Here is a 113,273-nt window from a genome sequence, read left to right as displayed (position 1 = left end):
CAGCTTGTTGATCTGCTTGAGCATATCGGCAGCAGCTTTCTCCCTTAGGAGAATGTTCTGCCGATCGCTGTTCAGCAGCTGCCGCATCCGGTCCAGAGAACTCTGGAGTGTGTCCGGGTGAGAGCGGGAATAGGGATAGTTTTCGTCCATCAGCTTATTCCCTTTTGGAATTCATCCATCTCGACGAGCAGAACCTTGAGCTCTGCATCACTGGTGGCTTTGCCGAGGTTGAAGATGCGGACGTTATTGTCCATGGCGATGCGTAGGGCCTGAGCTGTGCCGCCTTTGAGCAGGCCGCGGTCGGTCCAACACACGACGAACTTGGATAGCTCGTGATTGCGCTCCCGATCGATGCCCCAGATCTGCCGGACATTGCGGGTGTGGAGAGCCTTGGCGCCTTCTGAGCAGCGATCCCATGCGGGATGTGCCTTGAAGGCTGTCGCAGTCTCCTTGACCGTGAACGGGAAGTTCTTCGGATGCAGCGTAGACTTGGATCCTTCGAACCCAGGCCAGGGCAGATAGATCTCCTTCAAGCGGAGATCTTGCACACCAGCCTCGAATGCCTTGTCAGCGCCAGGAGCGCCACCAGAACGTAGTGTCCAGCCCTCATTGGCCAGATAGCCGGCAATGTGGGTCATCCATTGCAGGATGACGTCAGGGGTCTCCCGGCTGCCGATGCCGGCATATGCACGGTAGCTCATGGAAAGCTCCTAGAGTTTCATCAAAGTGAAAACCTTGGGCACACTGATCTCGCTCATGACGATGCGATTGAGGGCGAATGAACGCCTCTCCTTCTTGTCGTGGCAGTGCCCCGAGATGAACCAACCAGATTGGTAACCGAAGCCAGGATCACGAATGAACTCGAGGGCCTCGAAGTTAATGGTGCGCTCGGCCGTTATGCCGCGGTGATTGAGGTATGTGAAGGTGACGGTCTTGATCATGGTTCACTCCTGCGGAATTGGCGGCATCGGATGACGGATCTGCATGTCGATCAGCTCGAAGCCTGTCGGGACAGGGATCAGCGGAGATCTCTCGACATGCCGGCCTTCAGGTGTCTTCTCGGGCTTGTGGGCGTAGATCACCGGTGACCAGGACTTGTGGTCACGTTCCCAACAGAACCATTTGCTCATGATTTTATTCCTATTTCAAAGCAGAGCGAATTGAAGTTTCGATCGCCTTAGTGAGCTTCTTGTGAGCAGCGTTCCTTTGAGAAGCTGTCAGCAGACCTCGAACCGCCAGGCGAGATATCGCCATGTTGTCCTTGTCGAAATGATCGGCGGTTTCATCTGGGAGAATGGGATGCTGCTCTTTTAAAGGTGGCGCACCCCAACCGAAAATGACCTCATTGTTGGGCATGGTTTTATTCCTAGAAGCCGAGCTTGCTTCGCTCGATGTTGCGGGTGTTCATCTGGTCGATTGTCAAAGGACCTTCGACCAGGTCACAGATCGGCGCCGGCCCCGAGAAGCGATTGATCCCATAGGCGCACATGCGGCAGTAAAAGCCGTAAGTCTGGTTGTTGAACCAAACAGCATCGAGGTCAGCGCAGGCCGTGGTGTTGCATTCGCCGCCGAAAATCTGGCCTTTGTCTCCGTCGTGCTTGGGGTAGCGGGCAGGATGCTTGGCCATCAGTAGCCTCCCATCGGCAGGAACAGGATGAGGATCATGGCGATCAGAGCGAAGCCGATCATCAGTGTCCCGGTGATCTGGTTGCCCATCACCATGAAGGCTTCCTGGGCCGTGTAGGTGCGTCTCGAGCGCATCATGAAGCCACCGAAAGCGAGCATCAGGCATACGATGATGCCGAGCAAAATCAGGACGAATATCTGTCCCATAGGTTTTAGGACCCCCTTAGCCGATTTGCGATTTTGAGGTTGGATAGCTTTTCGCGAGTTAAAACACGAGTCGGATTATGTCCAACTCGTGTCAACTTTTTCGTGATAAACCCTCGACATATTTTGAAGGATTATCTGTCTCGGTATTCCATTAAAATGCGACCAAGCCAGTTCTCACCCTTACCGCAGCATACACCCCAGAACGTGTCGTTCCAGGTGTTGCCTTCGATGAGCTCGATGCCCTTCGTGGCAATGAGTTTGGCTCTCAGGTCTTCATGCTGATCGTATTTCGCCGCGGTCAATTCCCGCATGACGTCGACCCTGATTTCATGCCAGTCAGGCCGCAGCTTGAACTTGCCGCCGGCGATCTTGGCATAGGTGGCCGAGCGTTGGTCCTGGATCTTACGCCAGTCGTCCGGATCCAGGGACTTGGCAGCCTGGTAGGCATGCTCAGTCGATGCAAAGGTTAGCAGACCCACCTGGATCGGCGCCATCCAGAAGTTGGACAGGAAGCGGTAGTTGCCCTGGAACGCATCGATTTTGGGATTTTCACGCATCGGCGCTACCACCACCCGAAGAGCTTGGCCTTGAGATCGACGGCCACTTCAAACAGGATTTTTAAGTCCTGGATCTCTTTTCGATCGAGCTGGTAGTTGAATTCGAATTGCTCTTTGTCCGGGTTCTCTTCCAGGAATTTGCCGATTGCCACCGGCACTTCGCTGTAGTCACCAACGTCCTGTTCTTTGACGTAGAGTGAGACATTGCCGCCGGTAATTTCACCGATGAACGGATCGTAGACCTTTCCACGGAAAGACCCATCGCATCCATTACCGGAGAGCATACCGCCGCAAAGCGAAATCTCTTTCAGGCGATCGTCCGTAATCGGTTCGCCATTCACTTGGAAATAGCTGTCGAGACCCATGATTTTCTCCTGATTATCCATCGGTTTCATAAAAAAGAGGGAGAGCTTGAATGGAGCTCTCCCTCTCTGGTTCACGGTGGATTTACCCACCGGAAGTCATGATAACCTCCTATAAATGTATGTCGATTATCTACTTAATCGACAGCGGTCAAGCGCGAAGCGCAAACCAGAAAAAGAGACTATCGAGACGGAAAAACGGTCAGGAGCATCCCCCGTTTCCGGAGGATACTCCCGCCATTCCTGCCGCCGATTACTCGGCCGGCTGTAGCTCCTGCTTCGGCGCCAGGGACGCCTTGAGGCGGCTGGACAGCGATGCCTTGGCCTGGCCTGCATCGAAGCTCGCGGTGCGATTGGCACCACGCCGGCGAAGCTGGATGACCAGGACGTCGGTGACCACAATGTCACGGGTCTCGCCAGGCTGGATCTCCTTGCAGAGATCGATCAGGCTTTCCCGCAGGCCAGCCTTCAGCTGGTTGATGTCGATCATCCGCTGGTTCGAGGTTGGCCGCTCTTCTGCCGGCTGATCGAGCGGAATGCCGCCGGCCGAGATGAACTCGATATCGCCTTCGGTTCCGACGTATTCGTAGTAGCCGATGTTGGCCCAGAACTCGGCTTCCGGCAGCGGATTGCCGTACTGGTCGACACGCTGTCCGCGGCGAGGAGCATTGCCGCCATTGCGCTGCTGGTGACCGAACAGCGAGCTGCCGGTCTGCTGAGTAGCAGCCTGCGGAGGAGTGGCGACGAAGGTCTGCGTATTGATACCCATGGCTGAAATCCTTTCAGGTGGTAGATGGGTGACAGGTTTGTGGAGCCGGCTCATTCCGAACTCCAACAAGCGCGAAGCGCAAAACCGAAGAAACGACTGGAGATTACTGCCGATCGCAGTCCTCCATTGCGCAGTTGAACACGGTTCTCTGGCGTTCCTTGAGTTCGATCAAGGCGCCAATACCGAAGGCCAGCAAGCCGGCCATTCCAGCGGTGAAGGCATAGTCCAACCAATGCCACTTATTCGGCATAGTCGAGCGCCTGCAGTTCATCGTCGTACTCGTTTTGTTCCAACGAGTAGGCGTCTGCATCGTCGAGCTGCTGGAGCAGCTGGTCGAACTCCCAGTCGCTGAGTGTGAGGGACATTTCAGGCATCGGATTATTCCCTTAATATTATCTCGGATTATCGAGATAAGTTGCGGATTGATCTATCGTCGAAAATAGGGCGAAGCTCCACCCAGTTTCCCGGATGGAGCTCCCTAGTTTCACGAGGGGTTTACGGTCGAGATGGAGTTGAGCGAGGCAAGCGCTGCGTTGAAGCGGGTTGCCCTGTCTTGATTTGCTCCGATCCAAGACTGGATCTGCTCGCCGTGAGTGGCGATCTGCTTGGCCTTGTCCAGCTTGAGCTGCTCCTCGAAGACGAGGGCATCGTAACGCTGGTCGAGCTGCTGCTTACGCCGTGCGTCAGCTATGTAGGACGCTGCATACTCCACGCCATCGCTGAGAGCGCTGACAGTGGTATTGACGGTGCCCAGCACGTTGATGACCGAGGTGCTGGTAGCGGAGATGAGAGATGCCATTGGTGTAGTGCTCCACGTTGACAGGCATGATTGCCAGCAAGCGCGAAGCGCAGTGTGATGATGAGAGTGGGGGGCATGGTGTGGTGGTGTGATGGTTCACACCGGGGGGTAGTTTCAGATTAGGGGGTGTGGAGCCCCCACACACTGCAACATGGAGTAGCTATGACATTTCCCCTACTGCGATTGTCTCTATTAATTCCCCTAAAAATATATAATATATTTTCCCTATAAAGATTATCTCGATTATCTCCCTTATAAGCATTAAAAATCCCCTAAAGGATTATCAAGCCCTTTAGAGGTCATTATCTTTATTAAAGATAGATCGGCTGTATTATATATATTATATTATTTTCCCTTTATATATTATAAAGATATATAAGAGGTATTATTAGTTAATAATACCAAAATTCACCAAAGCATCTATAAGGGGGGAGGGCTGCGACCAGCCCTATCTTTCGATCCAGGGGGTCGTCAAGCCTAAATCGTACCTTGTCCATCGTGAACCAGATCACAGGCTTGTGAGGGACGCCGTGATCAGTGGAAGGTGACCGGCTCACCGACATCTTCGAGCATGATCTCGAAGTACCCGAATTCCGGGCTTCCTGCGATCATGATGAAGGCATCCTCGATCTCGTCGACCTCTTCACCCTCATCGTCCAGGAGCTGGACAATCGGGAGGGTTCTTCCATCAGGCAACACGACCAGGCGCTGTGTCATGTTGATCGCCTCGTACTCGACTATGCCGTCGGGATTATCGTCACTCATTGGCAGAAAATGTCTCTTGATTTATTACCTAAATCAGGTCTAAAACCTGTTCGCGATTATACGCGAGGATTATAAAACTCACATGAAATCATTATCTGAAAATACCGAGACTGCAAGAGAGGTCGTGGTCACCGTTGAGGGATGCACCGTCTCGATCGAGGCTCTTGCTCGCTTGGGCTTCTCTCGCCATCCCAAACCGAGCGGCAATGAGATCAGCCTGACCCGGAGGGTTGGCAGCCTAGAGCAGGACATCACCCTGCTGAAGCAGGAGCTGCTTTCCTCCCTGGCTCGAGCCAGGAATGAGATCCAGGGTCTTCGCCGACACATCGAATACCTGCGGCCGCGGTCGGAGGCCTATGGCGTCATCGCCAAGATGGCCTGCCTGGTCGACGGACCAAGCCATCCCATGACCGAGGATCTGGTCTGGGAGTTCGACCGGAAGATCTCCGAGCTCGAGACAACCGCGGTCAAGGCTGAGATCGACAGGAACTTCACCGGTGCGGCCACCGTCATGGCCGGCACCGATCAGCAAAGGACACCCCTATGAGGATCATCAAGTCGATCGACCTCTCGACCTACGCCGCCTATTTCACGCTCGAGAAGTTCATCCCTTCTGGAACGTATACTGGCGACGAGACAGGCTACATCGTCGAGTATGACGACGGTGGTCGGGAGTGGTTTTTACAGAGCCACTACACACCCTGGATGATACCCAGTGAGGGTATCGTCATTCACACTAGGTCTACACCCGAGAGTGTGGAGCTTGCCGGGGACGGGGCGATCAATCCCTGGGGAGGGCCGCTCTGATGCAGCCTGTCACCGAGAAAGAGCTCATCGACTCGGCCGTCGGTGAGCGAGTGACCTTGGAAAAGGTCGAGGCTTCGATCGCCAGTGAGCATTACTTTACCGCGGCAGATGGAGTTTATGGTCATCGCACCATGGGTCGATGTGACCTCGGACTCCCCGATGCCTACCAAACTGGGCCGGTCCCCAAGGAACTCCGGCTACTGACCTTTTGCGTCCTGGTTCTCCAGAACGGCTACACCGTCCATGGTATCAGCGCTTGCGCCGATCCGAACAACTTCAACCCGGACATTGGCCGGCGCCTGGCAAAGCAGCAAGCCGTGAACCAGATCTGGCCACTGCTCGGGTTCGAGCTCCGCACCAAACTCCACACCCAGCGAGACGAGCCCCTAGAGCGTCAGCCGGCGGCGCAGCCGCAAGGCGCCAACGCGGAAGGGGCGACGTCGAGCGTCCAACGCTACGAGCAGCAATTCCAAAACGTCACTCTCTGCTGAAACGAAAAGAGCCGGCAGCCCAAGGAGGAAGCTGCCGGCTCATGACCCCAAGGCGGAAACCCACAAAACGCCGAGGGGATTAAAAACTGATATTTTCAAACATAATCGACAAATGATTTTCTTTACCGCTTCGCCGAATATGGAGTAGATTAATACCTGAAAAAGATTTTGAGGCAAGTGATAATGTCGTCGGGTTCGCTTTTTAATACGCCACCGCTTTTCCCTTCTGGTTCGGGTAGTTCGAGCTCAGGCACTCCTCCGCAGTCCAACACGCCGCTGACCAATCCGGTCCCAGCTCCTCTGGTTCCTCTGACGATCGATGACGTCAAGCAGGCAGTGCCAGTGCATCTTCGCGCATCGGTCACGCAAGGCATGGCCGACACGCTGAACAACCTCACCACCGATCCGATCGTGGCGAAGGAGATCCGCGACAACTTCCTCGGCTACTCAGGCGTGATGAAGGAAGGCAAGTTCAAGACCGAGGATTACATCCATGCAGTCGCCTACGTCAGCTACAAGCTGATGGGCTACTCCAACGAGGATGCCTACGCCCGGACCTTCCCGGCCCGGTACGCCATGCTCATCTCCAAGGGCACGTCGAAGAAGGACATCTCCTCATATGTGTCGGCTTTCCACCGCGGCAAGCTGGTCAACCTGATCATGGAGCAATCCCTGGTTCCGACCTGGGTGCTGAACCAGGACCTCCACCAGAAGGCACTCAACCATCTCGCAAACCTGATGGTCACGGCCAACTCCGAGAAGGTGCAGGCCGAGGCTGCGATCGGATTGCTGGCTGCGCTGAAGAAGCCGGAGACCAAGAACTTCCAGATCGACCTTGGTCAGACCGAGAGCTCCGGCATGAAGGAGATGAAGGACATGCTCGGCCAGCTCGCCAAGCAGCAGCAGGAGCTGATCCAGGGCGGGACGATGAAGACGATCGACGTGGCTGCCACGCCTCTGATCAACAAGGCGGACGCCACCGATGTCGAGTGAGGAGCTGCTAGACGAGGGCGCCACAAGCAGCGGCCGGCTCGGGATCATCGAAGAGCACATCATCAAGAAGTCGATCGACCAGTGGCTCGACGAGGTCGACTACCACTGGCTCAACGACGGTACGTATGTGCCGACCGAGTTCTCGCTCATCTTCATGAACTTCATCAAGCTGGTGAATGGCAAGGAGGGAGAGAGCCACAAAACGCCGCCTGTCCATCTCAAGATGCTGGACAAGCTCACCAGTCCGGCCGACCAGATCGCCAACCTGTGTTTCCGTGGCGCCGCCAAGACCACGCTCTTCTTCGAATACCTGGTCCTGTTCATCGCGGTGTTCGGGTATCTCCCCGGCTTCGGCGACATCACCGGCATGATCTACGTGTCGGACTCGATGGACAACGGCGTCAAGAGCGCCAGGAAGAACGTCGAGTTCCGCTACTACAACAGCGACTTCCTGCAGGAATGGCTGCCGGCCGACAAAGCAATCATCACCGACAATTACCTCGAGTTCACCAATAAGGACGGCCACCGTCTCGGCTGCAAGATGTTCGGCGCAAAGACCGGCATCCGTGGTACGAAGATCTTCGGTAAACGCCCAGTATTGGCTGTGCTCGACGACCTTGTGTCGGATGAAGACGCCAAGTCCAAGGCTGCGATGCAGTCGATCAAGGACACGGTCTACAAGGGTGTCAACTTCGCTCTGGATCCTACCCGCCGCAAGATCGTCTTCAACGGCACACCGTTCAACACCGAAGACATCATGATCGAGGCGGTCGAGTCCGGCGCCTGGGACGTCAACGTCTGGCCGGTATGCGAACGCTTCCCATGCACCAAGGAGGAATTCCGCGGAGCCTGGGAGGATCGCTTCTCCTACGACTTCATCATGGACCAGTACAGGAAAGCGGTCCTCAACGGTAAGGTCGAGGGCTTCATGCAGGAGCTCATGCTCCGCATCTCCTCCGACGAGGAACGCCTGGTCCAGGATGGCGAGATCGGCGAATACAGCCGCACCGAGCTGCTGCAGCGCAAGCACCAGTACAATTTCTACCTCACCTCCGACCTGGCTGTCTCCGACAAGCAGACCGCCGACTTCTCGGTGCTGTCCATGTGGGCGCACAACGCCAATGGCGATTGGCTCTGGGTCGATGGCATGTGCGAGCGGACCACGACCGACAAGGTGGTCAACGAGCTCTTCCGCCTGGTTCAAACCTACCGGCCGCAGTCCGTCGGTATCGAAGTCTCGGGCCAGCAGCTGGTGTTCCTCAAGTGGCTGCAGGAACAGCAGATCCAGAGGAACGTGTGGTTCAACTTCGCTTCCTCGGAGAACTCCGGCGCCCCTGGCATTCGGCCGATCACCAACAAGCTGACCCGCTTCAACATGGTGGTGCCGCTGTTCAAGGCCGGCAAGATCAAGTTCCCGACCGAACTAAAAACTTCGAAAATCATGTCTTATTTTTACGGACAAATCCGGATGGCTACAAAAAATGGCCTGAAGGGAAAAGACGACTGCCTCGATACGATTTCCATGTTAATGTACCTGAACGCATGGAAGCCCGCCGAGACAGAGATCCGTGAACCTCTGGATCCGATGATCGGGCACAATGGCGGCCCAACGTGGGGGCACGAGATGCTCCACGACCAGCCACATGCCCTCGACCGCTACGTCGTTTGATTAATTCATAATCAGGATTATTATTATGAAAATCGCGGATTTGTTCCGGCGTCTGTCCTACGGCCAGCTCTCCAACCTGTCGATCAGCAACAATGGCAGCGGTGAGATCGTCGAGGCGAAACATCCCCAGATGATCCAGTATGCGAATGAGGCGCTGCTCAACCTCTACACCCGGTTCGTGCTGAAGGAAAAGAACCTCCTGATCCAGCAGGTGGAGGGCATCACCAGCTACCATCTGGAGCGGAAATTCGCGGAAACCTCGGGTTCCGACGCTCCGCACCGCTACATCAAGGACCTGCCTGACGAGCCCTTCATGGGTGACTCGATCCGCATCCTGGCGGTGTACGACGAGTTCGGCCGGAAGATGCGGCTTAACGATCAGGAGGATCCTGCCTCCCTGTTCACGCCGAGCCTCAACGAGCTGCAGATCCCCCGGCCGGAACATGGCCGTCCCCTGGGGATCACCTACCAGGCCAGGCACCCGGAGCTGGATGACCGGCCGGGAAAGATAATCAATCAAGAGATTATCTTGCCATTTATTTTCGAGGCACCGCTTCAAAATTTTATCGGTTATCTGACATATTGCCATATGAACGGTCAGGAAAATATTGTAAAAGGGCAGGAATATCTGGGTGCCTACGAAGCGAAGTGCGTCGAAGTCGAGCAGCGCGATCTGGTGAACCAGACCTTCCACACATCGCAAGACAAGCTCGATGACAGAGGCTTCGTATGAGCAGCTCTCATATTTTTGGTAATCCCGACCTGACCGTCAACAGGATGGTCGGTTCCGCCTATGACACGGTGAAGTTGCTCGCCGAGAACATCGAGTACGTGAAGCACGTCTCGGCGCACCTCGAGGAGATCTGGAAGGTCGGGCAGAGCACCGATCAGATCCTGGCTCTGGAAGCCGAGCTCGCCAAGCTGGTCGGCGTCTTCGAGAACCTAACCGGTGTGCTCACGGTCTATGAGAACATCGACGAGGTGGTTGCTACCTCGGAGCACATCCCCGAGCTGACGGCGATCTTCACGATGCTCGCCAAGCTCGAGGTCATCCACGACAACCTGTCGAACATCCTGACCTACAATGTGGCCGGCTATTTCGAGGGTGGGCCTGTCGATCTTCTGGATCTCTCCGGCGCCAATCCCTCGACCTATACCGCCGGCGCCACGATCCAGGGTGTGGTGCTGGGCGCCAATACACGGATTGCTCACGCTACCGTGATCAATGGTGTCGCCACCGGCGATCCGAACAACGGCATCTGGAAGGTCAACGCCTCCGGTGCTCCGAGCCGAGCAGCCGACGCCGACACCAATGGCAAGCTCTCCCGCCATGCCTTCCAGGTGAAGTCCGGCGATCACCTTGGCGAGACCTGGTATGTCTCCAATCTGTCGATCGCCAATGTCGGCACCGATCCGATCACCATCGCCTTCGTCAGCCCTGCGCTGTCCTGGAATGGCGAGATCATCGCTGCCCGCGGCCATGAAGCCTCGGTGCTGGCCAATATCGAATTTAACTCCATTCAGGCGCTCTCGTCTCTGACCAATGCGGGCGAGCAGCGTCCCGTCGTCATCAGCGTGGGCGGTTTCCATGACCCCATCCAGCTGGACGATGTAGTGATGATCGACACGAATACCCTCCAGGCCGGCGATTGGCTTCTGGAGGTCCAGGATCTCGACGACGCCGATGTACCTTCCGAGATCTTCAACGTCAGCTTCGGCGGCTTCCATGATCCAGTGGGAACGGAACGCGAAGACGAGAGCCTGACCGGTTCCTCGTCTGGTTCGGGAAGCGGCAACGAGAACTTCTTCTCCGACGAGATCCATGCCCTGGTTCGGACCAAGATCGATACCGAACGCAAGCGGCTTATGTCGCTCAACTGCACGCCGCTGAAGCGGGTGAATACCGGATGGCGGGTCAAGCCCCGTACCGGCCAGAGCTTCGAAGCCCGTGACAACATGGCCCGTCGCTTCCTGGATGCGGCCAAGACCACGACCTTCCTCTACCATGCGGCGATGATCGGCCCGGATGTCGGCGGTGTCGACAGCGACGGAACACATACCCCATTCAACTCCGATACGCGCAAGCTCTGGACGCTCCGCGAAATGTGGACGGCCGGTACGAATACCGACACCGTCTATACCGATCAGCAGATCATCGACGGCGCCTTCACGTCGAATTCCCGTGGTGGTGGTCCGGCTCCTCTCTCGGTCTGGGCTCGTCAGTGGTTGCGCCGTGAATATCTCGGCCTGCCGCAGGACACGCGAGAGACCGCTGTTCTGGACCTGGTTTATTCCACCGCCAAGGGTGAGGGCGCCACGGCCGAAGTCTATGACGGCGTCGGCAGGACACGTCTGATCGACGGTATCCGGGTCACGAAAGAAGCAATCACGCATCACACGGTGGAGCCAACCGATCCGATCGGTTCGCAGCTCACACTGCCTTCGGCGGTTGCTCCGGTGGGTGTGGAAATCATCCACAACCTGCATGGCCAGGCGCCAAACACCGTCAACGAGACCGGCTACGGTGCTGTGATCAAGAGCTGCATCGACGCATTTGCCGCGGCGATTGCAGATCCTACGACGGGCTTCAACCAGTCGGAACCGTTCGCGTTCACCATGATGCAGCCAGGTGCGGTTGGCTGGGCCACCCAGACCAACGTGATCTGCGATCAGATGAGCGAGATGGCCGATGACGTCACCGGCGATCACAAGTTCACGTTCCTGATCGGCAATATGTGGGCGGTTCCTTCCAAGGAAGTTATGCCGCTAAAGGCTACCTTCACGGCATCGATAGCCGGCACCACGCTGACGGTGACCAGCTTCACGTCCGGCAGCCTGGCAGTCGGTGACTGCATCAATGCGGCCAATGTCTCGGCCGGCACCAAGATCACTGCGATCCCCGTCGGTGGTGGACCTGGCGCTTACACCATCAGCGTCTCTCACACGTCGGTTACATCCAGGACGATGTACGGATCGTTCGATCCGGACGCCACCAACGGTCATCCTCTGCAGGCCGGCAACATCCTCCATCTTGGCTGCCCCCAGGGTATTGCCGAGCATTACATCCTGGATCGCAACGAGAACTTCTGGACGCCGAAAATGCTGCCGGCATGGAAGTCCGGCAACAAGGCTTTGATCCCGATCTGCGCCAAGTTCCCTGGGATCCAGGAAGTGCCGGTGTTCGTCAGCACCACGCCGACGATCCTCGACAACTGGGGCATCAGCATCGAGAAGCTGGACGGTTCGGTGGCAACCATCGTGTCGAAGCGCATCGTCCCCGGCGAAGACATGATCGAGATCGAAACGGCCGAGGATCTGGCGGATTACGTCACCGTCCGAACCGGCCGTAACGATGGTGTCGCATATTTCGGCATCAACAATATCGCCGACGGGTTCACCTGCAATCTCCCGATCAAGGTCCCCTTCACGGTCGACAACACTCGCCAGATTACCGGTCACCTGGACAATCCCCGCCTTAACGGTCTTGGCCGTTATGCGGAAGATTATCCCGGACAGGTGGGCGAGATTAACTGGGGTATTAACCTCCGTCTCCACTCCACCACACTGACCGATATTTCGGAGATTGCTTAATGTCTATTTTGGCGAAAGACCGCACGATTATCCGTGCTCCTGCCCCGCGCTTCACCAAGACGGGGTACTGGAAAATTCTTACTCAGGATCCTGCTTTCCAGGCGATGGTCGATCTCCTGAATACTTACGTTCAGGGCATCTGGCGCTTCAACAAGCGTGAGAATGAGACCGATGCGATGGCAGCATTCCGCTGCGGCCGCAATCTCAAGATCGGCGCTTCGAACCTGGCTCTCGACCGTCAGTGGCCGGGTGGTCCTCCGACCTTCTTCCGGGACTATGCCCGCTTCCGAAACGACACGCCGCTGGTGACCCGAGAGTTCATCCAGAGCTTGGCCAATGGCGGTACAGGTGAGGGATCTCTGTTCGTCGTGGCCAAATGTCCCGATACGACGATCGGTACGACCGGCACCAAGCGTGCATGGCTGGCCGGCACCTACGGCAACAACCAGAACAGTGGTCTGGGTCTGTTGTTCAACAACTACCCGAACCAGCTTCAGGGTCTCGGATACCAGGTGACCGACGAAGGTTCCGGTCGGGTTCGGACCGCGGCGATCAACGTCAACACCGGAACCATCGATCTCTGGCGCATCCTGTTCCTCGACTGGGATGCGGCAACGCTCGCAGCCAGAAACCTGGCTGGCGACAGTGCGGTGCCGGCGCCTCTCACTTTGGTCGGAGGTAACGCCTATGGGACGCAACCCCTCACCATAGGCGGTCGTATCACCTCCGGTCTTAACTTCGATGCTGACACGCTGAAGGACATCGCCTTCGTCCTGCTCCTGAACAAGAAAGTGACCGACGAACAGCGGGTGTTCCTCACCGCCTTCCTACGCCTGATGTTCGACGAGACGGCGCTTCTTTATCTCAATAATCTTTCTTGATAATGCTGATTGTGCCGGGTAGAAATACCCGGCACATTTTCATGACCGATTTTTAATATAATGGGTGATTGTGATGTCGAGCGGCTACGTTCCGTTGGAGCACTTCCAGCAGACCGACAATGACCAGTCCAGCGACGTGATCCGTGACATCCCCTACGGGATGCGCCGAGAGTTCCTTACGCTGTATCCGGACACGCTCACCTTTGCCCCCCAGCAGATTAATTCCATCTCAACGGTCCAGACCATCCTGCTCAAGAACAGCGGTTATGACGCTGTCAGCATCGAGGCGGTTACCGTCGTCGGCGACTTCTCCAATCAGTCGGCCGCTCTGACCAAGATCCTCGCCGGTGAGACACTGGCACTCCAGGTGTCCTTCAATCCCAAGCGGGCAGGTGCGGCAACCGGCGGTCTCCATATCAAGGCCCTGAATGCCGCTGGCCACAAGTTCATTCCCCTCTCTGGTTCGGGTGTGCTCGCCGCCGATACGCCGACGCAATACGAGCTCACGGTTCCTGATGATGGCACCGGCGATGCTGTCGAGATCGCAAGCGGGGTCTATGCCTTCACTGGTTCGGGAACCTTCAGCGGCGCTACGCTGCAGCTTCAGTGGCGGGCGAATGTCTCCGACTCCTGGATCTCGATCCCAGGTGCTGCACTGACGGCAGCCGACACGATCTACGGCATCCCGTTGAATTCCGGACAGGCTCGCATCCTGGTGAGCGGTGCCACCGGTGCCGTGTCCGTAGACAGTTCTCTGGTGTGGTGAGGCGAAGATGGTCTCGTATTATCCCGCCGATCGGCTGAGCCAGGAGCAGAAGGCTCCGAGCGCAAGCCCGGAGTTTTCCGGCGATCCGAAAGCACCGACACAGCTTCTGACCGACAACGATCAGAGCCTGGCGACGACGGCGTTTGTCCAGGGCCTGGTTGCCCAGCTGTCCGCTACCATCACGGGTCTGCTGGAGTTCAAGGCGTCCACGGCCGAGATCGAAGGCAAGGCTGAGCTCAATGGTCCGAACTTTACCGGTGTTCCTACAGCGCCGACGGCATCGCCAGGGACCAGCACCACACAGCTGGCCACGACTGCCTTCGTTACGCTTGCCGTTACCGCGGCGGTTGCTTCGCTCCTGAACTCAGCTCCCGGTGCCTTGGATACGCTGGACGAACTTGCAGCCGCACTGGGTGACGATGCCAACTTCGCAGCCAATGTCACCAATGCCCTGGCGCTTCTGGCTCCCAAGGCTTCGCCGACTTTTACCGGAACACCTCTAGGTCCGACGGCAGCACCCGGTACCAACACCACGCAGCTCTCGACGACAGCCTTCGTGACGGCGGCAATTGCTGCCCTGGATCTGGCTAACCAGCTCAGTGCCAAGGCGAATTCCGCTTCGCCTTCCCTAACGGGAACGCCGCTGACGGTGACACCGACGATCAATGTGAACACCACCCAGATCGCCAATGCGCTGATGGTCCAGAACATCGCTGTCCTGTTCAACCCGTTCGCCTGCCACATCGCAGCAGCATCCGGAGTGGGTGCCCCCGGTAGTGCATCGGTTCGTATCGGCACCACGGTCTCGGCCAGCGTCACCTACTTCAACATCCACTACACGGACACCCTCGGCGTCGATCGCAGGGCCAAGTGGCTGGCTTCGGTGAAGGTAGGCTCGATCCTGGTTCTGAACGATGCCGGCACGCTCACCGATTGGGTCATGGGCGAAGTTACCGCGGTCACCGACAACACGACCTGGATGGCGGCAACGGTCACCTTCCTCGCTGGCTCGACCACGGCGCCGGCGGGAGCATCCGTCCTGTCAGTCATGAAAATTGGATAGGAGGCGTAAATGGCCGTCGATCTGGTAGCTCTTCGTGCTGGTCTCCTTGCGACCTACGCCGACTACAGCGAGTTCATACCCGCCCATGTAGACGCATTGACGGCCTCGCTTACAGCGCTGGATGCCCGCACCGATGCTCTTGAAGCCGACATGGCGCTCAAGGCTCCACTGACCACAACCGCCACACTGTCTTCTCGTGCGGATGCTCTGGAAGCTGGTCAGCTGCTCAAGGCGCCGAAGGAAAGCCCTACGTTCACTGGCTCTCCGGCAGCTCCGACACCGGTCTACAATTCGAACACCACCCTGTTGGCGACGACAGCATTCGCCACACAGCTGACCGGTTTTTACTCGCCTCTGTCCTGTCAGATCGGTGCATCCAGCGCTACTGGCACACCGGCGAGTGCAACTGTCCGGTTGGGCAATGCAGTCTCGGCCAGCGTTACCATCTGCAATATCCACTACACCGATACGCTGGGTGTTGATCGCAGCGCCAAATGGAAAGCCACCATCAAGGTTGGCTCCCTGTTGCTGATCAATGACGGCGGTACGCCGACCGACTGGATCCTGGTCCAAGTAACGGCGGTCACTGACAACACCACTTGGATGGCGACGACTGTGACGTTCGTCGCTGGATCCTCTGCAACTCCTTCCGGAGCATCGTTCCTTACTGTCGTAAAAATAGGCTAACCCATTATGCAAAAATCCGTTTTTTATGATCACGTCCGAGCCAGCGTCTTCGGTGGACAACTCTCCGGCCCCCAGGTTGGCGGCATGGAGCGTGTCCTCAAGGAAGCCGACCGACTGAAGGTCAACAACGAATATCTGGCCTACATCTTCGCCACCCAGGCTTGGGAAGGCGCCTATACGATGCAGCCTATCACCGAGCGAGGATCCCGGTCGTACTTCAACAAATACGAACCAGGGACAACGATCGGCCGCAACCTCGGTAACAAGAAGATCGGTGACGGCTACAAATACCGTGGCCGCGGAGACGTCATGATCACCGGCCTCGACAACTATCTTCGGGCTGGAACCGCTCTGGGTGTTGATCTGGTCAACAATCCCGACCAGGCCCTGGACCCGAAAGTGTCGGTGCAGATCCTGTTCCAGGGTATGCTCAATGGCTGGTTCACCGGCAAGAAACTGAGCACCTACTTCGACGGCGTCGACGAGAGCGACAAGGAAGATCGGGCCGAAGCTGTATCTGCCCGTCGTATCGTCAACGGCACCGACAAGGCGGATGCCATTGCCGAGTTGTTCCTCAAGTTCGAGAAAGCGCTCCGTGCTTCGAAGCGTTCGGAAACCGGCGTTCCTGTCATGGATTTTGATCCGGACGAAGTGGTCCGGCCTAAGCCGCCTATCGATTACGTCCCGGTCACCAAGCCAGAGACGCCGGCGAAGACCTCGATCTGGGCGATCATCCTCTCCTGGTTCGCAGGTGCAAAATGAAGACGCTCTACAAGTTCGGGGCGTCCTGGTGCTCGCCCTGTCAGGCCATGGATCCGCTGCTCGCTGAGATTGATCAACTCAACGTGGTCAAGGTCGACATCGAGCAGGAACCAGAGAAGGCACAGGCATTCGGTGTCCGCTCGGTGCCCACCCTCATCATCGTCGACGAGAACGAAAATCCCCTCGCAGTCAGGGCCGGCGGCATCAACCGCCACCAGCTGCAGCAACTCATCAGGAGCGTGTCGTGAAGAAGGTTTGGAATAGGATCCGTCGTTGGTTCAAGGACTCGGAGGTCATTGCACTGGCTCGCCTGCAGATGCTGCTTGGCATCCTCATGGCGGCCCTGCTCGAGGTCGATCCGCAGATCTTCTCCTTCATCATCCCGGCCAAATATCTCGGCCTGTATTTCTTCCTCTTCGGCATCCTGCTCGAGTTCCTGCGCACGATCCGTGACGACAAGATGAAAAACGACCGCTAACCGGCGGTCGATCAACTCCAGTGGTGCCTTCCAATTCTGCAATCACTGTCTTCGATTAATTGGAAAATCAGCAAGTGGAATTGGAAATGAACGACGCAGAGATCCGCCGGATCGTATCCGAGACGGTCGACGAAACCCTGACCAAGCTGGGCGTCGATCCGAACAACCCATTGGAATTCCAGAAGGACATGGCTCACATCCGTGCCTGGCGCAATAGCGTCGAGACGGTGAAGACCCAGTCCCTGACGACGGCGATCGGCATCATTACGGCCGGCATCGTCGGACTGATCTGGATGGCAATCAGCAAGAGCACACCCTGATGTTCGACGTGATCTTCTGGGTGTTCAGCTTCTGGTCCGTGTGGATCTGGGTGATCCCCCTGATCATTGTCGCAGGTGTCCTCTATCGCCTTTTCGGCTGGCGTTTCGCTACGCCAGTCCTCTCGCTAGCCGGTATTATCGGCATTTTCCTTCTGGGTCGGAAAATCGAGCGTGACAATTTCAAGAAAAACGTTGAGGATATTCAACGAAAAAGGAATATTGAATATGCGAAAATCGACGCTCGCCGTACTGGTGTTGATGACGTCGCTGACCGGTTGCGTGACGGCAAGTTCTGATTGCCCCGCTCCGACCAGCATTTCACCAGACGTCCAGGCCAAGGCCGCTGAGGAGCTCAAGTCCCTTCCTTCTGGATCGGCCTTGGGCACTGTCCTTTCCGCAACACTCGACGACCGGGACAAGCTGAGAGCCTGCCGGAAAATCCGATAATATTTTCTTTAATAATATTTTAATGGGCATTTGAGATGGCGACCGACGAACAGACACTGGCCGAGCGTCCGATCAACCCGGCAATGGCTCCGAAGCTGACAGACTGGAAAAACGAGCCGGATGTCAGGGTTCTCGCCGGCGACATGGAAGCAGCCCGTCCTGCTCATGATACTTTTGTCATGAAGGTCCGCCGCTGGGCCGAGCTGCATTCCGTCTCTGGTTCGCAGAAGCCGGCGAAGGTCAAGGGGCGTTCCAGTGTCCAGCCCAAACTGATCCGGCGCCAGGCTGAATGGCGCTATCCCGCTCTGACCGAACCGTTCAATTCCTCGGAGAAGCTGTTCGACGTCACCCCGGTCACCTTCGAAGACGGTAAGGCTGCCGAGCAGAATGAGATCGTCCTCAACTGGCAGTTCCGTACCAAGATCAACCGGGTCACATTCATCGACAATTACGTCCGGGCCTGTGTCGACGAGGGATCGGCGATCGTTCGTCTCGGATGGTGCCGGACCACGGCCACGGAAGAGCAGGAAGTTCCAGTCTGGGAATACCTGGCTCCACAGACCCAGGCGCAGATCCAGCAGCTCGAAGCGACCGTCCAGCTGAAGCAGGCCAATCCCCGTGCCTATAACGAGGATGTAAATCCAGCGCTTCAGGCTGCCGTGGATTATTTCGAGGAGACTGGCCAGCCTACCGTTGCACGTCAAAACGGAACCCAGAAGATCCCGGTCGAAAAGATTATCGACAACCGGCCGACACTCAGGGTCGAGAACCCCGAAAACTGCTGGTGGGATCCGACATGCGGTGACGATCTCGACAAGGCAGGCTTCTTCATCGTCTCCTTCGAGACGTCGCAGGCCGACCTCAAGAAGGAACCCGGCCGCTACAGGAACCTGGAATTCATCGACTGGGAAGCAGCCACCACGGTTGCTGTTCCCGACCACATGCCGCAGTCGGTCGATGTCAACTTCAATTTCAAAGACCTTATGCGCAAGAAGGTCGTGGCCTATGAATATTGGGGCTTCTACGACATCAACGGCGACGGGACACTCGTACCGATCGTTGCCACCTGGATCGGTAACACACTGATCCGCATGGAGGAAAATCCCTTCCCGGACGGCAAGATCCCGTTCGTGATCGCTTCTTATATGCCGGTCAAGCGCCAGGTCACAGGCGAACCGGATGCCGAGCTTTTGGAAGACAACCAGAAGATCCTGGGTGCTGTCTCCCGCGGCATGATCGATCTGCTTGGCCGTTCAGCCAATGCCCAGCAGGGCTTTGCCAAGGGCATGCTCGATCCGCTCAACAGGCGCCGTTTCGAGTCCGGTCAGGATTACGAATTCAACCCGCAGATGAACCCCAATGCTGGCGGTTTCATCGAGCACAAATATCCCGAGATCCCACAATCGGCTCTGGCCATGCTGACCATGCAGAACCAGGAAGCCGAGGCTCTTACCGGCGTCAAGGCATTCTCTGGCGGCATGACCGGCGAAGCCTATGGTGATGTTGCAGCCGGTATCCGCGGTATTCTGGATGCTGCCGCCAAGCGTGAAATGTCGATCCTTCGCCGGCTGGCTTCGGGCCTGGTTCTGATCGGCAAGAAGATCATCGCCATGAATGGCGCCTTCCTCTCCGAGGAAGAGGTGGTTCGTGTCACCAACGACACGTTCATCACCGTCAAGCGTGAGGATTTGGCCGGCAATTTTGACATGAAGGTCGACATCTCGACGGCCGAGATCGACAACGCCAAGGCCCAGGAACTGGGCTTCATGCTGCAGACGCTGGGCAACAGCATCGACTTCAAGATCACCAAGATCATCCTGGTGAAGATCGCCAAGCTGAAGCGTATGCCCGAGCTCGCCAAGGAGCTCGAAAACTACGAGCCTCAGCCTGATCCGATGCAGCAGCAGCTCATCCAGCTGCAGATCGAAAAGGAGAAAAAGGAGATCGAGAAGCTGCAGTCGGAGATCGACCTCAACAAGGCGAAAGCCCTCAAGGAACAGGTCGTCGCCGAGCAGAGCGCTCTCGACACGGTCGAGCAGGAAACCGGCACCAAACATGCCCGCGAGATCGAGAAGCAGCGGGCACAGGCCACCGGGAACCAGGATCTGGAGATCACCAAGGCGATCACCAAGCCCCGCAAGGCGGAAGAGAGCAAGCCGGATATTGAGGCGGCGATCGGCTACAACGAGCTGAGTAAGATCCGCAACGATCCGAGGAATGGCGGATTACCAGTTAATCAGCCGCCTATTATCTCTCAAACCCAGATGATTTAATTAAAAGCACTTGACCGGGGATTATCTCCGGTCATAAACATATAATCGCGAACTAAACCCATTTTGAAATAGGACGTATTATGTCGGAAATCGTACAGCTGGAGCGCCAGATCGAGGAGGCTAAGGCCGTCGTCGAACAGCGCGACATGATGGTCAAGCTGACTAACAACCGCGAATTCAAGAAGCTGATCGTCGAAGGTTTCATGAAGGATGAGTGCTCTCGTTACACTCACCTGTCGACCCAGCCGGGTATCAGCCTTCAGGACCGTGCCGATGCTTTGGCGGCAGCCCAGGCCGCCGGCCATCTCAAGCGCTGGATCAATGCCATCATCATGATGGGCAACAATGCCGAGGGTGAGCTGGGGGAGGCGAAGGAGCTTCTCGATGAGCTCCGGGCAGAAGCTGCTGACGCAGCTCAGGCTGAGTCCTTCACCTACGCCGGCACTGAGATCGAGGTCTGATCATGACGACCGAAGCCACAGCTGCTGGTGCTGAGACCAGCCCTGATTTTCTGGGAATGTCCGACGACGACTTCCTGAAGCTCAATGCGCCTGGAGTGCCGGCAGCTGAGGCTCCGGCCGCTGGCGAAGAAACCCCGGTTGCCACTGCTGAGCAGGATCCTCCTGCCGCGGTCGAGGAAGTAACGGAAGAAAGCAAGGTCGAGGGATCCGATGCTGCTGCCGCTGATGGCGCCGAGCCTGTTGCTGCTCCTGGTTCTGAGACCCCGGCAGCAGCCACTCCCGCAAATCTGCCGGCCGACACTGGCAAGGCCGCTGAACCAGGCAAGGCTGCAGCTCCCGTTGCTTCGGCCGGTGCGGACAAGAATGCTGCTTCCCCTGGTTCGCCGCAGGCACAGGAACCGGCTCAGGCCGAAGCAAAGCCGATCGATTACAAGGCTTTCCACGACCAGATGATGAAGCCGTTCAAGGCGAACGGTAAAACCTTCGAGCTCAAAACTCCGGAGGAAGCGCTGCGGCTGATGCAGATGGGCGTCGGCTACGGCAAGAAGATCCAGGACATGCAGCCCCACATGAAGACGCTGCGCATGCTCGAGAAGCATGACCTGCTCGACGAGGGCAAGCTGTCCTATCTCATCGAGATTAACAACAAAAATCCCGATGCGATTAAGAAATTAATCAAGGATGCGGGTATTGACCCCCTTGATCTTAATACCGGAGATAATGTAAATTATCGGCCGGTTAATCACGCTGTCAGTGATAAGGAGGTGGCGTTCACTTCGGCTCTACAGGACATCGGGTCCTCAGACGCCGGCCAGGAAACGCTCCGCCACATCAATCAGACGTGGGACGACAAGAGCAAGGATGATCTTTACGAAGAGCCAGAAATTCTAGGCGTCATCCAATCTCAGCGTGAAGACGGCACCTACGCCAAGATCACGACTGAAATCGACCGCCTGAAGACCCTCGGCTACATCCCCCAGACTACGCCGTTCCTCACGGCCTATCGGCACGTCGGAAACATGCTGTTTCCGAAGTCACCTGATCAGCAGATCCAGACACAGCCGGCAATTGCGCCGCAGCCACAAGTGATCGCTAAAAGGGCAGCCACGCCGAAGCCTCAAGCTGCGAACGGTGCTCAGGCCAATGCGGCGGCTCCCCCCAAGGGAGCAACGGTTCGCGGAAAGCCGATCACCGTCAATCCGCTCGCAATGTCGGATGACGAATTTTTGAAACAGTTTGAGGGCCGCTTCTAGGCACATCCTGGCGGCCAGGAGATTTCGAAATGTTGAATTACAACGCCCCTCCGGGCAGCAAGTCCGACATCGACGGTGGCGGTAACGCCAACCAGATGCAGACCTTCTTCTGGCTGAAGAAGTCCATCATCACTGCCCGCAAGGAGCAGTATTTCATGCCGCTCGCCGACACGGTGTCGATGCCGAAGCATTTCGGTAAGGCGATCCGTCTCTACGAGTACGTCCCCCTGCTCGACGATCGCAATATCAACGACATGGGTATCGATGCGGCCGGCGCCACGATCGCCAACGGCAACCTTTACGGTTCGTCGAAGGACATCGGCACGATCACCTCGAAACTGCCGACGCTCACCGAGAATGGTGGCCGCGTCAACCGTGTCGGCTTCACCCGTATCCAGCGGGAAGGCACGATCTCGGAATTCGGTTTCTTCACCGAGTTCACCAAGGACTCGATCGACTTCGACAGCGACGATGGTCTGATGGATCATCTGAGCCGCGAACTCATGACCGGCGCCGTACAGATGACGGAAGCCGCTCTGCAGATCGACCTGGTGACCAATGCCGGCGTCATCCACTTCGCAGGTGGTGCAACGAACAACGGCCAGGTTGCCGGTGAAGTCCTCGGTGGCCGTGCGGCGGCAATCGTCGACTACAACGACCTGATGCGTCTGGACCAGATCCTGACCGACAACCGCACCCCGAAGCATACCAAGGTGATCACGGGCTCCCGCCTGGTCGACACCAAGACGCTTCCGGCGGCTCGTGTCATGTTCGTCGGTTCGGAGCTGGTTCCGCTGCTGATGGGCATGAAGGACCTGTTCGACAACCAGGCGTTCATCGCAGTCCAGCACTACGGCGATGCCGGCACCATCCTCAACGGCGAGATCGGCACGATCCATCACTTCCGCATCATCCAGGTGCCGGAAATGCTGCATTGGGCAGGCGCCGGTGCCACGGTGGTCGACAATGACGGTTATCGCACCACGACCGTCGGCGGCAACGACAAGTACGACATCTACCCGATGCTCGTGCTCGGCGACGACAGCTGGACCACCATCGGTTTCCAGACCGACGGCAAGACGGTCAAGTTCAACGTCATGACCAAGATGCCGGGTCTCCAGACGGCGGATCGCAACGACCCCTACGGCAAGACGGGCTTCAGCTCGATCTCCTGGTGGTACGGCTTCCTGACCAAGCGTCCGGAGCGCATCGGCCTGATCAAGACGGTGGCGCCGATCTAATAGGACCTGTTGCGTCGGGTCTTACAGCGGGGGGCAGAGTTCAGGCTCTGTCCCCCATTTTCTTGAAAAGCAAACCTTCATTTTGAAAGATAATGATATGACAACGCCCTCTTCGTCCAATGAACTCTTCGCCGGCCTGCTGAACGCAGCCACCCAGGAACAGGCAGCTTCGACCGCTCCGGCCACCCCTGTCGTCGATCCAGTGGAAGAGGATGATACCCCGGCTCAGCCGTCCGAGCTCGACATGCTGAAGCAGCGGGCCAAGCTCATGGGCGTCCAGTTCTCGAACAACATCGGTGTCGAGGCTCTCAAGGCCAAGATCAACGCCAAGCTCGCCGGCGAGAGCCAGGTCGAGGAAGCTCCGGTTCCGGCCGTCGAAGCAAGCAAGCCTGCTCTGACCGAGAGGCAGATCGCCAACCTGGCTCGCAAGCAGATGCAGATGGACGCGCTTCGCCTGGTTCGCATCCGCATCACCAACCTCAACCCGAACAAGAAGGATCTGCCGGGAGAGATCTTCACGGTTTCCAATCGGGTGATCGGCGCTCAACGCAAGTTCGTCCCCTACGGCGAGGCAAGCGAGAACGGGTTCCATGTCCCGTTCATCATCTACGAGCAGCTCAAGGAACGGGAATTCCAGCAGATCCGCAACTACAAGGACAGCAACGGCCGTCCGAAACAGGAGCGCAAGCTGGTCAAGGAATTCGCGATCGAGGTCCTGCCGCAGCTCACCGAACTCGAGCTCGCCCGACTGGCGGCGTCACAGGCTGCCAAGGGTGGTCTGGATTAATAGATAATCGCTCGTCGATTATCTTCGATTTCGGGAATACGGAGTAGAAAATGCCTGCCATCCCATCCGGTGCCGATACGCTCGCCAACACCCTGTTGGCGAACCTTATCGCTGGCAAGAGCTTCGCATTCCCGACCATCGACATCTCGGATGATCTGTTCGAGCAGCCTCCGATCGATGGACCCCTTTACAGCGAGATCCCGAAGATCCAGCTGGATGACCTGACCACCGGCCAGGTGGATGGCAATGGTGTCTTCGACAAGCTGATGACCAGCCTGTCGAAGCACCTGAAGGTAGAATACGAACAGAATCGGATGACTGGTGCCCAGTACAAGGATGCCTATGTCGGCGTTGTCGGCGCCGCTCTCTCGGCCGCACAGCAGTTCGTGCTCTCCAAGGACCAGGCTTATTATGCGGCCCTCCTGGTTCAGCAGCAGGTTCAGACGGCCCGTATCCAGCAGATCACCGCACGCATTCAGCTCGAAGAGACCCGTTTCCTGGTCGTGAAGACCCAGTATGAGGCGGCGACTGCCGAGGCAGGCTATGGCCTGACCAAGATGAAGATCTCGACCGAGGATGCAACTTACGATGGGCAGGTGGCCCAGACCGCCGGCGTCAAATATACGAACGAAAATCTCCTGCCGGCACAGCTGGATGCTACGGAAAAGAACACGCTTCAGACTGTAGCCCAGACGACTGGGATCACTTACACGAACCTGAATATCCTGCCTGCCAACCTGGCTCAGCTGGAAGCCGGCACCGCTCAGACGATCGAGCAGACGGTAGGCATCGCCTATACCAACAGCGACATGCTCCCGGCTCAGAAGGACAGCGTCCTGGCGAACACCGCCCAGACGGAAGCCCAGACCGAGGGTATCGACTACACCAACGCAAACCTGTTGCCGGCCCAGCTCGACGCCACCACCAAGAGCACGCTCCAGACCGTCGCTCAAACGGTTGGCATCACGTACACCAATACCGACATCCTCCCGAGCCAGAAGGCCGACATTCTCGCCACCACCGAGAACCGTGTCGCCACAACGGAAGGGATCGATTACACGAACATCAACCTGCTCCCCGCACAGCTCGAGGCGACCCAGAAGAGCACGTTGCAGACGGTGGCCCAGACCACGGGCATCACCTACACGAACACCGATATTCTGCCGAACCAGAAAGCGGATATCATCGCTACGACGGCCAATCGTTCGGCCGAGACGGCGGGTGTGCTGTATACCAACTCCGACATCTTGCCGGCGCAGAAAGCCGACATCATTGCGACCACGGCGAACCGTACCGCGGAAACGGCAGGAACCGAGTACACCACGCTCAACCTGCTTCCGGCTCAGAAGGCGCACACCGAGGCGCAGACCGACAACATGGCTGCCCAGACGGTTGGCGTTGAATATACCAACGACAATATCCTCCCGGCGCAGCTGGCCGACATCGAAGCCACGACCCTGAACAGGGAAGCCGAGACGGCTGGCACCAGCTACAACACGGCCAATATCCTGCCGGCCCAAAAGGCTGACATCACGGCTCAGACCGCTCAGCGTACCGCTGAGACGGCGGGGATCACGTACACGAATACGGATCTCTTGCCGGCACAAAAAGCTGATCTCACAGCCAAGACGGCCCATACCACGGCCGAGACTGCCGGCGTCACCTACACCAACTCGGATATTCTGCCCTCGCAAAAGGCGGACATCCTGGCCACGACCGCAGCCCGGACGGCGGAAACCGCCGGCACGACCTACACGACGACGAATATCTTGCCCGCTCAGAAGGACGGGATCCTCGCCGACACGTCGTACAAGACTGCCCAGACGACAGGCGTCACCTATACGAACACGGACATCCTACCACAGCAGAAGGCCGCTCTTGTCGCCGAAGTTGCCCAGACCACCGAACAGACCAAGGGTGTGGTATTCACCAACGACAATCTGCTGCCGGCCAATCTGGCTCAAACTGTAGCTCAGACGGACAAGGTTGTGGCCGACACGATCGGTACGGCTTACACCAACACGAACATCCTTCCGGCCCAGAAAACCGGGCTCGACAACACCAACGCCAATCTGCTCCTGCAGGGCGAAGGTATCGAGTTCACCAACGCCAATATCCTGCCGAAGCAGGCTTCGCTGCTCACCGAGCAGACCGAGGTGCAGCGTGCCCAGACCATGGACACCCGGATGGATGGCACCACCCCGGTTACCGGCGTGCTTGGAAAGCAGAAGGATCTCTACTCTCAGCAGATCACGTCCTACCTCCGGGACAGCGAGAGCAAGGCCGTCAAGATGTGGCTCGATGCCTGGACTGTGCAGCGGACCACCGATGAAGCGTATCCGCCGCCCACACAGGTTGCCAACCTCGAGATCGATGAGATGCTGGGGATCTACCGAACCAATCTCGGCCTGGGGTCATAAGTGGGCTTCTTCAGCCCAGACAAGACTGTTGTCGTCTCCTCCGTCGTCTATAACCTGGCGGGGGAAGAAAAGGATCGTCCTCAATATCTGAAGAGCCTGGTGGTCGGAAACGTGCTTTCCGGCACCAAGGACAGCATGTCTGAGACGATCACCAACGGTTATCTCAGTGGACCGGCCATCAAGTTCCGGTCCTTTTATCGTTGGGCGAACAAGCCGGAAAACTATGGTGAAGTGGGGATGCCTACCGGCACGCTCACGACACTGGCCAGCCTGGATCCAGATCTCGTCTCACCTGTCATTCCGCATGATCCGGGAACGGTTGTATGGACCCAGAGGGTGGATCTCGATGAGGCTGATCACGCCTATTGGGCCGAGCAGTGGATCCTCGAAAACCGTCCCGCCGACATCGAAACCGAATGGTCGGCCGACTATGACGAGGATGCTAACGAGATCACGATCACCTTCGAAGATACCTCGATCGAGGTGTTCACGCCGGTTGGTTTCGATCACAACGCCGAATATGTCTATGCCTATTACATCATCGTCACGACCGACACGGTCGAGGGTGCTGTCGTTCCTGGTTCGCTGATTGACATCGATGGCGGTGTTCTACCATCCACGACAGGATGGACACTGATGAGTGAGACGCTCACCAATCATCCGGTGACGCTGCCGACCACGATCACGGTCGATACCCATGTCGTCAAATCCTATTCGGATGCTCGGCCGGATGAGGTTTCCGACGACACCGACGGTCCAACCACCTCATACAATCCGACCAGCTACGACACCTTCACCAGGGTCTGGCAGCGGGATCTCTATTACGGCGGAGATGACGAGCTCATCTACGAACGGGAGATCATGACCCAGACCCAGGCAGCCACGGTCGAGGAATATGGGCCGGATGTTGTTGTCGATGAAGACGTGGTGATTGACGAGGATACCCCGGATCCAGGAGTGGACAGGACCACCACGACAACGGTGACCACGACCACCGAAGGCGAGGAGATCGTCTACGACCGCAGCTATCAGGTCGATAAACAGGACGTCATCGTCAAAGCCTATTCGCCGATGAAGCTGATGATCTACAAGATCGGCTCCGGCAATGCTGCGCTCGATGCTCTGGTCGAGGAGAGCGCCGACTACGGTAATTTTTTCCCGTTCCTGCCGGTTCGGCTGCACAATTTCTTCCTGTCGCCGACGCACTATCCGGATGCCTATGAGCAGATCAAGAAAGCATACAAGAAGGCCACTGGTTCGAAATTCACCAAGCTGATCGACCAAATCGAGGATAATGACGATCTCGAAGACATCGACAACGCCTATATCCAATTCGGCGTCTCGCTCAACGTCGTAGAGGAAGCCTGCCGGCGCTACATCTACACGTTCCTGGAACAGCTGCAGGTGAACCAGATTGGTGGACCGGAAGCCTACCAGGACTATGTCGATCACGTCGAAGCCCAGATGGACATCGCTGAAGCCTGGCTGGCCTGGAAAGAACGCCAGCAGCGGCCCTCCGAGGATCAGAACGAATTCTCCCCTGACGTCGATCCGGAGCCGCCCCGGCCGCAGTTCAAGACCATGCCGTCGAACGGTATCAGGATCACTGGTTCCGGCGAGATCAATTCCCGTTATGACACCAGGCTGACCTGGACCTACATCACCGATGGCGAAGGTACGGGACTGGGAAAACCTGGCGCCAAGGTCAATGATTGCTGGCTCCAGTATGTCGGGTCCGACGAGATCACCCGCATGGTGTTCCGGATCCAGAACCCGAACAGCGACGATTTCTACGTCTACGAGAAGATCCGCATTTACCGGCAGCGCACGGCTGACAGCTACACCTATCTGGAAGTGGTCGGATTGGTTCACCGGAACTACGTCTATGGCGGCAAAGCCATTCGGACCACGGCAAAGCAGGCTCTTGCCGATGTCGACGAGTCGGGTTTCATAGTGCCGCTGCACTATGACACCTGGCGGCATATGTCGCTGGTCGACACCACCCAGATGGCCACGGCTTGCGTCTTCGTGGTGTTCAACTGCTACGAGATCCACAAGCAGAAATGGTACGAGACCGGGGTCTTCCGGATCCTGATCGTTATCGTCATTGCGATCGTCAGCGTGATGTTCACCGGCGGTGCGGGTGTTGGCTTACTGGGTACTCATATGAGCGTCGGTTCGGCGCTCGGCTTTTCCGGAATGACCGCGGCGATCGTCGGCTCGATCGTCAATTCAATGGCAGCCCTGGTGCTCTCCACGATGCTCGAGAAGGTTGCTCAGGCTCTTGGTCCCCTGGGTCAGATCTTCACCACCCTGGCGATGATGTTCATCGGCAACTTCGCCGGCGGTATCCAGTCTGGTTCGCTTGCCATCGACTGGAGCTCCTTCCTGCGGATCGACAATCTGCTGTCTCTGACCAATGCCATCGGCAATGCGGTGGCCGGCTTCAAGAACCTTGAGACCGCCAGCATCTATGAAGACATGCAGGATTTGGCTAAAAAGGCTGAGGCAGAAACAAAGAAAATACAGCAAGCATATTTCGACGAATTCGGTTATGGTGGTGGGCAGATCGATCCCTTCATGTTCACCAACAGGCCGAGCATGACGGTCGAGAGTTCCGACACTTTCCTCACCCGGACTTTGATGACCGGAAGCGATCTTGCGGAGATGTCCAAGGACCTGCTCAACAGCTTCTCGGACTTGAGCTTAAAACTCCCCAACGCATTTACTTAATAATAGGTGAGATAATGGCCTATATGGATGATCTCCTCCGCTACGGTACGGTTCCCGTCGCAAACACGCCGTCCCTGATGGGCGGGTCGATGCCTTCGTTCGGCGCCTCGAACCCGACCGGTGTTGCATTGCAGGCCGCTGCTTCGGCACCTTCTACCACTGGTTCGGTATCTGGAGGTGGTGGTCTGATGGATGTGGTCGGTCCCTACAGCACGAACTATCATCCTCCGGCGCCCAATGCTCCAGGCGCAGGCAAGAGCTTCTTTGGCAATATGGGCCTGATGGATTGGGGCCAGCTGGCGATCGGCGGCATCGGCACCGCGGCCAACATCTGGAATGCCTGGGAGCAGAACAAGCTCGCCAAGGAGCAGCTCAAGTTCCAGAAGGAAGCCTACAACACCAACATGGCGAACCAGATCCAGTCCTACAACACCCAGCTCGAGGATCGTACCCGAGCTCGGCAGGTGGGTCTCGGTATGTCGGATGAAGAAGCTCAAGCCTATATCGACAAGCACCAGCTGCGTCGATAATCTTAGATAATATTTTGAGGATAATAAGATGGCTCAGCTGACTTGGCGGAATGTGGATGTCCCGGTCCTTCCGGGTGCGGATAGCCGGCGCTATGCCGGCGTTGCCTTGCAGGATGGTCTCGACACCTTGTCGAAGGCGCTGTCGAACATCGAGGCACGGCAGCAGCAGAACGCCGTTGGTGTCTCGGCCCAGGATCTGCTGCGCTTCAGCAATGCCGGTGATCTGGATGCCTATGTCGCATCCGGCGCCATTGATCCTCGAGCCATGCGGGATGAGAGCTTCCGCAACCTGGTGGCCAACCGTCGTGGACAGCTGCTCGATGGAGACTTCCGTCAGGTCCAGACCGAGGGTCAGCGTCTGTCGAACCAGGGGATTGGACTTGCCAACGAGAACCAGGCACAGGCCAACAGCCAGCAGCTCTGGGACAACAACCGTATTCGTGGATATGAGGTGAACCGTCCGGCTGCCGTCCAGCTACAGGCTGACGTCCGAGCCAGGATTGCGGCCGGCGATTACACCGGAGCAGCTCAGCTACAGCGAGCTGGTGCCGGCAAACTGGCAGCCGCTGGTGTGTCGATCGATGGTATTGGAACTATTGACGACAACAATACGGCAGCAGCCGGAAGCCGGATCACCCTAAACGAGAACATCCAGAAAGAGCAAATTCGCAACGAAGAGTTCAACCGGACGAAACAGGTTGATGGTCTCATCAACGAGAGGCTCAAGCAGTACGGAACTCCGGAACTGGCTACGAGCTCGATCCTCGAAGATCCGAAACTGGACTACAAGACCAAGCAGCTGGCTGTCGCCGGCATTGGCGGGATCCAGGAACTGTTCGGTCCCCAGGTCGGCCTCGAAGATGCTCTGGCCAGCCGGGAGATCAATCGGGAACTGGCTCGCCGGTCGGGGCAGGGCGGTGGTTCGCTCATCAATCTGGTCGATGCGAAGGAAGGTGCCGGCCGCTACGATACGCTGTTCGGACATGCTCAGGCCAAGAGCGGTCCCATGGCTGGTGTCGATGTGTCCAAAATGACGATCGGCCAGCTGGGTCAGTTCGCCTCGGCGGACGGCGCCTATGGCCGGCACCAGAAGAACCAGCTCGGATACCTTGCTACGCCGATGGGCCGGTTCCAGATCGTCGGTTCGACGCTACAGGCAACGGCAAAGGAAATGGGCCTGTCGCCGGATACGGTGTTCGACGAGAATACCCAGAACGCCATGTTTGCCCACCTGGTTCAGAAACGTCTCTCCGGTCCCCGCACCATGCAGGGCAAGATCGACGGCCTGCGTCAGGAGTGGGAAGGCTTCAAGAGCGTTCCGGACAATGCTCTGGCTCAGGCTATCACAGCTTGGGAAAGTGGCGATCGGGGCAGCCTCGGCAACCTCACTCAAGGCGGTGGAACCCAGGATAACTCGACGGCTGCCGGTATCCTGGCAAACCAGACACGGTCCAATCAGTCGCTGATTGCTTCCTATGGTTCGAGCCAGGGGGATCAGGCCGACGTCGATCTGCTAAACAACACGAACCTGCAGGTGAACCGTGCAGCCAGCGTGATGGACCGGATCAACATCGACTCTGCCCTCGATCCGACGGCGGCAATCACGGATGCGTTCATCAACTCGCCTGATGCCAAGAAGCCGGCGGCGGATCTTGCCAAGGAAGTGCATTCGGCGATCGGTGACGATGATGGCCTTCCCCTGGATCAGATCGAAGACGAGATCAACGTCCTGAAGGACCGCTACCATGTTCGTCCGGACATTGCCGCGGCGATCCTGAAGAGCTCGATCCAGGAAACGTCATGGGGCGCCAACTATTTCCTCGGTGATCGGAATGCTTCCCGCAGCCGCATGGACGATTATGCCGGCCAGTTCCTCGACATCTCTACCGGCCGGCTCGACGTCAACTCGCCGAAGGTGACGGGTGTGCTCTCCAAGATGGAGACCATCCGTTCGCAGCGGGCTTCCGGCGACAAGATCCAGAACTTGATCAGCCAGGTCCAGGCGAACCAGGAGCAGTATGCCCGCTCGTTGAACAGCGGAAAGTCGGGTGGTCGGGAGAAGGCTCGACTGACTTATGAGACGAGCTTGCGCCGGCTGCAGGCGGCAATCGATGCGGCCGACGGCAATCCGGCGAACTTCCCCAACACCGGGGTAGGGCAGTCTCCTGCATCGGCCGCTTTGTCTCAGGCGACACGTCAGGCTCCCGAGCAGGGAACGATCACCAATATCGGTTCGGCCAATCGTGGTAGCCAAGGCACCGTGATCGAGAGCCGAGCTGACCGGGCAATCCGTCAGGTAGCGACACAACCACGTCAGGCATCGCAGCCCAATCCTCGAGCCTCGGCTTATGTGACGGAAGCCTATCAGGATGTCCGGACAGGTGCCGATCCTCGCACTGTTGCACGCCGTCTCGAGGCAGCTGGCGTTCCGCGGAAGGATTGGCCAGCCAATCTGGTTCGGGCTTTGAACAGATAATCAGCCCGATTTTCTTCTGGCTTAATTGCGATTTTTGAATAAGATGGGGGCCGATTTTGGTCCCCTTCTTTTTTGATAATCGGATAATATAATGGCGAGCATTTTCGACGAGCTGTTTCAGTCCATTCCGACTGCAAGCAATGCTCCAGCTGCTCAGCCTGCCGCTCCGGTTCCCCAGATCAGCGAAGCCCAACAGCTTCAGAACGATCTGGCTTTGATGCGGGCAGGCAACCGCAACGATACGCTCCAGGGACTGATCACGATCTCGCAGCAGCGGGGCAATGGCCTGACGCAGGGCAACCAGCTGATCGAAGATTTCAACACGCTCTCCGGCGCCGCATTCCAGCAGCGTCATGGTACGGACGTCTACCAGGAAATGGTAGCCAGCCGGCAGAGGGCAAACCGTGTCAACAGCTCTGCCAATGCCGAGCGTTCCGTCCCCGAGACACTCAGGGATGTCGGTGTCGGTGTAGCTTCGGGCCTGGTTCAAGGTGTCGGCAGTCTCGCCACTCTGGGTCTGTCCGCGGTCAGCGATGACGCCGCGGTCAAGTCGGCAGAGATCATGGGCGACATCAAGGAGTTCTCCGACTCGCTGCAGTCGGATGCGCTCAACCGCCGTCGTGGAGTCGATGCGCTCCGTGCGCAGCTCGACAGCATGGATAATGAGGCGAAGTTCAAGGCCGACCAGAAGAAGGATGGCGCTCTGATTGCCAACCTCCGGTCGTTCGGTCGTGGTGTCATCAGCGGCGCCAATCGTCTGATCGAAGATCCGGCCATGCTTGAGCAGGGGATTTCCGAGGGTGTCGGTTCCCTGCTGGTAGGTGGTCCCGTCACCAAGGCAGTGGTCCGTGGTGGTGCTCTTCTGACCAATTCGGCACGGGTTACAGCTGCTCTGGAAAAGGCAGCATTCCCTGGTGTGATCGGCGCTCTCGAAGGCGGTGGTGCCTTTACCGATGCGGCTCAGGAGATCATGGCCACGCCTCACGAGCAGCTGGCCGAGCAGTCTCCACGTTTCCGTGAATTGATTGCCGGTGGTATGACCCCGGACGAAGCTCAGGTCGAGCTGGCAGCCCGAGCCGGTAATGTCGCTTCGGCGATTGCTGCTCCCATCGGAGCGCTCACCGGACGTCTGGTCGAAGGGCTCGAACGTGCTCCTCTGGCGGCTGCCGCCGGCCGTGCTCCTGGCAGTGTCATCGGCAACAGCGCCAGGGAGTTCATCGAGGAAGCGGTCCAGTCCGGTGCAGGCGAGTTCGCCGGCAATGTCGGCCAGGTGGTATCCGGAGCCAATCCCGACCAGAACCTTATCGAAGGTGTCGGTGACGCAGCGATCCAGGGCGGTATCTTCGGTGCCGGTACAGGTCCTGCGATCCAGGGACCGAGTGCTGCTCTCAAGCAGGCAGCCAAGGCCGCAGGGGCAACCATTCGCCATCTGGATCAGAAGTTCACTGCTGCCGGCGAAAGCCTCATGGCCAGGAATGCGGCCGAGAGCACGGTCTCCGCCGAGCAGGTGGCGCCGGCCGTTGCTGAGATCGCTGCCCAGGCTCCAGTTGTGGCCGAGGGCATCAAGGCTCTGGCGGCGGAAGCTCCTGTTCCTTCTGGTTCGGATGAGGCTCCTGTCGATGTCCAGGCTCTCGCCGATCGGGTGGTCCAGGCTGCTCAGGTCTCGCCTGAAGAGATCCAGGGTCTCAGCGAGAATGTTCGCGATACCGTGGCCGAATTCGCCCAGTCCAAGCAGGCTCCGCTCGACCGTTTCGAGATGGTGAAGCTGATGGCTCAGCTCACCGAGATGCCGGACGTTCCCCAGGAAGACCGGGTTTCGGCAGCCACGTATATTCTTAAAAATATGGCTGAAAATAATAAACTATTTTCAGAGGATTTACCCGCCCTTCTGTCGAACGTTTCGCATGATCGGCCGGAGTACCAGGCCCTGCTCGACTTCGACAAGACGCTGCTCCGGATCCAGAAAGTCCCGGAGATCCAGAAGGCGATCAAGTGGGCACAGGACGAAATGCAGATACCGGCTCAGGATTTGAGCCAGGTGGAAATGAGCTCGCCCAAAGGCCAGCAGCTCGTCGACAATGCCGTCAACGTCGCTGTCTATGCTCCGCAGGCTTTCAATCCGGAAGTCGGTCTGCAGATCTTGAGGCAGGCCGATCAGGGTACGATCGAGCTCACCCCGGAGCGCAGGGATGCTCTCACCGGCGCCACCGAATTCATCAACAACATCCGTGCCGCCGAAGCTCGCCAGCAGCAGATCGACGCTGGTTCGACCCAACCGGCAGCACAGCCTCAGACCCAGGCCGAACCGACTGTCGGGCTCAGCAAGAAGGCGCTGGACCTGGTCAGCAAGCAGATCGAGACCGAGGGTGGATCCTCGGCTCACCAGCTGTCGCTTCGTGCTCACGCTGCCGGCATCAACCAGGCGATCTCGATCAACAGCCGCAAGGCTCTGGTGGGTCAGCTGGAAAGCCTGACGAACTTCGCCCAGTCGCATATCAATAAGGTGGAAGCGTTCAACAAGTCGGCTGCCGCCGGCGATGGCCGGAACGTGCAGTATCAATATCTGAATGCGGCCGGGAAATTCAGCACCCATAAGAAGGGTGTCGGCGTCAATCTTGGCAATGCCGGCTCAGAAAAGTTCGCCCGGACGGTTCACAATGAAGCGACGATGATCGCCGACACGGCGAACAGCTATATCCGCCAGTTCCCCAAGCTCGGCCTGCAGGAGATCGTTGTTCCGCCTCTGGTTCTCGCCAAGCAAGGGGGAAGCTCGACAGTCCCTGCAACACCGGCTCCGGTTCAAGCTACCACCCCTGAACCAGTCGTTGTGCAGAAACCGGAGCTTCCCCGATCGGTAGTTAGTCAGCAGCCTGCCGTTACGCAAGCTCCGCAGCCGAAGCAGCCATTGAAGGCTCGCTTCCGCCAGGTGCTCTCGACGTTCTGGACGCCGGAGCAGGTAGACTATTTTGAAAATAATGCCCCGGTGCCTATGAATGATTATCTCAAGCGTTTGCTTGATAATCAGTCAAAAGCCAATCCTGGTGTTCCCCGCAAAGATCTCATCCCCAATCGTCTGAGGAACTACACGCCTCAGCAGGTTCTGGCTGACACACTGAACATCATGTTCCCGGAAATCGAGAACACTGACCGTCCGAAACCAGCTCCTCGAACCAGGAAACCGAAGATTACTGCCGTAACGGAAACTTCTGTTACGCCATCAACTTCTGTTCAAACTCCTGTGATCGAGGAAGCTCCTGCCGAGCTGCAGGAACAGCTGACGGAAAGTGCGGCCGCACCTGTCGAACCGGCTGTCGTGGTCTCCCGTGTCACCGTGGAGCAGGCCAGGTCTCTCAGTGATGACGGTCTGAACCAGAGGATCAACGCCCTTCTCGACAAGGGTGCCGATGGCATTGCCACGCCGGAAGATGACGCCACCTATGCCGTGCTCGATGCCGAGGCTGTTCGCCGGGATCAGCAGGCCGAGGCGGAAGCCGCCGAGGAACAAGCCCGAGAAGGGGAAGAATTCGGAGATCAGGCAACGGATGATGTCCGGGATCTGGCATCGCAGATCGACGAGATCTTCCAGGAACCGGAAGACGAGACCGGCGAAGCCTCGATCGGCGCCAAGTTCATGGGCCTGGCTCGTATGGCTGGCAATCAGTTCGCCAAGGCATTCCGGGTCAACAAGAAGCGTCCGTCCAGACTCCTGGATCAGGAAGCCCCGATGCGTTCGCTTTACAATGCCTTGGCCGACGGTCAATCGCTGTTCGATTATCTCGGCTACGATCCGAAATACACAGTCAACCAGACCAATATCAATTCCTATCGGGCACTGATGCGTCTGGGTGGATCGGTGATGGTTCGCATGAACCAGAGGCTCCAAGCCAAGCTGGCCGACAAGGGCAAGAGCGGACGTCAGGTTCCGATGGAAGAGCGCCTCAACAATAGTGATCCGGTGGTCAACCGGATGCGGGATCTTCGTGCTCTCAATATCGTTGAGAAGACTGACAACGGTTTTGCCTACAACTCGACGCTGCTTCAGGCAGCCGTGCTGGCTGGTCTTGACTGGGTCGCCCAAGGCCGCGGTAAGGATCTGAAGGTCGAAAAGTACGAGATGGCCGGCATCATGGGGATCCCTGATGAGAGCCTGATCACCGACGAGATGCTGACCGAGTTCAATGCCGGCTCCAGCATGTCGGTGGCCAAGAAATCCCTGGCCGAAAATATCCAGAAGTTCTGGGGCCTGGTTCCGAACTTCAAGGGACGTCGGGCCTACACTGTCGGTATCGCTGAAGCGATTGCGGCCGAGCTGCTGCACGGTATGGACACCGGCCTGGACGCTAAAGGTTTTTCAACCAACACCAACGGATTGCTCCTGGTTCACCGGATGGATCTCGATGATCGTCTTGGCTTCAAGGCCAAGAAGCCGAACCGGGTGGTGTTCGGTTTCCATTCGGACGATGTGCAGGATGTCCTTCGTGGGCTCAATGGTGCCAAGAAACTCCTGACCGACATGGCCATGGTTCGTCCGGAGAAGGGCGACATTTCCATTGGCGAACCAGTGACGGAAATCGACAACACCGTTCTTCGCCAGCGTGCGGTCAGCACGACCAAGGCTCATCGTGAGGTCCTGGAGAACCTGCAGAACACCAAGTTCCTGCCGGTGATGACCTTCTTCAACTACGTCCAGGCACTGGGCAAGGCAGCCTATGTCTCGGCGATGAGCGGGGTTCCCTACAAGGACGGTGATCTCAACAAGGATTATGCCGAGCTCGGCATGAACAAGAACCACCATGCTTCGGTCCATGGCCGCTGGATGGGACTGGCCAATGACTATGACAACATCGTGAGCCAGATGGCGGAGGTGAATTCCGCTGCCAGTAAGCGGGGCATTGCTCCCGAGGAGATGGGCTCCTTCTACAAATACCACATCAACAAGATGGGCCGTCAGCAGATGGCCGGTCCAAGCAATCCGCAGGCCAGCAAGCTCGCTCGTCACGTCTTCCTGCCGACCAAGTCGAAGGCTCTCGATTTGTCGAAGCCGGAGAACAAAGACTACCGGCTGTTCATGAAGGCTGTCGCTCAGGGTCTTGGTGTCAAGACCGAGACAGACAAGGGCACCTTCGACCAGTCGATCGCCTTCATCAAGAAGGAAGCCCTGACTGAGGGTGGAAAATTCAACCGCCTCTATGAGGCGTTCAAGGGATGGTTGCGTGATGGTCAGCAATCCGAAATGCCGGGTGAGCTTCTCAATGAGCTCATGCAAGCCGGCCTCTCGGATCACGGCCAGTATTCCCTGCTGGAACTGGCTCGCTACCAACTGGCTGCCGAGAACGGCGCCGATCTGACCAAGTGGGAAACGTCCAACTACCTGGAGTCGGATGGCAAGACCAACGGTGTGGTCAACTCGCTGTTCCTGTTCGCCACCGGGCCGATCATCCCTTCCTGGCTCAAGATGGTTGCCAAGGGTGGTGCGTTCTTCGGCCGTCCCGGCAAGACGCTGAACCAGCACTATGAGGAGAGCGACGACAACAAGATCGACATCTACGGCGAGATCTCCAAGGCGACAGCCGAGAAGATGACCAAGGTCGGGTGGATGTTCCACTACAAGTACCCCGAGGTCAGCGCCCAGTATCAGGCTTTCCGCCGGCTGATGGCTTCGCTCAATGCCGACTTCGAGTACGACCCGGACAAGAAGGAACTGACGATCAAGCGTGGTCTGGCCAAGAGCCCGCTGACCAAGGCCAACTATGCGGCCGGCACGGACACGCTGACCAACACCTTTGCCGACGATATTATCTCGGCGCTCTACGAGAAGATCACCGACCATGCACAAGGCCGGGGAACGGGCAATGATGTGCTTTACCCGCCTGGTTCGAGCGTCAATTTCGTCAGCGATCTCGATGCCTTGACGGGCGCCTATCCCTTCAAGGAGATGGGTGTCTGGGGTCTGGCCAGTGCTGGCGCCAATGAGGCTCGCAACTTCGATCTGGAATACACGCTTTCCCGAAATGAGCTGTTTGCGCTCAAGGAAAACATCAAGATGTTCCTGACGCATCCGATGCAGAAGGCCATCAAGGATCTGGTTGACGAGCACACCACCTTCGCCACGACTGCCATGCAGAACGCTACGCAGTTCCAGTCGGTGATCATGAAGGGGATCTACGCCAACAAGTATGCTGCTCGTGTGGCAGAGAAAATGGCGAACCCGGAGAAGTTCGACTATCATAATGGTGATCTTCTGAGCCAGGAGGAAGAGGATCACATCCTCAAGGAGATGGGCATCTATGCTCCGGTGATTGATACTGGTTCGCAGCGTTACATGCTCTCTGGCAATGAGACCGGAGATCTGTTCGAACATATCTCAGTGGATGTCGGTGAAGGCCGTATCGTCAAGGTTCCGATGCCTGGATCGTTCTCCCGCTCGCTGACCGGTGACTTGGAGACGCCGGCCTTCATTTATGGTCCGACGGAAGCCGGTGTCCGAGCCAGGCCGACGATGAACATCGGTTCGGGTGACGGGCAGATGATGCTCTACATCATGGCGGTCAAGGAAATCGCCGAGCGTTCGCTGGGAACGTTCGACGGCCTGCACCTGCCGATCGACCTGATCGAGAAAGGTTCGCAGGTTGCTAACGAGGCGGTCTACAAGACCTGGACCTCGGCACCGAACCCGCTCCGTGCCGTGTCGGACAGCTATAATCGCTTCATGCTGACCAGCCCCGTGGAAGCATTGTTTCCTAAAGGAACCAATGAAATCATCGAGCAATGGTTTGCAAGTCGTATTGAAGCACTTTCAAAAGGAGTTGAGGAGAATGAGCTTGATGAATTTCCTGCAACCCCTCAACAATACGCTTTTCTTGAGGCTGTCACGCAAGCCTACTTAGAACGTAAAGAAGTATTCCCTGTTGAGTTTTTGACACCAAAACAAGCTAAGGCTTTCCTGCAGCAGACGGCTCGCTCTCTCGAAAAAGCGGCTGACGACGTCGATATCCGACGGCAGGTCTATGCCGAGACGGGAATGTCGGTCGACCAGATGTCCGGTGGCGAGATGTCCCACACGGTGGAAGGCAAGCTCGATCTGACGAACGTCGACACGCTAGGCAAGCTGGCCGGTGTGATGAACCGCCGCTACCAAGAGCTCAAGACCGAGGCATCGACGAAGCGTCGGGCTGAGGATGCAGCAAAGACGCCGATCGAGGGTGTCAACGAGGAAGTGCTTCGCACCTCGCTCGAGAAGACCCGGCCGCAGCACTATGGCGTGAAGCAGCTCCATGCGAAGGGGATTTCCTCCCTGGTTCGCCGACTGACGGACAAGCTGCCGGCCGATCAGAAATATATGCTCCGGGAAGCTGCCCGCACCATGGAAGCCAGCGGCTACCAGATGCTGTTCGGTGAGCAGCACCAGCTCGATGCCTGGGAGCAGACTTATAACGGGGACCGCTTCGTCAGGGACGACAATGGTTATAGCGGCAAGATCGATCCGATCTCCAAGCTGATGTTCATCAACAACCTGTCAGCCGAAACGATCTTCCACGAGCTGACCCATGCGGCCACCGTCGAGAAACTATGGCTGGCCTACAACAAGCCGGACGCTCTGACCAAGGAAGAGAACGACGCCGTCAAGCGTCTCGATGCCCTGATGAACCAGTGGCTCGAGCAGGATTTCTCCCTGCTTAATGACGCTGCCAAGTCGGCCAGGCTTCTGGCCGAGAGCGCTGTCCATGACTTCCTCAACAAGGGCCATCGTGATGCGGCCGTGTCGGAGTTCATGGCCTGGGTCATGAACAACCAGAACCTGGCTGACGTGGCTCGCCAGACCAAGGTGACCAATCCGATTGCCCGCATTATCGGCAAGGCTCTTCAGGCCCTGAAGGAAATGTTCTGGGGCAAGGGTGAGAATGGCAAGGCCAAGGGTCCAGCAGTGTCCGACGACATGCTGTCGAACATCCGCTTCAACACCCGTGTCCTGATGGTGATGCCGACGCCGGTGGAGCTCCTCAAGGGAGATTTCGCCGCGGTATCCCGCAATCAGTCGGCCTTCTTCGGGAACGATAGCCGTCTGGCTGATCTGCGTGAACAGTTCGGCCGCAAGATCGTGGACTTTATCCGGGAGAGTGATGACCGGGTTCTGGCCCAGAGCCAGGCGGATGCCGCCACCACGGATGCGATCGATCTGGCTGACGAGTTCGCCTTCCATTTCCCGGCGATGCGTTCGATGCAGGCCAAGTCCACCTTCCAGATGATCCAGAAGGCTCTGGCCCTGGAGACCAGGCTTAACCCGAATGCGCTGCTGCGCCTCGAGGAGATGTATACCCACACCATCGCCGAGCTGCGCCGCGAAGGTCTGGTCATTCCGACCGGGAACCAGGCTCAGGACGAATACGATGCCGAACAGCGCATGAAGCTGTTGACCGGTGTCCTTGGCGTCAAGGAAGATGCACAGGGTCGGACCTCGCTGTTGTCTTCGTTTCTGGCTCTGGCTCTGGTAGATAATGACTTCCGTGACATCCTGGCTCGTCTCGACAAGCCGAAGTCCGACCGCAGCGATGTACCGGGACTGGATGGGTTCCTCGAGACCAACGCCAACAGGATCCTGGATAGCCTGTCGGTCAGGCTTTCTGGTGAGCGTTCGACGGATCTCAATGTCCAGCAGGCTATCGACAGCCTGACCCAGAACATGATCCGCAACGTTGGCGATCAGCGCAGCTATCTCGAGCTGCAGTCCGAGGGCCTGCTCAACAAGGCCGACACCTATATCGCCGATGTGCTGCAGAATGGTAGCGATGCCGTGATCACCCGGACCAACGACCTGATGGCCAACAGCCAAAGCAGGATCGTCCGGGCCGCAGCCCGTATTGCCAATGTCGCAGCCACCGTCGTCAACGAGCAGGCTTCGAATGAAGCGATCATGGGCGCCGTCAGCTGGATGAACAGGCGTGAGAACCTCAACACCACTCGGGAGCTGCTGAACGACATCGCCGGCCGCACCAGGGAAAATGCTCCGATCTTCGACATGGTGTCCAAGGTTCGCTCCTGGATCCAGCAGACCCGTCAGCGTTTCAGGGAAGAGATCCCGGAGATCCTGGCCAAGCAGTTCAGCCGGCCGGTCACTCCACAGGAATGGACCAGCATGTTCCGGTCGATCGCCAAGACGGATCTTCCCTCACTGGTTCAGTCCTTAGGTGTCGATGGCACGATGGATGTCCTGACCAACGAGCAGGGTGTGGTTTCGCAGATCCAGAGGCTCGAGGCAGGTATCCGCACGGCAGCCGGAAACAGGGCAGCGAGGATCATCGAGAAGTCCAGGCAACTGGCCAACTTCATGAACACCGGCGAGCATGGTGCAAACCTGCTTCCTAACGCCAAGGCTATTGCTCACCTCTACAGTGAGCGGGGCATGGCCGATCCGAATACCCAGTCTCCGGAACTGATCGAGCAGATCGACCGGATGGTTACGCTTTACGCTGTCCAGAACCTCGACCAGGCGGTCAAGGATACGATGGCCAGCCTGATCCAGGATGAGGATACCGGCGTCAAGTTCGTGCTCACCTCGCTGCGCAAGCAGCGGGAAGACGAGCTGGTCAAGACCCGGTCGGTCATGGCCCAGAACAACTACTACAAGGGCTACATCCCGTCCGAGCGTGAGAACGGCGGCGAAATGCTCATTGCCCATGATCGGGATCATGCCCAGCTGGTCAGCCGGGGCTTCACTCGCATCGGAGCCTATTCCGGATCCTCGGCCGATCGTTGGGCCGGCAACCGGTCCTATTATTATTCACCGGTCTCGGGTAGGGCGCCTTTCATGCAGGGTGTCCTGCAGACGGTTCACCTGACGGCTTCGGGTGTCGATCCGCAGACCGGCTTCACCGTCGGTGAGGTCAATGCCGGCATCATCCAGGATCCGATCGCCATTTCGGTGATCCAGAGCCAGCTTAGGAACCAGGGGCAGACCCGAGAGAACCTCCGGGCTGTCCATGATGAGGATGGGAACGTGGTGGCTTATGAGCGCATGAGCGACTCCAGGATCACCAGCACGTTGAAGCGCAATACCGATCTGGCTCGCATGATGGGTGCCTGGGGTGGCCGTCAGGCGGAAGAGCATTTCGCCCAGGAATACAACCGGGACCTGATCGACCGGCTGCATGAGATCTGGGAACGGGATAAAGGCAATCGTTCGAGCGAGTTCGTGAACCTGTTCGATCTGGGCAACGATCCGGACCCTGTGCTGGTCGAAGCAGCCAAGCTGGTTCCCTGGTATACGAGGAACCAGATCGAAGCCTTGTTCGGCCGCAAGGTCTTCATGGTTCGCCGGGACATGCTGAAGATCGCCATCGGCGAACGTCAGGCATCGGTCGGGGATCTGTTTACCGGCAACACTCGCTGGAAGCCTGGTGTGGCTGAGCGCTTCGAGAAGATCGCCATGGGCATCTTCGATGGTCCGCTCTTCCGCAAGATGGGTGTCACCGGCAACGATGCTTATAGGATCCTGGTCAGCGGAGAGCAGCACGTTCAGGAGATCGTCACCGCGGCGAAGACCATGATCGTGGTCAAGTCGGTCATCGTGCCGGCGGCGAATATCATCTCCAACATGGTGCAGCTGCTGAACCGTGGTGTTCCGCTTCGGGATGTGGTTAGGGGTTTCGCCGGCAAGACTGCCGAGATCAACACCTACATTAAGAACCGGGCCAAAGAGATCGAGCTCGAGGCTCGCTTCCAGGCGGCGGATGGCGCCGGCGATACCCAGCTGCAGCACAAGCTGGCTGCCGAGATCCAATCGATCAAGGACGGCTATCGTCGCATGAGCATCTGGCCGCTGATCGATGCCGGCGAGTTCTCTGCGATCTCCACCGGACAGGTCACCGTCGAGGATCTGGCAATCGCTGACGGCAAGTGGGGGAACTATGTCGAGAAGCTGATCGCCAAGCTGCCCAAGGGCGTCCAGACGCCGGCCCGTTATGCGATGGTCACCCGTGACACGGCTCTATTCCAGGGTCTGGCTCGAGCCACGCAATACGGGGACTTCGTTGCGAAAGCGGTCCTCTACGATCACGAGGTCAAAGTCGGACGTAAAAAGACAGCGATATCGTCTGTCAACGAGGCGTTCGTAAACTACAATATTTCCGCCGGTCGCAGCCGCCATTACCTCGAGTCCGTCGGACTGCTCTGGTTCTGGAGCTACAAGCTGCGTTCGATCAAGGAGGCTGCTTATATGATGCGGCACAATCCGCTCCGTTCGTTGCTGATGGCTGCCGTTCCCACTGGTTCGCCGATCACGGACAACTTCCTGGCTTCCATGTGGGATGGTCGTCTTGACTATTCGATGGGTCCATCTATGGGTTTCAACAGCTTCAGTCTGAACCCCTGGGTAAACGCATTCCAATGAAGAAGATATGGCTGGCTTTCGGTCTGGCTCTGGCGGGATGCACCAGCACACCACAGGCATATCCGAACTTCATGAACGGCCGGTATTATATGGTCGGAGACACGGATTGCAGGTACAGCGCCAATGTGACGCCAACTCGCATCCTTTGCTATGACGAACAGCGCCAGGCCAAAGGCTACCGGGATGCTCTGACCGACCAGCAGCTGATGATGTATCAGTCCGACCAGCTGATCGCAGCCCAGCAGCGTCGGCGCTATACCACCACCCAGTGCAATCCCCTGGGTGGTGGCGTCACCTGCAATACGTTCTAGCTGATCGACTGCCCGATCTTCTGCTTCTCGAGCCACTTGGCTCGACACTTTTCGACGACCTCGGGCTGGTGGACTCGGCCTATTTCCTCGAGGAAACACTCCCAGGCGTTCAGACCATGGTTCTCGACGAGAGCCAAGAAGGTGTGCATCGTCCCACCGATCTCCTGGGGCACATGGCCAGCTGGTCGGCTGTAGACGAACCGGATCGAGGCAATGGCCTCCTCCTCGGACATACCGCCAGCCTGACAGAGCTCGCCTGCTTCTTCGAGGAAACGGCGATGACGCTCAGGTCGTGAGTCGAAATTAGGTTGCGAGAACGTGGTGACGATCCAGCGTTTGGCTTTGCGTTGCCAGAAAGCGATGGCTTCTTTGATCGTGGTCATAGAGGTTCCTTAAAACGAACGATAATGGAACCTTATCGTTCGTTTTTGTTGGTCGACAGGTGGGGCGGTTTGAGCCAGGAAATGGAGGTTAAAGCGCCGTCAGAGTGGACGGATCGACACTCTTACTGGCGGATGTTTGGCACGTTCCCAGACGCCGGGAGACCAGCCATGTTGTTGAATTCCGGCGTCCTCGATCTTCTTAGCAAGATTTCGAATGATCTCGAGATCGGTACGGTCCTGGTAAAAGCGAAAGCGTAGGCCGGAGAGAAGCTCCTCGGCTTCTTCCTGGGTGAGGTCGAGTTTCATGGGTTTTCCTTAGTGATTGCATGCTCGGCGATGGTCAGGCCACGTTTGGCTTCGACCAACCGAGCCTCGTAGATGCTGATCTGTCGCTTTTTCCGAGCGGCATAGCTCTCCAGAGCTTCCTTCTCGGTGTTGCAAGCCCAACGTTTCCGGGCAGTCAGCCGAACGAATTTGTCACCGATCCAGGCTCCGCAGGGAGTGCGCTTGGTGACTGGATACCAGTGCATCTCAACCTGGAGAGGGGTGGTTCCGAAGTGGTCACTATCAGCGTCGATCACATAGGAGTAGCGCTTGCCTTCGGCTCGCCAGAGCACGTCTTCGTCAGGCTTTGGCCGACGCCAGGGATAGGTCGGAGCCGGCGGCTGCAACAGGTTCATGGGTTCCTCGGAGATTTGGTGGAAGTGGTAGGGATTGAACCTACGGCCTTACGGCGTGTGCGCACACGACGACGCTCTACCTCTGAGCTACACTCCCGAATTCAGGTCCAGCTTTTAAGGTCATCAGGACGTTGGACCGATGGTCAGTTTCGAGGGCCTTACCTCGTGGCCTGGGTACTCACCGCCACTGGTTGCTCCGCATGATGATGGCGCTGCAGCTACCAGAAATCCGCCCACCACCTCGTTGAAGCCCTATGGCGGGCCTCTAATTGTGTTCCTCTCTTCCTGGATCACAGCATAGCATATCAAGAAGACAGCTATGAAGATTATCAAGAAAAAGATGTAAGGGATTATCACGAAAAATACAATGAAAATCCCCAGAGTGATGAGCCCCGCATAAAGCAGGGCTTTGAGCAGGGCCATAGATCGATCAGGCTGCTGGCTTGGTCAGGTTGGCGAACAGGCTCTTGGCGCCACCAGATGGTGGGGGAGGAGCTGCCTGGGTCACCGGAGCCGAGTGGGTGGTGCTCGTGAAGATCGACGAGACGTTGCCTACAGGCTTCGGAGCCTCTTCCGCAACCTCGGCCGGCGGGTTCTGAAGCAGCGCCGTCAGCGGGTTGTTCGGAACTTCCACTCCTGGTTCGACCTTGGGTTCTTCGGTCCACGGAACTTCGTTCTCGTCGGCTGGGAGTTGTCCGGCAGCATTGGCCTCGACGCTCTGCTCTTCGGCAGGCTGCTCGGCCGGTGTCTGGTTCTCGACAGCCTTGGCAGCCTCGATCTCGGCCTTGGTGCGACGGGTGCGCTTCGGCTTGTCGGCCGGCTGTGCTGCATCGACAGTGGACTTAACGTCGATGAGCCAGGTCTCGCCGTCATTGGAGACGAACGTAACGTCGGCACCTTCGGCGACGTTGGCATTTTCCTGGAGATAGGTGGTGATCGCTTCCAGGACTTCGTCCTGGGTCAGCTCCACTCGGATAACGGATGAAATTTTCATGCGGGTTAGACCTCTTTGAACAGTCGCATCAGGTTCTGGAACATGGGCGTTCTCACGCCCGAATGTATCGAAGCGATGGCATCAGCCATATGCTCCGCTTTATCTGGTATTTTCCCCGCATGCACGGGAAAATTGGCCGTGGGATAAAACTCGGCCGCAGCGTTAATCATTTGTCGCTTGGTGGCGTTTTTATCTCCAGTAAATATTTTCTTGGTTTCCGAGGCTGTCACCTCGATCAGCGGAATGCCGAGAGCCCGGACAGCTCCGAGGACGCCGACACATACGCCGTAGCTCGCCATTGCCCTTGCGGACTTGGAGCCGACCGGCACCTCGACAAAGATCGCCTTGGCCTTCTTTGCGGCTGCCATCACTGGTTCGGCGAGCTGTTCGGCCAGGTAGAGGTCGGAGGAGTTCTGGCGAACCTGCTTGCCTTCCAGATCCTTGGGTTGAACCAGGGACAGGAACGGTGTCGAGAGTTCGCCAGTGATCAGGCATAACTCGGCCTCGGCCAGACCCCAGTTTCTGAGGCTAGGGTCCATGCCGAGGACGGGTATACGCATGATCTGGCTCCTTAGTTGCCGGCGTTGCCGAAGAGCGAGTTGGTCCGCGGAGCCGCACCATTGGCCTGGGGCGGGGTGTTCGGACGTCCCGGACGGCCGTTCTGACCGCCATTGCTGGCGCCGCCGGTGGACTTGTCCTTGACCTTGCCCTTGTTGGCCTCGACCCAGACGCCGTAGAATTTGGCCTGCTGGATCTTGTTGCGGGCCTCGACGACGGTCAGGTTCGACGGGACATGGAAGACCTTGTCGATGAAGTTGACGTCACGGGTACCGTTGAGGACAAGGTTGTCCCCGTCACGCTTCATCTTGTCTTCCTTCTGCTTGATGATGCCGAGCGTGACCTTCTGGCCGAGCGCCTCGACACACACCTGCACCGACGTCGGAAGCTCCTTGCCCTGCTCACGGTCGTAGATGTTGACGACCTTCTGCTCGAACTGGGCGCCAGCCAGGCCCTTGCCGATCGTCATCTGGCAGATGTCGTCGATTGTCGTGAAACCAGGCAGCGGCTTCTTCTTGCCGTCGTTCTTGTCGACGTAGAAGTTCTCGCCATTCTTGTTGGTGACGTAGATCTCTTCGCTGTAGGTGCCGCCAGCGTCCAGATCCAGGATCACGGTGATGTTCGCCGCCTTCGGGTTCTTGGGCGACTGGCCGGCGTACATCATCTTGATGGTGCCGGGGTAGGCGTCGGACTCGTAGATCCGGAAGCCGCCAACGCGGTCCTGGCTTTCCTCGAGACCGTCATTGGTCAGATTGCCAAAAAGGCTCATGCTAGTTCTCTCTTTTAGTTGTGGTTGGGGGCAGGCGTTCTGCCACAGCCGAAAAATCAGCCGTGGTAGAATTTCTGGAGATGGTCGATCAGCAGCTGGGCATCGTTGTCGATGTAGGTCTGCTCCTTCGAGAACAGCCCCATCGGGGAGCGGATGCGTTCGCCGGTCGTCTCCTTGGTGATGCGCGTCTGGAAGACGTGCTTGAAGCCGAGATCCCGCTCCTCCTCCGTGATGTTGAGGAGGTTCGACTGGAATGGTTCCAGTTCCCGGATGGTCTTCTTCTTCGCCGAGACTACGGTCGAGAAGAATGCTTCGACGCCGACCTTGCTAAGCGCTCCCTTGATCGGCACAGAGACTTGCATCTCGTGTTTGACCTCGTCTAGCTTTTCGGAGACGTGGCCGGTGAAGATCGTAGGCTTGCCCCAGCGAACGATCTTGTCTTGCATCAGCGTTCGGAAGAACTGAGCGTACTGCCCCCATGCCTTCTGGGTATCGTTCGACGTCAGCACATAGACCGACTCGTACATATCCATCAGGAAGTTTATCGAGTCTACGATCATACCGTCGAGCATGTCCCGGTTCTTGATTGCCTCCTCGAAGAGGTCATGGACTGCCCAGGGATCGCTGATCCGCTGGTTGTTGAACGAGTTCTTGAACGGCAGACGCTTGCCGGCCTCGGTGTTGTTGTAGACCCAGCGGTTCTGGTTCCGGATGTTCCTAAGACTGGCGCTTTTGCCAGTACCTGAATAACCGGAAATCAGGGCAAGCTGGTCGTTCATGTCTTCCATGATTTTCCTCGATTTAGTTTCGTATTTTGGAGATAATCGAACCAGAAAAAGGAAGCCTGATTACTCAGGCTGCCATTTGCGTCAGCCGCTGGTGGACTTTCTTGGCCACCGTCACCATGATCGAGCCGTCGATCTCGCTGTCATCCATCGGATGCTTCATCTTGCGATTGAAGGCTTTGACGTGCATCTCGACGTCTCCCAGCGACAAGCCGCTGTCGACCAGGATCAAGGCGTACTTGATCATCTGGTTGTTGCGGCCGGAGCCTTCACCACCCATGCGTTGGGCGAACCAGCGCTCAAGGCTCGGCAGCGATCCCAGTTCCTGGTTCCTTTGCTGGAACTCTTCGTTGCGCCGTGTCTTCGGAATGAAGGGCAGGGCGTCGAACAGGTCGCCATCGAGATTGTAGTGATAGGTGCCGCCGTCGAAGCTCGACCATTTCTTCGAGTTCTGGTTCGCATTCTGGTCCGTCTCAAACGGTAACCAGGCCAACACGCTGTTCATGAATTCCTTGTACTCGAGCTCGTCGAGCTTCAGCCGGTAATTCATAGGCAGCAAGATCCGGAAGCGATGGGATTCCGGAGTGTGGCTTTTGGTCGTGGAAGTCAGGAACTTGTAGTCGGCAAGCAGATCGTGGGCCTGATCCAGGGTGGCTGTTCCATCCACGTCTATGACGATCATGTTGAAGCCGGGAATGACGTTTTCCTTGGCTCGATGACCGTTCTTGAAGTGATGGGTTGCCCAGTGCATATCCTTCGCCTGGGTCAGTACGTGCAGCTGGTCGAACGGCTGCTCTTCTGGTAAATAACCATAAGCCCAGTTGTCGCTGTAGGAGATCCGGATCTTGTCGATGTCGGTCTCATCCAGTGTCTCGCCGGTGAAGAACTCGATCCCGTCGCCGAATGACTTCTTGACGATGATGTTGTTCTTGTAGCCCCACGAGACCGCCAGGGTCATCATGTCGTCTCGGGTCTGCTTACCGCCGCGGTAGAAAGGCAAAGCCTCGGTCAGGTCCGCATGGGTGACCTCGGTCTTGGTCGAAGCGATGAACTTCGCCAGCTTAACGTAGGTCGGATCCCGGCTGAGCACCATCTTGAAGGCTTCGCCTGACTCCTCGACCAGCTTGATGGCCGACATTAGATGCTCCATCAGCACCTGGCTCGATCCGTCGACGAATGCGAAGGCGCCGGCGAGCTTCAGGGCCTTGAAATGGCGATGTGCCATCTCGGCCTTGCGGATGTCCTCATGCTCGGACATGGCATCAGCCAGCTCCTCGCATTCCATTTGGTACTGGATCCTGGCGATCGAGACGTCGTCGGGAACTTCCATGGACCAGTTGACCATGGACGGATCGGCAAGGTTCTCGAAGCGGTTGGCCCACTTCAGGATCACCTGGCTGTTGGACGGAGAGATCAGTGTCTTGAAGATCTCCTCGGCCGACTTGCCCTTGGAGGTCCGGCTCTTTTCCTTGACGTAGCCGAACAGGCAGCGCCTGGCGTAGCCGCTTTCGAGCAGGCCATAGAAAGCCTTCTCGGTGGTGTTGCCATCGAACAGCTTGGTCGGCGTACCGAACAGCAGCATATTAGCCGGCGTCTTGCCGTGACGTTCCTCGGAGCGCCTGTTATCGCTGGTGTTCTTCACCAGCTTGCGCTTGACCATGCCCTGGTCGTAGAGCTCGAGGAACAGTGTCAGCAGCTCCATCTCCTTCTCGAGATAGTAGCCGATCTCGTCGATTTGCATGTTGATGCTGCCGATCTGGCCCATCAGCAGCTTCTGACGCAGATCCTTGGTCGCCGGCGACGTACCGGAGTCGAACTCCGGCAGGTATGGTCCGAAATTGTTGAACTCCTTCAGGAACTTGTCGAATTCTTCCTGGGGGTTGGTGCCTTCGTTGGCAGCCTTCTTGTTGGCGATCTGCCAGAGGCTCTGCTCGGAGATCATCTTGTACGTGTCTTCGAGGAAGCGCTCCTTGAACCCGCCGAGGAATTCGTTCTCGACGGTGTAGATGGAGCGTCCCTTGCCGAAGCCGGACGTGGCGAAAGCCAGCGAGTAGATGTTGACCGGGATCTCGCCAATGTCCTTGGATACGACGGTAGCCCGCATCGAGGAGGCCACCTTGCCCATGAAGTAGGCGAGCATGATGCGGAAGAAGTTTCGGTTGTTCTCCTGGGCCTTGGTGCAAAGCACCTCGACCATTTCTTCAAGAGCAGGGTGGTGCGGAACTTGGCTGAGGTCAATTGACATCGACAAAATACTGATCCTTCTGACGGCAGATGCTGAAGGCAGGGCAATATTCGCAAGCCTTCACTTCGCCGGGAACAGCAATGACCACTCCCTCTCCACCTTTTGATGCCATGAAGGCATGAGCTTCGGACTTATCGTCGAAGTTCCTGGTCGATCGGCCGGTGGTTTTTGCAGCGTTCCCGTAATATTTGTAGACAGTTTCTCCCCGCCAAAGCTCCTTGTCGGTGCAATACGGGATCTGTTCGTCGGGTGCATCCTTGTAGCGCTGCACTTCCGCGAGTTTATTGCGGATGAAATTCTCGGTTTCATCCAAAGAAGGCAGCTCGACAGGATATTCCAGTGCCTTGGTCTTCGGATAGTTCTCGTCGACCTTGGAGCGGATGCGCTGCCAGTCCGTGAACAGGAACTGGATGTAGATGTGGTCGCTCGTAATGAGCTCGGGATTGAGCCAGCGATAGATGCCGCCCTGCATGGCGTAGTCGCCATCCTTGCGGCCGAGCAGGTAGCTGTAGACCGATGTGGTCTTGGTATCGAAGAGCCGGCCATCGAGCACCATGTCGAACTTGCCGCCGATCTTGAAGACGGTCGATCCGATCAGGACCTCACGGAAGGAGCGCTGCTCGATCCAGACGGGGATGATGGCCGGGTTGGCAGCCAGCTGTTCCTGGCTCGGATTGACCCGGATGTTCGACCAGATCTTCTCGGGATAGCCGAGCATCTTCATGGCCTTATTGCCAGAGACGGTCCACGCCTTGTCGATCGAGTCGTGAACGGCATTGCCGAACCTGGATGCCAGGTAGGAGGAGATGTCGATCTCACGATCCTCGGCGATGATGCGGCGTTGCAGGACCAGCTGGCGGGTGCTTTTCAGCAGGCTGGTGGCCGAAATGTAGTTAGGCTCGTTAATGTGGTCGTACTCGTCGTGCAGCAACCAGACTGCCAGCGGCAGGCTGATGCCGTGTTCGTTCGTCAGCCGCATTGAAAACCTCGGAGCGGATTATCTAGGATTTTGGGGGCACGAAACCAAGGGAACAGATCATATTCCCTTGATAATCGTTTGTGAAGTTATTTCGAAAATCGCCTAGCGATTTTTCAGGCGTTCCTGGTGAACAGCCTTCAGGCGGGAAACCCACTCCTCGCCGGCGTAGAGCAGATCGGCTTCGAATTGGCTCTTAGGCCGATTGTCGATCAGGGTTCCGTGCAAACTCGAGTCGATCAGGATCCCACAGCAGGCTCTTACGGCGCCAAGGTTCGAGACCAGGGTATCCCTGGTAATCTCCTCGCCGACCTTCCAGAGCTGCAGATGACGCATCGCAGCTTCGACATAGGTCATGGCTTCGATAGGGTTCTGTCTCCAGTTGTGAGGACCATATTTCAGCTGCCCGTCGAAGAACGCCTCTAGTTCGGCAAGCTGTGCCGACATAGGGATATAGGCCAGGGGCGGTTTCTTTTCGCCATAGATCTGCTTCGGATTAGCCGGAGGCTTCACCGGGGCGTTCATCAGTTAAGTCCCTGTTTCGACTTGAGGGTCTCAGCCAGAACTGGATCGACGAACCCGGCCATGAATTCCTCCTCGGTCATGATACCGAAGAAACTGACCGCCTGGATGTGGACGTTGACGATCTCGGCGCCCTTGATCTGTTTGCAGCGGGTGACGAACTGCTGCATCAGAGACTGCTGTGCCGCGGCGAGATCCTTGCGGCTGAAATAGCCCTTCTCTGTAGCGACCATGGCATTCAGCGCCTTGGACCGTTCGATACCCTCTTTGGAGGTCACGACTTCGCCAGCGATCAGGTAGTAGTGCTTGGGGTTCGACATGAACCATTATCTCCGGGGATTTTGTTGATAATCCAATAGGCCGGTGAAACGATTTTCACCAGCCCACCAGATCAATTTTTGCAGGAAATCACATATAAGTGAGGTAGATAATCAAGCCGCTTTTTGCAGCTTGCCGACGTGCTCTTCGAACGCCGCATAGATCTCGGATGGTTCGGCACCGTTGGGGATGCCTACTTCCTTGCTCCAGTCGGGATAGAAGATCGAGAACTCCCCGCCGAGCTTGACCTCGTCGTGCCAGATGTCGGGATGGTCCTGCCACTCGCAAGCCTTGACGACGTTGTCGTTAGCGTAACGGATGGCGTCGATGTCATCCCGAACCAGGAAATACTGGGCATCGTGGATCTGGGCGCATGGCTTGATGTCGTGACGGAAGTCACTCGACCGAACCTTGCCCATGAATTCCGAGCCAGCACGGCTGTTGAGCAGGCACCAGGACTGTCCCAGTGCATTGCCGGCCGTCCTGCCTTCGGCCTCTGCCTCATATGGCGTCTTCGAGGTTCCGCGGATCACCTGGTGTAGCATCGGCGTCCGAACCCGGAGACCGAATGCCGCGGTGATGTAGCCGACCTTTGAAGCCTGGTTCAGCTTGTCAGCCACCCAGGCATCGGAGACCTGGTAAAGCTCGTGGTAGCTGAACTCGATCGACTTGGCCAAGGCTTCCGTAAAGCCGCAATTGTTCATCAGGGTCTTGAAGGTTCCCTGATAGGTCAGGGCGAAGGTCGGGGCCTTCGAGTCCTGACGTTGCGGTGGATACTTATCCTGGATCGAGTTGATCGAAGCCACGCTGTTCGGATCGATGTCTGGCATCTGGTCTCCGAAATAGGCGTAGGCTCGGAGCGAGTGACCGTCATAGCCGTCGGTATAGACCTTGAGCTTGTTCGGGTCCTTCGTCGTGAGTGCCGAGATCCGGTCCTCGAGTGAGGCAAAATCGATCCCGCAAAAGAACCAGCCACGAGGAGCCTGGAAGCAGTATTTGATGAGCTTGCCGAGGCTGAGCTTGCCCTTGCTGATAAAGGCAAGCAAGCTGTCCCGAAGCTGCTGAGTAAGCCTCTTCGCTTCCATAAAGACGTTGGCCGGCAGGTTCTGCAAGTTCGGCTTGCTTGACGACAGCCGGCCGGAGACCGTGCCGCCGAGGTTGAAGTTGCCGAACAGATAGTGCCATCCATCCGGGCCGAGCTGTGCTCCTTTCATGGCCGGGATGAAGCTGTTCAGGATGGTACCGACCGCGTTGAAGTCGATCAGCGAAGCCAAGAACGCCAGGATGTTGGGATCCTTGGTGTGATTCTGGAGCGCCTTCAACGTATCGCCGTCGGTGGATGGCTGCTTGGCCTGGGTCCGTGACAGGATCGGTAGTCCTAGATGCTCGAACAGGAAGCCCTGCAGCTGCGGGTCCGAGGTCGGCTTGAAGATGATCTTGTCGCATTCTGGATCGTTGATCGAGATGCGCTTGACCTTCAGCTCGGCGTTGCGCTTGTCAACATGCGCTTCCTTGAGCTTGTACTCGTAGGCGCCGAGGAGCGGATTGGCCCGTATGGCAGCCAGGGCCGTGTCGGAAATGGCCTGGAGAACCTTTTCGACCTCCAGCACCCGATCCATGTTGACCGGCATACCGGTCAGCTGCATCTGGATGATGTCGATCGTGGCCGGCTTGAAGATCGTCTCATAGATCTCCTGCTGCTGGTCGGCCACCATCTTCGGCCAGTTCTTCTCGGCCGTGAACCAGGTGGAAAGACCGTCGACCAGATTGTACTGGAGCAGCTCCGGCAGAGGGATCTTGGTGATGTCCTTGATCTCTTCTTGCGCATAGTCGCCGGCGAACTCGAGAGCCTGGTCTTTCAGGCCGAGCTTGTTTCTGGAGCACGAATTGACCGCCAGGTAGCTGATCAGCTTCGTGCATTCCCAGTTCCGGAGCATGACCTCGAGGCCGTAGAGCAGGCCCTTGTTGTCGAGGATATGGTCCATGAACAGCTGGTAGACCATGACGTAAACGTCGAAGGCGATGCCATGATAGATCAGCTTCTGCTCACAGCGCTCGAAGAACCGCTTGAGCAGGTGACGGATCGGCTTGTTGACGATCTGCCGGCCGAAATGTTTGCCGCCGTCTTCGTCGGTCCATTCCACGGCCTCGTAGTCGATCGGGAAGGCGATGCCTTCATGTTTCGACCAGCAGAAGGTGATGGTGCCGATACCGGAATTGAAGTGCTTCAGACCGAAGCCTTCAATGTCCACGGTCAGTGGGACGTCCATCTCGAGCAGGCGTTCCAGCCATGCCTCGATCTCGTCATAGGTCCTGGGGTAGGCGGAGAACTTGATGATGTCGACGCCGGGGGTGACATAGGTGCCGGCGATCCAGGACTTGAGGGCGTTGATGCCAAGGGCGATCTTCTCATGCACTTTCCCTGGATCGTAGAAAATGGTCCGGTAGTTCGGCACATAGACCGAGCACCAGGGTCCGAGATCGCTGGGAATGACATAGCCGAGCATCTTCTCGACCTTGGTGGTCTTGCCAAGCACCTTGAAATAATCGCCGTCACCGACGATCAGATATTCGGTGCCAAGATCGGTGAGCACCGGAACAAGCTCCTGGTCGATCCAGTCCTTGATCTCGGCGACAGGGGTCTTCTTCTTGCCAGGGGTCTGGTGGACCTGGATGACGATGACCTGGCTTGGATCCAGGCCATAAGGTGTCAGGTAGGCTTTCTGGATCTCGTCGCGTCGAATGTCGTTGACCAGGATGGCGACCTTATAGGCAGCCTTCTCCATACCGAAGGTGGCATATTTCATTCGATTTTCTCTGCTGATTATCTAATATAATAATCTCGCAGCGACGTAATAATCCATCTTCTCGCGAGATTGCATATATTGTTTATACGAGAGCGGATTATCCGCAAGGGTAAATGCCTCTGGCCGGGTCCGTGGGAGGTTGGATCCACCAGGAAGAAACTCGACCATGCAGTTCGGCAGAGCGTCCCTGACGTCCTGCGTTGAGTGACAATCCTTGAGCAGCATGGTCAGCAGCTGGTTGACCCGGCCCTTGTCGAAGTTGATCACTTTTCTGTCAGCCACGATACTCCCGGCTTCCATGAGCAAGGATGGATCCAGGGGCTTGAGGCTCCGACGTAGTCCCGGCGAAATCGGCGATTCGGCAAAAATCTCACCGTTGAAATAGAAGCCGGCAGGATTTCCACCGGCAGCCGTGTTTTTGTCGATCAGCTTGGTGCGCCGTTTCGACAGCTGACGTTCTTCCACCTCGAACAGACCGTCGATGAGTTTGACGACGGTCTCACCGATGTAGCCTTGAAGAGCCATTTGAACATCCTTCCTTACGTCAGGACTGGCCCGCCGTATTTGTGGGGGAGATCCCCATAGAGAAACACTCGGGACCTGGCTCTCGAGAATGCCACGTAGAGCAGCCGAGGCACCTGGTTCAAGAAGTTGCAACCACCGATGTTGCCGATGTCGATGAACACCGTGTCGTAGGTGCTGCCTTGCGACTTGTGGACGGTCGCAGCATCGATCGGTCGGAGATCGGCGATCATGTTCTTGAGATTATACATCTTTTTGAAGTTCTTGACGCCGGCGTAATATTTGACCAGCTGGTTGAAATGCTCCCGGTTGGTGGCGACGGGAACATCGTGGAGCACGTCCCCGAGAGACGTCCTCAGCCTGAGCCGGTTGATGTCGAGATAGACCTTGTGCTCTTCGTCGACCAGGATCTGGTTGGCGCCGGCATTGTGCATAACCTCGACCTCGGTCTCGACCGGTATCGTCGTCTTGCCGTAGTGGATGACACCATTGCAGACCAGGTATTCTCCGACCTGGAACTCAGCCGGTAGGGCACGAAGTCCGCGGATGTGGTCGTTATAGGCGATCACCCGCTTGTTGGTGTAGGCCATGATCTTGGCCTCGTGTGTCTGCTTGTGGAAGTGACGCTGGATCTCGGCCTGCATCTGCTGGTCATCGAGGAGGTCGATCACACCAGGCACGATCTGGATGGGCTCATGGACGCCGGTCTCGACTGTCCTGCGCAGCTGGGCGCAGATGTTCATGAGAGCCGGCTGGCCAGAATTGCGCATGGGCTCGAGCAGCTCGACCATGGGAGCGTCGATCTTATAGACCGGCGAGAGATCTTCATGGACGGGAGCCAGCTGGTGACGATCGCCGACATAGACCAGCTTGCAGTTCAGAGTTCCCTCATGCAGCGTCTTGTGGAGCTCGCCGTCGATCATGGAGCTTTCGTCGACGAAGATGATCTTGTTCTGGTGGACCATCCATCTGGGGGTTCGCTTGAGCGAGGTGACGCCGGTCTCGTAATCGTCCTTGACCGTCAGGTTGAAGAACGAATGCACGGTCTGGGTCGGACGATTGCACGCTGTCGAGAGCACGTCCGCCGCCTTGTTGGTCGTGGCGGTCATCATGACCTCATCGTACTCGGGCTTCATCCCGAGTAGCTTGCACATCTCGAGGTAGCGCGGCATCGTGTTGTCGATGATATAGTTCATCAGGTAGGTCTTGCCGGTGCCGGCTGGACCGGAAATCCTGAACTCTTTGTCCGGGCTGAAAAGGAATGCGAGGAAGGCATCGGCCGCAGCCTTTTGCCCCTGGTTCAAATTATAGGCGTTGCTTGGGGGAATGCTTAGCATCAATCTGGCTCATGCTGGAAAATAGGCATAGAAAAACCCCGGCCCGAAGACCGGGGTGATTTCAGGACTGCCTGGTGGATGGTGTTAAGCTCGGATCAGGAACTTGTCGCGATCCTTGCCCTTGATCCAGAGAGGCTCCTTGCCTCGTCCGGACCAGATCTCGCCTTTCGGTCCCTTGTATTTCGGCTGGGCCTTGACGCCCTTGCGCTTGACCTTCAGGCCACCCAAGGCTTCGACCAGCTCGTCGACCGGGATCTTGTACATATTGACCACTTCGACGATCTGCTTGATCACAGCTGCCTTCTCGGCCTGCTGCTTCTCAGCTTTCTTGCGGTCGATCTCCTCCTGCAGCTTTTGCAGGTCCTGGACCGACATATCATCGAGGTTGGGTGTAGTGCCGTCGGTGCCTGGATCCATGGTCAGCTGCTCGGCCGCATCCTGGGTAGGCTCCTGGATTTCGCTGGCGGTTTCGGCAGGGAGGGCGTCTTCCACGTCATTCGTCTCGGGATCCTGGATGGAGGCCGGCCTCGTCGGCTCCAGGATCTCTTCCTTTACCGGCGGCATGCCGATCTCCTTGCGCAGGAAATTCGGGATTTCGTCGTAGGATTTCTGGTCAAAAACCATGCGACGAGTGCCGGCAACGGGTGCCGCACTCATGCTCATGTTACTCATTTGGTACTCCTGTTGGGTTTGCTTTCCCGCCGTTGCGCCCTGTGTTGTGGTAGCGCAGGTTGTCTACAACGACGGGTAGAATCAGTCGGTTAACTTACCGTGACGACTCTCGCTATTTTCTTTTAATTGTCAAGCGAGAAACTCATTAATCGGTAAATAATCGCTACATAATCAGGGTGCCTTCCCCGGTCTTTGTCGGCTCATGAATTCCTTGATTAGAAGCGCCCTTATGAATTCCTTCACCGAGTGTCCTGGAGCGAGCTGGTCGATCAGCCAGTCTTGTTGTTGCGCTGTCAGAGACTCGAAGACGTCTTCCATGAAGGCCCGTCTGGTGTCCGCGGGAGCTATGCCCAAGACCCGCAGTCTGTTGGTGATGGTTGTCAGATGCACGCCCTGACGATCGGCGATGCCCTGCAGAGATAGGCCCACATTGTTGAGCTTGACGATCGTGGCGTCGTCAGCTTTTCGAACATAAGTGCGGGGCATTATTTTTCCTTGGATTTTCTAGATTATCTCTCGGCTCTTTCGCTTATTAATGCGAGGATTTTCGAGATACTATCCCACGATATATGGAATTCAACCTCCTTCTCGAATGGCGTCCCATCGTCGGCGATGATGGTGACATGTTCGCGCTGGGTCACCTTGCCGAGATACATCCCTTTGGTGAGGAAGTTGGGGGCGACCGCGGCCTTATACGCAGCCAGGCGCCTGGTGGTTTCGTCGAGCATACGATCCCTGTCCTTGTTATGGTCTTTTTCTTACGCCCCCAAGAAAAGAAATCCTCCGCCCGCTGGCCAGACGGACGAAGGACCCCCACACCTACCCGAGAGCGGCTCCGACAACCCTAACGTGCCATACGGCCGGTGGGTTTCCTTGGTATGCTGCAAGAATACAGGCTAAATCCAACGATTTAGATGCGTCTCGCTCTGACTGGGTTACCAGAACCACGAGAAATAAGACGCATTTTTTCGGGATTGGCAATCCCAAATTGCATAAAAGATCAAAAAATATGGAGATTTTTGGCTGAGATCGCAGCCTAGCAGATCGATAAACCGTAGAAAACCCCCTGAATATATTTTTGTTCCATATTCAGGGGATAATCTTCGAATAGCTTACTGAACTTTTTGTGAAGTGTCCATGACGTTACAGGCACTCATTGGGGAGCTGCTTCCGGTACTGACGGAATCCGACAAAGTTGCCATGCTGTTCGGGATGGCTCCAGACCTGCTCCATGCTTCGCAGCGGAGCCCTGCTTGGTACAGAAATGATCTTATCAGCCTGGGCAACGTGCTCGGCCGGCGAAGCATGGAGAGGTGCCGATCCGACCAACTTGTCGTGAAGCTCGATCGCCTTTCCGATGGTCATGTCGAAGCCATCAACCGTCTTGTAGGAGGTCGAGGCGCAGCAGGCGACGGACTTCTTGATGAAATCCCTTTCTGTCAGCCGCTGGGTCATGATGCCGTGAATAGGCCCGACGAACGGGGTATGCCATTGCCCTGGTTCGAGTGTCTGGATGTTGTCCTCCCGATCTAGCTCCCGGCCGATTTCTCGAGCCAGGATATGGATGTGTGGCTCAGCGTCGTTGTGCTCCCGGAGAGCCCGGAAGTTGGTCCATTCGGTGCCCGAGAACAACACATTGATGTGGCTGTAGGGCTCTAGGATCCGATTAGGGATCTGCTTGTGAAGACCCCTCTCGTGATACCAGAGAGCCTTCTTGACGGCGTCATCGCGGTCTCTGAGCCACTGGTCGATGAGCTCCTGGCGCTCGGCGCCGACGAACTCCTCAACAGCTTGCATGCCCTTTTGGTGCTTGCCCCAGAACAAAGGGATAGCCGGGTCGGTCATCACATCCTCGACCATTCTCAGAATGGGAATAGCCCGACTGGATGCGGCGTTCCTGGACAGGTCGTAGCTCTCCATGGGGGAGGGCGTCTTCACGTCGATCGCCAAATCCTCGGTGATCACCAGCTGACGATGCGTCCGCCCTTCGGCATGGATCCAGCGGGGATACCGGCAGAACAAGCTGGATAGGATTTTGTCCGGCCGCTGGGCGTGCCGGCTTCGTAGGATGGTTTTTGCGGAAATCGTTGTCACAGCAGATGTCTCCGAGTTGTGCGATCTCCGGAGGCATCAGCTTGAATAGGCACATGCCTTTATTGGCCAGCCTCCGGGCGATTTTGGTGCCCCATGGGCAGGTTGGACAAGGTTGAACTCTTGCCTTGCGAACGGCAATAGAAGGGGGATCCTCGCCGATGCGAGGCAGTATCTGGGTGTGCATTTTCTGCGGGTTTCCGGCGGGGTTTTTAGGGATATCGCCGTCCTCACGGCGATGGAAATCCATTATATTAATCCCGACGGATTATCACTCACAAATACGTTATTTAGAAACTTTTACATGGAGTTCACTAAAAAGTCACAATTGGACTCGTACAGGTTGAGTGATTCATGCTTCGTTCTATCTATGCGAGTCCTAGCTCCAATGAAGAATGATTAACCCATCATAGCTTTAATGTCGGCCATGCGAGCTTTGAAAAGCTCCTCGGCACGAGATTTGATGTATTCCTCGGTCAGTCGATCGACGCGCTTCTGGATACGTTCGTCGATACTGACCACTTCGAGGGATTTGGTCACTGCTTCCTGGATCCGACCAGCAATATCCATAGTCACCGCGTCCAGGGCTGATTGTATCGCCCGGTTTTTCATCATGATTACCTGGTCGTTGATCAGCTTCATGACTTCGTCGGTCAGCTTCAATCGGTTATAATAGTTGGTGTCCTTGGTGACGATCGAGGTCGATAGCGCTTTCTTGATCTGCTCCATGAGCTCATGATCGTTCTGGACGCCCTTCAGCGCCTGAGCGAAGAGCTCGGGTTCGGCGGCAGCGATGACACGCTTGGCGTCTTTCTCGAAGAAACGCCGGCCAACCTCGGCCAGGACGTTCTTCTTGAGATCGAGGGCGAAGTCCGGATCGGCGTCCAGTAGCGAGTGGAGAGCTTTACGGTCGAGAGAAATAGTTGTCATTTTCCTGGTTCCTTGAAAGGGTGTTCCCCTGACATTGACGCCTCGAGCCAGGTGCTAAACTCGAGCCAGCATTACGCCGCCGTTAAGTCGATGTCAGGGGATCGCAGTCTTGGGAGGATGCACCCGTTGTTGGTCAGCGGTCCTGAATACCCAGGAACTGTCGCATCTCCTTGAGCTTGGCGAATTTGCCGGCCTCGAATGCCTGGTTCAGAAGAATGACCGCTTGATCGAGTTGATACCAGCCACTGGTTGCCCATTGGCTGTTTTTTCGGAATTCCAGGCGAGGATATTGTCCTGACCCTTCGATTGAGGCCCAGTTAGCTTCTTCCCGATCGGAAGCAACGCTGCTCCGACCGTCGTCATCTCGTTTCCAGTAGCTGACCGAGATGGCTACGCCGGCGGCGAATGTTCTATGATCGCTCATGATGCCTCCGTGAGGATGTCGACCTGGCTATCTTCGATGTCGATGCCAATCTCTTGCAGCGGACCATCCCAAGCACTGCCGCCGCTACCGGGATCCAGGAGCATGATCAGAGCCTGAATAGGCGTCTGGATCTCATTCTCCTCGATACCGCTACGCACGGCATGTTCCTTGGCTCGCTTGAGCATCAGATCCTCATCGAAGACCTCGACGGTCATGGTGAAGGAATAGAGTGTCATGACGGTTCACACGTTGCGGCTATCTGCCGACATTTGCCGCAGCTCGGATCGACCGTGAAGTGATAGAGGACGTCGGGTTTCAGGATGACGTGGTTCTGCTCGCAGAGCCGCATTTCCATCACCTGTTGCTCTCGGTCTTTTTTAGGCCAGGCATCTGGCGGAAACTGCATGTCCATGGTCACCACTCGAAATATGGGAGGCCGTCGATGCGATCGGCATCCTGGTCAAATAGGACGTAATCGCATCCCTGGTTCCGGGCGTAGGTCAATACGGCGATTAGATCTTCCGGGACGCCACGAGCTAAATGGTCTGCTGACCAATTGTCGTCTTCCTTGTCACCGGCCCAAATGAACCAGCCATGGCAGGTTCGGCCGATCGTAGAGATGACGGGGCTCTTGTCCTCGAAATGAAGGAAATTGGCCGCCAGCTTGCCTTGAGCATCCAGCCAATCACGAGTGTCGAGCGAAACATGGCCGGTCGAGAGATCCAGGAATTGACGGATCATTTGAAATCTCCTCCGCACTGGTCGCAGATGTCCGAGCCATCATTGAGGGTGTTGCCACAATTCTCACAGGCAGCATCTTCCTCATCTGGATCGGAGATGCCTGCTTCCTCGTTGGTGACCCAGATCCAGGCATGAACCCATGCTCCAGGATCGTTGCTGATTGATACGATGGCATCGTCATCAACCTCCAGTTCATCACTGGTCTCGACCGCATTGCGGTATTGAGCGTCGATCGGATCCTCGACCGCCTGCTTGGAAATTCGAAGCTGCAGAGCGATGACAGCATCGGTCTCATCGCTATCGCCGTAGATTTTCGAGCGATTGAGTGCTTTTTTCAGGAGCTCAAGCTCCTTATCGTCGAAGTGTATCCACATCAGATGAACCCCGTACTCTTGAGGATGACGTAGCCGATCAGGCTGCATCCGATCGTTGGGAGGATCACGAGCATCCCGACGAGCAGCTTGTTAGGCGTGCTCATGGGATGGCTCCTTGACGGCCGGCAGCCAGCTGAGAACGAGCTCTACGGCTTCCGAGAAGGTCGGCCTGGCGTCGTAAGGATGATTGTACATCGTGACGACAAAGGTCTTTTCGTCACTGGCGGCGTAGATCGTAGCCTTCATTGCCCAATGGCTACGTTCACCTTTCGGGTAGACGGTCCAGCTTGAGCGGTTCTGGTTCCAGGTTCCATAGCGGAATGACCAGGGGCCGATGATGAAATCGGTTTTGGTCGCCTTTTTCGGGATCCGCGGATCACTCATCATCGCTATCCTCGTCTTCGCCTGAAGGGATATTTTCCTCGGACAAGCTGATGTCCGAGCCACCTTCGTTCCAGGGACCATGGAAGGTGATTGCCGGTGAAATGCTGATGTCCGGGAGATCCGGATCATCGTATTGACGGCCGGAGATCGCGATCTCTTTCTCCTCGTCGGTCTGAAGCTCGATGCTGTCGGTCATGCCTTGGGCGATCGCCAGAGCTTCTTCCTCGGTCTCGGCCTTGATGTAGGCCGTGGCGCAGATCTTGATGTCGAGGGAGTAGAGGTTCATTAGTCGTCCACCTCCTCTTCCTTGAGGGAGGTGTATGGCCAGGCAGTACCGTTCTCGTCGATGTAGGCTTTCTTGCCACCGAGCTCGACGTGCTTCTGGTCATCCCAGTGCATCTTGGAGCCGTTGCCATCGTAGTCCGGTTCGCCGGTTTCCAGGTTGATTGAGGTGATGCCGACGGTGCAGGGAACCATCTCATAGGCGCCGGCGATGACCGAGCCAGTGGGGGTGACGTAGCGCTTCATGCCTGGTCCCTCCCCATCTCGAAATCCTTGCGGCGGCTGTCGACGCAGCGCAGGCTCTTGAAGGTCCGGGCCGGCTTGCCGTCGGCACCGACATGGTCTCCGATCCATTGGCGTAGGAAGGGCTGTCCGCCCATGATGCAGCCAATCGGAGTGGGAGTGACCACGTCGCCGACATATTCCTTGCTGCAGTTATCCGGGTTGCTCACCGAGCAAGACAGGATGAACACCGCATATTTGATGGTCAGCATAATCGTCTCCTTCAGGCGGCGATGGCCTCGACTGGCCGATCACCCTGGTTCTGATATTTTCCGGAGTAGGCGGCCGGCTCGATGAGGTGATGGAAGATCACCTGGGCAATGCCGGCACCGGCGGGAATGGTGAGGGGGATCCAGCGATGATAGACCAGCTCGAGTGTGAGATAGCCTTCCCATCCTGGTTCGATGACGGTGTTGAAGACCGACAGGCCACGTCTGGCCCATGTGGATTTGTCATGAACGATGGCCACCAGATCGTTCGGCATCTTGAAGCGCTCGATCGTTGAGGCGAGCCGGAACCGACGAAAAGGATGGAGAGTGACTTCCTGCTTGATGCGGATGTCATAGCCAGCCTCTCCGAGGCCGTGACTAACGCCGGCAGCTCTGCCTTTGCTCGGAAGCATCGGGGAGACAGGACGCTTCTGGAACAGATAATGTCCGTTAATAATCACGGAAAATCCTCGTCGATTTTTGGGATAATTGTTGCCCCGAGCCGGATCACGGGGGCGGAACCTGGCTCGGGGCGATCAGGAGCAGCTGGATGTGGCAGCTACTCCCGAAGGTGAATGACGGTCCCGTGAGGGACAGTCGCATCGGGGTTGTTGAGGACGATCCAGATGATCGGGATCTCTTCCGGCAGGGCTTCCATCTCTCGGCATTCGAGGTCTGAGAAGATGACCGCGGCGGTAGGCTTGTGCTCGAGGATGTGATCCCGAACGCAAACCAGGGATGTGCCGCCGTAGCCCTTGCGGGTGATCTCGTCGAAGTTGTCGGTCTCGAGGAATTCCTGCTCGTCGACGATCTTGGTGTCGAACTGAACCAGGGTCATCTTCTTCGGCCGGAAGGTGTCCTTGACGTATTTGAATTCCGAGTTGAACCGGATTTCCTGGCCGTCGGTGACCGATCCCGACACGTCGAAATAGTAGATCAGATGGGCCAGGGCGCCTTCGTCATCGATCAGGCCAGGCAGGTATTCGTCCTGGTAGCGTCGATTTCGTTTGCGCCAGCTGTAGCTCTGTTCGTAGAGCTCGCTGAACCAGCGATACAGGACCTTCTCCCAGGCTATCTTCGGAGCCAGGAAGCGCTTTAGCAGTGTCTCGGTATCGCCAGGGGCTTCGTCTCCGGCAAGCTCGGCCGCAGTCTTGGCCATCACCACATTGGCGATGATGGTGTGTTGTAGCCGGCCAGCTTCATCCAGGTCCTCTGGTTCAATCAGATCCCCGGTGTCGCCCTCGCCGTCCTCATCATCGACGTAACCCCACTGGTACTGACCGTATTTGGCCACCACGTCGATCTTCTTTGAATAAAGGTCGTCGTAGATGTCCTCGGTCATCCAGCCGTCATAGGCATGGTCGAGCCAGGGACTGAACCCCTTGAAGGTGTGTCCTTCACTGTGTAGCCGATTGTTGATGCGGATGTCGGCCGCATAGTTCCAGATCCTGGGATCCCGGTCACCGACACGGATCATGTCCATTTCGGCCGGGTGCCAGAGCTCGTGGATGAGGATGGTGTTTCTCGTCTCCTCCGGCATCTGCAGGAAGAACCGAGGGTTCCACCAGAGATTGATGCCGTTGGTACAGGCCGTCTTGATGTCGGCCGTCCACGAAAAGTTCATGGAGCACATGATGCTGCCCAGGAAGGCAGCATTCTTGCCCAGGAACACCCTGGTCTTGACGATGTCCAGCTGCCGATCCAGGACGTGATAGTCGAGATCAGGCAGCGGCTTTTTGGCTAATCGGGTCATTGAGGTACTTCGAGATGCTGACGATGCCCCGACGCCAGGCCGGGTTCGTGTTGAGGTGCAGCTTGTTGATCTTCAGACCGCGGAAGAACAACGTCCGGAACTCGGCCGTCCAGCCGTCGAGATAATCGACGATGGCGCCAAGGTTGTTGTCATTGGCGTGGTCCTGCAGCATCAGGATCGTGGCGTACTGGGTGCCCGAGTCCGGCGGAATGACAGCGTTCAGGGGATCCTTCTCGATGTCGGAGATCTGCGGCAGGTTGTGGAAGACCTTCGTGAACTGGATGAATTCGACAGCGCCTTCAAAGCCGATACAGCCGCCTAGAAGTGCTGCTTCTTCCTCCATCTCGTAGTATTTTATGGTCTTGCCGTCGTCGTTCATGACGAGGTTGTAGTCGACGCCCTTGATCAGCTCGTTGACGAAATCCCAGGTGCGTGGCGCCTTGAAATTATCGTCGTTGTGATCGGCCCGGAACTCGTGCAGCTTGGTCGGCTTCCAGGTGAGCCAGGCGATGATGCGCTTGTCCCACTGGTTCGGATAGGCGACATCTTCAAGGAACTCGTCGATCCTGGTCGGCAGGACCATGGTGAGGTTGCAGAGACGGCTCTGCATGGCTGTGCCGATCTCGTTGACGATCGCCCGGTCGGTGGTGAGGTTGCCAGCGCAGATGATGCGGACACGGGGATGCAGCCGCTTGAGGCCGACCATCTTGTCGAGCACCAGTTTGTAGGCTGCTGCCTGGACTTCACGCTTGGCCGAGTTGAACTCGTCGAGGAAGAGGATCCAGCCATCCTTACCGGGGGGCAGAGGAGTGTCTTCAGTCGGGAACTGCTCGAACGGTACGAACTCGGCGATCGTCCGCACGACATTGCCATTGGCGTCGAGGATCTCCCTGAAACGAGGCAGGCCGGTCAGATCTTCTGGTACCGCTGTCGAGAGACGGACGTCGATCAGCTCCATGTTGAACTCGGCAGCGATCGAACGGACGATCGAGCTCTTGCCCATGGCCGGCGATGACTTGACCATGGGAACGACGTTGCGTGTCATGCAGCGAATGAGATGCTTTCGAATTTGCCGCGGTGTGCAGCCAGGACCAGCCATTTGGGATTTTCCTCGGGATTTTTGACAAAATGGGTTCCGCCGAGCGGGTGAGAACCTACTCCGGCATTTTCAGGATATTTTCAACGGGATTATATGATCACATTATCATGATCAAAAGGATCTGAGACCAAGCCCGAACCAAGAAAAACGTTCAGTAGATTATCTTAGATAATCAATCGTCGTTCTTCATGGGGCCAATTGCCAGAAACTGTTCGCCTAACGGTGTGAGCCAGGAGCCGTAAACTGAGCTGCCATGCTCGGTGAGACCCTTATCCATCAGGAAGTGGGCAATGAACTCGGCAGCCGTATCGAGATCTTTCTCGATTACGGCTTTGATGCCTTCGACACCTGGCGTTGGGTATTTACCTTTGAACTGGGTCAGGCATTTGCAGATGAAGCTGTGGACGTCTTCGGGACAACCACAACCGCAGCCGTTCACATAACCGTGATACATGACCTCCTGCTCGGTCTCGTAGTGGCATCCATCAGGGCCAACCCACATACCGTTCGCTGGGTCTTTCTCCAGTTTGAAGGTCGGCGTCATGGTACGTTCTCCCAGCTCGCATTGGGGTACTTTTGATGGAGCCTATTCAGCTCCTTCTGTAGCACCTCCTCATCGGTGATGTCGTCGACCTCTTCGATCGGATCGTCTTTGCCATCCTGCTTTACGGCTATGTCCCAGAACTCGTGCTCGTCCCGGCTCTCGACGATGGTCGATCCCTCATCGGTGCTCTTCATCGAGAACACGGTGATAGTGATCGTCGGGCCTTTGAGTAGGTAATCCCGAATCTCGGCCAGGGCATTAAGCCAGGTGTCGTCGCCGATCATTCCGTCGGCTTCGTATTGCATCGCGGCAGCCAGATAGGCGCCGGCGGTCTGGTTGTATGGAGCGTTTTCGAACGCCTGTTGAGCTTCCTTGAAGGTCATGCTTTACCTCTTAAAAAGTGTGGTGTTCAGCAGAGCTAAACCGTGAATTACGTCTCGACGAGAATTGATCCATCGCTCTACAGCAATGGAAAAGCTGCTGGATATGGCGAAGGTCCGGACGCTGACTTGCCGCCTGTCAATGGGCAGCTGGTGCAGCACCCCTCGGCCGGGACTGTCCTACGCATCCATGGCCGGCAGCAATTTTACATGCGTGAGGCTATCCTGATCGAAAGCACCCGAAGGTACTTTTTGTACGCTTCGGTGGTGGACAGCTCTGGCGTGGTCTTCGGCATCCGCTGGCTCGACTCCAACCTACGGAACCTCGGCAGCTCATTCCTGGGCAAGCCAGTGACCCGCTCATCCCGGACTGAGGCATCCGCTTTCGTCTCACGGAACGGTCTCTGCGAAGGGGACATCATCCCTCCTCGCACTGCCGTCTACATGCGGACGAAGATCCGTACTGCCGAGGCAAAGGACGACGTGTTTATCGTGTCCATGGGTCACTGGATTTCCTCGAATTTGGGTGAGGCCACCTCTAAAATTTCTTTAATGAAATCAAACCCTGACAGGGCCGCACTTTAGGCATTATGTGCTTGATTTCTAAAAGAAATTTTGCAAGTGTCAAAACTATTTCTGCCCCCGCGCCGATTTGACCGCATGGGCAAAGGCCAATAGAAGGCGGGTCGTCGGTTCGGGCCTGTTCATGTCGCACAACACTTTCGGCCATCTCTTCCGCGTCACCACCTGGGGCGAGAGCCACGGCGCGGCCCTCGGCTGCGTGGTCGACGGCTGTCCGCCCGGCATCCGATTCACCCGCGCCGACATCCAGGCCGATCTTGACCGCCGCCGCCCCGGCCAGTCGCGTTTCGTCACCCAGCGCCGCGAGCCCGACGAGGTGAAAATCCTGTCGGGCGTCCTCATGGAGGAGGACGGTGACACGCTGGTGACGACCGGCACGCCGGTCTCGATGCTGATCGAGAACGTCGACCAACGCTCAAAGGACTATGGCGAGATCGCGAAGCAGTACCGCCCCGGCCATGCCGACTACACCTATGACGTCAAATACGGCCTGCGCGATTATCGCGGCGGCGGCCGTTCCTCGGCTCGCGAGACTGCGGCGCGTGTCGCCGCCGGCGCTTTGGCTCGAAAGGTGGTGCCGGGCATGATGGTGCGCGGCGCTCTGGTCTCGGTGGGGGAGAAAGAAATCGGCCGCGCCGATTGGGACTGGGATTTCGTCCATGATGCCGAGAATCCTTTCTTCACGCCGGATCGCGCTTCCGTCGGCGTGTTCGCCGACTATCTCGACGGTATCCGCAAGGCCGGCTCGTCGGTCGGCGCGGTCATCGAGATCGTCGCCGAGGGCGTACCGCCCGGTCTCGGCGCGCCGATCTACGCAAAACTCGACCAGGACATCGCCGGCAACCTGATGTCGATCAACGCCGTCAAGGGCGTCGAGATCGGCGAGGGTTTTGCCGCCGCGAAACTGCGCGGCGAGGAGAACGCCGACGAGATGCGCATGGGCAATGACGGCAAGCCGATCTTCCTGTCCAACCACGCCGGCGGCATCCTCGGCGGCATCTCGACCGGCCAGCCCATCGTCGCCCGCTTCGCCGTCAAGCCGACCTCCTCGATCCTGACCCCGCGACAGTCGATCGACAGGGAAGGCCGCAATGTCGACATCATGACAAAAGGCCGCCACGACCCCTGCGTCGGCATCCGCGCCGTGCCGATCGGCGAGGCGATGGTTGCCTGCGCGATCGCCGATCATTATCTGCGGCATCGAGGACAGACTGGGAGGTGAGGGCAGTAGGCAGTCGGCAATAGGCAGTCGGATAGCGCGCCGATTCGACTGCTGCCGGAGCATTCCACCACCGGAATTGCCTTCCTAACACTCTTCTCTTGCCCGACTGCCTATTGCCGACTGCCTACTGCCCTATTTGAACGAAAGTGAAATCCCAATGCCCTACGATCAAAAGAAAGTCGTCGAAGCCATCCGCGCCTTCGAGCGTGGCGAGATCGTGGTCGTCACCGACGACGACGACCGCGAGAACGAAGGCGACCTGATCGTCGCGGCTGTGCACTGCACGCCGGAGAAGATGGCCTTCATCGTTCGCAACACCTCGGGCATCGTCTGCACGCCGATGACCCGCGAGGACGCTCGCCGGCTTAACCTTGCGCCGATGGTCGCCGACAATGATTCGGCCCACACCACGGCCTTCACGGTCAGCGTCGATTTCAAGCACGGAACCACCACCGGCATCTCCGCCGACGACCGCACTTTGACCGTCCGCAATCTCGCCAACGGCAATGCCGGCGCGTCGGATTTCGTGCGGCCGGGCCACATCTTCCCGCTGATCGCCCGCGAGGGCGGCGTGCTCATGCGCTCCGGCCATACTGAGGCCGCCGTCGATCTCTGCAAGCTCGCCAATCTGCCGCCGGTCGGCGTCATCTCGGAATTGGTCAACGATGACGGCACGGTCATGCGCGGCCCGCATGTCATGGCCTTCGCCGAGAAGAACAGTTTGAAGCAGGTCTCGGTGGCCGACCTCATCGCCTACCGCCAGCGCCAGGAGACGCTCGTCCAGCGTCTTGCCTGCTCGGACATCGAAACGCCCGGCGGCAAGGCGAAGGTCTTCACCTATTCGGTGCCATGGGACGTGATGCATCATCTGGCCGTCGTTTTCGGCGACATCCGTGACGGCGAGGATGTCCCGGTTCGTTTTCATTCCGAGGATGTGGTCGACGATGTGTTCGGAAAGGGGACCGCGCTTCGAGACCTGCTGGTCTCGTTCGGCGAGCGCAAGCGCGGCGTTATCGTCTACCTTCGCGAAGGGTCTGTCGGCGTCGCCCACAACGCCCGCAACCGATTGCCCAGCGGCGAGCGCGAAAGCCACGACGAGGCCCGGCGGCGCGAGGCGGAATGGCGCGAGATCGGCCTGGGCGCACAGATACTCAAGGATCTCGGCGTGCAGTCGATCACGAACCTGGCCTCCCGCGAACGCCATTACATCGGTGTCGAAGGCTTCGGCATCCGGATCGTGCGAACGGAGATTTTATAGCCTTTGCGCACGTCCTTAGCACGGTTCCTTACTGCCCGCCTTTAGCAAAGCGCTGACGGCACGCCATCGTCTGGCTGAGTCGTCTGCACTATCCCTGTCCGCTGCGATAGGGCATGGTCGGCCGCGGCGGGGCGAATGATCATGTGGGATTTCGGTATCGGCAGGACCATCGGCATTGTGCTGCGCACCTGGCCGTTCGTCGTCTTCCGCATGATCGTCTATTTCGGCATCACGCTCGCCTATATCCTTGTGACCGGCACGGCCGCAGGCGTCGGCTACGGTGTCGGCCACATCTTTGGCGGCCAGGACGGGCCGATCAGCCTCGGCTTCTGGGGCGGCGTCACCGGCTTCAGCCTGGTCACCGCGATCCTTTACTGGGCGCGCGAATACATGCTCTACATCGTCAAGGCCGGCCACATCGCCGTCATGGTGCATTTGATCGACGGGCGCGACGTGCCCGGAGGACAGGGCCAGATCGCCTATGCCCGGCAGGTGGTCACAGCCCGTTTCGGCGAGGCCAACACGCTGTTCCTGCTCGACCAGCTCATCAAAGGAGCGCTCCTTGCGATCACCGGCCTGATCGGCGGCATCGCCGCCTTCATGCCGATCCCTGGCCTGAACACGCTCGCGAGTTTCGTCAACTCGGTTATCCGCATGTCGATGACCTATGTCGACGAGATCATCCTCGGCTACAACATCCGCCAGGACAGCACCAAGCCTTTCCGAACCGCCTGCCAGGCGGTCGTGCTCTACGCGCAGAACGGCAAGGCGATGATCAAGAACGCCATCTGGCTGACCGTCTTCATGTGGGTGATCGCCATCGTGGTCTTCCTGTCGACGCTCGCTCCCGCCGCCGCGGTTCTCTATTATATGCCCGGCCAAATCGCTGGCTGGGGTTTTGTCCTGGCCATCGTTTTCACCTGGGCTTTTTCCTCGGCCTTCATCGAGCCCTTCTGCATCGCCGCGCTGATGCAGGTCTATTTCCGCCGCATCGAGGGCCAGGTGCCCGATCCGGAATGGGACCGGCGCCTGTCAGGCGCGTCGAAAAAGTTCCGTGAATTGAAGGAGAAGGCGCGGGCCCCGATCGGCGGGGCTGGCTTGGGCGTGGCGCCGGGCAGCGCCTGATTCTTGCCACGCCTGAGAGACGTATGACGGACAGTCGCAATCGACTGCCGTCGTGCGCCTGCTGGAGGATGGACTTGGCACCGACCTGCACGCGCGAGGCTTCCGTTGCGGCCTGAATAGCATGCCTGCGACGACGCGAAACTGTTGATGCCGCCGTCCGGAGCGTGGCCAGACGTGGTCTTTCCCGTCCCGCGCGCCTATATCGGGTGCATGGCCACCATGCTCTACACCCATCCGGTCTTCCTCGAACACATGACGCCGCCTGGCCATCCCGAGCGGCCCGATCGGCTGCGCGCCATCGAGCGCGTGCTGGAGGAAGACGCTTTCACCGATCTGGTCCGCGTCGAGGCGCCTGAAGCCGACGAGCAGACCCTGACCTTCGCGCATCCCGAGCGCCACATCGACAAGATCCGCACCGCGATCCCCGAGACCGGCATCCGCTCGATCGATGCCGACACTTCAGTCAGTCCGAAGAGTTGGGAGGCGGCTATCCGCGCCGTCGGCGCGGCCAACGCTGCCGTTGACGACGTTTTTTCCGGCAAGGCCGACAACGTCTTCATCGCCGCCAGGCCGCCTGGCCATCATGCCGAGAAAACGACGGCGATGGGCTTCTGCCTGTTCAACACGGCGGCAATCGCTGCCCGCCATGCCCAGAGGAAACATGGGGCCGAGCGCGTCGCCATCGTCGACTGGGATGTCCACCACGGCAACGGCACGCAGGACATCTTCTGGGACGACCCCAGCGTGCTTTACTGCTCGACGCACCAGATGCCGCTTTATCCCGGCACCGGCGCCAGGGACGAGACCGGCGCCGGCAACATCGTCAACGCGCCGCTGTCGCCGCGCACCGGCAGCGACCTTTTTCGGGAGGCGTTCCGCGCCCGCGTCCTGCCGGCGTTGGACAAATTCAAGCCGGATCTGATCATCATTTCGGCGGGCTTCGACGCCCACCACCGCGACCCGCTGGCGGAGATCTATCTGACCGAGGAAGATTTCGACTGGGCGACCGGCCAGTTGCTGGACCGCGCGGGAAAGAGCGCCGGCAACCGCCTGGTGAGCCTGCTGGAAGGCGGCTACGACCTGGAGGGCCTGTCGTCCTCCGTCTCCGCCCATGTCCGACGCATGATGAGAGGATGAGAATGGCCGACGAACCGAACGCCGATATCAAGGCCATGAGTTTCGAGCAGGCGCTGGATGCACTGGAGAAGATCGTCGACGATCTCGAGCGCGGCGACGTGCCGCTCGACCAGTCGATCCGCATCTACGAGCGCGGCGAGGCGCTGAAATCCCATTGCGACCGTTTGTTGAAGTCCGCCGAGGACAAGGTTGAAAAGATTCGCCTTTCCCGCGAGGGCAAGCCTGTCGGCGTGGAGCTGCTGGACGGGGAGTGAGATTGGCTGCGTCGACTCAATTCCTCCGATGGAAATAGTGCATCGGCAGGTCAGTCCTGAGTTCTGGCCTGCAATTGGAGTTTTCTGCGATATTTATGTTCCCTGTATTTGTCTTTCGCGAAATGAGCCATATTCTTTGTAAGGGATACACTTGCGGAAGGGCGTTTGTAGACTAGAATATAGCCATTCATGAAGTATCCCGCCTTGTGAAAATACCTTAGGAAATCAGTTTCTACCCGCTGAAAGGGTTGCATTTTCTTGTCGAAGAAATCGAGCGGCCAAGCCCACCCTGATTTCTGGTATCTCACCATAAACGGGTGCTCCACAACGTGCAGCAAGATGACCCCGTTGGGCCGGTGAACAATCCGCTTGATGTTTGCGTAGAACGTCTCGATCTCCTCGGGATGAACGTGAGAAACTAAATTTGCCGCAAAGAGTAGGTCGGCGTCAAATTTGACAGCCTTCTCGAGATCTTGGCTGATCGTCCCAACCTGGGCACGTCGCTTGTGCAAAATATCTCCGGCAAGCTCCACGCCTTGATCAATGAAATCCCTAGTTACGTCGAGTCCGTAGTAGCATCCTGCATTATGCTGCTTGATATAATGAACGCCGATTCGCAAGCTGCCACAGCCGTAGTCGCAGATTCTGGCATATCGCGGAGTATCGGCAAGTCGTCGGAGTCTTTTGTAGAAAGGAAGGCCGCTCTTGCTCCACTCGACGCCATGCAATTTTGCTCCAAGCGTATGATGTTTTCCACCCTGCTTTAGCTTATTGACTATATCTTGCACTGAATATTGTGAGAAGGTGCCGCCAGGGTTGCTCTTTAACCATTCATGGAATTCTCGATCATACAAGTCACTCTGATCGATGTTCGGTGCATTGAATGTGGCTGCTTTTGCAATACTATTCACGACCTATGTCCCCTGTGAACTAGCGTAGGTATGGAAATGTCAGCGAATTGTTCTGGGATATCGCACATCTTCGGACCTTGGCCAAGACTGCGAATTGTATCCGCCTGTCTATTTTTGAGGTGCGAATAGCCAGTGCAACGATCCAGGTGCCCCTGGAAACTTCGCTAACCTGCAATGGCTGACCATCGGCGAATTGAAATCAATGAGGTCCTGCTCGCATATCCCGCGTGTCCGATATTCGGTTTCAACGAGCAGTCCCATTTGGAAATCTGCGTTCGGTGGCACGAGGATGGGCTTTGCGTAGCGATCCGGCTAAGCAGCTTTCGATTCCGCACGCATCTGCGAACTCTTGCAGATGGTTCCTCTCATCGCCAGGTTGCGGCTGGTGGCGATACGGTTGTGCCGCAATGACGCCAGTCGCGCGGGTTTGAACAACGCTGATCCGTTGACTAGATTAAGACGTATCGAGAGAGAGCCATCATGTGCCGCAACATCAAGACGCTGTTCAACTTCGATCCGCCCGCGACTGATGAAGAAATCCGCGACGCGGCGCTTCAGTTCGTCCGCAAACTGAGCGGGTCGAACAAGCCGTCGAAGCGCAACGAGGACGCTTTTAATCTCGCCGTCCAGCGGATCGCCGCTGTTGCAAAGGAACTGCTCGTGTCGCTTGAGACAAACCAACCGCCGAGAGACCGCGAGGACGAGGCCATGAAAGCACGCGCCAGATCGGCGCAACGCTTCGCCAGGCAACCGGAGATCGTGTCCGAATGAGCTTCTTCCCAGGAAACGACCCGCATCCCGGCGATGCCTTCGCCTGCGACGGGATCGAGCTGATGGTTATCCCCAATGCCAAGGACCTCGGTGGCTTCGAGGTGCGGCGCGCCCTGCCGACGGCAAAGCGCCGTCTCGTCGGTCCATTCATCTTCTTTGACCGCATGGGGCCGGCTATCCTGCGGGGCGACCAGGCAATGGACGTTCGTCCGCATCCGCATATCGGGCTGGCCACCGTCACCTATCTCTTCGACGGAAAGATCAGGCACCGCGATTCGCTCGGCACAGAGATGGTGATCGAACCGGGCGACGTGAACCTGATGACCGCCGGGCGTGGCATAGTCCATTCCGAGCGCACGCCGGAGGAGCTGCGCGGCTCGCCGATGTCGATGTCCGGCTTGCAGACCTGGATTGCGTTGCCGAAGGATAAGGAGGAAGTGGCGCCATCCTTCGAGAATACCGGCCGCGCCGCATTGCCTACGTTCGACGACGCAGGCGTTTCGGGCCGTGTCGTCATCGGTGGCTTTTCGGGCCTGCGCTCGCCGGTCGGCACTGCCAGTGACACCCTTTACGCCGACATCGCGCTTGCTCGGGGCGCCCGCGTAGCGATCCCGGCCGATGCCGAGGAACGCGCCATCTATGTGCTGGACGGCGAGGTCGACATTTCCGGCGACCATTTTCCGTCCGACCGCCTGCTGGTGTTCCGCCCGGGGGACGAGATCGTCGTGTCGTCGGAGCGCGGCGCGCATTTCATGCTGTTCGGCGGCGCCTCGCTCGGTTCGCCGCGCCACATCTGGTGGAACTTCGTCTCTTCCTCGAAGGAACGCATCGAACAGGCCAAGAACGAGTGGAAGACCGGCCGCTTCGACATCGTTCCCGGTGACGAAGAAGAATTCATCCCGCTGCCCGAAGGCTGAGCCGCGTCGCCATCGCGCATTTACACGACACGCAATAGTCATTATCTCCGGGTGGAAATTGATGATCGTGGTCGAACAGGCCAAGAACGAGTGGAAGACCGGCCGCTTCGACATCGTTCCCGGTGACGAAGAAGAATTCATCCCGCTGCCCGAAGGCTGAGCCGCGTCGCCATCGCGCATTTACACGACACGCAATAGTCATTATCTCCGGGTGGAAATTGATGATCGTGGTCGAACAGGCCCGAATACCGACGTCATCCAGGCACGAATCCTGGTCGCAGGCTCAGAACCATTGAACCAACCGCCCAAAACGCCGCTTCTCGACAGGGTCAAGATACCCTCTGATCTCCGTGCCCTGCCGGAAAGCGATCTGCCGCAACTGGCGGACGAACTGCGCTCTGAACTCATCGATGCGGTGTCGATCACCGGCGGCCATCTCGGCGCCGGCCTCGGCGTGGTCGAACTGACGGTCGCGCTGCACTACGTCTTCGACACGCCCGGCGACCGGCTGATCTGGGATGTCGGCCACCAGGCCTATCCGCACAAGATCCTGACCGGCCGCCGCCAGGGCATCCGGACGTTGCGTGCCGAGCATGGCCTGTCGGGTTTTACGCGGCGTGCGGAGAGCGAATACGATCCGTTCGGCGCGGCGCATTCCTCGACATCGATCTCGGCTGGCCTCGGCATGGCCGTGGCCCGCGATCTCAAGGGCGGGCGTAACAATGTGATCGCCGTCATTGGCGACGGCGCCATGTCGGCCGGCATGGCCTACGAGGCGATGAACAATGCCGGCGCGCTGAATGCCCGGCTGATCGTCATCCTCAACGACAACGACATGTCGATCGCCCCGCCGACCGGCGCCATGAGCGCCTATCTGGCCAGGCTGGCTTCCGGCCGCACCTATATGGGGTTCCGCGATTTCGGCAAGAAACTGACGTCTTATCTCGGCAAGCGCGTCGACCGCGCCGTCACCCGCGCCGTCGAGCATGCGCGCGGCTACGTCACCGGCGGCACGATGTTCGAGGAACTCGGCTTCTATCATATCGGGCCGATCGACGGGCATAATCTCGAACACCTCATCCCGGTGCTGAAGAACGTCCGCGACAATGGCGACGGGCCGGTGTTGATCCATGTCGTCACCCAGAAGGGCAAGGGTTACGGTCCCGCCGAGGCGGCCAGCGACAAGTATCACGGCGTCAACAAGTTCGACGTAATAACCGGCGCGCAGGCGAAAGCCCCTGCGAATGCGCCGAGTTACACGAAGGTCTTCGCCGACAGCCTCATCCAGGAAGCGCGCGAGGACGACAGGATTGTCGCCATCACCGCCGCCATGCCGTCCGGCACCGGCCTCGACTTCTTCGGCGAGGCTTTTCCGTCGCGCACCTTCGACGTCGGCATTGCCGAGCAGCACGCGGTCACCTTTGCCGCCGGCCTCGCCGCCGAGGGCTTAAAACCCTTCGCGACCATCTATTCTACCTTCCTGCAGCGCGCCTACGACCAGGTCGTGCACGACGTGGCGATCCAGAACCTGCCCGTGCGTTTCCCGATCGACCGCGCCGGTTTTGTCGGTGCCGACGGTCCGACGCATTGCGGCGCCTTCGATACGACCTATCTCGCCAGCCTTCCCGGCTTCGTCGTGATGGCGGCGGCTGACGAGGCGGAACTGCGCCACATGGTGCGCACCGCGGTGGCTTATGACGAAGGCCCGATCGCCTTCCGCTACCCGCGCGGCAACGGCGTCGGCGTCGACATGCCGGAGCGTGGCAGCGTGCTGGAAATCGGCAAGGGCCGCATCCTGCGCGAAGGCACCAAGGTGGCGCTGCTGTCCTTTGGCACCCGTCTGCAGGATTGCCTGCTCGCTGCCGAGGAGCTTGGCGCGCTCGGCCTTTCAACCACTGTCGCCGATGCGCGCTTCGCAAAGCCGCTCGACGAGGATCTGGTTCGTCGGCTGGCGACAGGGCACGAGGTGCTGATCACCGTCGAGGAAAACGCCATCGGCGGTTTCGCGACACAGGTCCTGCATTTCCTGGCGCGCGAAGGCCTGCTCGACCATGGGCTGAAAATCCGCCCCCTGGTTTTGCCGGATGCCTTTGTCCAACATGCCAAGCCGGAAAAAATGTATGCCGACGCCGGCCTCGACAGCGCCGGCATCGTGTCCACGGCCTTCCAGGCGCTTGGTCGCGAGGTACGCTCCGCCAGGGCCTGAGGCAGCCGGCGCGTTAACGCCGCTATCGCCGGTTTTCCTTTTGATTACCGTGTTTTTTGGCTACTTGTTCATGTGCCTCGCCGATGGTGCCGCCCGGCGAGAGGGCGGTTATGGGCAGATATCTGGTTTTCGGCGCGGCAATGCTGCCGGCGCTTTCGGCGGCTGCCATGGATCAGCCGAAATACGATCTCAAGCTCGAGAAGGCGGCCATGGACGTCATCGCGGCTAAGATTGGTGAAATCCGCCCCGGATTCGGTTATGGCCAGCGGCCGGTCTTCATCATGTCGCCCGAAAGCGCGGCTGTTTCGGCTGCCGGCGCGCCGCCGCAACTGCCAGCGTCCGCTGCGTCGTCTGAGAGGCAATCCACTGGATCGATCCAGGTTTTGTCCGCCGCTTCCACCCCGGCCGCGGACGGTTCGGCACAGCCCGGCGGCGATCTGCGCGTCATCGAATATTGACCGCCGGAGGTGGGTGCGCCGGCTTGCCTTCGCCGAAGGCCTCCGCCAAGGAGGGGCATGACGACGCAAACCGCTCGCGGACAGAAGATGCGGCTGGACGAGCTTCTCGTCCGGCGCGGCTTTTTCGCCAGCCGCTCGCGCGCCCGCGACGCGGTCGAGCGGGCGACGGTGAAGGTGGAAGGCGCCGTGGCGACGAAGCCGGGTATCATGGTCGACGCTTCAATCGGGGTCGACGTCGATGATCCGGCCCGCGCGTACGTCTCCCGCGCCGCGCTCAAGCTTGTGGAGGGCCTCGACCATTTCAGCCTGGACCCGGCCGGCGCGACCGCGCTCGACATCGGCGCGTCGACCGGCGGCTTCACCCAGGTGCTGCTTGAGCGTGGGGCGAACCGTGTCTTCGCCATCGATGTCGGCCACGGCCAGCTTGATCCGACGCTTGCCGCCGATGCCCGCGTGAGCGCGCGCCAAGGGCTGAACGCCCGCGTATTGACCTCCGGCGATCTCGACGGGATCGCGCCGGACTTCATCGTCTCCGACGTGAGTTTTATCTCGCTGAAGCTTGCCTTGCCGCCCGCGCTTTCTCTGGCCGCTCCCGGTGCGAAGGGGCTTTTCCTGGTAAAGCCGCAATTCGAGGCGGGACGTGAGGCGATCGGCAAGGGCGGCATGCTCAAGAATCCCGAGGATGGTCCAGCGGTCGCGCGAGACCTCGCGGAATGGCTGGACGGCATGGCGGGCTGGCGCGTGCTCGGCCTTCACGATTCGCCTATCGCGGGCGGTGACGGTAACCACGAATTTCTGCTCGGCGCGATCAAGGACCGGCCATGACAAATCTCGTCATCGACCGTCTCGGCGCCCAGGCCGATGGAATTGCCAGCACTCCGCAAGGATCGGTCTACGTGCCGTTCGCGTTGCCGGGCGAGCGCGTGAGTGTTGCCGTGGAGAAGAACAAGGGCACACTGATTTCCGTTCTCGAAGCCTCGCCCGACCGCATCGAACCTGCCTGCCGCCATTTCACCGAATGCGGAGGCTGCGCGATCCAGCATCTTGCGCAGCCGCCGTACCAGGTCTGGAAACGCGAGAAACTCGTTCAAGCTCTCGGCCAGAACGGCATCGATTTTCCTGTGGACGACCTCGTGCCCGCCGAACCGCGCTCGCGCCGGCGTGCCGTCTTTTCCGCGCGGCGCACGGAAAAGGGCGCGGTGCTGGGCTACAACCGCGCCGCCTCGCACACCATCATCGACATCGAGGAGTGCCCGGTCGTGCTGCCGCAGATCGAGGCGGCTCTGCCGAAATTGCGCGCGCTGGCGCCGCTTGTCGCGGGCAATGCGCGCGAAGCGTTCCACATGACGGTGACCCACACCGCCTCCGGCCTCGAGGTCGCGGTGGATGGGGCAGGGCCCTTGCCAGAGTCATCGAGGCGTCCGGCGACTGATTTTGCGCTGCGCGAAAACCTGGCGCGGCTGGCAGTCGGCGGCGAAATCCTGATCGAGCCGAGAAAACCCTTCGTGCCGTTCGGCAAGGCTGCCGTTCCCGTGCCGCCCGGCGGGTTCCTCCAGGCAGTCGAGGCGGCCGAAGAGGCCATGGCGAACTTGGCCTTGGCCCACCTGAAGCGTGCGAAAAAAATCGCTGATCTGTTCGCCGGCGCCGGCGCGTTCTCGTTGCGGCTGGCGGCGATTGCAGAGGTCCACGCGGTCGAGGGCGACGGCCCGGCGCTCGCCGCGCTCGACCGAGGCTTTCGCTCGACGCCGGGCCTCCGCCGGGTGACGATGGAAAAACGTGACCTCTTTCGCCGGCCGCTGACCTTCAAGGAACTGAACGCCTATGACGGCGTGCTGTTGGACCCGCCGCGAGCAGGAGCGGAGGACCAGTCGAAGCAGCTTGCCAGATCGGACGTGCCCTACGTCGTTGCCGTCTCGTGTTACCCGGCGACGCTCGCCCGCGACCTGCGCATCCTGCTCGACGGTGGCTATGCGCTGAAATCGGTTACGCCGGTCGACCAGTTCCTGTGGTCGCCGCATGTGGAGGCTGTCGCCCTGCTGGAGAAGCCGAGGCGGCGGCGATGATAGTACCTTTCGATTTGGCGCAGCTCGGCCTAGTCTTCGCCTGAGTAGCCGCAAGGATATCGCCATGTCCGATATAGAAAGACAGATATTGGAGCTGGCGGCGGAAATGGCCGGTGGCGAGGATGATGCTGCCATCTGGTTCACGCATCGGCCAATTCCGGGGTAGGCAGGCAAAACCGCCTCTGAACTTGTGCGGGAAGGCAAGGAAGCGGAGGTTCTTGCCTATCTGGAGGCCACCCGTTCCCGTGTCTACGCCTGAGTCCATCGAGCGTTAGGCGCTGGGCGCAACCGTCGAAAGCTCGGCTGGTGGTCGTGGACCCCCAAAGGCAGCCTGCCGAAGTCGCCGGCCTCGTGGATATGAACTGACACGTTTCAGCCTTCCCTTCGGCCCCTCAGGATCGCGAACACCATGAACGCGGCGCAGGCGGCGGCGGCGAAGAAGGTCAGGCCGTGCGTCGTCATCTGCATGGCAGCCCCCGACAGCAGCGGGCCGGCAAGAGCTCCGATACCCCACATCAGGCCCATGGCTGCGTAGATGCCGACCAGTTCCGTCCCCTTGAAGCGGCTGCCGACGATCGTGAGCATGATCGTGTAGATGCCGACGAAGCCGCCGCCCCAGACGAACAGCACGGCATAGGTGACGATCTCGTTCCGAAGCGCGAGCGGCCAGATCAGGGCTCCGCCCGCAGCGATGGCCGCGAGCGCGACCAGGAGCTTGCGCCGGTCCATCTTGTCGCCGAGCCAGCCGATCGGAAGCTGCAGCAGGATCGCCCCGATCATCATGCACGACATCAACTGCGTCGCCTGACCTTCCGGCCAGCCGAGATTGATGGCGTAGATCGCGAGAAAGGAGAGGCCCGCAGTCTCGATGGCGGCATTGAGGACGGTCGCTGCCATCGCGACCGGCGCGAGGCGCATGAAGCGCAGGACGCCGCCGGCCTCCGGCTTCTCGAACATGGGCTCCTCCGCCAGCGGCGAGATGACGAACAGGATCGATGCCAGCGCCACCGCGGCTCCGATCGCATAGGGGGCGAACCCTCCCGTTCCGGCCACCGAGAGGATGAGCGGACCGAGTGCGAACCCGACCGAGAGCGAGGCCGTGTAGGCGGCCATGGAGCGGGCGCGGGTCTCCTCCGTGCTCAAGCTGTTGGTCCATGTCTCGGAAAGGACGAACAGGATTTCCGAGGCCATGCCGAGCAAGAGGCGCAGCGGGAACCATAGCCAGATCAGCGGCAGCGCCGGAAAGGCGAGAAGCGCAACCGCTGCTGTCACCAGCGCGACGACGACGAGCCGCCGCATGCCGACGATCGCCACGAGGCGAGGCAGGATGACCGCGACGATCAGCACGCCGACGGCGTGCATCGCCGCATTGGCGCCGACAACGGCTTCTCCAAGTCCGCGCGCGGTCAGGTCGAGTGCGATCAGCGCGGCGCTGAGACTGTAGGTCAGGCCGAACATGGTCGCCGTCGCGATCACCGCGGCGCGCCCGGCCAGCGTCGATTTCGCTTTCAGATCCGCCGCTGCGCTCATGAGGGCTGCGCCGCCTTTCCATCCGACAACCGGACATGGCGCACAAAACCTGCGAAGCGCACGGTCCAGTTCGTCTCCCGTGCCTCGACGATACGGGCCATCGTGTTGGCGTAGTCGAGCACGAGGCCCGGCGTCCATGTCATGGAATCGGCGCGCTGGCAGATCGCCGCCGCGATCCACATATCTGGGTTGACCAGCAGACCGGCGAAGCGAAGCCAGGCGAACCTGCTTGCAAGCGATCCCTCCAATGCGGCGTCCAGCGCCGAGGCGACGAGAACCGAGCAGTTGCGGTTGGTCAGATTGTAGGAATCGTCCTGCTTGTAGCCGGCCCAGAACGCCCTGAGCCGGCGCGGATTGTAGTTCCTGAACTCGACCGAGGCATCCGCCGGGCACCACTCGCCGCATTCATGCTCGTAGCTCGGCTGGAACCGGCCCTTGAAGTCATTCTCGGAGGTGCCGCGCAGCCTCGCCAGGAAATCGCTCTGTGACCTGTCCACTTCCTGGTCTGGATAGTGGCTGATGTAGAGGTCCGGCTGCATCTCGATCGCAGCGTGACCAGTCGAGATGACCCCGTTGCCGTCGATCGCTGCGATGTAGCGATCGACCAGCAGGCGGCGCTCCGCCTTGTAGGCCGACCCGACCGGAGTCCAGACCCGCACAGTGAGCGGGTGTTCCACCGCCTCGACCTCGTCGGGATCGACCAGCACGGGCGCGTTGTCGTACCAGCCGCGCCCGGCGAACAGAGGCAGCGCCAGCAGCGCCACCTCGCTTTCCAGGGTGCGCAGCATCACCCCCAGCCGAACGAGCAGCCAGCCCCACAGCGCGAGCAGCAACCCGATGGACAGGTGCACGCTGCGGTCCTGGGCGATCGGCCATTGAGCGAGGATGGCAAGCGCGAGCAGCAGTTCCACCGCCGCCACGAGCACCATTGCGCGCCAGCGCGGATAGCGCACGACCAGCGCGAAGGTAAGGCGCCAGGCTCCGTCCAGGGCGAACGCCAGGCCGAAGAGGATGGCGGAGGCGCTGTCGGCGTGCTCGGAAAGGCCGATCAGGAGCGCCCCGATGAGCACGAACCCCGTCGCTTTCAGGATCGTCGCCAGCCTCGCGGTAGCTCGGATATGGCCGAGAAAACCGGCTGCGAGCGACAGGGCACCGTTGGCGATGAACACAAGGCCGAGCACGTCGCGCGTGAAGCCGGTGATCCCCGCGGATGCGTTGACGGCCAAAAGCAGGGCGAGCGCGATGAGCGCGATGCCAAGGCCCGCCACGACATACCATCGTGACTGGAACGCCCGCGGCCCGATCAGCAAGAACGCCAGTTTGAGCATTTCCCCGTCCAAAATGCCGGCAGCCCGCCTCGGCCTGCCGCAGAGGGCCGTCGCGTCGAAGCTGTGGCGGGAATGTCCGGGGCGTTTCAATCCAGGAACAAAACGGCCTGGCATCCTGCAACCTGCCGGACGCTAGGCATATCGGGGAAAGCGTTAAGGAAAGATGGCGCCCGGCTGGTTCATCCGCAGGAAGAAGCCGCCGGCCGTCGGCGAACCCGCGCCTAAAGCGTGTCGCATCCGACCGGCCCGGTAGAATGAGGCCGTTGGATGCGACTGCATTAGACCCGCGTGCCGCCCAGCGTCATCTGGTTCATGCGCAGATGCGGCTGGCCGACGCCGACCGGCACGCCCTGTCCGGCCTTACCGCACATGCCGATGCCGGTGTCGAGCTTCATGTCGTTGCCGACCATGGAAACGCGGTGCATGGCGTCCGGCCCGTTGCCGATCAGCATGGCGCCCTTGATCGGCTGGGTCACCTTGCCATCCTCGATCATGTAGGCCTCGGTGCAGCCGAACACGAATTTCCCTGACGTGATGTCGACCTGCCCGCCGCCGAAGGAGACGGCGTAGACGCCGTTCTTCACCGAGGCGATAATTTCTTCCGGCGGATAGTCGCCGGCGGTCATGTAGGTGTTGGTCATGCGTGGCATAGGCTGGTGCGCGTAGCTTTCGCGCCGCCCGTTGCCGGTGGCATTCATGCCCATCAGCCGTGCGTTCTGCCGGTCCTGCATGTAGCCGACGAGTTTTCCGTCTTCGATCAGCACGGTGCGGTTGGTCGGCGTGCCTTCGTCGTCGACGGTCAGAGACCCGCGCCGCTCCGAAATCGTACCGTCATCGACGACGGTGACGCCCTTGGCCGCGACCTGCTGGCCCATCAGTCCGGCGAAAGCCGAGGTCTTCTTGCGGTTGAAATCGCCTTCCAGTCCGTGCCCGACGGCCTCGTGCAGCATCACGCCCGGCCAACCGGACGAGAGCACGATGTCGAAGGTGCCGGCCGGGGCGGGAATGGCTTCCAGATTGACCAGCGCCTGCCGCAGCGCTTCTTTCGCGGCGTGCTTCCAAGAATCCTCGACCAGGAACTCGCCAAACCCCTTCCGGCCGCCCATGCCGTAGGAGCCGGATTCCTGGCGGTCGCCGTCGCCGACGACCACGGAGACGTTCATGCGCACCAGCGGCCTGATATCGCGCACCATCTGCCCGTCAGCGCGCACGATCTCGACCTGCTGCCACGACGACACCAGCGACGCCGTCACCTGCCGCACGCGCGGATCCTCGGCGCGCAGCCAGGCGTCGATTTCCTGCAGCAGCTTCGCCTTGCCCTCGAAGGACGGCGACCCGGTCGGGTTCTCCTCGCCGTAGAGGTGGCGGTTGGTGCGCGGCGGCGCTTCGGCCAGCGTACCGGAATAACCGCCCTTGACCGCCGATACGGCATCGGAAGCGCGCAGCAGGGCCGCATGCGAAAGTTCGCTCGAATGCGCGTAGCCCGTAGCCTCGCCGGCCACGGCGCGCAGGCCGAACCCTTCGCCGGTGTTGAAATTGGCCGTCTTCAGCCGGCCATTGTCGAACATCAGCGCTTCGCTCTCGCTGTATTCGAGGAACAGCTCGCCATCGTCGGCGCCGGAGATGGTTTCGGCGACGATCTCCTTGAGGCGGCTCTCGGGGATGTCGAATTTTTGGGTCAGCGGCGTGGGCATTCGGGAGTCTCGCTTTGCGAAGGACTTGATCTAGTCTCTCCGAGTTCCACTTTCCAGCGCAAGCGCGGCAAATGGCACATATGTCTGCGTTTCGCTCGTGATCGAGGAGGCGATGCGATGACTACCGTGCGCTATCTGGTCAGCGATGTCGAAGCGGCTGCCGCCTTCTACATCAGGCATCTGGGTTTCGCCGTGAAGCAGCAGTTTCCCGCGATAGCGATCCTGACGCGCGACGGCCTTACGCTGTGGCTCGCCGGCCCGACGGCTTCCGCCGCGAGACCGATGCCCGACGGTCGGAAGCCCGAACCGGGCGGCTGGAATCGCTTCGTCCTGGAAGTCGAGGATATTGCCCGGTTCAGCGCCGCCTTGCGCGCGCAGGGCGTGCGGTTCCGGAATGACATCGTGGAAGGCCCCGGCGGCAAACAGATTCTTTGCGAAGACCCTTCGGGAAACGTGGTCAAGCTGTTTGAGCCGAGGTAGGTCAGAGGTTCCGATTGGAGGCGTCAGCCACCTTGCCCGAACAAAGCTGTCGAACCTCGGCTCTTGACGATATGTAGCCTGTAGGCTACATATCGCAATGCCTGAAATTCGCCAGACCAGAGAATACGCGACCTGGTATTCGAGGTTGCGAGACGTTGGTGCCAAGGCGAGGATTGACGTCCGCATCAGGCGGATGTCGCTTGGCAATCTGGGCGATGCGAAATTTTTCGGCGGTATCGGTGAACTGAGGATCGATTACGGTCCAGGGTATCGCGTTTATCTGCTAAAGCGCGGCGACCTTTTGATCGTCCTGCTCGCGGTGGCGACAAGTCGACCCAAGCTTCGGATATCGAATCGGCCAAGGCCATCGCCGCGAGATGGAAGGAGTGAAAAATGGCGATCGAGACAACGAAATGGGATGCGGCTGAGCATCTCGATAGCCCCGAGGCCATCGCCGCTTATATCGATGCGGCGATGGAGGATGGCGATCCGGCACTTATTTCTGCAGTGTTGGGTGACGTCGCCCGTGCCATCGGAATGACCCAGATCGCCAAGGAGACCGGGATGTCACGAGAATCCCTCTATCGCGCCTTGAGCGAGGAGGGGCGTCCGGAATTTGCAACAGTCGCCAAGGTGATGAAGGCCATAGGCCTGCGGCTGTCCGCTGTTCCGGCGACTTAGGCTCCTAAGTCGTTCGTGTAAGGCCACAACTTCGACTGGGAGCTCGCGCAGAACCCTGGATATTAGGGGGAGCGGCAAGCGGCGCCCCTTCGGGCATACGCGGCGATTGTCCTCAGCCCCGCCGCCCTTTGCCCCTTTTGACCTCAATAATCGATCACGCCGTCCAGCGCGTAGTGTTTTACCGTCTTGCGGTTGGCGATGAGTTCCTCGACCGTCGGCTCGCCCTTCATGGCGCGGGCGATGGCGAGCTTCGTTGCTTCGTAGTTGGTCCGGTAGAGGTCTTTGCGGTCGAGGTTCTCGTCGTCGGCGCAGCGCGGATCGAGCCAGACCGTGATGATCATGCACAGATCGTCCACCTGGTCGCGGGGAAGGATGTCTTCCGCGAGGCAATCGACGATGGCGTCGCCCATGGCGGCCTGCACCACGCCGCCGAGCAATTCGGCATAGGCCATGCTCTTGATGGTGACCTTGGTCGTCATCATCGTCGGCGGCTTGACCGCCTGGTTAAGGTCGCGCACCACGAACATGCGGGTGTGGCCCTTCACCTGTCCCATCATCGACGCGAAGGCCTGGCCGACCGGGCCCCGGATCGAGCCGATCACCACTTCGGGCATGGCATCGGTGGCCTGGCCTTCGACGGCCAGAACGGTCGCTTCGCCGGTACGCAGCCAGATGTCGGTCATGGATATCCTCTCGAATGTGGGTTGCTGTTCATCCGAGGCAGCCAAAGACGGGCAGAGCCTGCGGTGAGAAATGGGTATTTTGGGTAGGTGTCTGCCGCGGCGTCCTCAGGGCAAGGCGGCAAATCCCTCGCCGAATCCCGACAGATCGACCGGAATGCCGATTCCTTCCTCCGGTGTCTGGAAGACGATGAAGGTGGCGGCCTTGCCGGTCTTCAGCGTGTCGAGCAGCGGCTTTTCGAGGATGACCTCGGCGTAGCAGCCGTCGCCGAAGCAGCGCACGAAATAGGCGCGGCCGATGTCTTTTCCGTCGACATTCAACCCGAGTCCATTGGGCAGCAGCACGCCTAGCGGCGCCAGCACACGAAGAATCTCGGCCTTGTTGTCGGCGGTGCGCAGCACCACGACGGACAGGCCCATCTCCGGGCGATCCTCGGCGATGACATTCTGCATCATCACGCACTGTTCGGCGGTGGCCCCGGCCGGCGTGTCGCAGATGATCGACCACGCGCCGTGGGTTTCTTTCACCTTGCCGCTCTGCTGGGCAGAAGCGGGCAGGGCGATGAACAGGGTCGCGGCACCCAGAAGGGTTGCCAGGGCTTTTGAAAGGCCGGGTCTCATGGAGGCTCCGTTGCGAATCAAGGCGCTTTCCGCCGCAATGATGGCAACTATAGGACAAGTGCTAGGTCCGACCAGCCGCCGACGTGGATTTGAACGGATTTCGCCATTCCACCATCGCAAGCCGCGCGCAAAAATGCCGCAGACCACCCCGCCCTCCTTCCTTGCGGTCGGAAACAGAGTATGGTTTGAACCACCAAAACCGGCGCTCGGGATTCCGTCCCGGGACCATGTCGATGCGCGACGGGCATCGAAGGGAGTTGAAGAGGGTGATGAAGAGAATCCTGACCGGCGCCGGCGCTTCGGCACTCATCCTTGGTTCGGCCGTGGCCGCCATGGCGGACCAGCCGCATCCCTGGCAGTGGCGCTTCCAGGCGGCGGCGACGCCGATCATGGAGCAGATCGAATGGTTCGAGCGCTACACGCTCTGGTTCATCATCCCGATCACGCTGCTGGTGCTGGCCCTTCTCACCTATTGCATCCTGAAGTTCCGGGCGAGCGTGAACCCGACGCCGTCGCGGACCAGCCACAACACATTGATCGAAATCATCTGGACGGTCGGGCCCGTGGTCGTGCTGCTCGCCATCGCCATTCCGTCGTTCCAACTGCTCACCGCCCAGTACAATCCGCCGGAAGAGGCCAGGCTCACCATCAAGGCGACCGGCAACCAGTGGAACTGGGACTACGAATATCAGATCGAGCAGCCGCTTTCCTTTAATGCGGCGATTCTGCAGGAAGCCGACCGCGCGGCGGCCGGCAAGGAGGATAAAGCAAAATATCCGCGCCTGCTCGCGGTCGACAACGAGGTCGTGGTGCCGGTGAAGACCACGGTGCGCGTGCTGGTCACGGCCGCCGACGTGATCCATGCGTTCGCCATGCCCGCCTTCGGCATCAAGACAGACGCCGTGCCTGGCCGCATCAACGAGGTCTGGTTCAACGCCGAGAAGGAAGGCCTCTATTACGGCCAATGCTCCGAGCTCTGCGGCAAGGACCATGCCTTCATGCCGATCGCCATCCGCGTCGTGTCGGATGAGCAATACAATACCTGGCTGACCGCTGCCCGCACCGACCTGAACGGTGCCAATAAGGCATTGATGGCTCAGGTCGACGGACCGCAGGCGGTTTCGGTCGCCGGAAACTGACGCAAAGCGCGGCAAGTACCAAGGATTAGGGAACGGAGCGGAACATGGCAGGCGCTGCAGCTCACGACGACCATCATGACGAACACAAGCCGTATGGCTGGACGCGCTGGGTCTATTCGACCAACCACAAGGACATCGGCACGCTCTACCTGATCTTCGCGATTATGGCCGGCATCGTCGGTGGCTTCCTCTCGGTGATGATGCGCTGGGAACTGGCAGAGCCGGGCATCCAGATCTTCACCGGCCTCGCCGAGATGGTCTATGGCGTCACCGGAGACGCGGCGGTCGACGGCGGCAAGAGCATGTACAATGCCTTCACCACCGCGCACGCGCTGATCATGATCTTCTTCATGGTCATGCCGGCCCTCATCGGCGGCTTCGCCAACTGGATGGTGCCGATCATGATCGGCGCGCCGGACATGGCATTCCCGCGCATGAACAACATCTCGTTCTGGCTGCTGCCGCCCGCCTTCATCCTGCTCATCCTGTCGGCTTTCGTGCCGAGCGCGGCCGGTGCCTACGGCGTCGGCGGCGGCTGGACGATCTATCCGCCGCTCTCGACCTCCGGCCAGCCCGGTCCGGCCATGGACCTGGCGATCCTCTCGCTGCACATCGCCGGCGCCTCGTCGATCCTCGGCGCGATCAACTTCATCACCACCATCTTCAACATGCGCGCTCCCGGCATGACGCTGCACAAGATGCCGCTGTTCGCCTGGTCGGTGCTGATCACCGCCTTCCTGCTGCTGTTGTCGCTGCCGGTGCTGGCCGGCGGCATCACCATGCTGCTCACCGACCGCAATTTCGGCACGACCTTCTTCGACCCGGCCGGCGGTGGTGACCCGATCCTGTTCCAGCATCTGTTCTGGTTCTTCGGTCACCCGGAAGTCTACATCCTGATCCTGCCCGGCTTCGGCATCGTCAGCCACATCATCTCGACCTTCTCCAGGAAGCCGGTGTTCGGTTATCTCGGCATGGCCTACGCCATGGTCGCCATCGGCGCGGTCGGCTTCGTCGTGTGGGCGCACCACATGTACACGACCGGCATCTCGCTCGACACGCAGCGCTACTTCGTCTTCGCCACGATGGTCATCGCGGTGCCGACGGGCGTGAAGATCTTCTCCTGGATCGCCACCATGTGGGGCGGCTCGATCTCCATGCGCACGCCGATGCTGTGGGCGATCGGCTTCATCTTCCTGTTCACCGTGGGCGGCGTCACCGGCGTGCAACTCGCCAATGCCGGCCTCGACCGCTCGCTGCACGACACCTACTACGTGGTGGCGCACTTCCACTACGTGCTGTCGCTCGGCGCCGTGTTCGCCATCTTCGCCGGCTGGTACTACTGGTTCCCGAAGATGACCGGCTACATGTATTCGCCGCTGATAGCCCGCACCCACTTCTGGATCACCTTCGTCGGCGTGAACCTGGTGTTCTTCCCGCAGCATTTCCTCGGCCTCGCCGGCATGCCCCGCCGCTACATCGACTATCCCGACGCTTTCGCCGGCTGGAACATGGTGTCGTCCTACGGCTCGTACCTGTCGTTCCTCGGCGTGTTCGTGTTCCTCTATGGTATCTTCGAGGCCTTCTCGAAGAAGCGCATCGCCGGCGCCAATCCGTGGGGCGAGGGCGCCACGACGCTGGAATGGCAGCTCTCTTCGCCGCCGCCCTACCACCAGTGGTCGGAACTGCCGAGGATCAAGTAACGGCCGCTTGAAAGACCACGCCGCCGGCAATGGCCGGCGGTCGCAGCCAAACGGAAAAGAATTTCTTACGCATGGCTTTCGTCGAGAAAACAGCACTGGAAGACAGCAGCGCCGGCATGTCGGAAGCGACGGCCGGCGACTTCTTCGCGCTGCTCAAGCCGCGCGTCATGTCGCTGGTGGTGTTCACAGCCTTTGTCGGCCTCATGGCCGCGCCTGTCGCGGTCAATCCTTTCATCGCGATCACCGCGATCCTGTCGATTGCCATCGGCGCGGGCGCGTCGGGTGCGCTGAACATGTGGTACGATGCCGATATCGACCGGCTGATGAAGCGTACGGTCGGCCGTCCGGTGCCGAGCGGCCGCGTCAAGCCGGGCGAGGCGCTGGCCTTCGGTCTCGTGCTTTCCGTGCTTTCGGTGATGACGCTCGGCGTGTTCGTCGACTGGCTGGCGGCGTCTCTGCTCGCTTTCACCATCTTCTTCTACGCCGTCGTCTACACGATGTGGCTGAAGCGCTCGACGCCGCAGAACATCGTCATCGGCGGAGCCGCGGGCGCTTTCCCGCCGATCATCGGCTGGGCCACCGCGACCGGTTCCGTCAGCCTGGAGCCGATCGTTCTTTTCCTGATCATCTTCCTGTGGACGCCGCCGCATTTCTGGGCGCTCGCATTGTTCAAGGCCGATGAATACGGTCGCGCCGGCATCCCGATGATGCCGAACGTCGCCGGCATCGCGTCGACTCGCCGCCAGATCTTCGCCTATTCGGTGGTGGTTGCGCTGGTCGGCGTGCTGCCCTGGGTGCTGGGTTATGTCGGTATGGGCTATGGCGTAGTTGCCGCCGCGCTTGGTGCGGGCTTCGTCTTCTACGCCTGGCAGGTGCTGCGCATGGCCGACGCCGACCCTGTGATGCGGCCGGCAAAAATGCTGTTCGCCTATTCGCTGCTCTATTTGTTCGCGGTCTTTGCCGCCTATCTGGCCGACAAGGTCATAGAGCGCGCGCTGGCGATGCCGGGAGTATAGCGAAGATGGAACTCGAAACCGTCAAGCCGACCGAAACCCAGCTCAGGGCGCGCCGCAACCGCTCCGTGGCGATCGCGCTGGCGCTCGGCGCCTTCGTCCTCGTCGTCTATGTGGTCAGCATCGTGCGCCTGGGGCCGGCCGTCATCGAGCGGAGTTTCTGAACGATGGCAGGTGCGACACCCACGCTCGACGTCCGGACGCAACGCTCGAACCGCGTGGTCGCAGCGGTGTGCGTGGCGTTCTTCGCGGGCATGGTGGGCGCCGCCTATGCCGCGGTGCCGCTCTACGCCATGTTCTGCAAGCTGACCGGCTACGGCGGCACGACCCAGCGGGTCACGCAATATTCGGATCGCATCCTCGACCGGCAGATCACCGTTCGCTTCGACGCCAACGTGTCCGGCGGCGTGCCATGGGATTTCCAGCCGGTACAGCGCGACGTCACCATGAAGATCGGTGAGACAACCGAGATCGCCTATCAGGCGACTAACCTGTTCGACCGGCCGTCGGCCGGGCGCGCGACCTTCAACGTCACGCCCGAACTGGCGGGCGCCTATTTCAACAAGGTCGAATGCTTCTGCTTCACCGACACGACGCTGAACGGCGGCGAGACGCTGAAGATGCCGGTTGTGTTCTACGTCGATCCGGCGATAGACGATGTGCCGGAACTGAAGAGCATGAAGACCATCACCCTTTCCTATACCCTCTTCCCGGTCGAGCCGGCCCCCGCCAAGGCGGTGGACGCGACCGGCAAGACGGGTAAAACTGCCGACGAAAATATCGGGGGCTGACATGGCAGACGCGCACGCGAAACCGAACCACGACTACCATATCATCGACCCCAGCCCGTGGCCGTTCATCGGCTCCGTCGGCGCCCTGCTCATGGCGGTCGGCGGCGTCGCCTGGATGCAGCACATGAAGGGCGGCAGCCTGCATCTGTTCGGTCTCGAACTGTCCAGCGCCCGCTACTTCATCTTCGCGATCGGCGTGCTGGTTGTCCTCTATACCATGTTCTCCTGGTGGTCGGACACGATCAAGGAAGCGCACGAGGGTCACCACACCCGTGTCGTGTCGCTGCATCTGCGCTACGGCATGATCATGTTCATCGCCTCCGAGGTGATGTTCTTCGTCGCCTGGTTCTGGGCTTTCTTCGATGCCAGCCTGTTCCCCAACGAGGTGCATCAATATGCCCGCACCGAATTCACCGGCGGCGTATGGCCCCCGAAGGGCATCGAGGTGCTCGACCCCTTCCACCTGCCGCTCTACAACACGGTTATCCTGCTGCTGTCGGGCACGACGGTCACCTGGGCGCACCACGCGCTCATCCACGGCGACCGCAAGGGTCTCGTCAACGGCTTGGTGCTGACGGTCGCGCTTGGCCTGCTGTTCTCCTTCGTGCAAGCCTACGAGTACATCCACGCGCCGTTCGGCTTCAAGGATTCGATCTACGGCGCCACCTTCTTCATGGCGACCGGCTTCCACGGCTTCCACGTGATCATCGGCACGATCTTCCTATTGGTCTGCCTGATCCGGGCGATGCGCGGCGACTTCACGCCGAAGCAGCATTTCGGCTTCGAGGCGGCCGCCTGGTATTGGCATTTCGTCGACGTGGTCTGGCTCTTCCTGTTCGCCAGCATCTATGTCTGGGCGTCATCCGGAGCGACGATCGCGCACGGACATTGAACCCTTAGTGATAAAGACGGGGGCGGTCATGGAAACATGGCCGCCCTTCGGCTTTTCGGGAATGTGAAAGTCGGAGATTTTTCGACGGACGGCGCGATGGCCAAAGGCGTTGATTTGCCTTGTAAGGCGAAGGAGATGTGAAGGTGTCCGAAGACAAGGCACACTGGCCGCCCGTCGACCCCGTCGCCGCGGGTATGAAGGGACGCTGTCCGCGTTGCGGAGAGGGGCGGCTGTTCTCCGGTTTCCTGACGGTTGCGCCGCGATGCGGCATCTGCCGGCTTGACTATTCCTTCGCGGATGCCGGCGACGGGCCGGCGGTGTTCGTCATTCTCATCATCGGCTTCATTGTCGTCGGCCTGGCACTGTGGATGGAGGTCACGCTCAATCCGCCGCTCTGGCTGCATTTCATCCTGTGGATACCGCTGACCATCGCGCTATGTCTCACGGCGCTTCGCCTGATCAAGGGCGTGCTGATCACGCTGCAATACCGCAACAGGGCGGCGGAAGGCCGGCTCGACCGGCCGGAGTGAGCATGGCCGTAAACCCAAAGCGTGCCGACAGGCCGGTCCCATGGTTGCTGATGGTATTGGCGTTGATCGCCTTTGCCGTTCTGGTGGCGCTTGGCAGTTGGCAGTTGCAGCGGCTGCAATGGAAGGAAGGGCTGATCGCCACCATCCAGCAACGGATTTCCGCGCCGCCGTCCTCCGTCGATGCAATCGAGGCGCAGTACCGAAGAGGCGGCGATGTCGACTATTGGCCGGTCGAGGTGCGCGGCACCTTCGTCAACAGCGCGGAACGGCACTTCTTCGCAACCTATGAGGGACGTTCCGGCTTCTACATCTACACGCCGCTGAGGTTGCCCTACGGCCGCTTCGTTTTCGTCAATCGTGGCTTCGTGCCCTACGAACTGAAGGAGCCAGCCAGCCGTCCGGCCTCGGCGGTCGAGGGCGAGGTGACCGTCAAGGGGCTGTCACGCAACCGGCTCGACGGAAAGCCGTCCTATCTGGTTCCCGACAACGACCTGGCCAAGAACATCTTCTACTGGAAGGATCTCGACGTCATGGCCGCGACGGCCGGCCTGCCGCGCCGCGCGACGGTGCTCCCCTTCTTCATCGATGCCGATTCGACGCCCAATCCCGGCGGCCTGCCGATCGGCGGCGTGACCATGATCGACCTGCCCAACAATCATCTGCAATACGCGCTGACCTGGTATGGGCTGGCTGCGGCGCTGGTCGGCGTCGTCTTCCTGTGGCTCTACGGCCGGCGCAGGCAGCGCGACGCCGCCACGCCTTGACAGGGCAGGGGTCGACCCTTCAAGTCGGCGCCGGAAACCATCATGCTCGCACCCGCCAACAAGCCTCCTCTGACGATCCGGCTCTGCCAGCCGCGCGGTTTTTGCGCGGGCGTTGACCGCGCCATCCAGATCGTCGTGCTGGCGCTGAAGAAATACGGCGCGCCGGTCTATGTCCGCCACGAGATCGTGCACAACCGCTATGTGGTCGAGGGTTTGCAGCAACTCGGCGCGGTGTTCATCGAGGAACTATACGAGATCCCGGCGGAGCATCGCGACGCTCCCGTCGTTTTTTCCGCGCATGGTGTGCCGAAGTCGGTGCCCGCTGATGCCGAGCAGCGCAACCTGTTCTATCTCGATGCGACCTGTCCGCTTGTCTCGAAAGTCCACAAGCAGGCGATGCGCCACCAGCGCCTCGGCCGGCATGTGCTGCTGATCGGCCACGCCGGCCATCCGGAGGTCATCGGCACCATGGGCCAGTTGCCGGAGGGCGCCGTCACGCTGATCGAGACGGAGGCCGACGTTGCAGCATTAGAGCCGGCGGACCCTTCGGCGCTGGGCTTCGTCACCCAGACCACGCTGTCGGTCGAGGACACCGCCGGTCTGATCCGTGCGCTTCAGGAGCGCTTTCCGGAACTTCACGCGGCGGCGGCGGAATCGATCTGCTACGCGACCACCAACCGCCAGGAAGCGGTGAAGGAAGCCGCGCCCGGCTCCGACCTCTTCCTCGTCGTCGGCGCGCCGAACTCATCCAATTCGAAACGCCTGGTCGAAGTGGCCGAGCGCGCCGGCGCAAAGATGTCCTTGCTGGTGCAGCGCGCCTCGGAAATTCCGTGGGACGAGGTCGGCGAGATATCGACCCTCGGCCTGTCGGCGGGAGCGTCGGCGCCGGAAATCATCGTCGACGAGATCATCGACGCTTTCCGGGCGCGTTTCGACGTGACGGTCGATCTCGCCATCACCGCCACGGAACTCGAGAACTTTCCGGTGATGCGGGCGCTCCGCGATGTCGAACTGACAGCGGCCGACATGGCCTTCGTGAACGGAAACAGATAGAAAATGGCCGTCTACACCGATGTTTCGGAAGGAGAACTCCAGGCCTTCCTCGCGCATTACGACGTCGGTGAACTCCTTTCCTACAAGGGGATCGCCGAGGGCTCGGAGAACTCCAACTACCTGCTTCACACCTCGACCGGCGCCTACATCCTGACGCTCTACGAGAAGCGTGTGGAGCGTGACGACCTGCCGTTTTTCCTCGGGCTGATGGATCATCTGGCCCGGAAGGGAATCGTCTGCCCGCTGCCCGTGAATCGCAAGAATGGCGCCATCATCGGCGAGCTTGCCGGCCGCGCGGCCGCGCTCATCACCTTCCTCGAAGGCATGTGGATGCGCCGGCCGACCGTCGCGCAGTGCCGCGAGGTCGGCAAGGCGCTGGCTGCGCTGCACGTCGCCGGCGCGGATTTCCCGCTGACAAGGCCGAACGCCCTGCAGATCGACGGCTGGCGGAAACTCTGGGCCGGCGCGCGCGGCCGCGCCGACGAGGTCGAACCGGGGCTCGTGGCCGAGGTCGACCGCGATTTCGCCGAACTCGCGCGCGACTGGCCGAAGGATTTGCCGTCGGGTGTCATCCACGCCGACCTGTTTCCCGACAACGTGTTCTTCCTTGGTCAAAAGCTGTCGGGGCTGATCGACTTCTATTTCGCCTGCAACGATTTTTATGCCTACGATCTCGCCACTTGCCTCAACGCCTGGTGCTTCGAGAAGGACAATTCCTACAATCTGACCAAGAGTACGGCGCTGCTCGCCGGCTATCGCGGCGTGCGGCCGCTCGAAACCGCCGAGGTCGAGGCGCTGCCGCTATTGGCGCGCGGCTCGGCGCTGCGTTTCATGCTGACGCGCCTCTACGACTGGCTGACCATCCCCGACGGCGCGCTGGTGCAGAAGCGCGACCCCCACGAATTCATCCGCCGGCTGCGGTTCCACCGGCAGATCCGTTCGGCGACGGAGTACGGATTGTGAAACAGATCGAGATGTTCACCGACGGCGCCTGCTCGGGCAACCCCGGCCCGGGCGGCTGGGGCGCGATCCTGCGCTTCAACGGCACGGTCAAGGAACTGTCCGGCGGGGAGGCGGACACGACCAACAACCGCATGGAACTGATGGCGGCGATCGAGGGCCTGAACGCCCTCAAGGAGCCCTGCACTGTCGACCTCTACACCGACAGCAACTACGTCCGCGACGGCATATCGAGCTGGATCCATGGCTGGAAGAAGAACGGCTGGAAGACGGCATCCAAACAGCCGGTGAAGAACGCCGAACTGTGGCAGGCGCTCGACGAGGCCACCCGCCGCCACAAGGTGGTCTGGCACTGGGTCAAGGGCCACGCTGGCCATCCGGAGAACGAGCGGGCCGACGAACTCGCGCGGATGGGCATGGCGCCTTTCAAGAAGAAGGCGCCGCGCTTTCCAGGGGCAGCGCCCACGATACCAGGTCCGGCGGCTGCTTCTACAAGCGATCCGGCCAAGCCCGCGCCGCGAAGACCGCGGCGCTCGACCCAGAGTTATTGAAGCTTGCGGGATAGCCTTAAAGCTGTGCGAGCAGCTTGGCGGCGCCTGATGTGACCGCCTGGCCGGGGGCGTCCTCGATGTTGAGCGCCTCGACCTTGCCGTCATTGACGATCATCGAAAAACGCTTGGAGCGCAGGCCGAGGCCGCCGGCGCTGAGATCCATGTCGAGGCCGATCGCCTTCACGAAATCGCCGTTGCCGTCGGCCAGGAACAGGATCTTGCCCTCGGCGCCGGTGAAACGCGCCCAGGCGGCCATGACATGCAGATCGTTGACCGCGAGCACGGCGATACTGTCGACGCCGCGCGCCAGGATGGCGTCATGGTTCTCGAGATAACCAGGCAGGTGGTTGTTGCTGCAGGTCGGCGTGAACGCGCCGGGCACGGCGAAGAGCACGACCTTCTTGCCGGAGAAGACATCGGCGGTGGTCAGCGTCTTGGCGCCGTCCGCGGTCAGGACCTTGAAGCTTGCCTCGGGCAGTTTGTCGCCAACGGATATCGTCATGGTTTCCTCGAACTTGTTCCTGGGAAGACCGCGCTGGACTACGCTGTCTCCGGTCTTCCCGCAATCAGCGGACGCTGGACACGATCAAAAATAGGGAAGAATGCCGCTAACCGCGCCTGCCTTCGTGACGAGCGTATAGTGCATCCCGCCGGATGACGGATGTGTGTCCGGCCTTGACGCTCCCATGGTGAAAAACGTCCGGCCATCCTTCCGCGACCGTTTGGGTTCCTCGAACGCATACCCGTCCTCGGCCGCGATGAAGATATCGGCGTCTTCCCCGCTGCTGGGAAAGACGGCCTCGACCACAAGCTTGTCCTCTTCGAACCCGACGATGCGCAGGCCGAAATCCGATGTCGCCGGTGCCGGGAGATCGGCCAGGGCCGCCTTCACGGTCGCCGCATCGTCCTGGTTGTCGGGATCCGCGGCGGGATCGATCGCGATGTCGGCCTTCACCGGCACGCAGATCGTCTCGCAGACGCCGAGGAATATGCTCGCACGGACCGACGCGGGCTTGGATGGATCTTCCAGGCTGAAGCGCACCGGCAGGCTCACGGGCCGGTCGTAACCGGCCCAGGAAAAATCGCCCTCGTCATGGCGTTCGGGAGCCGGGAAGTCGAGTTCGGCGCTTTTGATGTTCGCGCTCGCGCTCACGTCGATCGTCGGCGGCACGCCTGCATCGCCGGGATCGCGCCAATACGTCTTCCAACCCGGCGCGAGATCGATCTCCAGGGCACCGCTGAGGATGCCATGCTGATTGGGCCCCCCGCTGGTCACCAGCCTGACGCGCCCGCCCTGCACGTCGATCCAGGGACTGGACGATGCGGAGGCTGCGCCCGTGAGGCCGGCGATGATCACGGCCGAAGCGAGAGAGACCTTCCAGAAAATCATGCCGTGGTTTGCCGCCGCCGACGTGCTTTTGCAATGTGGCGCCGTCCGGCGTCGGTCATATTTGCGTGACAGGCATCTATATTGTCGATGGCGCGCCGCACAAAGCCGTCTTTCAAGCGGGCGAAAAAGCAGCTACCTTACGCAAATGGACCTTCTCAAGCACAAAGCCTCCGCGGGCAAGCGGGGGTTCCTCGACGGGCACTTCCTGATCGCCATGCCTGGCATGAAGGATGACCGCTTCGCGCGGTCGGTCATCTATATCTGTGCCCACAGCGAGGAGGGCGCCATGGGCCTGATCATCAACCAGGCCCAGCAGATGCTGTTTCCGGACCTGCTCGTTCAGCTCGGCATCATGGACGAGAAGGAAGTGATCCGCCTCCCGGATTCCGCGCGTAATTTTGTGGTGCGCAATGGCGGGCCGGTCGACCGCAGCCGTGGGTTCGTTCTGCACAGCGGCGACTACAAGGTGGAATCCTCGCTCCCCGTGTCGACGGACATCTGCCTGACGGCCACCATCGACATTTTGCGGGCCATTTCCAAGGGCAGGGGGCCGCGCAAGGCGCTGATGGCGCTGGGTTATTCCGGCTGGGGCGCCGGCCAGCTCGAGCGCGAAATCCAGGAAAACGGCTGGCTGACATGCCCCGCGCTTCCGGATTTGCTCTTCGACGCCGACATGGAGCGCAAATACGACCGCGTCATCGCCTCGCTCGGCATCGATCTCGCGCATCTGAGCCCCGTCGCCGGTCACGCCTGAACGACGGGATACTGCTCCTTCAGCATCCTCAGCACGGCGTCTGACTGGATCGGCGCGCCGAACATATAGCTCTGCACATATTCGCAGCCCATCTGCCTGAGTTCCAGCGCGTCGCGCTCGTCCGATATGCCTTCGGCCACGACCGACATGCCGAGCTCGTGCGCCATGTTGACCATGGATTTGAGCAGCACCGCGCGCTTCGGCGACGGGTCGTCGAGGAAACTCTTGTCGATCTTGATCGTGTCGAAGGGGAAGCGGGTCAGATAGGACAGCGACGAATATCCCGTGCCGAAATCGTCGATCGACAGGCCGATGCCGAGCTTCTTCAGCTTGTTCAGCACATGCGCGCTCTGCTCCGGATTGTCCATCACCAGCGACTCGGTGAGTTCTAGGCGGAAGCAGATCGGCTTGATGTTGGCGCGCGCCACCACCGAACGGACGTCGCTGACGAGGTCGCGCCGCAGGAGCTGGCGGCTGGACAGGTTGACCGAGACAGACAGCGGCGTGTCGCCGATCTGCTTCTGCCAGCCGGCAAGGTCCTCGGCGGCGCGCTGCATGGCAAAGAGCCCGAGCTGGACAATGAGGCCGCTGGTCTCGGCGACGGGGATGAAGTCCGACGGCGGAATGGCGCCGCGGCGCGGGTGATCCCAGCGCAACAGGGCTTCGAAGCCGGCGACCGAGCGGTCTTCGAGCCGTACGATCGGCTGGTAGACGAGGGTCAGTTCCTTGCGCTCGACGGCGCGGTGCAGGTCGGATTCGAGCTGGACGCGGTCGGTGCCCACCGAGCGGAAGGCCGGGCGGAACGGCTCGATCCGGTCGCCGCCGAAGCGTTTGGCCTGCTGCATGGCAAGCTCGGCGTCCTTGACCATGTCGGTCGCGGCGCCCTGCGCGGCGGTCCAGCTCACGAGACCGATGGAGGCGGTCAGCACGATCTCGCGCTTGGCGAAATTCACCGGCGCGCGGATCGCCTGCTTGATCGAGTCGGCGAAGGCGGCAATGCGCGCCGGGTCCTGTTCGGAAAGCAGCATGAAAGCGAACTGGTCGCCGGAGAAGCGCGACAGCGCGTCCGAAGGCTTGATCAGGCGGTGGAGGCGGCGGGCGATGGTGAGCAGGATCGTATCGCCGGCCGATATTCCGAGGCCGTCATTGACCTGCTTGAAGCGGTCGATGTCGATGATGAGCACGGTCGGGCGCACGCTCTGCTCGGTCTTGGCGACCGAGATGATGGCGTCGAGGCGGGTCAGGAACAATTCGCGGTTGGGCAGGCCGGTAAGGTTGTCGTGCACGGCGTCGTGCAGCAGCCGCTCCTCGGATTTCTTCTGTTCGGTCACGTCGACCAGCGTGCCGACGCAGCGGATCACCTCGCCGTCCGAGCCGACTACCGGGCGCGCCCTGAGCGAGAACCAGTGGTAGTGTCCGTCCGCGCCGCGCAAGCGGAAATTCTGGATGACGCGCCCGCGCCGATGTTCCAGCACGACGTCCAGCGTGGTGCGGAAACTGTCGCGGTCGTCGGCGTGCAGCACCGGCAGCCAGTTGCGCGCCGGCCCGCCAAGGCTGTTCGGCGGCAGGCCGAGCTGCGCGCTGACGTCGGGGCGGGTGGTCACCCGGTCGCGCAGCACGTCCCAGTCCCAGACGGTGTCGCCGGAGCCCACCACCGCAAGCGCCTGCCGCTCCAGGTCGCTGAACAGGCCCTGGTGCAGCGCCCCACCCGCGAAGGCGTGCTGGATGACGGTGAAGCCGATCAAGAGGATAATGAGGATAAGGCCGCCGCCGAGCGCCGGCTGGACGATGTCGTTGTTGAGCACGCCGGTGATCGCCATCCATGAGGCGGTCAGCCAGGCCAGCACCATCACCCAGCTCGGCACCAGCATGATCGCCCGGTCGTAGCCGCGAAAGCCGAGCATGACGATCAGCCCCAACCCGACGACGGCGGTCGCAGCGAAGGAAACGCGCGCAATTCCCGCCGCAACCGCCGGATCGACGACGGCGACGCCGGCGATCAGCAACAGCCCGGCGATCCACAGCAACGCGCCGTAGCTGAAATGCCCGTGCCAGCGGTTGAGGTTGAGATAGGCGAACAGGAAGACCACGAAGGTCGCCGCCAGCGCCACCTCCGTGCCGGCCCGCCAGATCTGTTGGTTTCCGGGTGCGATATCGATGACCTCGTTCACGAAGCCGAAGTCGACGCAGATATAGGCCAGCACCGCCCAGGACAGCGCCGCCGTCGCAGGGAACATCGACGTTCCCTTGACCACGAACAGGATGGTGAGGAACAGCGCCAGCAGTCCGGCGATGCCGATGACGATGCCGCGATAGAGCGTGTAGGAATTGACGGAATCCTTGTAGGCTTCCGGCGCCCATAGATAGACCTGCGGCAGGCGCGGCGAGGCAAGTTCTGCGATGAACGTCACGACGGCGCCGGGGTCGAGCGTCACCTGGAACACGTCGGCGTCCTGGCTCACCTGCCGGTCGAGTGCGAAACCTTCGCTGGGGGTGATCGCGGCGATGCGGCTCGATCCGAGGTCGGGCCAGAATATGCCCGAATTGACCAGCCGGAAGTGCGGCGCGACGATCAGCCTGTCGATCTGCTGGTCGGTCGTGTTTGCGAGCGCGAACACGCCCCAGTCGCCGCTGGAGCGCGCGTCGTTGGCCTCGACCTCGATGCGGCGCACGATGCCGTCCGGTCCGGGCGCGGTTGAGACTTGAAAATTCTGGCCCTGGTTGCGGTAGATCTGCACCGCCCCCGAAAGGTCGAGCGCTACGTCGTCGCGGGCAATCTTGATGGGCTCGATCGCATAGCCGGGCGAGATCGCCACGAGACTGAGCAGGAACGCGGCGATGAGCGCGAGCAGGGGACCTGTTCGGATGGAAAATCGCAAAATCAGTCCTTCGCGGTCGTCATGCCGGGATCATCCGCGATCAGGGCATAGAGATAGTGGTCGTGCCAGATGCCGTTGATCCTCAGATAGGATCGTAGCAGTCCCTCGCGCCGAAATCCGGCTTTTTCAAGCACGCGTATGGAGCGAGAATTGCCGGGGATACAGGCTGCCTCCATGCGGTGCAACCTGAGCGTATCGAAGGCGTAGCGGGCGACGAGGCGAAGCGCCTCGGGCATGTAGCCCAGCCCGGCATACCGTTCGCCGATCCAGTAGCCGATCTGCCCGCTTTGGGCGACGCCGTAGCGGACATTGCCGATGGTGATGCCGCCCATCAGCCTGCCCGAAACGATTTCGAAGATGAAGAACGCCGCGCCGGTTCCCTGACTGAAATCATCGCGATAGCGCGCCAGGCGATGGCGCCACGCCTGCCATTCCAACTCGTCGGGGGCCCAGCGCGGCTCCCACGGTTCGAGGAAACGGCGGCTTTCGGCTCTCAACGCAGCCCATTCGCGATAATCGCCGGCAACCGGCATCCTCAGCGCGACACGTTCACCTCTCAGCGACGGAAGGTCGCGGCGGAAGAACGGAAGCGCGATCATGCATCAGGTCAAACCGCGAGCTTCCGCAGCACGGGAGCGCTGCCGGCAAGCGAGTCGCGGATCTGGTCGTAGGAGGCGAGCGTGCCGACCGGTCCCACCCCGGTCACCGTAGGCACGGTGGAAAACATGCGGGCCGACAGGTCGGTGAGCCGTTCGACGGTCAGCGCTGAAAGCCGGCCCATCAGTTCTTCCTTGGCGATCGGCCTGCCGAACAGCAGGATCTGGCGCGCGATCTGCGAGGCGCGGCTGGCGGCGCTCTCAGCGGACATGATCAGCCCGGCGCGATACTGCGCGCGCGCCCGGTCGAGTTCGGACTGGTCGATCTGCTCGCCGACCCTCTGCAATTCCTCGATGATGACCGGCACCAGCTTGCCGATATCGCTCAGGCCGGTGGCGGCATGGATGCCGAATATTCCGGTGTCGGAAAAGCCCCAGTGGAAGGCATAGACGGAATAACAGAGCCCGCGTTTTTCGCGCACTTCCTGGAACAGGCGGGACGACATGCCGCCGCCGAGGATCATCGACAGCACCTGCGAGGCGTAGAAGTCGCGTACGTGGTAGGCGCGGCCCTCGAAGCCGAGCACCACCTGCGCGTCCATCAGGTCGCGTTCCTCCCGGTAGTCGCCGCCGACATAATGCGCCGCCTGGGGCACCGTGCTTTCCGATTTGGGACGAAAGCCGCCGAGCTTCTTCTCGACGTCGCGCACGAACGCATCGTGATTGATGTCGCCGGCGGCCACCACCACCATGTCCTCGGCATTGTACTGCCGGTCCATGAAGCTGCGCAGTTGCTGCGAGGTGAAGGACTGCACCGTCTCCGGCGTGCCGAGAATCGAGCGGCCGATCGTCTGGTTGCGATAGGCGGTTTCGGTGAAATGGTCGAAGACGATGTCGTCGGGCGTGTCGTGGGCGGCGCCGATCTCCTGCAGGATGACGTTCTGCTCACGCTCCAACTCATCGGGATCGAAACTGGAATCCTGGAGAATGTCGGCGAGGATATCGACGGCCAGCGGTACGTCGTCCGCCAGCACGCGGGCGTAGAAGGACGTGGTCTCGACGCTGGTTGCCGCGTTGATCTCGCCGCCGACATTCTCGATCTCGGAAGCGATCTGGAAGGCACTGCGGCTGCCGGTGCCCTTGAACGCCATGTGCTCCAGAAGGTGCGCCATGCCGTGTTCCTCGGCGTGCTCGTTGCGCGCGCCGGACTTGACCCAGATGCCTAAAGCGGTGGTTTCAATGCTTGGAAGAGTTTCGGTCGCGACTGTCAGGCCGTTCGACAGACGGCTTACCTCAACATCCATGTAGATCAGACTCCCTGACGCGCCGCCCGTGCATGACGGCTGACATAATCTTCCACTATTTTGAGGTCGGAGGGAAGTACCGTGTATTTTTCCTCCGCTTCCATCAATCCGGAGAGCCAGCCGGGCAGGGCGGGCGTCACGCCGGACGCCGCCTTGACCGCATCGGGAAATTTCGCCGCATGCGCCGTGCCGAGCACGATCATCGGGCTGTCGGCTAGATGCTGCGAGGCGACGTGGACCGCGGTGGCCGTATGCGGATCGAGAAGGTAGCCGGCGGTCTTCAGCGTCCCGGCGATGGTGCGCGCGGTCTCCTCCATCGAGGACCGGCCGGCGTCGAAATCCGCTCGGATCGCGGCGAGCGCCCCGGCGCCGATGGAGAATCCACCGGACTGCTTCAACCCGTTCATGTTGCGCACGACCTCCGCGCTGTCGCGGCCGGAGGCTTCGTAGAGCAGGCGCTCAAAGTTCGACGACACCTGGATGTCCATCGACGGCGAGGTGGTGGCGACCACGCCGCGCGTCCGGTATTCGCCCGACGACAGGGTCCGCGCCAGGATGTCGTTGTCGTTGGTGGCTATCACCAGCCGCTCGATCGGCAGGCCCATCTTCTTGGCGACGAAGCCGGCGAAGATGTCGCCGAAATTGCCGGTCGGCACGGTGAAGGAGACCGGCCGGTCCGGTGCGCCGAGCGACAGCGCCGAGGTGAAATAATAGACGATCTGGGCCATGATTCGCGCCCAGTTGATCGAGTTGACGCCCGACAGCGATACGCCGTCGCGGAACCGGTGGTCGTTGAACATGTCCTTCACCAGCCCCTGGCAGTCGTCGAAATTGCCTTCGATCGCGAGCGCATGGACGTTGTCAGCCTTCGAGGTGGTCATCTGCCGCTGCTGCACCGGCGACACGCGGCCGTGTGGAAACAGCACGAAGATGTCGGTGCGCTCGCGCCCGGCAAAAGCCTCGATCGCCGCGCCGCCGGTGTCGCCGGAGGTCGCGGCGGTAATCGTGGCACGCGCGCCGCGCTCTGCGAGGATATGATCCATCAGCCGCGCCAGAAGCTGCATCGCCACGTCCTTGAAGGCGAGCGTCGGCCCGTGGAAAAGCTCGAGCACGAAAGTGTCGCTGCCGGTCTGGACCAGCGGACAGACGGCCTCGTGTCGGAAGGTTGCATAGGCTTCGCGCACGATCCTTTCGAAGGTGCGCGCGTCTATCTCGCCGCCGAGATACGGCGTCAGCAGCCTCATCGCGACGTCGGCATAGGGGCGTCCGCGCAGCGAGCGGATTTCGCTGGCCGAGAGCGTCGGCCATTCGGCGGGAACATAGAGCCCGCCATCGCGTGCCAGGCCGGAAAGGACCGCGTCGGAAAACCCGAGGTCCGGCGCGTTTCCGCGGGTGCTGACATATCTCATCGTCATCTGCTCCTGCTGTGGCCCGAGCGGTGCCGGTCTGTGCAAAAACGCCAGGCTGCCGGTCGCATTTCAGCCGCGCCGTTGCTATAGAGCAACTGCTTTGCGGGTGGGAAGAGCAGCTTATGGAGTTTCGTTTGGCTGACCGTCGTATCGTGCCGGGCCTGATGCTTGCCGGCTTTATGCTTGCCGCCGCCGGCTGCCAATCCGGCGACAGCGGCAGCGCGCTGCTTGGCGGCGGCAACAAGGAAGCGACGAAGCCGTCGACTAAGAAGGTCCTGGAAAGCGAGTTGCGCGGCTATTGCCCGCTGGTCAATTTGCGTGACGGAACAGCCTATTTCAACAGCTATGCCAAGGGCGGGCAGGATGATCCGAGCAAGCTGTCCTACCAGGCGTCTATCGCCGACGTGACCAGGGCCTGCACCCGCTCCGGTGGCATGCTGAACATCAACGTCGCCGTGGCCGGCAAGGTCGTTCCAGGCCCTGCCGGCGCGTCGGGCACGATCACCATGCCGGTCCGCGTGGTGGTCATGCAGGGCGACACCATCGTCTATTCGGAACTGAAGAAGCATCAGGTCGCCGTGAGCGACCCCTCGGCCGCCACCCAGTTCGTCGTCAACGACCCGAACATCAGCCTGCCCGACCCGACCGTCCGCAACATCCGCATCTATGCGGGCTTCGACGAAGGCCCGCCGAAGAAGAAGGCGGCGAACGCCGAATAGGCGCTCAAGCCTCAGACCACTCCGATAGCGCTGCCACCACGCCGTTGAAATCCGCCCAGCGGCGGATCACCGTCTCCGCGCCGGCGTCGGTCAGCACGTCTGCATGGCCCGGATAGGAATGCGCCGCGCCGGTAAAGCCGATCACCCGCATCCCGGCAGCCTTTGCGGCATGGATGCCGTGCACCGAATCCTCGATGACGAAAGTGTTGGCCGGATCGGCGCGATAGTGCTCCGCCGCATGAAGAAAGACATCCGGCGCCGGCTTGGGCTTGCCGCTGGGTGTGCTCAATGCGGAAAACACGTCGTCCTTGCCGAAGGCCCGGTCGAGACCGGTTTTTTCCAGCATGAACAGGATGCGCTCGGTGCGCGAGTTGGAGCAGATGCATTTCCGCTCCTTCAGCGAGAACACCGCTGCCAGCGCACCTTCGATCGGCCGTACGTCGGCGCGCAGCCTTCGGTCGACCAGCACCTCCGCCTCGCCGATCAGCGAGGCCTGCAGCGGCACATGCGCCTCCTCCTCGATGCGCAGCATAATGTCCTTGAAGGTCAGCCCCGCGTAGCGCTCGCTGATCTCCTCGCCGGTGATCGGAAAGCCGGCCTTGGTCAGAAGGTCGGCCTCAATGCGGGCAGCGATGATCTCTGAATCGACGAGCGTTCCGTCGAAGTCGAAAATAACGAGGTCTGGCTTGGTCATGTCGTCCGGAATTTTTGGGGGGAGAAGAAGCGGAAGCCGCTTGCGCAGGGGTCATACACCAGCGGGCCGGGCGGGGCAAATCGCCTGCGAGAAAGCGTGACAAGTCTTTCCAGCGCTTCATTAAAAATTTACGCGAAACGGTAACCATAACGGCGGGTAAACAGTCACGCGTATTCGGGTAACAGCATGCAGGCGTTGCAGTCCTTTGCCGCTCCCTCCTTCAGCGAGGAGGCCGCGCCTTGGCGCGATACGATCATCAGGGGCGACTGCGTGGCGGCGCTGGAGAGGCTGCCGGAAAAGTCGGTCGACGTGGTTTTTGCCGACCCGCCCTACAATCTCCAGCTCAACGGCGACCTGCACCGGCCCGACCAGTCCAAGGTCGATGCCGTTGACGACCATTGGGACCGGTTCGAGAGTTTCGCCGCCTACGACGCCTTCACCCGCGCCTGGCTGCTCGCCGTCCGCCGCGTGCTGAAGCCGAGCGGCACCATCTGGGTGATCGGCTCCTACCACAATATTTTCCGCGTCGGCGCGATCATGCAGGACCTGGGATTCTGGGTCCTCAACGACATCGTCTGGCGAAAAACCAATCCGATGCCGAATTTTCGCGGCCGCCGTTTCCAGAACGCGCACGAGACCATGATCTGGGCTTCGCGCGACGCCAGCGCAAAGGGTTATACCTTCAACTACGACGCGCTGAAGGCTGCCAATGACGACGTGCAGATGCGCTCCGACTGGCTGTTCCCGATCTGCACCGGCTCGGAGCGGCTGAGGGACGACAACGGCGAAAAGCTGCATCCGACGCAGAAGCCCGAGGCGTTGCTGGCGCGCGTCATGCTGGCCTCCACCAGACCGGGCGACGTGATCCTCGACCCGTTCTTCGGTTCGGGCACGACAGGGGCGGTGGCCAAACGCCTCGGCCGCCATTTCGTCGGCATCGAGCGTGAGCAGTCCTACATCGACGCGGCGCGCGAACGCATCGACGCGGTTGTGCCGATGGCGGCCGGCGACCTGTCGGTCATGACCGGCAAGCGCGCCGAGCCGCGGGTCGCCTTCGTTAGCCTTATCGACGCCGGCATCGTGCGTCCCGGCACCTTCCTCTACGACGCGCGCAAGCGCTGGGTGGCGAAGGTCCGCGCCGACGGCACGCTCGCCGCCGGCGACCGCGTCGGCTCGATCCACCGCGTCGGCGCGCAGGTGCAGGGCCTCGACGCCTGCAACGGCTGGACCTTCTGGCACTACGAGCGCAATGGCGGGCTCACGGCCATCGACGAGTTGCGCCGCATCGCCCGGCTTGGGATGGAGCGGGCGGGGGCTTAGCGAGCCGTCCTTGCCTGATTGCGAGGCGGCGAACCTATCCGCTCCGAACCGGCTTCGCCGGCTCGTTTCGGCACCACCCCCTTGTATCTGCACGAGAGTGATTTTGTGCGATTGCAGCGACTGAACCTCGAACCGGATGGCCATCCGGTTCGAGGTTCAGTCGCTGCAATCGCACAAAATCACTCTCGTGCAGATACAAGGGGGTGATGCCTCAGCGTCTCGCCGTAGGCGAGGCGAAGAGGATCCCTCGGCAAAGCTGATCCAATTGCGATGGTCCTACCGCAAGGGCAGTGAGGGGCAGCGCGATATCGACTTTACGAATCGCTCACATCCACGCGCTCGATCTTGCCCTCGGCATTGAGGAATATCGTCTCCTCACCGCTGCGGATCAGCTTCTCGCCGGTCGTTGCGCTTGTCGCTTCCAGATGCCAGCTCGATTTCGCCGATGTCTCGCTGAGTTTTGTAAAACCGTCGTCGTGAGCGACTTGATCGGGGTATTCGGCGAAGTATCTGCGGAATGCCGCCAGGATCGCCGGCTTGCCGCGCAGCGTGCCGACCTTCACCGAGCCATAGGTCGCATCGTCGGCGAAAAAACCCTCGATGACCTCATAGTCCTGTGCGTTGACGGCGTCGTGGAAACGCTTGAGCACCTCGACCGGATCGCTCATAGCGAAATACCCCGTTCGGAAAGGTCCTTGCGTAGCGTCGCCGCATCCGTGAACAGCACCGACTGCCAGCCCGCCGCGATTGCACCGTCGACATTCTTCTGGCTGTCGTCGATGAACAGCGATGCGCCCGGCTCAAGCCCGAACGTCGCGGCGTGGCGTTCGTAGATGCCGCGCTCCGGCTTGATCATGCGCACGTCGCCGGAAACCGTCACGCCGCGCGGCCGCTTCAGGAATGCGAATCGCTCGGTGGCCTCGACAAACGTGTCTGAGGCGAAGTTGGTCAGCATGGTCACGTCGTGGCCGCTGTCGATCAGCCCTTCCATGATCTCGACGCTGTCGTCATAGGCATGCGGCACCATCTCGTGCCAGTTGCGGCGGAAATTGCGGATGTTTTCGGCATGGCTGGGGTGAGCACCGATCGCCAGCGCCTCGGCTTCCTCCCAGGTCCGGCCGCGGTCCTGCTCGATATTCCAGTCCGGGGTGCAGACGTTCTCGAAGAACCATCGGCGTTCCGCGTGGTCCGGTATCAAGCGGCTGAAAGCCAGATCCGGGTCGTAGTGGATCAGCACCTTGCCGATGTCGAACACGATGTGGCGGACTTCGTTCATGCGAACCTCAGATTGCAAATTTCGGCTTTTTGGTCGCGCCGGGAATGGCGGCCTCGATAGCCTTTTTCATGACCGTGGGCAAAGCCTCGTCGGCAATCTCGGCGGCGGCTACCCAGCGGTGGCCCGGCGGCGCGGCCGCCCTGCCGACCTCGGCCCGGCGAACTTCGAGGTCGAGCGCGAAATGCGTGAACACATGCGTGATTGCGCCGGCCCGTCGCCAATCGGCGGTCAACGGCGGATGCGAATCGCCGCCATTGCCGCCGCGCCCCTCGCTCCAGCCCGTCGTCGGCACCTCGGTCATGCCGCCGAGCAGGCCCTTTGCCGCGCGCGTGCGCATCAGCACCGCGCCGTCGCCGCGAACGGCGACATAGGCGATGCCGCTGCGTTTCGGCTTGTCGGTCTTCGGCGCCTTCAGCGGCAGCAGCTCGGGGTCGCCCGCCAGAATCGCCCGGCAGTCCTCGCGCAGCGGGCAGAGCATGCAGCGCGGCCGTTTCGGCGTGCAGATCGTTGCGCCGAGATCCATCATCGCCTGCGCGAAGTCGCCCGGCCGCTCGGCAGGAACCAGCTTGGCCACACGCTCCTTGATCTCGGGTTTTGCCTTGGGCAGGGGTATCCTGATGTCGAACAGCCGCGCCGTCACCCGCTCGACATTGCCGTCGACCACCGCCGCCGGCTTGCCGAAGGCGATGGCCGCGATGGCCGCCGCCGTATAGGCGCCGATGCCGGGCAGGTCGCGCAGCCCGTCTTCCGTATCGGGAAATCCGCCCGGCAGCGTGGCGACAAGATTGGCGCAGGCCTTCAGGTTGCGCGCCCGCGAATAATAGCCGAGCCCGGCCCAGGTCCGCATGACGTCGTCGTTCGAGGCGGCCGCCAGCGCCTTCATGTCCGGCCATCTTTCAAGGAAGGTGCGGAAAAAGGGCTTTACCGCTTCGACCGTCGTCTGCTGGAGCATGACCTCGGACAGCCAGACATGGTAAGGATCGGGCCGGGCCCCGCGCGCAAGGTCGGCCGGCGCGACACGCCACGGCAGGTCGCGATGGTGAGAATCGTACCAGGCGAGCAGGCGCGTCGCGATGCCGCCGCTCGAAGAACTGGCTGAGGGTTTTTTTGCGCGGCTGGCGGTTGCCATCGTGTCGGGTATATGGCTCTGGGCTGGCTCAGGTCGAAGGAACGGACATGGCAGGGAAAAAGCCGTTCGGCAATCCGGTACCCGTCAGCGATCTCGCCGCCGCGATCCTCGATCCGGTGCTGCGCAAGCGCGCCGGCCTGTCGATCGGCCTCGTCCAGTCATGGGAAGAGATCGTCGGCCCGCGCATCGCCGCCAAATCGCGCCCGGAGAGACTGCAATGGCCGCGCCGTGCCGGCGAGGACGATCCGTTCCGGCCGGCGACACTGGTCGTCGCCTGCGAGGGCCTCGCGGCGCTGCACCTCCAGCACGAGACCGGCGAGGTGATCGGCCGCGTCAACGCTTTCCTCGGCTTCGAAGCGGTGGATCGCATCCGCATCGTCCAGAAGCCGGTGCTTGTGGCCGAGAGGCCGCCGCGCCGCCTTCCGCGCGCGCTTTCGACGACCGAGAAGGCCGATATCGCCGCCAAGGTGCGGCCGATCGAAGACGAGGGCCTGCGCGCCGCGCTGGAACGTCTCGGCGCCTCGGTGCGCGGATCGAGGCATCGCTGATACAAAACTCGCGCTTTCGTGAAGGTTCGGGCGGCGAAGCCGCTTGGATTGGGTCGCGCTATGCCTTATTTCGCGCCAACTCTCGCTTTTTCGTGAATTCCAACATCATCATCCAAACATAGTTCAGGTGATTCGCATGCTTCGGTCCTTGTCTCGTAGAACCGTCCTTTCCACGCTTGCCGTGCTCTCCGCCGGCGCGGTGCTGTCCGCTTGCAGCGACAGCGGCAAGGCAGAGGCTGAAACCGTTCCGGCGCAGCCCGCCGCTCCTGCGGATGCGGCCGCGCCAGCGACGCCGGCCGCCGCCGCTCCGGCAGCGCAAGCGCCCGAATCCGCCGGCACGGTCGACATGGCCAAGCTCCTCGAGCCCGGCGCCTTGCCGGACATGGTGCTGGGCAAGGCCGACGCGCCGGTCACCATTGTCGAATACGCCTCCATGACCTGCCCGCACTGCGCGCATTTCCACGAGACGACGCTGCCCGCGCTGAAGACCAAATACATCGACACCGGCAAGGCGCGGCTGATCCTGCGCGAATTCCCCTTTGATCCGCGCGCCGAGGCTGGTTTCATGCTCGCCCGCTGCTCGGACGGCAATTATTTCCCGATGGTCGACGTGCTGTTCAAGCAACAGCAGAACTGGGCGACGGCGGAAAATGCCAGCGCAGCCCTGCTGCAAATCGCCAAACTGGCCGGTTTTACACAGGAGAAGTTCGAGGCTTGCTTGACGGACCAGAAGCTTCTGGACCAGATCAGGGCCGTGCGCGAGCGCGGGACCAAGGATTTCGGCGTGGACTCGACCCCCACCTTCTTCATCAACGGGAAGCAGTACAAGGGAGCTTTGTCGATTGACGAAATGTCGGCGATCATCGACGGCATGCTCTGATCGTATCTTCCGGCCGGCGCATGCCGGTCGCTGCTTCCGCGCGCCTGACGGGTGGCGCGCATGAAATTCAACCGCCTCCGCCTCCTCGGCTTCAAATCCTTCGTCGAGCCCGGCGAGTTCGTCATCGAGCGCGGCCTGACCGGCATTGTCGGGCCGAATGGCTGCGGCAAGTCGAACCTCGTCGAGGCGCTGCGCTGGGTGATGGGCGAAAGCTCCTACAAGAACATGCGCGCGTCCGGCATGGACGACGTCATCTTCTCCGGTTCGGGCACAAGGCCGGCCCGCAACACCGCCGAAGTCACGCTGTTCCTCGACAATCTCGACCGCACCGCGCCCACGCCCTTCAACGACGCGGACGAATTGCAGGTGTCGCGCCGCATCGAGCGCGAGGCGGGTTCCGTCTACCGCATCAACGGCAAGGAAGCCCGCGCCCGCGACGTGCAACTGCTGTTCGCCGATCAGTCGACCGGCGCCCGTTCGCCCTCCATGGTCGGGCAGGGGCGCATCGGCGAGCTGATCCAGGCAAAACCGCAGGCGCGCCGCGCACTGCTGGAAGAAGCCGCCGGCATTTCCGGCCTGCACACCCGCCGCCATGAGGCCGAGCTGCGGCTGAAGGCGGCGGAGCAGAATCTGGAACGTCTCGACGACGTCGTCGGCGAACTGGAAGGCCAGATCGAGAGCCTGAAGCGCCAGGCCCGACAGGCCTCGCGTTTCAAGAACCTGTCCGCCGACATCCGCAAGGCGGAGGCGACGCTGCTTCACCTGCGCTGGACGGCGGCCAAGGCGCAGGAAGGCGAGGCGAAGTCGGCGCTGGCCGTCGCCACCTCGCTGGTCGGCGAGCGCGCCTCCCAGCAGATGGAGGCCGCCAAGGCCCAGGCCATCGGCGCCCATCATCTGCCGGCTCTGCGCGATGCCTCGGCCGCCGCCGCCGCGACCTTCCAGCGCCTGTCGATCGCCCGCACCCAGATCGAAGAGGAAGCCGGCCGCGTCCGCACCCGTCAGGCGGAGCTTGCCCGCCGTCTCGACCAGCTCGCCGCAGACATCGCGCGCGAGGAGCGGATGGTCCGCGACAATGCCGATGTTTTGGCAAAACTCGCCAACGAGGAAACAGGGTTGCGCGCCGACGAGGCCGGGGCCGATGAACGGGAGGCGGAAAAACAGGCTGCCTTCGAACGGACATCGGCGGTTCTCGTTCTCAGCGAGGGCGCGTTGGCCGCGCTGACGGCCGAGCGCGCCGAGGCGACGGCGGCGATCGGCCAGATCGAGCGCGCGCTGCGCGAGAACACCGAGCGCCGCGACCGTTTCGTCAGGCAGTTGGCGGAGATTTCGCGCGAGGCGGCCGACATCGCGGCAAAGATCGGCGCGCTGGCCGATCCCGCCGAAAAGCGCCGGCTGGTCGATGCCGCCATCGCCGCCGCCGACGCGTCCGAAAAATCCGCCGGCGCCGCCGAGGCGGCGGTGGCGCAGGCGCGCGCGGTGGAAACCACGGCGCGTCCGCCGGTGCAGGAAGCGCGCGCGGCCCTGGCCCGCATCGAGACCGAAGCGCGCACGCTTGCCAAGATTCTGAACGCCGGCGGCGGAGGGCGCTTCCCCGCCGTGCTGGAGCGGATCGCGGTGGACCGCGGTTTCGAGACCGCGCTTGGCGCCGCGCTTGGCGAGGATCTCGACGCGCCGCTCGACGCCAGCGCGCCGGCCCACTGGGGCGAAAGTGCGCTTTCAACCGACGATCCGGCACTGCCCGAAGGCATAACCAGCCTGGCGACCGTCGTTCGTGCCCCGCCGCAGCTTGCCCGGCGCCTGGCGCAGATCGGCATCGTCGAGGATGCCGACGGCCTGCGCCTGCAAGGCCGGCTCAAGCCCGGCCAGCGGCTGGTGAGCCGCAAGGGCGCGCTGTGGCGCTGGGACGGTTTCGTCGCCGGCGCCGATGCGCCGACCGCCGCCGCGCAAAGGCTGGCGCAGAAGAACCGGCTGCTTGAACTGGAAGGCGAGGCCCGCCAGTCGGCCGACCGGGTCAAGGCCACGGAGGCGGCGCTCGCGGCCGCCGAGGCGTCCGTGAAGGCGAAGACCGAGACCGAGAGGCAGGCGCGCGAAA

120 protein-coding genes, 1 tRNA gene and 1 pseudogene (2 of these 122 only partly in view) are annotated in these 113,273 nt (G+C 59.9%); 59 read left to right on the top strand and 63 right to left on the bottom strand.

Annotated features, from left to right (window positions below; translation table 11 throughout):
- The 13 genes from ABMA59_RS06025 to ABMA59_RS05965 all read right to left on the bottom strand — a co-directional run.
- Positions 1–150 carry the 5' portion of a hypothetical protein gene (locus ABMA59_RS06025; protein ID WP_349004398.1) on the bottom strand. 39 nt of this gene lie to the left of the window's left edge, so the window shows 150 of its 189 coding nt (coding positions 1–150); its start codon is at positions 148–150; the stop codon falls past the left edge of the window.
- The gene (locus ABMA59_RS06020; protein ID WP_349004397.1) at positions 150–701 is read right to left on the bottom strand and encodes a hypothetical protein; all 552 of its coding nucleotides are present in this window, start codon (positions 699–701) and stop codon (positions 150–152) included. Before ABMA59_RS06020 ends, ABMA59_RS06025 begins: the two co-directional genes overlap by 1 nt.
- 9 nt (positions 702–710) lie before the next feature.
- Entirely contained in the window at positions 711–941 is a 231-nt protein-coding gene (locus ABMA59_RS06015) for a hypothetical protein (protein ID WP_349004396.1), read from the bottom strand.
- A 3-nt stretch (positions 942–944) separates the two neighbouring features.
- The gene (locus ABMA59_RS06010; RefSeq protein ID WP_349004395.1) at positions 945–1,130 is read right to left on the bottom strand and encodes a hypothetical protein; all 186 of its coding nucleotides are present in this window, start codon (positions 1,128–1,130) and stop codon (positions 945–947) included.
- 10 nt (positions 1,131–1,140) lie between these two features.
- On the bottom strand, positions 1,141–1,356 hold the full coding sequence (locus ABMA59_RS06005) for a hypothetical protein (RefSeq protein WP_349004394.1): 216 nt from the start codon (positions 1,354–1,356) through the stop codon (positions 1,141–1,143).
- 10 nt (positions 1,357–1,366) lie between these two features.
- On the bottom strand, positions 1,367–1,627 hold the full coding sequence (locus ABMA59_RS06000; RefSeq protein WP_349004393.1) for a hypothetical protein: 261 nt from the start codon (positions 1,625–1,627) through the stop codon (positions 1,367–1,369).
- Positions 1,627–1,833 (bottom strand): hypothetical protein, encoded by a 207-nt coding sequence (locus ABMA59_RS05995; protein ID WP_349004392.1) that lies wholly within the window; start codon positions 1,831–1,833, stop codon positions 1,627–1,629. The genes ABMA59_RS06000 and ABMA59_RS05995 overlap by 1 nt, the downstream gene beginning before the upstream one ends.
- 131 nt (positions 1,834–1,964) lie before the next feature.
- On the bottom strand, positions 1,965–2,390 hold the full coding sequence (gene ybiA, locus ABMA59_RS05990; RefSeq protein WP_349004391.1) for a riboflavin biosynthesis intermediates N-glycosidase: 426 nt from the start codon (positions 2,388–2,390) through the stop codon (positions 1,965–1,967).
- A gap of 5 nt (positions 2,391–2,395) precedes the next feature.
- The gene (locus ABMA59_RS05985; protein ID WP_349004390.1) at positions 2,396–2,755 is read right to left on the bottom strand and encodes a hypothetical protein; all 360 of its coding nucleotides are present in this window, start codon (positions 2,753–2,755) and stop codon (positions 2,396–2,398) included.
- A 250-nt stretch (positions 2,756–3,005) separates the two neighbouring features.
- A complete protein-coding gene (locus ABMA59_RS05980) occupies positions 3,006–3,521 on the bottom strand; it encodes a hypothetical protein (protein ID WP_349004389.1) in 516 nt (171 codons plus the stop codon).
- A 239-nt stretch (positions 3,522–3,760) separates the two neighbouring features.
- On the bottom strand, positions 3,761–3,895 hold the full coding sequence (locus tag ABMA59_RS05975; RefSeq protein WP_349004388.1) for a hypothetical protein: 135 nt from the start codon (positions 3,893–3,895) through the stop codon (positions 3,761–3,763).
- A 110-nt stretch (positions 3,896–4,005) separates the two neighbouring features.
- Positions 4,006–4,320, bottom strand: coding sequence for a hypothetical protein (locus tag ABMA59_RS05970; protein ID WP_349004387.1), 315 nt, complete (start codon positions 4,318–4,320; stop codon positions 4,006–4,008).
- A 534-nt stretch (positions 4,321–4,854) separates the two neighbouring features.
- Complete coding sequence (locus ABMA59_RS05965; protein ID WP_349004386.1) at positions 4,855–5,085, bottom strand: hypothetical protein; 231 nt, start codon at positions 5,083–5,085, stop codon at positions 4,855–4,857.
- Between the two features lie 124 nt (positions 5,086–5,209).
- Here ABMA59_RS05965 and ABMA59_RS05960 point away from each other — a divergent pair, with 124 nt between their 5' ends.
- From ABMA59_RS05960 to ABMA59_RS05830, 27 genes are all read left to right on the top strand, one after another.
- Positions 5,210–5,632, top strand: coding sequence for a hypothetical protein (locus ABMA59_RS05960; RefSeq protein ID WP_349004385.1), 423 nt, complete (start codon positions 5,210–5,212; stop codon positions 5,630–5,632).
- A complete protein-coding gene (locus ABMA59_RS05955) occupies positions 5,629–5,892 on the top strand; it encodes a hypothetical protein (RefSeq protein WP_349004384.1) in 264 nt (87 codons plus the stop codon). Before ABMA59_RS05960 ends, ABMA59_RS05955 begins: the two co-directional genes overlap by 4 nt.
- Positions 5,892–6,383 carry a Gp49 family protein gene (locus tag ABMA59_RS05950; RefSeq protein ID WP_349004383.1) on the top strand — a complete coding sequence of 164 codons (492 nt, stop codon included), beginning with the start codon at positions 5,892–5,894 and terminating at the stop codon, positions 6,381–6,383. Before ABMA59_RS05955 ends, ABMA59_RS05950 begins: the two co-directional genes overlap by 1 nt.
- Before the next feature lie 342 nt (positions 6,384–6,725).
- Positions 6,726–7,376, top strand: coding sequence for a hypothetical protein (locus ABMA59_RS05945; protein ID WP_349004382.1), 651 nt, complete (start codon positions 6,726–6,728; stop codon positions 7,374–7,376).
- A complete protein-coding gene (locus ABMA59_RS05940) occupies positions 7,366–9,045 on the top strand; it encodes a hypothetical protein (RefSeq protein WP_349004381.1) in 1,680 nt (559 codons plus the stop codon). The genes ABMA59_RS05945 and ABMA59_RS05940 overlap by 11 nt, the downstream gene beginning before the upstream one ends.
- Before the next feature lie 25 nt (positions 9,046–9,070).
- Positions 9,071–9,778, top strand: a complete 708-nt coding sequence (locus tag ABMA59_RS05935; protein WP_349004380.1) for a hypothetical protein — start codon at positions 9,071–9,073, stop codon at positions 9,776–9,778.
- Positions 9,775–12,636, top strand: a complete 2,862-nt coding sequence (locus ABMA59_RS05930) for a hypothetical protein (RefSeq protein WP_349004379.1) — start codon at positions 9,775–9,777, stop codon at positions 12,634–12,636. The genes ABMA59_RS05935 and ABMA59_RS05930 overlap by 4 nt, the downstream gene beginning before the upstream one ends.
- Positions 12,636–13,517 carry a hypothetical protein gene (locus tag ABMA59_RS05925; RefSeq protein ID WP_349004378.1) on the top strand — a complete coding sequence of 294 codons (882 nt, stop codon included), beginning with the start codon at positions 12,636–12,638 and terminating at the stop codon, positions 13,515–13,517. Before ABMA59_RS05930 ends, ABMA59_RS05925 begins: the two co-directional genes overlap by 1 nt.
- 73 nt (positions 13,518–13,590) lie before the next feature.
- Entirely contained in the window at positions 13,591–14,283 is a 693-nt protein-coding gene (locus tag ABMA59_RS05920; RefSeq protein WP_349004377.1) for a hypothetical protein, read from the top strand.
- Positions 14,284–14,290: 7 nt separating this feature from the next.
- A complete protein-coding gene (locus ABMA59_RS05915) occupies positions 14,291–15,346 on the top strand; it encodes a hypothetical protein (protein WP_349004376.1) in 1,056 nt (351 codons plus the stop codon).
- Positions 15,347–15,355: 9 nt separating this feature from the next.
- On the top strand, positions 15,356–16,033 hold the full coding sequence (locus tag ABMA59_RS05910) for a hypothetical protein (RefSeq protein WP_349004375.1): 678 nt from the start codon (positions 15,356–15,358) through the stop codon (positions 16,031–16,033).
- Positions 16,034–16,039: 6 nt separating this feature from the next.
- Positions 16,040–16,795, top strand: coding sequence for a glycoside hydrolase family 19 protein (locus tag ABMA59_RS05905; protein WP_349004374.1), 756 nt, complete (start codon positions 16,040–16,042; stop codon positions 16,793–16,795).
- Positions 16,792–17,043 carry a thioredoxin family protein gene (locus tag ABMA59_RS05900; RefSeq protein WP_349004373.1) on the top strand — a complete coding sequence of 84 codons (252 nt, stop codon included), beginning with the start codon at positions 16,792–16,794 and terminating at the stop codon, positions 17,041–17,043. Before ABMA59_RS05905 ends, ABMA59_RS05900 begins: the two co-directional genes overlap by 4 nt.
- Entirely contained in the window at positions 17,040–17,273 is a 234-nt protein-coding gene (locus ABMA59_RS05895) for a hypothetical protein (protein ID WP_349004372.1), read from the top strand. The genes ABMA59_RS05900 and ABMA59_RS05895 overlap by 4 nt, the downstream gene beginning before the upstream one ends.
- A gap of 86 nt (positions 17,274–17,359) precedes the next feature.
- Positions 17,360–17,593, top strand: a complete 234-nt coding sequence (locus ABMA59_RS05890; protein ID WP_349004371.1) for a hypothetical protein — start codon at positions 17,360–17,362, stop codon at positions 17,591–17,593.
- Positions 17,593–17,889 carry a hypothetical protein gene (locus ABMA59_RS05885; RefSeq protein WP_349004370.1) on the top strand — a complete coding sequence of 99 codons (297 nt, stop codon included), beginning with the start codon at positions 17,593–17,595 and terminating at the stop codon, positions 17,887–17,889. Before ABMA59_RS05890 ends, ABMA59_RS05885 begins: the two co-directional genes overlap by 1 nt.
- A 186-nt stretch (positions 17,890–18,075) precedes the next feature.
- Positions 18,076–20,313, top strand: a complete 2,238-nt coding sequence (locus ABMA59_RS05880) for a portal protein (protein WP_349004369.1) — start codon at positions 18,076–18,078, stop codon at positions 20,311–20,313.
- 80 nt (positions 20,314–20,393) lie between these two features.
- Positions 20,394–20,774, top strand: coding sequence for a hypothetical protein (locus ABMA59_RS05875; protein ID WP_349004368.1), 381 nt, complete (start codon positions 20,394–20,396; stop codon positions 20,772–20,774).
- A 2-nt stretch (positions 20,775–20,776) separates the two neighbouring features.
- Positions 20,777–22,027, top strand: coding sequence for a hypothetical protein (locus tag ABMA59_RS05870; protein WP_349004367.1), 1,251 nt, complete (start codon positions 20,777–20,779; stop codon positions 22,025–22,027).
- Between the two features lie 29 nt (positions 22,028–22,056).
- Complete coding sequence (locus tag ABMA59_RS05865) at positions 22,057–23,268, top strand: N4-gp56 family major capsid protein (protein ID WP_349004366.1); 1,212 nt, start codon at positions 22,057–22,059, stop codon at positions 23,266–23,268.
- 97 nt (positions 23,269–23,365) lie between these two features.
- Positions 23,366–24,055 (top strand): hypothetical protein, encoded by a 690-nt coding sequence (locus tag ABMA59_RS05860; protein ID WP_349004365.1) that lies wholly within the window; start codon positions 23,366–23,368, stop codon positions 24,053–24,055.
- Positions 24,056–24,105: 50 nt separating this feature from the next.
- A complete protein-coding gene (locus tag ABMA59_RS05855) occupies positions 24,106–26,475 on the top strand; it encodes a hypothetical protein (RefSeq protein ID WP_349004364.1) in 2,370 nt (789 codons plus the stop codon).
- Complete coding sequence (locus ABMA59_RS05850) at positions 26,476–29,208, top strand: hypothetical protein (protein WP_349004363.1); 2,733 nt, start codon at positions 26,476–26,478, stop codon at positions 29,206–29,208.
- Between the two features lie 14 nt (positions 29,209–29,222).
- Positions 29,223–29,738: a hypothetical protein gene (locus ABMA59_RS05845; protein ID WP_349004362.1), complete on the top strand. Its 516-nt coding sequence runs from the start codon at positions 29,223–29,225 to the stop codon at positions 29,736–29,738.
- A gap of 28 nt (positions 29,739–29,766) precedes the next feature.
- The gene (locus ABMA59_RS05840) at positions 29,767–32,214 is read left to right on the top strand and encodes a hypothetical protein (RefSeq protein WP_349004361.1); all 2,448 of its coding nucleotides are present in this window, start codon (positions 29,767–29,769) and stop codon (positions 32,212–32,214) included.
- Positions 32,215–32,305: 91 nt separating this feature from the next.
- A complete protein-coding gene (locus tag ABMA59_RS05835; RefSeq protein ID WP_349004360.1) occupies positions 32,306–43,600 on the top strand; it encodes a hypothetical protein in 11,295 nt (3,764 codons plus the stop codon).
- Positions 43,597–43,911: a hypothetical protein gene (locus ABMA59_RS05830; RefSeq protein WP_349004359.1), complete on the top strand. Its 315-nt coding sequence runs from the start codon at positions 43,597–43,599 to the stop codon at positions 43,909–43,911. Before ABMA59_RS05835 ends, ABMA59_RS05830 begins: the two co-directional genes overlap by 4 nt.
- Here the strand turns inward: ABMA59_RS05830 and ABMA59_RS05825 are convergent.
- The 34 genes from ABMA59_RS05825 to ABMA59_RS05660 form a co-directional block, all read right to left on the bottom strand.
- Positions 43,908–44,294: a hypothetical protein gene (locus ABMA59_RS05825; protein ID WP_349004358.1), complete on the bottom strand. Its 387-nt coding sequence runs from the start codon at positions 44,292–44,294 to the stop codon at positions 43,908–43,910. The two genes, ABMA59_RS05830 and ABMA59_RS05825, sit on opposite strands and share 4 nt — an antisense overlap.
- A 99-nt stretch (positions 44,295–44,393) precedes the next feature.
- On the bottom strand, positions 44,394–44,600 hold the full coding sequence (locus ABMA59_RS05820; RefSeq protein ID WP_349004357.1) for a hypothetical protein: 207 nt from the start codon (positions 44,598–44,600) through the stop codon (positions 44,394–44,396).
- Positions 44,597–44,974 carry a hypothetical protein gene (locus ABMA59_RS05815; protein ID WP_349004356.1) on the bottom strand — a complete coding sequence of 126 codons (378 nt, stop codon included), beginning with the start codon at positions 44,972–44,974 and terminating at the stop codon, positions 44,597–44,599. Before ABMA59_RS05815 ends, ABMA59_RS05820 begins: the two co-directional genes overlap by 4 nt.
- 16 nt (positions 44,975–44,990) lie before the next feature.
- Positions 44,991–45,071 (bottom strand) — tRNA-OTHER (locus ABMA59_RS05810).
- A 333-nt stretch (positions 45,072–45,404) separates the two neighbouring features.
- The gene (locus ABMA59_RS05805; protein WP_349004355.1) at positions 45,405–45,968 is read right to left on the bottom strand and encodes a hypothetical protein; all 564 of its coding nucleotides are present in this window, start codon (positions 45,966–45,968) and stop codon (positions 45,405–45,407) included.
- 5 nt (positions 45,969–45,973) lie between these two features.
- Positions 45,974–46,528: a hypothetical protein gene (locus ABMA59_RS05800; RefSeq protein ID WP_349004354.1), complete on the bottom strand. Its 555-nt coding sequence runs from the start codon at positions 46,526–46,528 to the stop codon at positions 45,974–45,976.
- 11 nt (positions 46,529–46,539) lie between these two features.
- Positions 46,540–47,295 carry a hypothetical protein gene (locus ABMA59_RS05795; protein ID WP_349004353.1) on the bottom strand — a complete coding sequence of 252 codons (756 nt, stop codon included), beginning with the start codon at positions 47,293–47,295 and terminating at the stop codon, positions 46,540–46,542.
- Between the two features lie 56 nt (positions 47,296–47,351).
- The gene (locus ABMA59_RS05790; RefSeq protein ID WP_349004352.1) at positions 47,352–48,083 is read right to left on the bottom strand and encodes an AAA family ATPase; all 732 of its coding nucleotides are present in this window, start codon (positions 48,081–48,083) and stop codon (positions 47,352–47,354) included.
- A gap of 64 nt (positions 48,084–48,147) precedes the next feature.
- A complete protein-coding gene (locus tag ABMA59_RS05785; RefSeq protein ID WP_349004351.1) occupies positions 48,148–50,331 on the bottom strand; it encodes a hypothetical protein in 2,184 nt (727 codons plus the stop codon).
- Positions 50,315–51,304: a hypothetical protein gene (locus ABMA59_RS05780; RefSeq protein ID WP_349004350.1), complete on the bottom strand. Its 990-nt coding sequence runs from the start codon at positions 51,302–51,304 to the stop codon at positions 50,315–50,317. Before ABMA59_RS05780 ends, ABMA59_RS05785 begins: the two co-directional genes overlap by 17 nt.
- Before the next feature lie 102 nt (positions 51,305–51,406).
- Positions 51,407–51,826: a dATP/dGTP diphosphohydrolase domain-containing protein gene (locus ABMA59_RS05775; RefSeq protein WP_349004349.1), complete on the bottom strand. Its 420-nt coding sequence runs from the start codon at positions 51,824–51,826 to the stop codon at positions 51,407–51,409.
- On the bottom strand, positions 51,826–52,143 hold the full coding sequence (locus ABMA59_RS05770; protein ID WP_349004348.1) for a hypothetical protein: 318 nt from the start codon (positions 52,141–52,143) through the stop codon (positions 51,826–51,828). Before ABMA59_RS05770 ends, ABMA59_RS05775 begins: the two co-directional genes overlap by 1 nt.
- A 111-nt stretch (positions 52,144–52,254) precedes the next feature.
- Positions 52,255–54,948 carry a DNA polymerase gene (locus ABMA59_RS05765; protein WP_349004347.1) on the bottom strand — a complete coding sequence of 898 codons (2,694 nt, stop codon included), beginning with the start codon at positions 54,946–54,948 and terminating at the stop codon, positions 52,255–52,257.
- A gap of 21 nt (positions 54,949–54,969) precedes the next feature.
- Positions 54,970–55,473 carry a hypothetical protein gene (locus ABMA59_RS05760; protein ID WP_349004346.1) on the bottom strand — a complete coding sequence of 168 codons (504 nt, stop codon included), beginning with the start codon at positions 55,471–55,473 and terminating at the stop codon, positions 54,970–54,972.
- Between the two features lie 14 nt (positions 55,474–55,487).
- Entirely contained in the window at positions 55,488–56,807 is a 1,320-nt protein-coding gene (locus ABMA59_RS05755; protein WP_349004345.1) for an ATP-dependent DNA helicase, read from the bottom strand.
- Between the two features lie 84 nt (positions 56,808–56,891).
- Positions 56,892–57,479 (bottom strand): H-NS histone family protein, encoded by a 588-nt coding sequence (locus ABMA59_RS05750; protein ID WP_349004344.1) that lies wholly within the window; start codon positions 57,477–57,479, stop codon positions 56,892–56,894.
- A gap of 171 nt (positions 57,480–57,650) precedes the next feature.
- Complete coding sequence (locus ABMA59_RS05745) at positions 57,651–57,965, bottom strand: hypothetical protein (RefSeq protein WP_349004343.1); 315 nt, start codon at positions 57,963–57,965, stop codon at positions 57,651–57,653.
- Positions 57,966–57,988: 23 nt separating this feature from the next.
- A complete protein-coding gene (locus ABMA59_RS05740; RefSeq protein WP_349004342.1) occupies positions 57,989–58,207 on the bottom strand; it encodes a hypothetical protein in 219 nt (72 codons plus the stop codon).
- Positions 58,208–58,622: 415 nt separating this feature from the next.
- Positions 58,623–59,573 carry a hypothetical protein gene (locus ABMA59_RS05735; RefSeq protein ID WP_349004341.1) on the bottom strand — a complete coding sequence of 317 codons (951 nt, stop codon included), beginning with the start codon at positions 59,571–59,573 and terminating at the stop codon, positions 58,623–58,625.
- A gap of 396 nt (positions 59,574–59,969) precedes the next feature.
- Positions 59,970–60,500: a hypothetical protein gene (locus tag ABMA59_RS05730; RefSeq protein ID WP_349004340.1), complete on the bottom strand. Its 531-nt coding sequence runs from the start codon at positions 60,498–60,500 to the stop codon at positions 59,970–59,972.
- Positions 60,501–60,633: 133 nt separating this feature from the next.
- Positions 60,634–60,924, bottom strand: a complete 291-nt coding sequence (locus tag ABMA59_RS05725; RefSeq protein ID WP_349004339.1) for a hypothetical protein — start codon at positions 60,922–60,924, stop codon at positions 60,634–60,636.
- Positions 60,921–61,160, bottom strand: coding sequence for a hypothetical protein (locus tag ABMA59_RS05720; RefSeq protein WP_349004338.1), 240 nt, complete (start codon positions 61,158–61,160; stop codon positions 60,921–60,923). The genes ABMA59_RS05725 and ABMA59_RS05720 overlap by 4 nt, the downstream gene beginning before the upstream one ends.
- Positions 61,157–61,336 (bottom strand): hypothetical protein, encoded by a 180-nt coding sequence (locus ABMA59_RS05715; RefSeq protein ID WP_349004337.1) that lies wholly within the window; start codon positions 61,334–61,336, stop codon positions 61,157–61,159. Before ABMA59_RS05715 ends, ABMA59_RS05720 begins: the two co-directional genes overlap by 4 nt.
- 2 nt (positions 61,337–61,338) lie before the next feature.
- A complete protein-coding gene (locus ABMA59_RS05710; RefSeq protein ID WP_349004336.1) occupies positions 61,339–61,665 on the bottom strand; it encodes a DUF5983 family protein in 327 nt (108 codons plus the stop codon).
- Complete coding sequence (locus tag ABMA59_RS05705) at positions 61,662–62,039, bottom strand: hypothetical protein (RefSeq protein WP_349004335.1); 378 nt, start codon at positions 62,037–62,039, stop codon at positions 61,662–61,664. The genes ABMA59_RS05710 and ABMA59_RS05705 overlap by 4 nt, the downstream gene beginning before the upstream one ends.
- A 90-nt stretch (positions 62,040–62,129) precedes the next feature.
- On the bottom strand, positions 62,130–62,423 hold the full coding sequence (locus tag ABMA59_RS05700) for a hypothetical protein (RefSeq protein WP_349004334.1): 294 nt from the start codon (positions 62,421–62,423) through the stop codon (positions 62,130–62,132).
- Positions 62,416–62,709 carry a hypothetical protein gene (locus ABMA59_RS05695; protein WP_349004333.1) on the bottom strand — a complete coding sequence of 98 codons (294 nt, stop codon included), beginning with the start codon at positions 62,707–62,709 and terminating at the stop codon, positions 62,416–62,418. The genes ABMA59_RS05700 and ABMA59_RS05695 overlap by 8 nt, the downstream gene beginning before the upstream one ends.
- On the bottom strand, positions 62,709–62,951 hold the full coding sequence (locus ABMA59_RS05690; protein ID WP_349004332.1) for a hypothetical protein: 243 nt from the start codon (positions 62,949–62,951) through the stop codon (positions 62,709–62,711). The genes ABMA59_RS05695 and ABMA59_RS05690 overlap by 1 nt, the downstream gene beginning before the upstream one ends.
- Positions 62,948–63,199: a hypothetical protein gene (locus tag ABMA59_RS05685; RefSeq protein WP_349004331.1), complete on the bottom strand. Its 252-nt coding sequence runs from the start codon at positions 63,197–63,199 to the stop codon at positions 62,948–62,950. Before ABMA59_RS05685 ends, ABMA59_RS05690 begins: the two co-directional genes overlap by 4 nt.
- An 11-nt stretch (positions 63,200–63,210) precedes the next feature.
- Complete coding sequence (locus tag ABMA59_RS05680) at positions 63,211–63,657, bottom strand: dCTP deaminase (RefSeq protein ID WP_349004330.1); 447 nt, start codon at positions 63,655–63,657, stop codon at positions 63,211–63,213.
- Positions 63,658–63,755: 98 nt separating this feature from the next.
- Positions 63,756–64,949: a vWA domain-containing protein gene (locus tag ABMA59_RS05675; protein WP_349004329.1), complete on the bottom strand. Its 1,194-nt coding sequence runs from the start codon at positions 64,947–64,949 to the stop codon at positions 63,756–63,758.
- The gene (locus ABMA59_RS05670) at positions 64,918–65,994 is read right to left on the bottom strand and encodes an AAA family ATPase (protein WP_349004328.1); all 1,077 of its coding nucleotides are present in this window, start codon (positions 65,992–65,994) and stop codon (positions 64,918–64,920) included. The genes ABMA59_RS05675 and ABMA59_RS05670 overlap by 32 nt, the downstream gene beginning before the upstream one ends.
- 226 nt (positions 65,995–66,220) lie before the next feature.
- Positions 66,221–66,592, bottom strand: a complete 372-nt coding sequence (locus ABMA59_RS05665) for a hypothetical protein (protein ID WP_349004327.1) — start codon at positions 66,590–66,592, stop codon at positions 66,221–66,223.
- Positions 66,589–66,975: a hypothetical protein gene (locus ABMA59_RS05660; protein ID WP_349004326.1), complete on the bottom strand. Its 387-nt coding sequence runs from the start codon at positions 66,973–66,975 to the stop codon at positions 66,589–66,591. Before ABMA59_RS05660 ends, ABMA59_RS05665 begins: the two co-directional genes overlap by 4 nt.
- 42 nt (positions 66,976–67,017) lie before the next feature.
- Here ABMA59_RS05660 and ABMA59_RS05655 point away from each other — a divergent pair, with 42 nt between their 5' ends.
- The 6 genes from ABMA59_RS05655 to ABMA59_RS05630 all read left to right on the top strand — a co-directional run bounded on the left by ABMA59_RS05655 (position 67,018) and on the right by ABMA59_RS05630 (position 72,550).
- Positions 67,018–67,557, top strand: a complete 540-nt coding sequence (locus ABMA59_RS05655; protein ID WP_349004325.1) for a hypothetical protein — start codon at positions 67,018–67,020, stop codon at positions 67,555–67,557.
- A 121-nt stretch (positions 67,558–67,678) separates the two neighbouring features.
- Complete coding sequence (gene aroC / locus ABMA59_RS05650; protein WP_349004324.1) at positions 67,679–68,776, top strand: chorismate synthase; 1,098 nt, start codon at positions 67,679–67,681, stop codon at positions 68,774–68,776.
- 157 nt (positions 68,777–68,933) lie between these two features.
- Positions 68,934–70,034, top strand: coding sequence for a 3,4-dihydroxy-2-butanone-4-phosphate synthase (gene ribB / locus ABMA59_RS05645; protein ID WP_349004323.1), 1,101 nt, complete (start codon positions 68,934–68,936; stop codon positions 70,032–70,034).
- 141 nt (positions 70,035–70,175) lie between these two features.
- Positions 70,176–71,159 (top strand): hypothetical protein, encoded by a 984-nt coding sequence (locus ABMA59_RS05640; RefSeq protein ID WP_349004649.1) that lies wholly within the window; start codon positions 70,176–70,178, stop codon positions 71,157–71,159.
- 210 nt (positions 71,160–71,369) lie between these two features.
- Entirely contained in the window at positions 71,370–72,296 is a 927-nt protein-coding gene (locus tag ABMA59_RS05635) for a histone deacetylase family protein (RefSeq protein WP_349004648.1), read from the top strand.
- Positions 72,297–72,298: 2 nt separating this feature from the next.
- The gene (locus ABMA59_RS05630) at positions 72,299–72,550 is read left to right on the top strand and encodes an exodeoxyribonuclease VII small subunit (protein ID WP_349004322.1); all 252 of its coding nucleotides are present in this window, start codon (positions 72,299–72,301) and stop codon (positions 72,548–72,550) included.
- A 50-nt stretch (positions 72,551–72,600) separates the two neighbouring features.
- Here the strand turns inward: ABMA59_RS05630 and ABMA59_RS05625 are convergent, their stop codons facing one another.
- A complete protein-coding gene (locus tag ABMA59_RS05625) occupies positions 72,601–73,461 on the bottom strand; it encodes a class I SAM-dependent methyltransferase (RefSeq protein ID WP_349004321.1) in 861 nt (286 codons plus the stop codon).
- Positions 73,462–73,941: 480 nt separating this feature from the next.
- Here ABMA59_RS05625 and ABMA59_RS05620 point away from each other — a divergent pair, with 480 nt between their 5' ends.
- The 6 genes from ABMA59_RS05620 (at position 73,942) to ABMA59_RS05595 (ending at position 79,876) form a co-directional block, all read left to right on the top strand.
- Complete coding sequence (locus tag ABMA59_RS05620) at positions 73,942–74,232, top strand: DUF2277 domain-containing protein (RefSeq protein WP_349004320.1); 291 nt, start codon at positions 73,942–73,944, stop codon at positions 74,230–74,232.
- Positions 74,229–75,149, top strand: a complete 921-nt coding sequence (locus tag ABMA59_RS05615) for a pirin family protein (RefSeq protein ID WP_349004319.1) — start codon at positions 74,229–74,231, stop codon at positions 75,147–75,149. Before ABMA59_RS05620 ends, ABMA59_RS05615 begins: the two co-directional genes overlap by 4 nt.
- A gap of 292 nt (positions 75,150–75,441) precedes the next feature.
- Positions 75,442–77,355 carry a 1-deoxy-D-xylulose-5-phosphate synthase gene (gene dxs, locus ABMA59_RS05610; protein WP_349004318.1) on the top strand — a complete coding sequence of 638 codons (1,914 nt, stop codon included), beginning with the start codon at positions 75,442–75,444 and terminating at the stop codon, positions 77,353–77,355.
- Positions 77,356–77,465: 110 nt separating this feature from the next.
- Entirely contained in the window at positions 77,466–77,813 is a 348-nt protein-coding gene (locus ABMA59_RS05605) for a hypothetical protein (RefSeq protein WP_349004317.1), read from the top strand.
- A gap of 57 nt (positions 77,814–77,870) precedes the next feature.
- Entirely contained in the window at positions 77,871–78,638 is a 768-nt protein-coding gene (locus ABMA59_RS05600) for a TlyA family RNA methyltransferase (protein WP_349004316.1), read from the top strand.
- The gene (locus ABMA59_RS05595; protein ID WP_349004315.1) at positions 78,635–79,876 is read left to right on the top strand and encodes a class I SAM-dependent RNA methyltransferase; all 1,242 of its coding nucleotides are present in this window, start codon (positions 78,635–78,637) and stop codon (positions 79,874–79,876) included. Before ABMA59_RS05600 ends, ABMA59_RS05595 begins: the two co-directional genes overlap by 4 nt.
- Positions 79,877–80,248: 372 nt before the next feature.
- Here the strand turns inward: ABMA59_RS05595 and ABMA59_RS05585 are convergent, their stop codons facing one another.
- The 3 genes from ABMA59_RS05585 to tldD all read right to left on the bottom strand — a co-directional run bounded on the left by ABMA59_RS05585 (position 80,249) and on the right by tldD (position 84,428).
- Entirely contained in the window at positions 80,249–81,406 is a 1,158-nt protein-coding gene (locus tag ABMA59_RS05585) for an MFS transporter (RefSeq protein ID WP_349004314.1), read from the bottom strand.
- Positions 81,403–82,734, bottom strand: a complete 1,332-nt coding sequence (locus ABMA59_RS05580) for a protease (protein ID WP_349004313.1) — start codon at positions 82,732–82,734, stop codon at positions 81,403–81,405. Before ABMA59_RS05580 ends, ABMA59_RS05585 begins: the two co-directional genes overlap by 4 nt.
- 278 nt (positions 82,735–83,012) lie before the next feature.
- On the bottom strand, positions 83,013–84,428 hold the full coding sequence (gene tldD / locus ABMA59_RS05575) for a metalloprotease TldD (RefSeq protein WP_349004312.1): 1,416 nt from the start codon (positions 84,426–84,428) through the stop codon (positions 83,013–83,015).
- A gap of 117 nt (positions 84,429–84,545) precedes the next feature.
- Between tldD and ABMA59_RS05570 the strand changes: the two genes are divergently transcribed.
- From ABMA59_RS05570 to ABMA59_RS05560, 3 genes and pseudogenes are all read left to right on the top strand, one after another.
- Positions 84,546–84,908, top strand: a complete 363-nt coding sequence (locus tag ABMA59_RS05570) for a VOC family protein (RefSeq protein ID WP_349004311.1) — start codon at positions 84,546–84,548, stop codon at positions 84,906–84,908.
- Between the two features lie 97 nt (positions 84,909–85,005).
- Positions 85,006–85,167, top strand: a pseudogene (locus tag ABMA59_RS05565) (type II toxin-antitoxin system RelE/ParE family toxin); the annotation flags it as partial.
- Between the two features lie 134 nt (positions 85,168–85,301).
- Positions 85,302–85,589 (top strand): addiction module antidote protein, encoded by a 288-nt coding sequence (locus tag ABMA59_RS05560; protein WP_349004310.1) that lies wholly within the window; start codon positions 85,302–85,304, stop codon positions 85,587–85,589.
- A 143-nt stretch (positions 85,590–85,732) separates the two neighbouring features.
- Here ABMA59_RS05560 and fae read toward each other — a convergent pair whose 3' ends face one another.
- Together fae and ABMA59_RS05550 are read right to left on the bottom strand one after the other, a co-directional pair.
- Entirely contained in the window at positions 85,733–86,272 is a 540-nt protein-coding gene (gene fae / locus ABMA59_RS05555) for a formaldehyde-activating enzyme (protein WP_349004309.1), read from the bottom strand.
- 105 nt (positions 86,273–86,377) lie between these two features.
- On the bottom strand, positions 86,378–86,890 hold the full coding sequence (locus tag ABMA59_RS05550; protein ID WP_349004308.1) for an invasion associated locus B family protein: 513 nt from the start codon (positions 86,888–86,890) through the stop codon (positions 86,378–86,380).
- Positions 86,891–87,159: 269 nt separating this feature from the next.
- Between ABMA59_RS05550 and coxB the strand changes: the two genes are divergently transcribed.
- From coxB to rnhA, 11 genes are all read left to right on the top strand, one after another.
- Entirely contained in the window at positions 87,160–88,029 is an 870-nt protein-coding gene (gene coxB, locus ABMA59_RS05545) for a cytochrome c oxidase subunit II (protein ID WP_349004307.1), read from the top strand.
- Positions 88,030–88,073: 44 nt separating this feature from the next.
- Positions 88,074–89,729: a cytochrome c oxidase subunit I gene (gene ctaD / locus ABMA59_RS05540; RefSeq protein WP_349004306.1), complete on the top strand. Its 1,656-nt coding sequence runs from the start codon at positions 88,074–88,076 to the stop codon at positions 89,727–89,729.
- A gap of 71 nt (positions 89,730–89,800) precedes the next feature.
- On the top strand, positions 89,801–90,745 hold the full coding sequence (locus ABMA59_RS05535; protein WP_349004305.1) for a heme o synthase: 945 nt from the start codon (positions 89,801–89,803) through the stop codon (positions 90,743–90,745).
- 5 nt (positions 90,746–90,750) lie between these two features.
- On the top strand, positions 90,751–90,906 hold the full coding sequence (locus tag ABMA59_RS05530; RefSeq protein ID WP_349004304.1) for a hypothetical protein: 156 nt from the start codon (positions 90,751–90,753) through the stop codon (positions 90,904–90,906).
- A gap of 3 nt (positions 90,907–90,909) precedes the next feature.
- Entirely contained in the window at positions 90,910–91,533 is a 624-nt protein-coding gene (locus ABMA59_RS05525) for a cytochrome c oxidase assembly protein (RefSeq protein WP_349004303.1), read from the top strand.
- Position 91,534: 1 nt separating this feature from the next.
- Entirely contained in the window at positions 91,535–92,425 is an 891-nt protein-coding gene (locus ABMA59_RS05520) for a cytochrome c oxidase subunit 3 (protein WP_349004302.1), read from the top strand.
- A gap of 143 nt (positions 92,426–92,568) precedes the next feature.
- Positions 92,569–92,955 carry a DUF983 domain-containing protein gene (locus ABMA59_RS05515; RefSeq protein ID WP_349004301.1) on the top strand — a complete coding sequence of 129 codons (387 nt, stop codon included), beginning with the start codon at positions 92,569–92,571 and terminating at the stop codon, positions 92,953–92,955.
- A 2-nt stretch (positions 92,956–92,957) separates the two neighbouring features.
- Complete coding sequence (locus ABMA59_RS05510; RefSeq protein ID WP_349004300.1) at positions 92,958–93,719, top strand: SURF1 family protein; 762 nt, start codon at positions 92,958–92,960, stop codon at positions 93,717–93,719.
- Positions 93,720–93,761: 42 nt separating this feature from the next.
- Complete coding sequence (gene ispH, locus ABMA59_RS05505; protein WP_349004299.1) at positions 93,762–94,772, top strand: 4-hydroxy-3-methylbut-2-enyl diphosphate reductase; 1,011 nt, start codon at positions 93,762–93,764, stop codon at positions 94,770–94,772.
- Positions 94,773–94,775: 3 nt separating this feature from the next.
- A complete protein-coding gene (locus tag ABMA59_RS05500) occupies positions 94,776–95,735 on the top strand; it encodes a homoserine kinase (protein ID WP_349004298.1) in 960 nt (319 codons plus the stop codon).
- Positions 95,729–96,283 carry a ribonuclease HI gene (rnhA, locus tag ABMA59_RS05495; RefSeq protein WP_349004647.1) on the top strand — a complete coding sequence of 185 codons (555 nt, stop codon included), beginning with the start codon at positions 95,729–95,731 and terminating at the stop codon, positions 96,281–96,283. Before ABMA59_RS05500 ends, rnhA begins: the two co-directional genes overlap by 7 nt.
- 16 nt (positions 96,284–96,299) lie before the next feature.
- On the opposite strand, the gene ABMA59_RS05490 is transcribed toward rnhA, so the two are convergent.
- The gene (locus tag ABMA59_RS05490; RefSeq protein WP_349004297.1) at positions 96,300–96,785 is read right to left on the bottom strand and encodes a peroxiredoxin; all 486 of its coding nucleotides are present in this window, start codon (positions 96,783–96,785) and stop codon (positions 96,300–96,302) included.
- A gap of 84 nt (positions 96,786–96,869) precedes the next feature.
- Complete coding sequence (locus tag ABMA59_RS05485; protein WP_349004296.1) at positions 96,870–97,673, bottom strand: protein-disulfide reductase DsbD domain-containing protein; 804 nt, start codon at positions 97,671–97,673, stop codon at positions 96,870–96,872.
- A 145-nt stretch (positions 97,674–97,818) separates the two neighbouring features.
- Here ABMA59_RS05485 and ABMA59_RS05480 point away from each other — a divergent pair, with 145 nt between their 5' ends.
- Positions 97,819–98,427 (top strand): YqgE/AlgH family protein, encoded by a 609-nt coding sequence (locus tag ABMA59_RS05480; protein WP_349004295.1) that lies wholly within the window; start codon positions 97,819–97,821, stop codon positions 98,425–98,427.
- Here ABMA59_RS05480 and ABMA59_RS05475 read toward each other — a convergent pair.
- The 4 genes from ABMA59_RS05475 to thrC are packed head-to-tail and all read right to left on the bottom strand — an operon-like array spanning position 98,418 to position 104,615.
- Positions 98,418–101,312 carry an EAL domain-containing protein gene (locus ABMA59_RS05475; RefSeq protein ID WP_425475872.1) on the bottom strand — a complete coding sequence of 965 codons (2,895 nt, stop codon included), beginning with the start codon at positions 101,310–101,312 and terminating at the stop codon, positions 98,418–98,420. The genes ABMA59_RS05480 and ABMA59_RS05475 overlap by 10 nt on opposite strands.
- Positions 101,309–101,905 carry a GNAT family N-acetyltransferase gene (locus ABMA59_RS05470; RefSeq protein ID WP_349004293.1) on the bottom strand — a complete coding sequence of 199 codons (597 nt, stop codon included), beginning with the start codon at positions 101,903–101,905 and terminating at the stop codon, positions 101,309–101,311. The genes ABMA59_RS05475 and ABMA59_RS05470 overlap by 4 nt, the downstream gene beginning before the upstream one ends.
- A gap of 8 nt (positions 101,906–101,913) precedes the next feature.
- Positions 101,914–103,206, bottom strand: coding sequence for a M16 family metallopeptidase (locus ABMA59_RS05465; protein ID WP_349004292.1), 1,293 nt, complete (start codon positions 103,204–103,206; stop codon positions 101,914–101,916).
- Between the two features lie 5 nt (positions 103,207–103,211).
- Entirely contained in the window at positions 103,212–104,615 is a 1,404-nt protein-coding gene (gene thrC, locus ABMA59_RS05460) for a threonine synthase (protein ID WP_349004291.1), read from the bottom strand.
- A 134-nt stretch (positions 104,616–104,749) separates the two neighbouring features.
- On the opposite strand from thrC, the gene ABMA59_RS05455 reads away from it, so the two are divergent.
- Positions 104,750–105,334: a hypothetical protein gene (locus ABMA59_RS05455; RefSeq protein ID WP_349004290.1), complete on the top strand. Its 585-nt coding sequence runs from the start codon at positions 104,750–104,752 to the stop codon at positions 105,332–105,334.
- 4 nt (positions 105,335–105,338) lie between these two features.
- Here the strand turns inward: ABMA59_RS05455 and ABMA59_RS05450 are convergent, their stop codons facing one another.
- Positions 105,339–106,028 (bottom strand): HAD family hydrolase, encoded by a 690-nt coding sequence (locus ABMA59_RS05450; RefSeq protein WP_349004289.1) that lies wholly within the window; start codon positions 106,026–106,028, stop codon positions 105,339–105,341.
- Between the two features lie 186 nt (positions 106,029–106,214).
- Here ABMA59_RS05450 and ABMA59_RS05445 point away from each other — a divergent pair, with 186 nt between their 5' ends.
- Positions 106,215–107,348 carry a site-specific DNA-methyltransferase gene (locus ABMA59_RS05445; RefSeq protein WP_349004288.1) on the top strand — a complete coding sequence of 378 codons (1,134 nt, stop codon included), beginning with the start codon at positions 106,215–106,217 and terminating at the stop codon, positions 107,346–107,348.
- A 314-nt stretch (positions 107,349–107,662) separates the two neighbouring features.
- Here the strand turns inward: ABMA59_RS05445 and ABMA59_RS05440 are convergent, their stop codons facing one another.
- Genes ABMA59_RS05440 through ABMA59_RS05430 form a run of 3 tightly spaced genes read right to left on the bottom strand, consistent with a single transcriptional unit; the run spans position 107,663 to position 109,753 of the window.
- Positions 107,663–108,016, bottom strand: a complete 354-nt coding sequence (locus ABMA59_RS05440; RefSeq protein ID WP_349004287.1) for a nuclear transport factor 2 family protein — start codon at positions 108,014–108,016, stop codon at positions 107,663–107,665.
- Positions 108,013–108,624, bottom strand: a complete 612-nt coding sequence (locus ABMA59_RS05435; RefSeq protein WP_349004286.1) for an HAD family hydrolase — start codon at positions 108,622–108,624, stop codon at positions 108,013–108,015. Before ABMA59_RS05435 ends, ABMA59_RS05440 begins: the two co-directional genes overlap by 4 nt.
- A 7-nt stretch (positions 108,625–108,631) precedes the next feature.
- A complete protein-coding gene (locus ABMA59_RS05430; RefSeq protein ID WP_349004285.1) occupies positions 108,632–109,753 on the bottom strand; it encodes an A/G-specific adenine glycosylase in 1,122 nt (373 codons plus the stop codon).
- A gap of 47 nt (positions 109,754–109,800) precedes the next feature.
- Between ABMA59_RS05430 and ABMA59_RS05425 the strand changes: the two genes are divergently transcribed.
- The 3 genes from ABMA59_RS05425 to smc form a co-directional block, all read left to right on the top strand.
- Positions 109,801–110,301: a DUF721 domain-containing protein gene (locus ABMA59_RS05425; RefSeq protein WP_349004284.1), complete on the top strand. Its 501-nt coding sequence runs from the start codon at positions 109,801–109,803 to the stop codon at positions 110,299–110,301.
- 136 nt (positions 110,302–110,437) lie between these two features.
- Positions 110,438–111,181, top strand: coding sequence for a DsbA family protein (locus tag ABMA59_RS05420; RefSeq protein ID WP_349004283.1), 744 nt, complete (start codon positions 110,438–110,440; stop codon positions 111,179–111,181).
- Between the two features lie 60 nt (positions 111,182–111,241).
- Positions 111,242–113,273: the 5' portion of a chromosome segregation protein SMC gene (smc, locus tag ABMA59_RS05415; protein ID WP_349004282.1), read on the top strand. The gene runs 1,427 nt beyond the window's last position; only the first 2,032 of its 3,459 coding nucleotides appear in the window; its start codon is at positions 111,242–111,244; the stop codon falls past the right edge of the window.

This window comes from Mesorhizobium yinganensis, from assembly GCF_040081985.1.
Taxonomy (GTDB): domain Bacteria; phylum Pseudomonadota; class Alphaproteobacteria; order Rhizobiales; family Rhizobiaceae; genus Kumtagia; species Kumtagia yinganensis.
Note: the sequence above shows the minus strand (reverse complement) of the source record. Positions and strands in the feature narration are given on the sequence as shown.

Coding starts and splice junctions, on each gene's coding strand:
- ABMA59_RS05450 (WP_349004289.1), bottom strand. CDS start 106,028: ATGACCAAGCCAGACCTCGTTATTTTCGACTTCGACGGAACGCTCGTC.
- ABMA59_RS05935 (WP_349004380.1), top strand. CDS start 9,071: ATGAAAATCGCGGATTTGTTCCGGCGTCTGTCCTACGGCCAGCTCTCC.
- ABMA59_RS05630 (WP_349004322.1), top strand. CDS start 72,299: ATGGCCGACGAACCGAACGCCGATATCAAGGCCATGAGTTTCGAGCAG.
- ABMA59_RS05955 (WP_349004384.1), top strand. CDS start 5,629: ATGAGGATCATCAAGTCGATCGACCTCTCGACCTACGCCGCCTATTTC.
- ABMA59_RS05660 (WP_349004326.1), bottom strand. CDS start 66,975: ATGACCTTCAAGGAAGCTCAACAGGCGTTCGAAAACGCTCCATACAAC.
- ABMA59_RS05520 (WP_349004302.1), top strand. CDS start 91,535: ATGGCAGACGCGCACGCGAAACCGAACCACGACTACCATATCATCGAC.
- fae (WP_349004309.1), bottom strand. CDS start 86,272: ATGACCGACATCTGGCTGCGTACCGGCGAAGCGACCGTTCTGGCCGTC.
- ABMA59_RS05675 (WP_349004329.1), bottom strand. CDS start 64,949: ATGACCCGATTAGCCAAAAAGCCGCTGCCTGATCTCGACTATCACGTC.
- ABMA59_RS05720 (WP_349004338.1), bottom strand. CDS start 61,160: ATGACACTCTATTCCTTCACCATGACCGTCGAGGTCTTCGATGAGGAT.
- ABMA59_RS05420 (WP_349004283.1), top strand. CDS start 110,438: ATGCTTCGGTCCTTGTCTCGTAGAACCGTCCTTTCCACGCTTGCCGTG.
- ABMA59_RS05970 (WP_349004387.1), bottom strand. CDS start 4,320: ATGGCATCTCTCATCTCCGCTACCAGCACCTCGGTCATCAACGTGCTG.
- ABMA59_RS05600 (WP_349004316.1), top strand. CDS start 77,871: ATGACGACGCAAACCGCTCGCGGACAGAAGATGCGGCTGGACGAGCTT.
- tldD (WP_349004312.1), bottom strand. CDS start 84,428: ATGCCCACGCCGCTGACCCAAAAATTCGACATCCCCGAGAGCCGCCTC.
- ABMA59_RS05940 (WP_349004381.1), top strand. CDS start 7,366: ATGTCGAGTGAGGAGCTGCTAGACGAGGGCGCCACAAGCAGCGGCCGG.
- ABMA59_RS05430 (WP_349004285.1), bottom strand. CDS start 109,753: ATGGCAACCGCCAGCCGCGCAAAAAAACCCTCAGCCAGTTCTTCGAGC.
- ABMA59_RS05915 (WP_349004376.1), top strand. CDS start 14,291: ATGGTCTCGTATTATCCCGCCGATCGGCTGAGCCAGGAGCAGAAGGCT.
- ABMA59_RS05485 (WP_349004296.1), bottom strand. CDS start 97,673: ATGATTTTCTGGAAGGTCTCTCTCGCTTCGGCCGTGATCATCGCCGGC.
- ABMA59_RS05830 (WP_349004359.1), top strand. CDS start 43,597: ATGAAGAAGATATGGCTGGCTTTCGGTCTGGCTCTGGCGGGATGCACC.
- ABMA59_RS05500 (WP_349004298.1), top strand. CDS start 94,776: ATGGCCGTCTACACCGATGTTTCGGAAGGAGAACTCCAGGCCTTCCTC.
- ABMA59_RS05730 (WP_349004340.1), bottom strand. CDS start 60,500: ATGACAACTATTTCTCTCGACCGTAAAGCTCTCCACTCGCTACTGGAC.
- ABMA59_RS06015 (WP_349004396.1), bottom strand. CDS start 941: ATGATCAAGACCGTCACCTTCACATACCTCAATCACCGCGGCATAACG.
- ABMA59_RS05560 (WP_349004310.1), top strand. CDS start 85,302: ATGGCGATCGAGACAACGAAATGGGATGCGGCTGAGCATCTCGATAGC.
- ABMA59_RS05715 (WP_349004337.1), bottom strand. CDS start 61,336: ATGGACATGCAGTTTCCGCCAGATGCCTGGCCTAAAAAAGACCGAGAG.
- ABMA59_RS05525 (WP_349004303.1), top strand. CDS start 90,910: ATGGCAGGTGCGACACCCACGCTCGACGTCCGGACGCAACGCTCGAAC.
- ABMA59_RS05725 (WP_349004339.1), bottom strand. CDS start 60,924: ATGAGCGATCATAGAACATTCGCCGCCGGCGTAGCCATCTCGGTCAGC.
- ABMA59_RS05615 (WP_349004319.1), top strand. CDS start 74,229: ATGAGCTTCTTCCCAGGAAACGACCCGCATCCCGGCGATGCCTTCGCC.
- ABMA59_RS05465 (WP_349004292.1), bottom strand. CDS start 103,206: ATGGATGTTGAGGTAAGCCGTCTGTCGAACGGCCTGACAGTCGCGACC.
- ABMA59_RS05775 (WP_349004349.1), bottom strand. CDS start 51,826: ATGAACGCCCCGGTGAAGCCTCCGGCTAATCCGAAGCAGATCTATGGC.
- ABMA59_RS05700 (WP_349004334.1), bottom strand. CDS start 62,423: ATGAGTGATCCGCGGATCCCGAAAAAGGCGACCAAAACCGATTTCATC.
- ABMA59_RS05825 (WP_349004358.1), bottom strand. CDS start 44,294: ATGACCACGATCAAAGAAGCCATCGCTTTCTGGCAACGCAAAGCCAAA.
- ABMA59_RS06020 (WP_349004397.1), bottom strand. CDS start 701: ATGAGCTACCGTGCATATGCCGGCATCGGCAGCCGGGAGACCCCTGAC.
- ABMA59_RS05900 (WP_349004373.1), top strand. CDS start 16,792: ATGAAGACGCTCTACAAGTTCGGGGCGTCCTGGTGCTCGCCCTGTCAG.
- ABMA59_RS05480 (WP_349004295.1), top strand. CDS start 97,819: ATGGACCTTCTCAAGCACAAAGCCTCCGCGGGCAAGCGGGGGTTCCTC.
- ABMA59_RS05470 (WP_349004293.1), bottom strand. CDS start 101,905: ATGATCGCGCTTCCGTTCTTCCGCCGCGACCTTCCGTCGCTGAGAGGT.
- ABMA59_RS05910 (WP_349004375.1), top strand. CDS start 15,356: ATGGCCGTCGATCTGGTAGCTCTTCGTGCTGGTCTCCTTGCGACCTAC.
- ABMA59_RS05745 (WP_349004343.1), bottom strand. CDS start 57,965: ATGCCCCGCACTTATGTTCGAAAAGCTGACGACGCCACGATCGTCAAG.
- ABMA59_RS05490 (WP_349004297.1), bottom strand. CDS start 96,785: ATGACGATATCCGTTGGCGACAAACTGCCCGAGGCAAGCTTCAAGGTC.
- ABMA59_RS05840 (WP_349004361.1), top strand. CDS start 29,767: ATGGCTCAGCTGACTTGGCGGAATGTGGATGTCCCGGTCCTTCCGGGT.
- ABMA59_RS05985 (WP_349004390.1), bottom strand. CDS start 2,755: ATGGGTCTCGACAGCTATTTCCAAGTGAATGGCGAACCGATTACGGAC.
- ABMA59_RS05620 (WP_349004320.1), top strand. CDS start 73,942: ATGTGCCGCAACATCAAGACGCTGTTCAACTTCGATCCGCCCGCGACT.
- ABMA59_RS05755 (WP_349004345.1), bottom strand. CDS start 56,807: ATGCTAAGCATTCCCCCAAGCAACGCCTATAATTTGAACCAGGGGCAA.
- ABMA59_RS05550 (WP_349004308.1), bottom strand. CDS start 86,890: ATGAGACCCGGCCTTTCAAAAGCCCTGGCAACCCTTCTGGGTGCCGCG.
- aroC (WP_349004324.1), top strand. CDS start 67,679: ATGTCGCACAACACTTTCGGCCATCTCTTCCGCGTCACCACCTGGGGC.
- ABMA59_RS05440 (WP_349004287.1), bottom strand. CDS start 108,016: ATGAGCGATCCGGTCGAGGTGCTCAAGCGTTTCCACGACGCCGTCAAC.
- ABMA59_RS05760 (WP_349004346.1), bottom strand. CDS start 55,473: ATGGCTCTTCAAGGCTACATCGGTGAGACCGTCGTCAAACTCATCGAC.
- ctaD (WP_349004306.1), top strand. CDS start 88,074: ATGGCAGGCGCTGCAGCTCACGACGACCATCATGACGAACACAAGCCG.
- ABMA59_RS05865 (WP_349004366.1), top strand. CDS start 22,057: ATGTTGAATTACAACGCCCCTCCGGGCAGCAAGTCCGACATCGACGGT.
- ABMA59_RS05705 (WP_349004335.1), bottom strand. CDS start 62,039: ATGTGGATACACTTCGACGATAAGGAGCTTGAGCTCCTGAAAAAAGCA.
- ABMA59_RS05885 (WP_349004370.1), top strand. CDS start 17,593: ATGTTCGACGTGATCTTCTGGGTGTTCAGCTTCTGGTCCGTGTGGATC.
- ABMA59_RS06005 (WP_349004394.1), bottom strand. CDS start 1,356: ATGCCCAACAATGAGGTCATTTTCGGTTGGGGTGCGCCACCTTTAAAA.
- ABMA59_RS05770 (WP_349004348.1), bottom strand. CDS start 52,143: ATGTCGAACCCCAAGCACTACTACCTGATCGCTGGCGAAGTCGTGACC.
- ABMA59_RS06010 (WP_349004395.1), bottom strand. CDS start 1,130: ATGAGCAAATGGTTCTGTTGGGAACGTGACCACAAGTCCTGGTCACCG.
- ABMA59_RS05765 (WP_349004347.1), bottom strand. CDS start 54,948: ATGAAATATGCCACCTTCGGTATGGAGAAGGCTGCCTATAAGGTCGCC.
- ABMA59_RS05870 (WP_349004367.1), top strand. CDS start 20,777: ATGACGACCGAAGCCACAGCTGCTGGTGCTGAGACCAGCCCTGATTTT.
- ABMA59_RS05835 (WP_349004360.1), top strand. CDS start 32,306: ATGGCGAGCATTTTCGACGAGCTGTTTCAGTCCATTCCGACTGCAAGC.
- ABMA59_RS05795 (WP_349004353.1), bottom strand. CDS start 47,295: ATGAGCCTTTTTGGCAATCTGACCAATGACGGTCTCGAGGAAAGCCAG.
- ABMA59_RS05445 (WP_349004288.1), top strand. CDS start 106,215: ATGCAGGCGTTGCAGTCCTTTGCCGCTCCCTCCTTCAGCGAGGAGGCC.
- ABMA59_RS05995 (WP_349004392.1), bottom strand. CDS start 1,833: ATGGGACAGATATTCGTCCTGATTTTGCTCGGCATCATCGTATGCCTG.
- ABMA59_RS05670 (WP_349004328.1), bottom strand. CDS start 65,994: ATGACACGCAACGTCGTTCCCATGGTCAAGTCATCGCCGGCCATGGGC.
- ABMA59_RS05815 (WP_349004356.1), bottom strand. CDS start 44,974: ATGAACCTGTTGCAGCCGCCGGCTCCGACCTATCCCTGGCGTCGGCCA.
- ABMA59_RS05605 (WP_349004317.1), top strand. CDS start 77,466: ATGGGCAGATATCTGGTTTTCGGCGCGGCAATGCTGCCGGCGCTTTCG.
- ABMA59_RS05800 (WP_349004354.1), bottom strand. CDS start 46,528: ATGCGTATACCCGTCCTCGGCATGGACCCTAGCCTCAGAAACTGGGGT.
- ABMA59_RS05750 (WP_349004344.1), bottom strand. CDS start 57,479: ATGAGTAACATGAGCATGAGTGCGGCACCCGTTGCCGGCACTCGTCGC.
- ABMA59_RS05595 (WP_349004315.1), top strand. CDS start 78,635: ATGACAAATCTCGTCATCGACCGTCTCGGCGCCCAGGCCGATGGAATT.
- ybiA (WP_349004391.1), bottom strand. CDS start 2,390: ATGCGTGAAAATCCCAAAATCGATGCGTTCCAGGGCAACTACCGCTTC.
- ABMA59_RS05950 (WP_349004383.1), top strand. CDS start 5,892: ATGCAGCCTGTCACCGAGAAAGAGCTCATCGACTCGGCCGTCGGTGAG.
- ABMA59_RS05920 (WP_349004377.1), top strand. CDS start 13,591: ATGTCGAGCGGCTACGTTCCGTTGGAGCACTTCCAGCAGACCGACAAT.
- ABMA59_RS05695 (WP_349004333.1), bottom strand. CDS start 62,709: ATGAACCTCTACTCCCTCGACATCAAGATCTGCGCCACGGCCTACATC.
- ABMA59_RS05425 (WP_349004284.1), top strand. CDS start 109,801: ATGGCAGGGAAAAAGCCGTTCGGCAATCCGGTACCCGTCAGCGATCTC.
- ABMA59_RS05975 (WP_349004388.1), bottom strand. CDS start 3,895: ATGCCTGAAATGTCCCTCACACTCAGCGACTGGGAGTTCGACCAGCTG.
- ABMA59_RS05685 (WP_349004331.1), bottom strand. CDS start 63,199: ATGCTGACCATCAAATATGCGGTGTTCATCCTGTCTTGCTCGGTGAGC.
- ABMA59_RS05580 (WP_349004313.1), bottom strand. CDS start 82,734: ATGCTCAAACTGGCGTTCTTGCTGATCGGGCCGCGGGCGTTCCAGTCA.
- coxB (WP_349004307.1), top strand. CDS start 87,160: ATGAAGAGAATCCTGACCGGCGCCGGCGCTTCGGCACTCATCCTTGGT.
- ABMA59_RS05640 (WP_349004649.1), top strand. CDS start 70,176: ATGTGGGATTTCGGTATCGGCAGGACCATCGGCATTGTGCTGCGCACC.
- ABMA59_RS05570 (WP_349004311.1), top strand. CDS start 84,546: ATGACTACCGTGCGCTATCTGGTCAGCGATGTCGAAGCGGCTGCCGCC.
- ABMA59_RS05435 (WP_349004286.1), bottom strand. CDS start 108,624: ATGAACGAAGTCCGCCACATCGTGTTCGACATCGGCAAGGTGCTGATC.
- ABMA59_RS05805 (WP_349004355.1), bottom strand. CDS start 45,968: ATGAAAATTTCATCCGTTATCCGAGTGGAGCTGACCCAGGACGAAGTC.
- ABMA59_RS05880 (WP_349004369.1), top strand. CDS start 18,076: ATGGCGACCGACGAACAGACACTGGCCGAGCGTCCGATCAACCCGGCA.
- ABMA59_RS05925 (WP_349004378.1), top strand. CDS start 12,636: ATGTCTATTTTGGCGAAAGACCGCACGATTATCCGTGCTCCTGCCCCG.
- ABMA59_RS05980 (WP_349004389.1), bottom strand. CDS start 3,521: ATGGGTATCAATACGCAGACCTTCGTCGCCACTCCTCCGCAGGCTGCT.
- ABMA59_RS05820 (WP_349004357.1), bottom strand. CDS start 44,600: ATGAAACTCGACCTCACCCAGGAAGAAGCCGAGGAGCTTCTCTCCGGC.
- ABMA59_RS05875 (WP_349004368.1), top strand. CDS start 20,394: ATGTCGGAAATCGTACAGCTGGAGCGCCAGATCGAGGAGGCTAAGGCC.
- ABMA59_RS05510 (WP_349004300.1), top strand. CDS start 92,958: ATGGCCGTAAACCCAAAGCGTGCCGACAGGCCGGTCCCATGGTTGCTG.
- ispH (WP_349004299.1), top strand. CDS start 93,762: ATGCTCGCACCCGCCAACAAGCCTCCTCTGACGATCCGGCTCTGCCAG.
- ABMA59_RS05790 (WP_349004352.1), bottom strand. CDS start 48,083: ATGGAAGACATGAACGACCAGCTTGCCCTGATTTCCGGTTATTCAGGT.
- ABMA59_RS05690 (WP_349004332.1), bottom strand. CDS start 62,951: ATGAAGCGCTACGTCACCCCCACTGGCTCGGTCATCGCCGGCGCCTAT.
- ABMA59_RS05780 (WP_349004350.1), bottom strand. CDS start 51,304: ATGCGGCTGACGAACGAACACGGCATCAGCCTGCCGCTGGCAGTCTGG.
- ABMA59_RS05530 (WP_349004304.1), top strand. CDS start 90,751: ATGGAACTCGAAACCGTCAAGCCGACCGAAACCCAGCTCAGGGCGCGC.
- ABMA59_RS05860 (WP_349004365.1), top strand. CDS start 23,366: ATGACAACGCCCTCTTCGTCCAATGAACTCTTCGCCGGCCTGCTGAAC.
- thrC (WP_349004291.1), bottom strand. CDS start 104,615: ATGAGATATGTCAGCACCCGCGGAAACGCGCCGGACCTCGGGTTTTCC.
- ABMA59_RS05965 (WP_349004386.1), bottom strand. CDS start 5,085: ATGAGTGACGATAATCCCGACGGCATAGTCGAGTACGAGGCGATCAAC.
- ABMA59_RS05635 (WP_349004648.1), top strand. CDS start 71,370: ATGGCCACCATGCTCTACACCCATCCGGTCTTCCTCGAACACATGACG.
- ABMA59_RS05585 (WP_349004314.1), bottom strand. CDS start 81,406: ATGAGCGCAGCGGCGGATCTGAAAGCGAAATCGACGCTGGCCGGGCGC.
- ABMA59_RS05855 (WP_349004364.1), top strand. CDS start 24,106: ATGCCTGCCATCCCATCCGGTGCCGATACGCTCGCCAACACCCTGTTG.
- ABMA59_RS05930 (WP_349004379.1), top strand. CDS start 9,775: ATGAGCAGCTCTCATATTTTTGGTAATCCCGACCTGACCGTCAACAGG.
- ABMA59_RS05905 (WP_349004374.1), top strand. CDS start 16,040: ATGCAAAAATCCGTTTTTTATGATCACGTCCGAGCCAGCGTCTTCGGT.
- ABMA59_RS05535 (WP_349004305.1), top strand. CDS start 89,801: ATGGCTTTCGTCGAGAAAACAGCACTGGAAGACAGCAGCGCCGGCATG.
- ABMA59_RS05665 (WP_349004327.1), bottom strand. CDS start 66,592: ATGACGCCGACCTTCAAACTGGAGAAAGACCCAGCGAACGGTATGTGG.
- ABMA59_RS05845 (WP_349004362.1), top strand. CDS start 29,223: ATGGCCTATATGGATGATCTCCTCCGCTACGGTACGGTTCCCGTCGCA.
- ABMA59_RS05710 (WP_349004336.1), bottom strand. CDS start 61,665: ATGATCCGTCAATTCCTGGATCTCTCGACCGGCCATGTTTCGCTCGAC.
- ABMA59_RS06000 (WP_349004393.1), bottom strand. CDS start 1,627: ATGGCCAAGCATCCTGCCCGCTACCCCAAGCACGACGGAGACAAAGGC.
- ABMA59_RS05890 (WP_349004371.1), top strand. CDS start 17,360: ATGAACGACGCAGAGATCCGCCGGATCGTATCCGAGACGGTCGACGAA.
- ribB (WP_349004323.1), top strand. CDS start 68,934: ATGCCCTACGATCAAAAGAAAGTCGTCGAAGCCATCCGCGCCTTCGAG.
- ABMA59_RS05740 (WP_349004342.1), bottom strand. CDS start 58,207: ATGCTCGACGAAACCACCAGGCGCCTGGCTGCGTATAAGGCCGCGGTC.